Source organism: Pseudoalteromonas sp. CST2 (assembly GCF_028599385.1).
GTDB classification, from domain to species: Bacteria; Pseudomonadota; Gammaproteobacteria; order Enterobacterales; family Alteromonadaceae; genus Pseudoalteromonas; species Pseudoalteromonas atlantica.
Map to the genome: position 1 here is coordinate 57672 of NZ_JAQREO010000010.1, position 106532 is coordinate 164203.

96 protein-coding genes, 2 rRNA genes and 1 riboswitch (1 of these 99 only partly in view) are annotated in these 106532 nt (G+C 40.5%); of the genes, 30 read left to right on the forward strand and 68 right to left on the reverse strand.

The window, feature by feature from the left end; all coding sequences use genetic code 11:
- Positions 1–229, reverse strand: the 5' portion of a protein-coding gene (locus tag PSH41_RS13480) for a helix-turn-helix domain-containing protein (protein ID WP_004587151.1). 11 nt of this gene lie to the left of the window's left edge; only the first 229 of its 240 coding nucleotides appear in the window; it begins with the start codon at positions 227–229; the stop codon falls past the left edge of the window.
- Between the two features lie 499 nt (positions 230–728).
- Here PSH41_RS13480 and PSH41_RS13485 point away from each other — a divergent pair, with 499 nt between their 5' ends.
- Positions 729–917 carry a hypothetical protein gene (locus tag PSH41_RS13485; RefSeq protein ID WP_004587152.1) on the forward strand — a complete coding sequence of 63 codons (189 nt, stop codon included), beginning with the start codon at positions 729–731 and terminating at the stop codon, positions 915–917.
- 48 nt (positions 918–965) lie between these two features.
- Here the strand turns inward: PSH41_RS13485 and erpA are convergent, their stop codons facing one another.
- Positions 966–1304: an iron-sulfur cluster insertion protein ErpA gene (gene erpA / locus PSH41_RS13490; protein WP_002958911.1), complete on the reverse strand. Its 339-nt coding sequence runs from the start codon at positions 1302–1304 to the stop codon at positions 966–968.
- Positions 1305–1552: 248 nt separating this feature from the next.
- Here erpA and PSH41_RS13495 point away from each other — a divergent pair, with 248 nt between their 5' ends.
- The 5 genes from PSH41_RS13495 (at position 1553) to PSH41_RS13515 (ending at position 8125) form a co-directional block, all read left to right on the forward strand.
- Positions 1553–3235: a chloride channel protein gene (locus PSH41_RS13495; protein WP_055252948.1), complete on the forward strand. Its 1683-nt coding sequence runs from the start codon at positions 1553–1555 to the stop codon at positions 3233–3235.
- Between the two features lie 7 nt (positions 3236–3242).
- Positions 3243–3677, forward strand: a complete 435-nt coding sequence (locus PSH41_RS13500) for a CopD family protein (RefSeq protein ID WP_273589286.1) — start codon at positions 3243–3245, stop codon at positions 3675–3677.
- Between the two features lie 116 nt (positions 3678–3793).
- The gene (locus tag PSH41_RS13505; protein WP_004587156.1) at positions 3794–4810 is read left to right on the forward strand and encodes an aspartate carbamoyltransferase; all 1017 of its coding nucleotides are present in this window, start codon (positions 3794–3796) and stop codon (positions 4808–4810) included.
- 35 nt (positions 4811–4845) lie between these two features.
- The gene (gene hemL / locus PSH41_RS13510) at positions 4846–6126 is read left to right on the forward strand and encodes a glutamate-1-semialdehyde 2,1-aminomutase (RefSeq protein WP_004587157.1); all 1281 of its coding nucleotides are present in this window, start codon (positions 4846–4848) and stop codon (positions 6124–6126) included.
- 157 nt (positions 6127–6283) lie between these two features.
- A complete protein-coding gene (locus PSH41_RS13515) occupies positions 6284–8125 on the forward strand; it encodes a methyl-accepting chemotaxis protein (protein WP_273589285.1) in 1842 nt (613 codons plus the stop codon).
- A 76-nt stretch (positions 8126–8201) separates the two neighbouring features.
- Here PSH41_RS13515 and PSH41_RS13520 read toward each other — a convergent pair whose 3' ends face one another.
- From PSH41_RS13520 to PSH41_RS13540, 5 genes are all read right to left on the reverse strand, one after another.
- On the reverse strand, positions 8202–11222 hold the full coding sequence (locus PSH41_RS13520) for a TonB-dependent receptor (RefSeq protein ID WP_024034306.1): 3021 nt from the start codon (positions 11220–11222) through the stop codon (positions 8202–8204).
- 455 nt (positions 11223–11677) lie between these two features.
- The gene (gene mrcB, locus PSH41_RS13525; RefSeq protein WP_273589284.1) at positions 11678–14020 is read right to left on the reverse strand and encodes a penicillin-binding protein 1B; all 2343 of its coding nucleotides are present in this window, start codon (positions 14018–14020) and stop codon (positions 11678–11680) included.
- A gap of 149 nt (positions 14021–14169) precedes the next feature.
- The gene (locus PSH41_RS13530; protein ID WP_273589283.1) at positions 14170–15399 is read right to left on the reverse strand and encodes an ammonium transporter; all 1230 of its coding nucleotides are present in this window, start codon (positions 15397–15399) and stop codon (positions 14170–14172) included.
- 12 nt (positions 15400–15411) lie between these two features.
- Positions 15412–15750, reverse strand: a complete 339-nt coding sequence (locus PSH41_RS13535) for a P-II family nitrogen regulator (RefSeq protein ID WP_004587162.1) — start codon at positions 15748–15750, stop codon at positions 15412–15414.
- Positions 15751–15971: 221 nt separating this feature from the next.
- Positions 15972–17192 (reverse strand): GGDEF domain-containing response regulator, encoded by a 1221-nt coding sequence (locus tag PSH41_RS13540; RefSeq protein WP_273589281.1) that lies wholly within the window; start codon positions 17190–17192, stop codon positions 15972–15974.
- A gap of 337 nt (positions 17193–17529) precedes the next feature.
- Here PSH41_RS13540 and PSH41_RS13545 point away from each other — a divergent pair, with 337 nt between their 5' ends.
- The gene (locus tag PSH41_RS13545; protein ID WP_273589280.1) at positions 17530–19047 is read left to right on the forward strand and encodes a S10 family peptidase; all 1518 of its coding nucleotides are present in this window, start codon (positions 17530–17532) and stop codon (positions 19045–19047) included.
- Between the two features lie 24 nt (positions 19048–19071).
- On the opposite strand, the gene PSH41_RS13550 is transcribed toward PSH41_RS13545, so the two are convergent.
- The 3 genes from PSH41_RS13550 to PSH41_RS13560 all read right to left on the reverse strand — a co-directional run bounded on the left by PSH41_RS13550 (position 19072) and on the right by PSH41_RS13560 (position 23798).
- On the reverse strand, positions 19072–21318 hold the full coding sequence (locus tag PSH41_RS13550; protein ID WP_273589279.1) for an ATP-binding protein: 2247 nt from the start codon (positions 21316–21318) through the stop codon (positions 19072–19074).
- Complete coding sequence (locus tag PSH41_RS13555; RefSeq protein ID WP_273589278.1) at positions 21305–22114, reverse strand: phosphate/phosphite/phosphonate ABC transporter substrate-binding protein; 810 nt, start codon at positions 22112–22114, stop codon at positions 21305–21307. The genes PSH41_RS13550 and PSH41_RS13555 overlap by 14 nt, the downstream gene beginning before the upstream one ends.
- Positions 22115–22277: 163 nt before the next feature.
- Positions 22278–23798 carry a CYTH and CHAD domain-containing protein gene (locus PSH41_RS13560; protein WP_024034312.1) on the reverse strand — a complete coding sequence of 507 codons (1521 nt, stop codon included), beginning with the start codon at positions 23796–23798 and terminating at the stop codon, positions 22278–22280.
- Between the two features lie 215 nt (positions 23799–24013).
- Here PSH41_RS13560 and PSH41_RS13565 point away from each other — a divergent pair, with 215 nt between their 5' ends.
- Entirely contained in the window at positions 24014–24619 is a 606-nt protein-coding gene (locus PSH41_RS13565) for a TIGR04211 family SH3 domain-containing protein (protein WP_024034313.1), read from the forward strand.
- Positions 24620–24731: 112 nt separating this feature from the next.
- On the opposite strand, the gene PSH41_RS13570 is transcribed toward PSH41_RS13565, so the two are convergent.
- A complete protein-coding gene (locus PSH41_RS13570; RefSeq protein WP_055252943.1) occupies positions 24732–25214 on the reverse strand; it encodes a winged helix-turn-helix transcriptional regulator in 483 nt (160 codons plus the stop codon).
- Positions 25215–25421: 207 nt separating this feature from the next.
- Between PSH41_RS13570 and putA the strand changes: the two genes are divergently transcribed.
- Positions 25422–29225 (forward strand): bifunctional proline dehydrogenase/L-glutamate gamma-semialdehyde dehydrogenase PutA, encoded by a 3804-nt coding sequence (putA, locus tag PSH41_RS13575; protein WP_273589277.1) that lies wholly within the window; start codon positions 25422–25424, stop codon positions 29223–29225.
- A gap of 118 nt (positions 29226–29343) precedes the next feature.
- A complete protein-coding gene (locus PSH41_RS13580) occupies positions 29344–30537 on the forward strand; it encodes an HD-GYP domain-containing protein (protein WP_273589276.1) in 1194 nt (397 codons plus the stop codon).
- Positions 30538–30586: 49 nt separating this feature from the next.
- On the opposite strand, the gene PSH41_RS13585 is transcribed toward PSH41_RS13580, so the two are convergent.
- The 6 genes from PSH41_RS13585 to PSH41_RS13610 all read right to left on the reverse strand — a co-directional run bounded on the left by PSH41_RS13585 (position 30587) and on the right by PSH41_RS13610 (position 36166).
- Positions 30587–31669: a general secretion pathway protein GspB gene (locus tag PSH41_RS13585; RefSeq protein ID WP_273589275.1), complete on the reverse strand. Its 1083-nt coding sequence runs from the start codon at positions 31667–31669 to the stop codon at positions 30587–30589.
- Positions 31670–31680: 11 nt separating this feature from the next.
- Positions 31681–32598, reverse strand: a complete 918-nt coding sequence (locus PSH41_RS13590; RefSeq protein ID WP_024034318.1) for an ExeA family protein — start codon at positions 32596–32598, stop codon at positions 31681–31683.
- Positions 32599–32773: 175 nt separating this feature from the next.
- Positions 32774–33292, reverse strand: coding sequence for an Lcl C-terminal domain-containing protein (locus tag PSH41_RS13595; RefSeq protein WP_273589274.1), 519 nt, complete (start codon positions 33290–33292; stop codon positions 32774–32776).
- A 9-nt stretch (positions 33293–33301) separates the two neighbouring features.
- Positions 33302–34957, reverse strand: coding sequence for an Lcl C-terminal domain-containing protein (locus PSH41_RS13600; RefSeq protein ID WP_273589273.1), 1656 nt, complete (start codon positions 34955–34957; stop codon positions 33302–33304).
- Positions 34958–35108: 151 nt separating this feature from the next.
- Positions 35109–35441 (reverse strand): hypothetical protein, encoded by a 333-nt coding sequence (locus PSH41_RS13605; protein ID WP_024034321.1) that lies wholly within the window; start codon positions 35439–35441, stop codon positions 35109–35111.
- Between the two features lie 20 nt (positions 35442–35461).
- Positions 35462–36166 (reverse strand): DUF2982 domain-containing protein, encoded by a 705-nt coding sequence (locus PSH41_RS13610; protein WP_273589272.1) that lies wholly within the window; start codon positions 36164–36166, stop codon positions 35462–35464.
- 246 nt (positions 36167–36412) lie between these two features.
- On the opposite strand from PSH41_RS13610, the gene PSH41_RS13615 reads away from it, so the two are divergent.
- The 3 genes from PSH41_RS13615 (at position 36413) to msrA (ending at position 41202) form a co-directional block, all read left to right on the forward strand.
- Positions 36413–37465, forward strand: coding sequence for an efflux RND transporter periplasmic adaptor subunit (locus tag PSH41_RS13615; RefSeq protein WP_273589271.1), 1053 nt, complete (start codon positions 36413–36415; stop codon positions 37463–37465).
- A 3-nt stretch (positions 37466–37468) separates the two neighbouring features.
- Positions 37469–40576 (forward strand): efflux RND transporter permease subunit, encoded by a 3108-nt coding sequence (locus PSH41_RS13620; RefSeq protein WP_273589270.1) that lies wholly within the window; start codon positions 37469–37471, stop codon positions 40574–40576.
- A gap of 89 nt (positions 40577–40665) precedes the next feature.
- The gene (gene msrA / locus PSH41_RS13625; RefSeq protein ID WP_273589269.1) at positions 40666–41202 is read left to right on the forward strand and encodes a peptide-methionine (S)-S-oxide reductase MsrA; all 537 of its coding nucleotides are present in this window, start codon (positions 40666–40668) and stop codon (positions 41200–41202) included.
- 244 nt (positions 41203–41446) lie between these two features.
- Here msrA and PSH41_RS13630 read toward each other — a convergent pair whose 3' ends face one another.
- From PSH41_RS13630 to PSH41_RS13640, 3 genes are all read right to left on the reverse strand, one after another.
- On the reverse strand, positions 41447–43276 hold the full coding sequence (locus tag PSH41_RS13630; protein ID WP_273589268.1) for a TonB-dependent receptor domain-containing protein: 1830 nt from the start codon (positions 43274–43276) through the stop codon (positions 41447–41449).
- Between the two features lie 49 nt (positions 43277–43325).
- Positions 43326–43495: riboswitch (cobalamin riboswitch) on the reverse strand.
- 67 nt (positions 43496–43562) lie between these two features.
- Positions 43563–44345: an ABC transporter substrate-binding protein gene (locus PSH41_RS13635; protein ID WP_273589267.1), complete on the reverse strand. Its 783-nt coding sequence runs from the start codon at positions 44343–44345 to the stop codon at positions 43563–43565.
- Positions 44346–44612: 267 nt separating this feature from the next.
- Positions 44613–45095: a YajQ family cyclic di-GMP-binding protein gene (locus tag PSH41_RS13640; protein ID WP_004588518.1), complete on the reverse strand. Its 483-nt coding sequence runs from the start codon at positions 45093–45095 to the stop codon at positions 44613–44615.
- A 150-nt stretch (positions 45096–45245) separates the two neighbouring features.
- On the opposite strand from PSH41_RS13640, the gene PSH41_RS13645 reads away from it, so the two are divergent.
- Together PSH41_RS13645 and PSH41_RS13650 are read left to right on the forward strand one after the other, a co-directional pair.
- Positions 45246–45599, forward strand: coding sequence for a VanZ family protein (locus PSH41_RS13645; protein ID WP_004588519.1), 354 nt, complete (start codon positions 45246–45248; stop codon positions 45597–45599).
- Positions 45592–46494 (forward strand): ketopantoate reductase family protein, encoded by a 903-nt coding sequence (locus tag PSH41_RS13650; RefSeq protein WP_273589266.1) that lies wholly within the window; start codon positions 45592–45594, stop codon positions 46492–46494. Before PSH41_RS13645 ends, PSH41_RS13650 begins: the two co-directional genes overlap by 8 nt.
- Before the next feature lie 26 nt (positions 46495–46520).
- Here PSH41_RS13650 and thiI read toward each other — a convergent pair whose 3' ends face one another.
- Both thiI and PSH41_RS13660 read right to left on the reverse strand, forming a co-directional pair.
- Entirely contained in the window at positions 46521–47978 is a 1458-nt protein-coding gene (gene thiI / locus PSH41_RS13655; protein ID WP_004588521.1) for a tRNA uracil 4-sulfurtransferase ThiI, read from the reverse strand.
- Between the two features lie 97 nt (positions 47979–48075).
- Complete coding sequence (locus PSH41_RS13660) at positions 48076–48729, reverse strand: TetR/AcrR family transcriptional regulator (RefSeq protein ID WP_273589265.1); 654 nt, start codon at positions 48727–48729, stop codon at positions 48076–48078.
- A 325-nt stretch (positions 48730–49054) separates the two neighbouring features.
- On the opposite strand from PSH41_RS13660, the gene coaD reads away from it, so the two are divergent.
- Positions 49055–49546 carry a pantetheine-phosphate adenylyltransferase gene (gene coaD, locus PSH41_RS13665; RefSeq protein ID WP_054983183.1) on the forward strand — a complete coding sequence of 164 codons (492 nt, stop codon included), beginning with the start codon at positions 49055–49057 and terminating at the stop codon, positions 49544–49546.
- A gap of 41 nt (positions 49547–49587) precedes the next feature.
- Here the strand turns inward: coaD and PSH41_RS13670 are convergent, their stop codons facing one another.
- The 14 genes from PSH41_RS13670 to argC form a co-directional block, all read right to left on the reverse strand.
- Positions 49588–50130, reverse strand: a complete 543-nt coding sequence (locus tag PSH41_RS13670; protein ID WP_055252934.1) for a hypothetical protein — start codon at positions 50128–50130, stop codon at positions 49588–49590.
- Positions 50130–50642, reverse strand: a complete 513-nt coding sequence (locus PSH41_RS13675) for a hypothetical protein (RefSeq protein ID WP_096042134.1) — start codon at positions 50640–50642, stop codon at positions 50130–50132. The genes PSH41_RS13670 and PSH41_RS13675 overlap by 1 nt, the downstream gene beginning before the upstream one ends.
- Positions 50635–51153 carry a hypothetical protein gene (locus tag PSH41_RS13680; protein WP_273589264.1) on the reverse strand — a complete coding sequence of 173 codons (519 nt, stop codon included), beginning with the start codon at positions 51151–51153 and terminating at the stop codon, positions 50635–50637. The genes PSH41_RS13675 and PSH41_RS13680 overlap by 8 nt, the downstream gene beginning before the upstream one ends.
- Positions 51146–51658 carry a hypothetical protein gene (locus PSH41_RS13685; RefSeq protein WP_273589263.1) on the reverse strand — a complete coding sequence of 171 codons (513 nt, stop codon included), beginning with the start codon at positions 51656–51658 and terminating at the stop codon, positions 51146–51148. The genes PSH41_RS13680 and PSH41_RS13685 overlap by 8 nt, the downstream gene beginning before the upstream one ends.
- Positions 51658–52101: a hypothetical protein gene (locus PSH41_RS13690; protein WP_084554546.1), complete on the reverse strand. Its 444-nt coding sequence runs from the start codon at positions 52099–52101 to the stop codon at positions 51658–51660. Before PSH41_RS13690 ends, PSH41_RS13685 begins: the two co-directional genes overlap by 1 nt.
- A gap of 176 nt (positions 52102–52277) precedes the next feature.
- On the reverse strand, positions 52278–52784 hold the full coding sequence (locus tag PSH41_RS13695) for a hypothetical protein (protein WP_273590066.1): 507 nt from the start codon (positions 52782–52784) through the stop codon (positions 52278–52280).
- Between the two features lie 150 nt (positions 52785–52934).
- Positions 52935–53405 (reverse strand): hypothetical protein, encoded by a 471-nt coding sequence (locus PSH41_RS13700; RefSeq protein WP_273589260.1) that lies wholly within the window; start codon positions 53403–53405, stop codon positions 52935–52937.
- 5 nt (positions 53406–53410) lie between these two features.
- Positions 53411–53944, reverse strand: a complete 534-nt coding sequence (locus tag PSH41_RS13705) for a hypothetical protein (protein WP_064386905.1) — start codon at positions 53942–53944, stop codon at positions 53411–53413.
- 15 nt (positions 53945–53959) lie between these two features.
- Positions 53960–54166, reverse strand: a complete 207-nt coding sequence (locus PSH41_RS13710) for a hypothetical protein (protein WP_064386906.1) — start codon at positions 54164–54166, stop codon at positions 53960–53962.
- 314 nt (positions 54167–54480) lie between these two features.
- Positions 54481–56346 carry an argininosuccinate lyase gene (gene argH, locus PSH41_RS13715; RefSeq protein ID WP_273589259.1) on the reverse strand — a complete coding sequence of 622 codons (1866 nt, stop codon included), beginning with the start codon at positions 56344–56346 and terminating at the stop codon, positions 54481–54483.
- Positions 56347–56397: 51 nt separating this feature from the next.
- Entirely contained in the window at positions 56398–57600 is a 1203-nt protein-coding gene (locus PSH41_RS13720) for an argininosuccinate synthase (RefSeq protein ID WP_004588532.1), read from the reverse strand.
- Positions 57597–58529 (reverse strand): ornithine carbamoyltransferase, encoded by a 933-nt coding sequence (locus tag PSH41_RS13725; protein WP_024034341.1) that lies wholly within the window; start codon positions 58527–58529, stop codon positions 57597–57599. The genes PSH41_RS13720 and PSH41_RS13725 overlap by 4 nt, the downstream gene beginning before the upstream one ends.
- A gap of 7 nt (positions 58530–58536) precedes the next feature.
- Positions 58537–59304 (reverse strand): acetylglutamate kinase, encoded by a 768-nt coding sequence (gene argB, locus PSH41_RS13730; protein ID WP_273589258.1) that lies wholly within the window; start codon positions 59302–59304, stop codon positions 58537–58539.
- Entirely contained in the window at positions 59304–60314 is a 1011-nt protein-coding gene (argC, locus tag PSH41_RS13735) for an N-acetyl-gamma-glutamyl-phosphate reductase (RefSeq protein WP_273589257.1), read from the reverse strand. The genes argB and argC overlap by 1 nt, the downstream gene beginning before the upstream one ends.
- 218 nt (positions 60315–60532) lie before the next feature.
- On the opposite strand from argC, the gene argE reads away from it, so the two are divergent.
- Positions 60533–61684, forward strand: coding sequence for an acetylornithine deacetylase (gene argE / locus PSH41_RS13740; RefSeq protein WP_273589256.1), 1152 nt, complete (start codon positions 60533–60535; stop codon positions 61682–61684).
- Between the two features lie 79 nt (positions 61685–61763).
- On the opposite strand, the gene panP is transcribed toward argE, so the two are convergent.
- Positions 61764–63392: a pyridoxal-dependent aspartate 1-decarboxylase PanP gene (panP, locus tag PSH41_RS13745; protein WP_121637086.1), complete on the reverse strand. Its 1629-nt coding sequence runs from the start codon at positions 63390–63392 to the stop codon at positions 61764–61766.
- A gap of 278 nt (positions 63393–63670) precedes the next feature.
- On the opposite strand from panP, the gene PSH41_RS13750 reads away from it, so the two are divergent.
- On the forward strand, positions 63671–65551 hold the full coding sequence (locus tag PSH41_RS13750; protein ID WP_443197750.1) for an EAL domain-containing protein: 1881 nt from the start codon (positions 63671–63673) through the stop codon (positions 65549–65551).
- On the opposite strand, the gene trmB is transcribed toward PSH41_RS13750, so the two are convergent.
- From trmB to folB, 8 genes are all read right to left on the reverse strand, one after another.
- Positions 65548–66213 carry a tRNA (guanine(46)-N(7))-methyltransferase TrmB gene (gene trmB / locus PSH41_RS13755; protein ID WP_054983169.1) on the reverse strand — a complete coding sequence of 222 codons (666 nt, stop codon included), beginning with the start codon at positions 66211–66213 and terminating at the stop codon, positions 65548–65550. The genes PSH41_RS13750 and trmB overlap by 4 nt on opposite strands.
- Positions 66213–66980 (reverse strand): ABC transporter permease, encoded by a 768-nt coding sequence (locus PSH41_RS13760; protein ID WP_004588540.1) that lies wholly within the window; start codon positions 66978–66980, stop codon positions 66213–66215. The genes trmB and PSH41_RS13760 overlap by 1 nt, the downstream gene beginning before the upstream one ends.
- The gene (locus PSH41_RS13765) at positions 66981–67910 is read right to left on the reverse strand and encodes an ABC transporter ATP-binding protein (RefSeq protein ID WP_273589255.1); all 930 of its coding nucleotides are present in this window, start codon (positions 67908–67910) and stop codon (positions 66981–66983) included.
- Positions 67910–68530 (reverse strand): flavin prenyltransferase UbiX, encoded by a 621-nt coding sequence (locus PSH41_RS13770; RefSeq protein WP_024034347.1) that lies wholly within the window; start codon positions 68528–68530, stop codon positions 67910–67912. Before PSH41_RS13770 ends, PSH41_RS13765 begins: the two co-directional genes overlap by 1 nt.
- Position 68531: 1 nt before the next feature.
- A complete protein-coding gene (mpl, locus tag PSH41_RS13775) occupies positions 68532–69887 on the reverse strand; it encodes a UDP-N-acetylmuramate:L-alanyl-gamma-D-glutamyl-meso-diaminopimelate ligase (protein WP_273589254.1) in 1356 nt (451 codons plus the stop codon).
- Between the two features lie 175 nt (positions 69888–70062).
- On the reverse strand, positions 70063–70863 hold the full coding sequence (locus tag PSH41_RS13780) for an undecaprenyl-diphosphate phosphatase (RefSeq protein ID WP_004588544.1): 801 nt from the start codon (positions 70861–70863) through the stop codon (positions 70063–70065).
- Positions 70860–71348 carry a 2-amino-4-hydroxy-6-hydroxymethyldihydropteridine diphosphokinase gene (gene folK / locus PSH41_RS13785; RefSeq protein WP_055252923.1) on the reverse strand — a complete coding sequence of 163 codons (489 nt, stop codon included), beginning with the start codon at positions 71346–71348 and terminating at the stop codon, positions 70860–70862. The genes PSH41_RS13780 and folK overlap by 4 nt, the downstream gene beginning before the upstream one ends.
- Positions 71349–71708, reverse strand: coding sequence for a dihydroneopterin aldolase (folB, locus tag PSH41_RS13790; RefSeq protein WP_004588546.1), 360 nt, complete (start codon positions 71706–71708; stop codon positions 71349–71351).
- A 230-nt stretch (positions 71709–71938) separates the two neighbouring features.
- On the opposite strand from folB, the gene plsY reads away from it, so the two are divergent.
- Complete coding sequence (gene plsY / locus PSH41_RS13795; protein ID WP_024034349.1) at positions 71939–72547, forward strand: glycerol-3-phosphate 1-O-acyltransferase PlsY; 609 nt, start codon at positions 71939–71941, stop codon at positions 72545–72547.
- 9 nt (positions 72548–72556) lie between these two features.
- Here plsY and tsaD read toward each other — a convergent pair whose 3' ends face one another.
- The 3 genes from tsaD to PSH41_RS13810 form a co-directional block, all read right to left on the reverse strand.
- A complete protein-coding gene (tsaD, locus tag PSH41_RS13800) occupies positions 72557–73570 on the reverse strand; it encodes a tRNA (adenosine(37)-N6)-threonylcarbamoyltransferase complex transferase subunit TsaD (RefSeq protein ID WP_054983164.1) in 1014 nt (337 codons plus the stop codon).
- Positions 73571–73739: 169 nt separating this feature from the next.
- Positions 73740–74330: a YjaG family protein gene (locus tag PSH41_RS13805; protein ID WP_029773574.1), complete on the reverse strand. Its 591-nt coding sequence runs from the start codon at positions 74328–74330 to the stop codon at positions 73740–73742.
- A complete protein-coding gene (locus PSH41_RS13810) occupies positions 74314–74673 on the reverse strand; it encodes a putative signal transducing protein (RefSeq protein ID WP_024034351.1) in 360 nt (119 codons plus the stop codon). The genes PSH41_RS13805 and PSH41_RS13810 overlap by 17 nt, the downstream gene beginning before the upstream one ends.
- Before the next feature lie 83 nt (positions 74674–74756).
- On the opposite strand from PSH41_RS13810, the gene PSH41_RS13815 reads away from it, so the two are divergent.
- The 3 genes from PSH41_RS13815 to PSH41_RS13825 all read left to right on the forward strand — a co-directional run bounded on the left by PSH41_RS13815 (position 74757) and on the right by PSH41_RS13825 (position 77390).
- Positions 74757–75194 carry a DUF2721 domain-containing protein gene (locus PSH41_RS13815; protein WP_029773572.1) on the forward strand — a complete coding sequence of 146 codons (438 nt, stop codon included), beginning with the start codon at positions 74757–74759 and terminating at the stop codon, positions 75192–75194.
- A gap of 446 nt (positions 75195–75640) precedes the next feature.
- Positions 75641–76525 (forward strand): LysR family transcriptional regulator, encoded by an 885-nt coding sequence (locus PSH41_RS13820; RefSeq protein ID WP_273589253.1) that lies wholly within the window; start codon positions 75641–75643, stop codon positions 76523–76525.
- A 244-nt stretch (positions 76526–76769) separates the two neighbouring features.
- Positions 76770–77390: a 2OG-Fe(II) oxygenase gene (locus PSH41_RS13825; RefSeq protein WP_055252920.1), complete on the forward strand. Its 621-nt coding sequence runs from the start codon at positions 76770–76772 to the stop codon at positions 77388–77390.
- A 63-nt stretch (positions 77391–77453) separates the two neighbouring features.
- Here PSH41_RS13825 and ubiA read toward each other — a convergent pair whose 3' ends face one another.
- Positions 77454–78332, reverse strand: a complete 879-nt coding sequence (gene ubiA, locus PSH41_RS13830; RefSeq protein ID WP_096740039.1) for a 4-hydroxybenzoate octaprenyltransferase — start codon at positions 78330–78332, stop codon at positions 77454–77456.
- Complete coding sequence (locus PSH41_RS13835) at positions 78329–78868, reverse strand: chorismate--pyruvate lyase family protein (protein ID WP_273589252.1); 540 nt, start codon at positions 78866–78868, stop codon at positions 78329–78331. The genes ubiA and PSH41_RS13835 overlap by 4 nt, the downstream gene beginning before the upstream one ends.
- Positions 78869–79022: 154 nt before the next feature.
- Between PSH41_RS13835 and PSH41_RS13840 the strand changes: the two genes are divergently transcribed.
- Complete coding sequence (locus PSH41_RS13840) at positions 79023–79421, forward strand: flagellar basal body-associated protein FliL (RefSeq protein ID WP_024034357.1); 399 nt, start codon at positions 79023–79025, stop codon at positions 79419–79421.
- Positions 79422–79423: 2 nt separating this feature from the next.
- Here PSH41_RS13840 and glpG read toward each other — a convergent pair whose 3' ends face one another.
- The 6 genes from glpG to PSH41_RS13870 form a co-directional block, all read right to left on the reverse strand.
- Positions 79424–80245, reverse strand: a complete 822-nt coding sequence (gene glpG / locus PSH41_RS13845; RefSeq protein ID WP_096740041.1) for a rhomboid family intramembrane serine protease GlpG — start codon at positions 80243–80245, stop codon at positions 79424–79426.
- The gene (gene glpE, locus PSH41_RS13850; protein ID WP_273589251.1) at positions 80242–80559 is read right to left on the reverse strand and encodes a thiosulfate sulfurtransferase GlpE; all 318 of its coding nucleotides are present in this window, start codon (positions 80557–80559) and stop codon (positions 80242–80244) included. Before glpE ends, glpG begins: the two co-directional genes overlap by 4 nt.
- 64 nt (positions 80560–80623) lie before the next feature.
- Positions 80624–81649 (reverse strand): L-threonine 3-dehydrogenase, encoded by a 1026-nt coding sequence (tdh, locus tag PSH41_RS13855; RefSeq protein WP_004588559.1) that lies wholly within the window; start codon positions 81647–81649, stop codon positions 80624–80626.
- Between the two features lie 49 nt (positions 81650–81698).
- Positions 81699–82895 (reverse strand): glycine C-acetyltransferase, encoded by a 1197-nt coding sequence (locus PSH41_RS13860; protein ID WP_024034359.1) that lies wholly within the window; start codon positions 82893–82895, stop codon positions 81699–81701.
- A gap of 168 nt (positions 82896–83063) precedes the next feature.
- Entirely contained in the window at positions 83064–83627 is a 564-nt protein-coding gene (gene gmhB / locus PSH41_RS13865; protein WP_273589250.1) for a D-glycero-beta-D-manno-heptose 1,7-bisphosphate 7-phosphatase, read from the reverse strand.
- A complete protein-coding gene (locus tag PSH41_RS13870) occupies positions 83624–84685 on the reverse strand; it encodes a glycosyltransferase family 9 protein (RefSeq protein WP_273589249.1) in 1062 nt (353 codons plus the stop codon). Before PSH41_RS13870 ends, gmhB begins: the two co-directional genes overlap by 4 nt.
- Before the next feature lie 124 nt (positions 84686–84809).
- Here PSH41_RS13870 and PSH41_RS13875 point away from each other — a divergent pair, with 124 nt between their 5' ends.
- Positions 84810–85538, forward strand: a complete 729-nt coding sequence (locus PSH41_RS13875) for a 3-deoxy-D-manno-octulosonic acid kinase (RefSeq protein ID WP_273589248.1) — start codon at positions 84810–84812, stop codon at positions 85536–85538.
- On the opposite strand, the gene PSH41_RS13880 is transcribed toward PSH41_RS13875, so the two are convergent.
- Positions 85521–86603: a glycosyltransferase gene (locus PSH41_RS13880; RefSeq protein WP_273589247.1), complete on the reverse strand. Its 1083-nt coding sequence runs from the start codon at positions 86601–86603 to the stop codon at positions 85521–85523. The two genes, PSH41_RS13875 and PSH41_RS13880, sit on opposite strands and share 18 nt — an antisense overlap.
- A complete protein-coding gene (locus PSH41_RS13885) occupies positions 86600–87673 on the reverse strand; it encodes a glycosyltransferase family 1 protein (protein ID WP_273589246.1) in 1074 nt (357 codons plus the stop codon). Before PSH41_RS13885 ends, PSH41_RS13880 begins: the two co-directional genes overlap by 4 nt.
- Before the next feature lie 211 nt (positions 87674–87884).
- Between PSH41_RS13885 and PSH41_RS13890 the strand changes: the two genes are divergently transcribed.
- Positions 87885–89390: a capsule assembly Wzi family protein gene (locus tag PSH41_RS13890; RefSeq protein WP_273589321.1), complete on the forward strand. Its 1506-nt coding sequence runs from the start codon at positions 87885–87887 to the stop codon at positions 89388–89390.
- A gap of 96 nt (positions 89391–89486) precedes the next feature.
- Here PSH41_RS13890 and hldE read toward each other — a convergent pair whose 3' ends face one another.
- Both hldE and PSH41_RS13900 read right to left on the reverse strand, forming a co-directional pair.
- Entirely contained in the window at positions 89487–90926 is a 1440-nt protein-coding gene (gene hldE / locus PSH41_RS13895; RefSeq protein WP_029773562.1) for a bifunctional D-glycero-beta-D-manno-heptose-7-phosphate kinase/D-glycero-beta-D-manno-heptose 1-phosphate adenylyltransferase HldE, read from the reverse strand.
- Positions 90926–91516: a D-sedoheptulose-7-phosphate isomerase gene (locus tag PSH41_RS13900; protein ID WP_004588568.1), complete on the reverse strand. Its 591-nt coding sequence runs from the start codon at positions 91514–91516 to the stop codon at positions 90926–90928. Before PSH41_RS13900 ends, hldE begins: the two co-directional genes overlap by 1 nt.
- A 182-nt stretch (positions 91517–91698) precedes the next feature.
- On the opposite strand from PSH41_RS13900, the gene waaA reads away from it, so the two are divergent.
- The gene (gene waaA, locus PSH41_RS13905) at positions 91699–92982 is read left to right on the forward strand and encodes a lipid IV(A) 3-deoxy-D-manno-octulosonic acid transferase (RefSeq protein ID WP_273589245.1); all 1284 of its coding nucleotides are present in this window, start codon (positions 91699–91701) and stop codon (positions 92980–92982) included.
- The gene (locus tag PSH41_RS13910) at positions 92979–93527 is read left to right on the forward strand and encodes a DUF1415 domain-containing protein (protein ID WP_273589244.1); all 549 of its coding nucleotides are present in this window, start codon (positions 92979–92981) and stop codon (positions 93525–93527) included. The genes waaA and PSH41_RS13910 overlap by 4 nt, the downstream gene beginning before the upstream one ends.
- A 37-nt stretch (positions 93528–93564) precedes the next feature.
- Here the strand turns inward: PSH41_RS13910 and PSH41_RS13915 are convergent, their stop codons facing one another.
- From PSH41_RS13915 to purL, 4 genes are all read right to left on the reverse strand, one after another.
- The gene (locus PSH41_RS13915; protein WP_273589320.1) at positions 93565–93894 is read right to left on the reverse strand and encodes a YdbL family protein; all 330 of its coding nucleotides are present in this window, start codon (positions 93892–93894) and stop codon (positions 93565–93567) included.
- Positions 93895–93904: 10 nt separating this feature from the next.
- On the reverse strand, positions 93905–94102 hold the full coding sequence (locus PSH41_RS13920) for a YnbE family lipoprotein (RefSeq protein ID WP_004588572.1): 198 nt from the start codon (positions 94100–94102) through the stop codon (positions 93905–93907).
- A gap of 2 nt (positions 94103–94104) precedes the next feature.
- On the reverse strand, positions 94105–96561 hold the full coding sequence (locus tag PSH41_RS13925) for a YdbH domain-containing protein (protein ID WP_273589243.1): 2457 nt from the start codon (positions 96559–96561) through the stop codon (positions 94105–94107).
- A gap of 133 nt (positions 96562–96694) precedes the next feature.
- Positions 96695–100585: a phosphoribosylformylglycinamidine synthase gene (purL, locus tag PSH41_RS13930; protein ID WP_273589242.1), complete on the reverse strand. Its 3891-nt coding sequence runs from the start codon at positions 100583–100585 to the stop codon at positions 96695–96697.
- A gap of 211 nt (positions 100586–100796) precedes the next feature.
- Here purL and mltF point away from each other — a divergent pair, with 211 nt between their 5' ends.
- Together mltF and PSH41_RS13940 are read left to right on the forward strand one after the other, a co-directional pair.
- Positions 100797–102305, forward strand: a complete 1509-nt coding sequence (gene mltF, locus PSH41_RS13935; protein ID WP_273589241.1) for a membrane-bound lytic murein transglycosylase MltF — start codon at positions 100797–100799, stop codon at positions 102303–102305.
- A gap of 246 nt (positions 102306–102551) precedes the next feature.
- Positions 102552–102716 (forward strand): hypothetical protein, encoded by a 165-nt coding sequence (locus PSH41_RS13940; protein ID WP_004588576.1) that lies wholly within the window; start codon positions 102552–102554, stop codon positions 102714–102716.
- Here the strand turns inward: PSH41_RS13940 and tadA are convergent.
- The gene (gene tadA / locus PSH41_RS13945; RefSeq protein ID WP_004588577.1) at positions 102713–103216 is read right to left on the reverse strand and encodes a tRNA adenosine(34) deaminase TadA; all 504 of its coding nucleotides are present in this window, start codon (positions 103214–103216) and stop codon (positions 102713–102715) included. The genes PSH41_RS13940 and tadA overlap by 4 nt on opposite strands.
- Before the next feature lie 178 nt (positions 103217–103394).
- On the opposite strand from tadA, the gene PSH41_RS13950 reads away from it, so the two are divergent.
- On the forward strand, positions 103395–104699 hold the full coding sequence (locus PSH41_RS13950) for an inosine/guanosine kinase (protein ID WP_004588578.1): 1305 nt from the start codon (positions 103395–103397) through the stop codon (positions 104697–104699).
- Between the two features lie 34 nt (positions 104700–104733).
- Here the strand turns inward: PSH41_RS13950 and glsB are convergent, their stop codons facing one another.
- From glsB to rrf (PSH41_RS13965), 3 genes are all read right to left on the reverse strand, one after another.
- The gene (gene glsB, locus PSH41_RS13955; RefSeq protein WP_004588579.1) at positions 104734–105657 is read right to left on the reverse strand and encodes a glutaminase B; all 924 of its coding nucleotides are present in this window, start codon (positions 105655–105657) and stop codon (positions 104734–104736) included.
- 578 nt (positions 105658–106235) lie between these two features.
- Positions 106236–106350 (reverse strand): 5S ribosomal RNA (gene rrf / locus PSH41_RS13960).
- A gap of 62 nt (positions 106351–106412) precedes the next feature.
- Positions 106413–106527 (reverse strand): 5S ribosomal RNA (gene rrf, locus PSH41_RS13965).
- Positions 106528–106532: the final 5 nt, after the last annotated feature.

The following is a 106532-nucleotide window of genomic DNA, read 5'->3' on the forward strand; positions in this document are numbered from 1 at the left end:
TAATTAAGCCTAGCGCTTCATGCGGATCAACTTCAAGTGCATTACAGTAACGTACAAACTCAATAACATCTAAGCGGCGTTCTTGATTTTCAATCTTACCGATAAATGAGTGAGGTGTTCCTAGCACTTGTGCCAGGCTACGCATTGTATGACCCTTTTCATGGCGTTTTGTTTTAAGCCATTTAGTTAGCTTTTCGTTTTCTTCAGAAGAAACAGTCTTGCCCATCATTTTACATCTCCTACTAGATGATATGACATACCCGTCAAAGCAGTAGTCACATAATGATTGGAGGCATATAAGCAGATACCCACTACATTATTCAATAGCAAGCTATTGCTTAAATAAGCAAAGGTATTGCTACTTATTCAACCTACCAATCTATTCAGTGCTAACCCGCAAAAATAGGATATAGGTTTATTTTTATTAAGAGTGAAATTTTGCCCGTCTCACTCTTGGATACATTATATACTATTAACAGTTCGGTTAAATAATTAATTACATAGTTTGCATAAATTTACCCAATCACTAACCTTTACTTATGCTGAATATTTAAGTTAACGTACCAAAAATATTAAGTTTTTTCCTAAAAAATTAATTGTAAGATAAAAGCACTTTGTTACAAATTAACGTGCAAATAACCTTGCTGTATTGATGTTTAAACAACAGTAAGGGTAAAAAAGTTCCCATAAATAACGTTTTTCCCTAACTAAGGGACTAAAGAGGAAGTATGTTTAGAGTCTTATTTTTGTTGCCTATTTTACTATGCTTTTTATGGTTTTTGTTTTTACGTCACTACGGAGTACCCATTAAACAAGGTAAAAAAGGCTTTTTATACATACTTGCCTTTTCTGCTTTTGTATTAGGCTTTTTTGTATTAATAATGCAGTTTACCCATTACAGCCCAATTGAATTTTAGGCATTAAAAAAGCCGCTAACGCGGCTTTAATAGCTAAGCGTAAATTGCTTAAACGCTAAAACTTGCACCACACCCACAGGTAGTCGTTGCATTAGGATTAGATACAAAAAAGCGTGCGCCTTCTAACCCTTCTGTGTAATCCACTTCGCCATCAACTAAGTACTGAATACTCATTGGGTCAATAACCAGGGTTACACCATTTTTAACTATTTCTAAATCGCCAGGATTTGCTTTTTCATCAAAAGTAAAACCATATTGAAAACCAGAACAACCACCACCTGTTACGTAAACACGCAGTTTTAAATCTGGATTTTCTTCTTCGTCGATTAACTGTTTAACACGAACAGCAGCTGCATCGCTGAACTTTATTGGTAATTCTTCAGACATTTTAAAACCCTCAATATCGCAATGGCGTGATTATCTAATACCCGAGTGTTTTAATCAAGTATAGTCAAACATCTCTTGAGGTATCTTAGGCTTTTAACTATTGCTTTAGCCGATACGATAGCAAAATGTGTTTTTAGTGATTGCTGTAATATTTGTTAATATAAGTGTTTAAAATTGCAAAATCACAAGGACTTACCTGCACACTTTTGTTAAACTGCTCGCTGAAAAAATGTGGCGGAGAATACAGCATGTGGCTTGAGCAACTCAGGCGTCGATTAGCAAAACCAAAAACCTCTGTACAATTATGCTTATTAGGCGTAAGTGCTGGTTTAATTGCTGCATTTTTTATTATTTTATTTCGCTTAACGATTCTGTTTTTTCAAAGCTTATTTTTAGACACTCCCGATAATTTTACTACTATCCCCACTCTTGAACGAGTTTTAATGCCGTTAATTGCTGCGCTACTGATTGCTACATTTGCTGCATTTACTGGCTTTAAACACTATCGATTAGGCATTCCTTTTGTTATTCATCGCATTAAACGCCACTACGGGCAAATGCCGCTTTACAACACCGTAAACCAATTTGTTGGTGGTGCACTGGCACTTATTAGTGGTTTTTCGGTTGGCCGCGAAGGGCCATCTGTTCATATGGGCGCCACCGGAGCAAGTATATTAGCCGATAAACTTCATTTACCGCATAACGCCATGCGTACATTAAGTGGCTGTGGTGTCGCTGCGGGTATTGCGGCCTCGTTTAATACCCCACTGGCTGCGGTTATTTTTGTAATGGAAGTAGTGCTACGTGAGTACAAAGTGCATATTTTTGTACCAATTATGCTTGCCGCACTAACTGGTGCATTAGCAACCCAATTCGTGTTTGGTGAAGGCTCAGAGCTTGCACTTATTAGCATTACGCCATTGAGTGGTTGGCATTACCCATATTTAATTTTATGTGGCATGGCCTTAGGGGCAATTGCCTATAGCTTTAATCAAAATTTAATGCTGATCATAAAAACATTTAAACCTTTAAGCATGTTTCCTCGTTTACTCATTGCAGGTTGTATTGCGAGTATTATTGCCTATGCAGTGCCCCAAGCGATGGGTTCGGGTATGAGTGCGATTACTATTGCGGTTGAATCGCCTGAAAACGCGCAACTACTTACCACTATTTTAATAGCTAAACTGCTAGCGACCTTGTTTGCCATTGGCCTAGGAATACCGGGTGGCTTAATAGGCCCCGTTATTGGGCTAGGTGTATTAACAGGTACTTTAATGGCCTTTTTTGCCCAATTTATAAGCCCAGGTGCTGACATTGCAGGCACATACGGCGTATTAGGAATGGCAGGATTACTCGCAGCTACATTACATGCGCCGTTAGCAGCATTAACAACTGTGATGGAGCTTACGTCCTCGCCAGAGATTATTGTACCGGCCATGTTAGTGATAACAACCGCCTATGTAACGGCGCTGCAAGTATTTGGCAATCGGTCTATATTTTTGCAACAGCTTGATTTTCAGGGGCTACCCTATCATGTATCGCCCGCAACGGAGGCGCTACAAAAAGTGGGCATAATGGATGATATGGATGAGGACTTTAAACTGCTTTATTCAGACGATAAAGAGCAAATTAAAAACACCTTAGACGCCATGGATAGCCAAACCCCTTTAATAGTTTACGATGAAGAAAACGGCTATCGCCTAGCAGAGTACGACCTTACCCTGATGTCGGGCGAAAACATAAATATAAACTACATTAGCTTACAAGGCATTAGCAGCCAGTCGACCTTAGCTGATGCCTTTGATATTTTAAAAGATAAACGCAGCGGCGCCCTGTATGTATACAACTTGCTAGATGATCAGCAAATAATGGGGCTATTACGCTGGGATCAAATAAATAATATTTTAACTATTCGTAACAGCCTACTTTAGGATTCTTATGAGCGCTTTACTAATTTATAAAACACTGCACGTTTTTTTTATGATTGCTTGGTTTGCCGGTATTTTTTATTTACCTCGGTTATTTGTATACCACGCAATGAGCGAAGAAAAAGCCTGTAACTCTATGCTTAAAGTAATGGAACGCCGGCTACTCTTTTTTGTTACCCCGTTTGCTATTTTAACGGCCGTTTTTGGTGTACTCACTATTGTAGAATATGGCCGTGAGTGGTTTAGATACAGCATGTGGCTGCACTACAAACTGGTACTGGTCATTATTTTATATCTATACCACGGCTACTGCTTTAAATTACTGAGCGACTTTAAACACGACAGAAATACCAAAACGGACCGTTTTTATCGTATTTTTAATGAGCTCCCAGTTATTGCGCTGCTAATTATTGTTGCGCTTGCGGTAATAAAACCTAATTTATAAGCTGTGTAGCGCATGTTAAACTGCGCTGCAATTTACAATACTTGCTATAACACGCGCGATTGCGTGCCCCATTCTTATGGATTATCGCGCCCCTTTGATTGATTAGGAATAACCCCATGTTAAGTTTCCAAGGTGAACATATACTGTCGGTAAATCAACTCGACAGAGACTGCATTGAGCGTATTTTTGCAGTAGCGAAAAAAATGGAGCCTTATGCTAAAAAACAAAAGCAAACAACAGTGCTAGAAGGCGCTATTTTAGCTAATTTGTTTTTTGAACCAAGCACGCGTACGCGTGTAAGCTTTGGTACTGCCTTTAATTTATTAGGCGGTGGCGTGCGCGAAACAACCGGCATGCAAAGCTCAGCACTTGCTAAAGGCGAATCGCTTTACGACACTGCGCGTGTTATTTCGGCTTACGCTGATGCCGTTGCTATGCGCCACCCTGATGCAGGCTCGGTAAGCGAATTTGCAGACGGTTGTACCGTACCGGTAATTAACGGTGGCGATGGCCCAAACGAGCACCCTACTCAAGCACTACTTGACTTGCTTACTATTGAACGTGAACTCAACCGATTTGATCAAAACATTGATGGCATGCATATCGCCTTAGTTGGCGATTTAAAATATGGCCGCACAGTACATTCACTATCTAAATTATTGTGCCATTACAAAAACGTAAAATTTTCGATGGTGGCGCCCGATGGCCTACAAATGCCAACGAGTATTTTAGATGCGGTAGAAAATGCAGGCCATAAAATACAATTAGTCAACAAAATGGAAGGGAACTTAGCAGCGGATATTGTGTACCAAACACGTATTCAAGAAGAGCGCTTCCCTTCACAAGAAGAAGCCAATAAATACCGTGGCGGCTTTAGAATTAGCCAATCAATTTATAACGCGCACTGTAAGCCAAATTCCGTGCTTATGCACCCGCTCCCACGCGATAGCCGTTTAGAAGCTAATGAGCTTGATAACGACTTAAACAGTAACGACAATTTAGCTATATTCCGCCAAGTACAAAATGGCGTGTTAATTCGTATGGCACTGTTTGCTTTAACACTCGGCGTAGAAAACAAAGTCGAGCAATATGAAGTAGACGTACCTTGGTTTAGCCGCAAACGCGACAGCTAAACACTTTTACCAAGCGACAATTAATAGGATTTTTCATGACAATAAGCCAAGATTTATTTAATCGTGCACAAACTTCAATTCCTGGTGGCGTAAATTCACCTGTACGTGCATTTAACGGTGTTGGTGGCACGCCACTATTTATTACCAAAGCCGAGGGCGCCTTTACCTTTGATGCCGATGGCAACCGTTATATTGATTACGTAGGTTCGTGGGGCCCGATGATCATGGGCCATAACCACCCAGCTATAAAGCAAGCTGTTCACGAAGCGGTAGAAAACGGTTTAAGTTATGGGGCGCCCACTGAAGCTGAAATTTTAATGGCTGAAAAAGTAAAAGCGCTTGTTCCCTCAATCGAAAAAGTACGTATGGTAAGCTCGGGTACCGAAGCCACAATGAGCGCCATTCGCTTAGCACGTGGCTATACAGGGCGTGATAAAATCCTTAAGTTTGAAGGTTGTTACCACGGCCATGCCGACTCATTATTAGTAAAAGCAGGCTCTGGCGCATTAACCATGGGTGTGCCAAATTCACCCGGTATCCCTGAGGATTTTGCAAAGCACACGCTTACCGTATCGTTTAATAACCTTGATGAAGTAAAAGCTGTATTTGAAAAATACGCAGACGACATTGCCTGTATTATCGTTGAGCCAGTAGCGGGTAACATGAACTGTATTCCTCCTGTAGAAGGCTTTTTAGAAGGCTTGCGTGCAGTATGTGATGAGTACAAATCGGTGCTTATTTTTGACGAAGTAATGACCGGTTTTCGTGTTGCATTAGGTGGCGCTCAGGCGTATTACAACATAAAACCTGACTTAACATGTTTAGGTAAAGTCATTGGTGGCGGCATGCCTGTTGGTGCCTTTGGCGGCAAAACCGAAATTATGGATTACATTGCGCCAGTAGGTCCGGTTTACCAAGCCGGTACTCTTTCTGGTAACCCTATTGCAATGGCTGCGGGTTTAAAATCGCTTGAGCTATTAAGTGAGCCAGGTTTGCACGATAAGTTAGAAGCTATTTCTAAAGCTATTTGTGAAGGCTTTGAAGCAGGCGCTAAAAAAGCAGGCATACCTTTAACCACTAACTACGCAGGCGGTATGTATGGCTTTTTCTTCACTGAAGCAGAAAAAGTAACCACTTATAAACAAGCTACAGAATGTGATTTAGAACGCTTTAAACGCTTTTTCCACTTAATGCTGGAAGAAGGCGTATACCTAGCACCTTCTGCATTTGAAGCAGGCTTTGTGTGTGCTGCGCACACAGAGCAAGAAGTACAAGCGACTATTGAAGCTGCAGAGCGCGCCTTCGCTAAGCTATAAGCATCCAATACATGTGTTAATAATGTGCGTTATTAACTCTGTAGTTAAAAAAAGCCCTTACGGGCTTTTTTTATTTGTGCGTATTGATAATTGAATGGTTTTTAGCCTTTATACGGTCTCACTTTTTAGACTCACTTTTACCCCACAAGAGAAACGTATGACGAGCTTAAGGCACTTAGCAGCACCTGCTATATCATTAATGGGCAACTTAAAATATAAAACTAAAATTGGTTTAGTTTTTGGTATTTTATTATTACCCCTTGCGCTTAGTTTGTTTTTTTTAGTCTCTTTATTAAGCGAGAGTATAAGCGTCTCTCAAATGCAAAAACAAGGTTTACTGAGCTACAGAGACATTCTTGCAAATCAAATGCAGGGTGAAACCTATAAAAATGTAAAAATAGCTAAAGCACGTGGTTTTAATGTAAAAGATGAGCAAATGAATGACGTACTTGAGCTGGTTTCAATACAGTCTAATTTGGCCTTAGATAACCAACTTGCGAGTGCTTATGTTAATCGCGCATTAGTTACACCTATACCTGCGCTTATCATGCAGATAAATGCGACAGCGCAAAGCGCTAATACTGTTCTTACTAATCAGCGTTTTACATCAGAGACTTTTATTGCGCTTTCAAACTTAAGTAAGTCGCTACCTTTGTACCAGCAGCAACTCGATAAAATACTTACAATTGCCACCACGGCCGATGCATCTGTAAATAAAGCACTCACGCCCTCTCTCACTAATTTACATAACGCCATAGCCGCTTTTAAAACAGCCATTGATAAAAAGCTGCTTGAACCAGATGATATACAGCTTACACAAAACGAATTTGCAGGGCTTACCAGCCAAGTGCTTAGTCGTATTAGCCAACTAATTGATAAAAGCATCCCTACCCTTGAATCGCTAATAAATGAAAAACTGAACACGCAACGCTTGACAAGAAACACTGTATTAGCTGCATCATTAATTAGTTTATTGATTGCATTTTACTTAATGGTTGGTTTTTATTTTGCGGTAGTTGATACCATTAATCGCTTTGCCGAAGCTGCGCAAAGAGCAGCAAATGGCGACTTAAATGCGGTTATCAACTCAAGTACTAATGATGAAATGGATATTATTGCAGCGCGATATAACGCACTTCTTAATGCCTTTTCAAAACTTTTAGATAATGTAAAAGCAAGTACTGTGGAGCTATGCGGCGCCACAAAATCGCTTTCACAGGCAAGCAGCCAAACGAGTAACGATGTTGAAAAACAGCAAATACGGGTAAACGCTATTCATGATGCACTAAGTAATATGGAGCAAAGTGCAGTAAGTGTAGAAGAGTCTGCTAATCAAGCGATGTTAACAGCGCAAGATGCCGCGCAGCATGTAAAGCAAGGCTCTAACAACACCATGGAACTTGCCAAATACATGCAAGACCTTCAAGTTGAATTTACCGAAAGCCAACAAGCCTTAGATAGACTAGCTCAAGATAGCCAAGAAATTAGTAAAGTAAGTAAAGGCATTAGCGAAATAGCCGATCAAACTAATTTATTAGCCCTAAACGCAGCAATAGAAGCCGCACGAGCCGGTGAACATGGCCGTGGTTTTGCCGTGGTAGCTGATGAAGTAAGAACCCTTGCCCAGCGTACACAAACTCAAACCCAAGAAATTCACCAAATAATTAGCTCACTCCAACAAGCTTCTGACGATACACAACAAAAAATGCGCTCAAGTGTCCAGAAGATGGAACAATCGGTAAAAGCCGCCACCGAAACAAACGATATTTTACAAAGTGCAGAGCAAAGCATGGGCGATATAAAACACCAAGGCGAAGAGATAGCACTGCGGGTTAAAGAGCAATCTAACGCAACCACTCAAGCATTAACTGATTCGCAAGAAGTAAGCAACTTAGCAAATCAAACTCTTCTCTCTGCGCAATCTACACTGCAAGACGCACAGCAACTTAGTCAGCTCTCTGATGACTTAACTAAATCAATGCAATTTTTTAAATCTTGAAAATTATAAAAGTGCTTTTAAATTACAAAAAACCCTTCGATTAAGAAGGGTTTTTAAGGTTAGTTTTTAATAAGTATTAAAAGCGAGCTTCCAAACCTATACGAACGTAACGTGGTGTTTGCCAAGAGTATGCAGCATCATGGTACGCATTTACTTCACCTTCATTTTGCTCATAGTGTTCATTCAGTGATGACTCTGTTTGCGAGTTGAAAATGTTAAATACATTAACCGATGCACGCATGTCGATATCAGATACTGTGAAATCATATGCAGCAGATAAATCTAAGTTAAATACCCAAGGTGTACGGCCATTTGTGCCTCGGCTATGTTTTTCATAGATTTTCTCATCTTGATCACAGTCGCCGTTGCCATTTGTATCTGGACACTCATTAGTATAAATGTAGAAAGTATCACCCCAACCGCCATTTAAATTTGGATCGGTAGATGGATAGCCTTGACCAAATAAGCTCTTAGGACGCCCGCTTTGTAAAGTAGCATTCCAGCCTACAGTTAAGTCTTCCATTGGCTCCCAACTACCAAAGAATTTAAATGTATGGCGTCTATCATTAGGTTGATAACCTTGTGATCCATCCATAACTGCTGGGAAGTCGAAGTCTTGGGTAATACCCGCATCAGCTTGACCAATATCTGATTTAACAGCACCTTCAAAGTTACCTACACTTCTAGCCCATGTATAACCAAACTGATAACGAATAGTGTCAGCTTTATAGTCAAGGCTAAACTCTACAGCAGTGTATTCATTATTTGCTTTAGGTAGGCCAATTGTTTCTGCTGAATAGGTAGTTAAAGAACCACTATCTGGAACACCGTCGTTATTGAATGATGAATCTCCCCAATCGGTTCCATTCCAGTAGTAACCGTCACTGTACCAGCTAGACGAATCGCCAGGGTTTATCATTACGCAGTAAGGGTATGCATATCGCCCACAGTAGTCATCTAATGCTGTTGCAACTTCGCGATATATACCTTTAACACCTACTGTATATTCATCATTTAAAGCTTGCTGTATACCAATAATATATTCATCTTTAGAGAATGGATCAGCCTCTTGCGCTTGGAAGATATCTTTTTCAGGTATAACCGGTACACCACTCACTTGCTGTGAGTTTTGAATACCACCATTCCCAAGCGTATCAGCTAATGGCGTTAGGCCTGTTGGTGCGCCAGTTTGCGAATCAACACCAGTATATGTATAAGCTGTAGTTATATCACTAACCCCTGATGCGGCTCTAAAAATAGTATTATTGGCTACGGGTAAGTAATAACGCCCATATGTACCATAAACTTTAGTGTCGCCTGTACCTGTAGGATCCCATGTGAAGCCTAGTCTAGGTGCAATATCTGTTTCAAAGCTAGTTAGTAACTTACCAGTCGTACCCCAGCTATCAAACTCATCAATACGTAAGCCAACTTTAACTGAGAAATCCTCTGTTACTTGCCACTGATCTTCTATGTAGTAAGCTGTTAACTCTGATTCAAAGCTGCCGCCGCCATCAAAGATACGGTCTTCAACATAGTCAAGCGCGGCACCAGTGTTATTTGTTAATGCGCCATTATCGGCTTGCCAACTACCATTATCTGCAAGTGTTCTGTAATCATAGCTATGACCACCAATAGGACTACTTATATTCTCAGACTTACGCTCTTGGTAATCGATACCAAATGTTATTTCATGGTCATTCCATACATATTCAACATCTAATCGGTATTGGGTATTTTCATCATTATTGGCACCAAAGCTACCGCCTGCACCACAGCCAGTGATTGGATTAGCAGTACCTCGAGAGTCGGTAATAGATGGACAAACCAAGTTTTCTGATTGCGTTTCATATTCTGTTTTAATATTACCAGCCATAGCAGTAACAACTAGGTCTTCGGTTAAAACACCCGTATAACTTAAGCTTTGCGCTTCACCACCACGCTTTAAAATGGCACCATCGATACGATCGCCCACAGTTCCGTTATTGTATTCGTATACTGAACGCTCAATATCACGACGATTAGAGTAAGCAAAGTAGCTTAACCTATGGTTTTCATTAATATCCCAATCAAGCTTACCGCCCCAAAATAAATTATCGCCACCAGAAGCTGATTCATTACGGTATTGATCGTTTGGCGAAAATTCATCTCCACCCCACGTGTATGTAGACTCAGTATCTCTTGGGTTAATTAATCCATAGAAAAACAACGTGTCTTCAATTAGAGGACCACCAGCAGAAATAGTCACATCTGTTTTGCTATCAGTGTCTAAGCTTTCATCTCTAAATATTTGACCTGCGCCATTGTTACCACGAGAAATACTTCCCTCTTCTTGCAAAGAGTCTGGTTGAAATTGCACAACTGCCGCAAATTCCCACTCATTTGTACCACTTTTAGTAGTTGTATTTATGGTACCACCGGTTGCGCGGCCAAATTTGGCAGAGTAACCACCCGTTTTAACTTGGAACTGGTCATAGAACTCAAACGGCACTTCACCACAACCAAGGCCTTGGCGTGTATTAGTAACCTCTAAGCCATTAATATAACATGCATTTTCAGCTACTGATGAGCCACCAAACGACGCAGTATTACCAAAAGCACTGTCTCCTTTAACAGCTCCTGGAGCCAACAATGCAACCGAGGTAAGATCTCTGTTTATTGGCATACGGTCTATTTCAGCATCTGTAATAACTAGGCCAGAATCGGCAGTTGTTAAATCAATCGAAGAAATACGAGCGCCTAATACTTGAATTACTTCAGGACCGGAATCACTGACTTGTGCTAAATCAAAGCTCGCTTTTGCATTAGCGCCTAATGAGACGCGCACACTATCTTCAGCTACAACGGCGCCGTTTTTTAAGATTTGTATTTGATAGCTACCTGAAGGCAATGAAGCAAATCGAAATGAACCGTCTTCAGAAATATTTAATGTTCTTTCTAACCCTGTTGCAGGATTTTTTACTGTTACGGTATACCCTGCTGTAGTAGAAATATTATCGATAGAACCTACAACATCAGATGCCACTGCTGGAAGCGCTACACCTAGTGAAGCGAGAACCGCTATTGCCGTAAGATTTTTTTTGAAAATATTTTTCATACTCTTATCCCTGTTAAGTTTATAATTATTTTTGCACTTTATACAAAATGCATACAGAGGGTAACAAAAGGGTACAAATTGTAAATATGTTAATTAAATAAAGATAAAATAGAAATAAAAATAATTTAAAAACAATAACTTAAATTTATTTTTACATGTTTATTTGTGAAATATAAGATTCCCAATGTTGATTTAAAGAAACAAAAAACAGACAATTAATTAACAACAATTCAGTTAATTAAACTATTAACATACTCGTTACAATGCTCTTATTTTTAATCTCGCAAAGTGCTACTTTACTCTAATTATACTTACTGCTTTTTAATTTATTTATAAGAAAATAAGCTAATAAAAGTAATTAAAATTTATTTAGTTTCAAATTTTGATTGCTAGATAGTGAAGCAAATATAAAAAAACCGCTGAGTTAGCGGTTTTATTATTAAGGTTTTATTTTATTAGCGTATACACTGCGGCCTAGGCTCAAACTCACTGGCTCTTAGTGGTAACTGAATGACTTTTCCGCATCCGGGCGGTGCTTGTAAACCCGTTCTTTCATTGACGAAAGCCCATCTTATTGATGGCGGGCGTGTATCTGCTATTGCTTCAGGGTTGAGCGGTTTTAAGTAACGAATATAAGCTTCTAACGCGCCCACACTCCCTGTTAAACCGGTGCTTCTATTATCGTCTCTACCAAGCCATGCAACGGTCACTGTGTTTTGATCAAACCCTGCAAACCAGCTATCACGTAAATCATTACTAGTGCCTGTTTTACCGGCAAGCTGAATTGATGGAAAGTGTAAATTTAAACGCTTAGCGGTGCCGTCCTTTGTTACTCGCTTCATGGCATATTTAGTCATATATACAGCGTCTTTTGCAAAGCGCGGCTCAGGCTTAACTTTATGCTTATACAAAACGTTACCTACCGAGTCTGTAAGGGCAGATACAGAGGTAAGCTCTCTATACTCGCCATCTGCTGCGATAGTGGTATAAAGCTGGGCAACCTCAAAGCTCGACATTTCTACAGCACCAAGTAGCAGCGAGGGGTATTCATCTATATTACCTTTTGCGCCTAACCCTTTGAGCGTATTTGCTACTTTATCAACACCTACATCTAGACCTAAATTTACCGCAGGAATATTAATACTGTTACTGAAGGCTTTATAAAGTGGCAATGCGCCTCGGTATTGGTGATCAAAGTTCTCAGGTTGCCACACTTTACCCTGCTCATTTGTTACCTGCACAGGGGAGTCATCAAGTAATGTGGCTAAGTTATAATGTGGTAACTGCAGGGCTGTTAAGTACACCGCGGGTTTAACTAAAGAGCCAATATTTCGTTTAGTATCGAGCACTCGGTTAAAACCTGAGTAGCGAACATCGCGCCCCGACACTAAAGCCGACACACCGCCTTTTTCTACATTAACAGAGATCATGGCTGCTTCGAGTTTATCCGTGTTAGGACGTTTTTCTAAATACGGTAAACTTTTTTGAATGGACTCTTCCATTGCCGTTTGTTTTTGCAAATCAAAGTAAGTAAATACACGCACACCGGCATCTAGAGTTTTTTGATCAGGTAATAACTGCTTAAGCTCACGGTTTACAAGTTCTAAAAAGCCAGGGTATGACTTTTGTAAACTTGCTTTCATAGGCGCTATATCAATTGGGCGTTTAAGTGATGCACGGTATTCTTTTGTAGTTAGTAGCTTGTTTTCAACCATTAAGCGCAGTACTAGGTCGCGACGCTCCATAGTGCGTTCTTTATAGCGACGAGGATTGTAATACGAGGGCCCTTTGACCATCGCCACCAGCAGCGCTATTTGGTCATATTCCAGCTCATCAACAGGCTTTGAAAAATAAAACTCAGAGGCCAAGCCCATGCCATGCACGCCTTGGTTATAAGATTGACCTAGGTAAACTTCATTCAAATAGGCTTCTAAAATCTGATCTTTTGAATAACGGTAATCTAGAATAAGCGCAATAAATGCCTCATTTATTTTACGCACTAAAGAACGCTCACGCGTTAGGTATATATTTTTTGCAAGCTGCTGCGTTAAGGTGCTACCACCTTGCACGGTACGCCCTGCTTTAATGTTTGAATAAAGCGCGCGCAAAATAGAAAATACCGACACACCATGATGCTGATAAAAATCCCGATCTTCTACTACTAATAACGTGTCTTTCAACATAGGCGGAAACTTATCAAGCGGTACAAACTCTCTATCTTGCTTTGAATCATTTCCAATACGGGCTATTTGCACAGGCTCTAGGCGAGCGCTGTTTAGGCGCCTGCCAAATTTATCTTTAATGGTTGCTACCTTTTGCCCGGCAAAACGCAGCTCAATAATGTGCGATTCTTCAAGGCCATCATAAAACTCAAAGTCGCGTCGGTAAATTTTTATGCTATCGGCTGTTTTTACAAACTGCCCCGTGCGGCTTAGCCTATTAACTGACGAATAATTTAGGCGCTCAAGCTCCCACACAACCTCTTGGCTAGATAAAAACTGCCCTGGGTAAAACTCCATTGAGCGTGCGTATACTTGGGCGGGTAACTGCCATTTATTACCTTCAAATATACGTGTTGTTTTTGAATCTAAATAAATAAGATACATGGCCATAGCAATAAAAACAGCTAAGCTCAATTTCCAAAAAACAGACCATGTTTTTCGCATAAATGTGCGTTTAACAACAGTGTCTGACGTTTTTTTAGTCGTTTTTGATTTAGCTTTACGTGGCGAGCTGGTTGCTTTAGGTGCACGCTTAGGAGTGGTTTTACTACTGGGTGTTTTTTTGTTGTCAGCCATTTAAGTGTAATTTATTCCAAGGTTTATTCACGAGTGTGAGCTTAGCATATTGGTTATAGCCTAACACCTGAAAAGTTAACCTTCCCTGAAACGAAAAAAAGCCCTACCAAGGTAGGGCTTTGTGAACACAATGATTAATCTATTTAATATTAGTTACTGCGAACAGATACAAACTCAGGGTAAGCATCCACACCACAATCGTGTTGGTCCATACCGCTTAGCTCTTCTTCTTCGGTTACGCGAATACCCATAGTTTGCTTTAAAATAGCCCACACAATAAATGAAGCTACAAAAACAAAGGCTAAAATAGTCATTAAACCAATAAGCTGTGTTACAAAGTTTGCATCGCCGTTAGATACAGGCACTAACATAATACCTAGCGCGCCACATACACCGTGAACAGAGATAGCACCTACTGGGTCATCAATCTTCGCTTTATCTAGAGCTACAATGCTAAATACAACCAGTGAGCCACCTAAAATACCTAGTAAACACGCCATTAATGGAGATGGTGAAAGTGGGTCTGCTGTAATAACAACTAAACCTGCTAATGCGCCGTTTAATACCATAGTTAAATCAGCTTTACCCCACAACACTTTACATACAAACAGTGCAGCAATTGCACCCATTGCCGCTGCGGCATTGGTGTTAAGTAAAATTTGACCTACAGCGGTTGCATTTTCTTTATCTGAAAGAAGTAATTGCGAACCACCGTTAAAACCAAACCAACCCATCCATAAAATAAACGTACCTAATGTAGCAAGTGGTAGGTTAGAGCCTGGAATTGGGTAAATTTCACCGTTTTTACCGTATTTACCTTTACGAGCACCTAACAGAATTACACCCGCTAAAGCAGCTGCAGCACCGGCACCATGAACAATTGCAGAGCCTGCAAAGTCAACAAAGCCCATTTCTGATAAGAAACCGCCGCCCCATGTCCAGTAACCTTCCATTGGGTAAATAAAGCCAGTTAAAACAACTGCAAATGCTAAGAAAGCAAATAACTTCATACGTTCAGCAACCGCACCCGATACAATCGACATAGCCGTTGCAACAAATACTACTTGGAAGAAAAAGTCAGATTCTAAAGAGTGGTCAGCATCGGCCGCTTGCGTGCCAATTAATGCGCCAATTGAAGGGATGATGCCGCCTTCAGCGTTGTCTACATACATAATGTTGTAGCCAACCAATAAAAACATGGTACATGCGATAGAATAAAGCGCCACGTTTTTAGTTAAAATTTCAGTGGTGTTTTTAGAGCGAACTAAACCCGCTTCTAACATGGCAAAACCTGCTGCCATCCACATTACTAGTATACCCGACACCAGAAAATAAAAGGTGTCGAGTGAAAATTTGAGTTCTACAATTGTGTTTTCCATTAATCAGCCCCCTTAAATTGCTTCTTCATCAAGTTCGCCCGTACGAATACGCACAATTTGATCTAAGTCGTACACGAAAATTTTACCGTCACCAATTTTGCCTGTTGATGCAATTTTGGTAATTGCTTCAACTACGCGTTGGCAATTTTCAGTACGAGTAGCAATTTCAAGTTTGATCTTAGGAATAAAATCTACCTGATACTCTGCTCCACGATACAGCTCTGTATGGCCTCGTTGACGTCCAAAACCTTTAACATCAACTACGGTCATCCCTTCAATACCTAAATCAGCGAGCGCTTCACGCACATCATCTAATTTAAATGGTTTTATGATTGCACTAATCATTTTCATAGTGGCCCCCTCGGACGCTTTATTGTTATCCTGTTGGCTTACATAATCCAACCTTTATGCCACTATTAAAAAACACTTAATATCAATAAGATAAGCATGAATAGTAAATTTAAAACAAAAAAAACGCACCATCAAGGTGCGCTTTTTTAACAACTTAGCTACATTGGTGCATCACCAAAAGTGATGCCCTACTAGCTTGTAATTAGTGTTATTTTTTATATTTACACAACACAGTTTCGGCCATTGTTTTTGGCTTCGTAAAGGGCAGCATCAGCGATGCGCATGGCCTGAGTTAAATCAGTGTTTTGAAAATCAGCAACACCAATACTGATGGTGATAGAAAACGGTTTTTCATCGATTAAAAATTCATGTTTAGCGAGTTTTTTTCTAAAGCCTTCTAAGTACTCTCGCCCACGCGCCGTGTCTATATCATCTAATATAATGGCAAACTCTTCGCCGCCCACCCGCGCAACGGTAAACTTAGAAAACGTAGTTTTAATTAACGTGGCTACCTGCTTTAGTGCCTGATCACCCGCTTCGTGGCCTAAGGTGTCATTAATATTTTTAAAAAAATCTATATCGAGTAATGCTAGCGTATTTTGCTGTTGTTTTTTTAATAGTTGCTCTGCATATTGGTAAAAATAACGGCGGTTATACATACCTGTTAAATAGTCTCTGTAAGCACTTTCTTTAATATCCGCAATCAGTGACAACTGCTCCATTGTTTGCATGACACGACAATGAAACTCTTCATTCATAAATGGCTTTGTTAAAAAGTCGTTGGCACCGTATTTAATAAACCGAGCCGATAATCCATGCTTACCGGCACCCGAAAGCCCAATGATGGCCAAATCATCGCGCCCTCTAAAATTACGCACCGCTTTAACCAGTTCAAAGCCATCCATTAATGGCATCGCATAATCGGTCATGAGCAATTTTATATTAGGGTTACTTTTTATTATTTCGAGTGCTTGCTGACCATCTTGCGCATCGGTTACATCAAATAATTGCTTTTCTAGCATTTGCTTCATTAAGGAGCGGCTTAACACCGAATCATCAGCAACCAACGCCTTACAGCCTTGATTTCTCAAAAGCTGAGCTACTAACTTGATAGCGTAATGGTATGAATCGCGATTGTCTTTAATTACGTAATCAATAACACCAAGCTCTAGCATTTGTTGGCGCTTATATTCATCAATTTTTGAGGTAAGTACCACAGTAGGAATGGCGTGTGAAAGTGTGAATTTAGCGACCTCGCCATTAGGTGCATCGGGCAAAGTTAAATCAACTAAAGCCAGCGAGTATTTATGTTTCTCAATATAGTCTTGGCATTCATTTAATGACCAGGCAAAATCGACAGCGACATCTAAATATTGAGCCGATAAGTGGCGTAGCACCTGCTGCACTACTTTACTGTCTTCAACCACTAATACTCTTTGCATAAACTTCTCTTTAATCTTGTTATTTTACGTACTTAAACTTGCACTAAAGCGACAAGTTATGAAAAACATCCAATAAAGTTCTGTTTATGTAGCCAGTAAGTAGGCTAAGTCCATTAATCTAAGCGCAAGGCTTGTATTTAATTTAAATACAAAGTCGGCCAAATATACTTGATTTTTTAGCTAAGCTAAACACGCTAGGATAAATTAACCCTAAATAAACAAACACGCCGTGTATAAGTTTAGACTTAACTAGTATTATCGACCATTAATCTCAATACTTTTGTTATTTGTGTGTTTTTTATTTTAAATAGCATCTAAACAAAAATAAGGAACGACAATGAAGCTTGTCCAATTAACTCGTTACACCTTAGCGCTTGCCATCGTATTGGTTTGCAGTACTGCAACAGCAGAACACCAACGAAAAATAGACATTGATAGCCACGTAGTCACTAAGCATAAAGCTAAAATTAATGGTAAACGCTTTAGCTACACAATTAAAACAGGCACTCAGCCGGTGTGGAATGATAATGGCGATGCCATTGCCACTTTACAATATACCTATTACACACGAGATAAAGTCGATGACACCGCAGCTCGCCCATTACTGATATCGTTTAATGGCGGGCCAGGCTCTGCATCTGTATGGATGCACTTAGCCTATACTGGCCCACGCGTATTAAAAATTGATGACGAAGGCTACCCCATTCAGCCTTATGGCGTAAAAGATAACCCCTACTCTGTGTTAGATGTAGCAGATATTGTTTATGTAAATCCGGTAAATACAGGTTATTCACGCGTAGTAGAAAACGCCAAAGGTGAAATGCTTTCGAAAGAGCAACAAAAAGAGCACTTTTTTGGTGTCAATGCCGACATAAAATACTTAGCTGAATGGCTAAATACCTTTGTTAATCGAAACGAGCGCTGGCGCTCACCTAAGTTTTTAATTGGAGAAAGCTACGGCACTACTCGTGTATCAGGCCTTGCCCATGAACTACAAAACAGGCAATGGATGTACATTAATGGGGTGGTATTAGTATCGCCGACCGATATTGGTATAAAACGCGACGGCCCTATAAAAGCGGCTAATCGCTTACCTTATTTTGCTGCAACTGCGTGGTATCACAAAGCACTGAATAAAAACTTGCAAGAAAAAGATCTCAATGAACTTTTACCCGAGGTAGAACAGTTCACTATTAATGAGCTTATTCCTGCCCTCGCTAAAGGTGGCTTTATCGATGCCGATAAAAAACGCCAAATAATAAAGAAGATGGCCGAATATGCAGGCCTTTCAGAGCAGTTTGTAGCGCAAAACAACTTAGATATTCCCACTCGATTTTTTTGGAAAGAACTTTTACGTGAGCGCGGACAAACTGTCGGACGTCTAGATTCGCGCTATTTAGGTATTGATAAACGCGATGCTGGCGAATCACCTGATTACTGGGCTGAGCTTACCTCTTGGCTGCACTCATTTACGCCTGCAATTAACTATTACCTGCGTGAAGAGCTCAACTATAAAACGGATGTTAAATACAACTTATTTGGCAATGTTCACCCATGGGATCGTAGTAAAAATAATACCGGCGAAAACTTACGTTTAGCGATGGCGCAAAACCCGTATTTAAACGTCATGATTCAAGCGGGTTACTACGATGGCGCAACAAATTACTTTGATGCTAAATACACGTTATGGCAGCTTGACCCAAGTGGAAAAATGAAAGATAGGTTAAGCTTTAAAGGGTACCGCAGCGGCCATATGATGTACCTACGACATGAAGATCTTAAGCTTTCAAATAACGACTTACGCGACTTCATTTTAAGCTCCCTACCCGCTAAAGGGCAGGCCGCTAAATATTAATTAAAAGGGCCATTACATGAGGCATTAAGAAGATGCCTCATGTTTATTACAGTACACTTTTAACTGTGTAACCACTTCATTAAACCCTGTTTGTAGTGCAAATAATAACGCTTCATCGACCTTATTTTGCGCAGCTAAGCTTTCTATCTGCTGGCAAATGTCACTTAACTTTAACGCTGCAACCGATTTAGCAGATGACTTTAAACCATGCGCCTGAAAAGATAAATCGGCGTAATTTAAACTATGTGTATATGCTTCAATTAATTTAACTTGCTCATAAGCGGTTTGTAAAAACGCCTGAAAGACTAAACAATGTACATGCGTATCTTTTCCTAACATCGAAAACAATAAAGGCATATCTAATTGACTGTACATAGAGCTTGCTTGCGCTGTGATTTGCAGCGGCTGTGTATGCGAAGGAACAATGCCTTGCGAGTGTTTCATTAACAGTGCTTTTAGGCTTTCAAGCTCTATCGGTTTAGTTAAAAAACCGTTCATCCCAGCGCTGTAACAATCCTGTATGTTTTTTTCCATTATATTGGCAGTAACAGCAATAATTATTAGCTCATTGAACTGTGTGTTTTTTCGGATTTTTTTAGCCAATTCAAGGCCATTTAACAACGGCATTTGAATATCGGTAAGTAGCATATCGAAGGACTTATCTTGGAGCATTTGCCAGGCCTGTTCGCCATTATTTGCAAACGTTGAGTTAACGCCAAGCATGGTCAGTTGCTGCTTTAAAACCTGCTGATTAGTCAGTTGATCTTCTGCCACCAGCACATTTAATACTGGGAGCTTACCTGTGGCAGAGCCTGCGGACTCACTGCTGGGGTGACTTATCGGCTCATCAGCTTGTATAGTGGTTAAAGCGCTTTCTTTAAAACCATTAAAGCTAATAGTAAAACACGCGCCTTTATTTATTTGGCTATTTACTTGTAGCTGCCCTTGCATACGCTCTACAAGCTCTTTAGTAATAACTAAACCTATGCCCGTACCATGTGTTTTACTGGTCTCAGCCCCTAGTCTATCAAAGGGTTTAAAAAGCCTTAAAATATCATCTTCTGAAAAACCGCACCCTGTATCTTCAATATCAATATTACAGCGGCTTGAATCAGCAATCTCGCAACGTATATCTATTTTACCTCGCACTTTGTTATATTTTATTGCGTTGGAAAGTAAATTAAGCAGTACCTGTTTAAAACGGCGCTTATCTACATATAAGTAAATACCTTCTAGGGAGTCAATATTGTGAGTATTTATAGTAACAAGCTCAACTCTGGCAAGTTCGCTCACCATTTCAATACTATGCTGTAGCATGTCTTTCACGGAGGCATATTCAAAATTAAACTGCATATTCCCCGACTCAATAGAAGTTAAATCTAGCACGTCGTTTATTAGTAAAAGTAAATGCTCCCCAGCTTGGTAAATACTTTGCGCATTGTCTTTGTGTACCTCGGTTGCTTTACGGTCATATTGATAAAGCTGCGCTAACCCTAAAATAGCATTTAACGGCGTTCTAAGCTCATGGCTCATACTCGCCATAAAGTCAGATTTAGCCTTACTGGCCGACTCGGCTTGAATTCTCAGTGCGTTTACTTTTTGATGATTAGTAGCAACCTCACCGGCCATTTTATTAAATGCATTTATGACGCTGCCAATCTCATTTTTTTGCTGAACGCTAACGTGGCAATCAAAGTTCCCTTTAGCCAGTTTAGAAAAGGCGACTTCGAGCGCCCGTAAAGGGCTGGTAATTCTATAATCGACCAACCAAGCTAAGCCAATAAAAAACACCACAAGTATAAAAAACTGAATATAAATTAACGTGTAATGTAGCTTAGCCGCTTCGTTTACTTTGTCTTCAAAATTAACGACTAACGTTATTTCAGCCAAAGGTTTATCTAAAAAAGTAATGTGCTCATTTAACGTAACATTGCCCTGCTGAGCTAACAGCTGCCACTCATCTAAAGGATATAACTGATTACCTGTAGAAGGCTCTACTACTCTAATTGCTTTCCAATTAGGGTTTGTATTAAGTTGCGCGTCTATTTGCTCATAAAGCTGTGCGTATTGGCGAGTTAATAAAGGGGTTTTTATTGATGTAGATAGTTGCTGTAAAGAGCGCTGCGCTGCGCTAGAAAGGCCATTGTTTACCCACCTAGCTTGCTCTGGCAAAGCGTAAAAAATAAATAAGCATATTAATAAAAAGCCAAATGCCATTACCGCAATAAAGCTTTGAACCCTTAGGCTGCGCCACCAGTTAATTTTCAACATAAAACGAGCGTAAACCCCATTGCGTTAATTGTTTATAATCGTCAATGCTTGCTTTACTTGGGTTAATTATAGGAATACCCGCTAGTAAGTGTTTTTGTTTAGGGTCGCTCCCTATTTCTATAATTGCTTGTTGAACTTGCGCTTGTACCTGATTATTTACTCTAGGGTGAACCACAATGGGGTGGCGGCTAACCTTACGCGTTTTGTAAATAACTTTTAGCTTTTGCTGCAAATTTTGAGGCTGTTGCTTTAATGTGCCCATTACCCCGCCGCCGGCAGGCGTTGCGTTAAGTGCCACATTTAAATAAACAGATGAGTGCGTTTGAACATACACAGGCTTTATTGTTAAGCCATACAATAAGGCAAGCTCCGCCCGCATTAATAAAGAAGCGCCTAATGCATTAGGCGCAGGAAAAGCAATTTCGGCGCCTTCAAGCTGCTCAACGGATTCAATATTACTGTTTTTATTGACCACTAATACGCCTTGCAAATGGCGCGCAGCATCTTTCACTATCGGTAAATAGCCTTGCTTGTCGTAAGCAATCACACTATGCCATGGGTTCATATAAGCAAAATCGTAATCGCCATCTGCAAACCCTTGCTCAAAAACCGGGATTGATTCCACGGTAACCAGCTTTAGTTGCACGCCTGTTTTTTCGGTTACTTTATTAAGAAAGGGCTGCCATATTGCAGTGAGTTTTTGTGGCTCATATTGCGGAACTACACCAAAAGTAAAGGTTTGAGCATAGACACCCATACTATTGAATAAAAAAAGCAAAACAACACTACACTTCATATTAGTCTTACCGTTGTAGGTTTATGACTATAAGCATAGTTAACGAGTGACTAACGCACCATTTTTATTACGTAGAAATTAAGAGGTTATTTAATTTAGGAGGTTTAAGAAAGTTTCAACAAAAAGATTAAAGCAGGCGCCCATACACACCTGCTTAAATATATTACTGCCAGTACGGCTCTATATCAAAAGACGCTAAACGGCTTTGCTCCATTGCACTGACTAAGTAATCTGACTTTTGATCTAGCCACTGTTGAATTTTAGCCAACTGCTCGTCTTCTTGCCCGCCGCAAAGCTGCTTTAAATATTCCAGCGTGCTGAGCTCGTACATACCATGAGAAATATCCAGCCACGGCAGTCTAAATTCTAAGCGCTCTTCTTTGTCAAACAATGACCCTAAGCAATTACCGCTTAATAAGCTGTTTTCTAATTGGGTGCGTAAGCTTAAATAATCTTGTGCTGTAAGCGTTTGCTCTTTAGGAAGTAGCTTATCTAAATTTTGCCAATCTTTATTAAATAAACGTTTTGCAATTTTAGCTACTGGCTGCTCTGCCGCCTGTAGTTGAGTTTGCCCCCAAAACTTACGCCATTGTTTATCTACCAACCAAGTAGTCAACGACAGCAATAAACGATTGTATCGCGCGCTTTGAAACAAAGCATTAATATCATCAATGCTTGGCTGTAGCTCTTTTAAATCGTTAATAACTTGCGCTAATGCAGGCGCTGCATTTATTTTTTTATAAAATGCATGTCGTTTAGATGTATAAGTTTTTAGCTGAATTGCATTTTCAACCCAGGCTAATTCACTTAACAGCCACTTTAACTCTGTTCTTAATTGCTCAGTACTGTCTTTACTTACAATATCATCAAACAACCAAAAATTATGCCTAATTAAGCTAATGCCATCAGTCACACGTTTGAGCGTTTTTAAACTTGGTTTGTCAAAGTAACACTGCTCATGCTTTTGCACAAAACGAATACCAAAGTTCATGGCCTCTATTAGTGCTTGCTCTTGAGTTGCTTGTTTTTTTAATTTTACAAACCCAATAGACTTACTTGGTTTAAGCGGTGTTTCATCGGCTAGTCGGTAGCCTCTAGCTGCTTTTGAATAAAGCCCTAAACGAATACAGTTTTGGCTAACAAGTTTATCTGCCAAAGCAAATAGCTCGTCTCTGTTGCCCTCAACAAGCTCTATTTCTAGTTCGCTAATAATATCAACCTTACCTGATGCAGCTATTTCGCCTTTATCTAGCACGACTTCAATTTTTGCGCCATTTGGGGTTTCTATTAACCAAGTACGACGAATAAAGTTAGTGCTAAAAATAGGATATAAATTATCGCTAATAGCATTTACTTGCATACCATGAGGCCAAATAGCATTATTAAATGCTAATAAATCAGGACGGCTTGATTCAATTGGTAAGTTGTATTCAGGACGTTGGTGTAGCCCACCCACAACTTCGCCAGCAAGCTTTATTGTTTGTTCGCATTTACTGTCGGCACAGCGGGTTCTAAAACCTATATCAAGGGCTCTTAGCTCTCTACTTGGGGTATCGTAATAAGCATTTTGCAAACTACGTGAAGGTTTATTAATAACCGTTTTAGCAAATTGTGTGATTAGCGAGGGGATCAGTGGAACAACGGCATCTGATACCAAAAACTTCAGTTCTATCTCAGTATCCATTAGGGTTGAGGATTACCTTTAAAATAAATAAGTGCTCAAAATAAACAAAGCCACCCCATTTTGCAAATTTTTTAACCTTTTTGGCTGAGCAACGCCCGCACTGGGTTACAATATCAACCTTGCTATTAACGCGTTTAATCCATACTATCTCACTACTTATGTGAAAATCTCAATCACAACCACAACGGACACGGATAGACTAACAAGGTAGATAAATGCTAAAACACTGTTTACTAGGGCTACTTTTAACAGCCACCTCGTTTATAAGCCAAGCACAAGAAGCTCAAACAGCCAATTCATCAGATGCAAATTCAGCTTATATAATCGATAATCTATATACCTTTATGCGCTCTGGCGCAGGTAAAAACTACCGCTTACTTGGCTCTGTAGATGCGGGTACTAAATTAACCGTGCTATCAAAAGAAGAAAACGGCTTTATAAAAATAAAAGACGATAAAGACCGTGAAGGTTGGGTTGAATCTAAATTTATATCGCAAACACCAGGGCTTCATCAGCAGTATCAAACACTCAGTAGCGAAATGAGCACAGTGCAAAACAAACTACGCCAAGCACAAGTTGAGCTACCTCAGTTACAAGAACATAATCAAAGCTTAACTAATCAAAACAAATTGCTTAATCAACAAATTACTGAGCTGCAAACAACACTTGAGCAAGAACGTGCTCAAAAACAAGCTGCCACTGCAAAAGAAAAACGCCAACTACTTACTTATGGTGGCGCTATTGCTTTTATAGGTTTGTTTTTAGGTATTATACTTACCGTTGTACTTTCGCGCCGTAAGCGCTACGAAGGGTGGGCTTAATTAACCTAAACCTTGGTTAACTAAGTTTAATAGCCGCTGGCTAATCTTTAAAAAAGCACCCTTAGGTGCTTTTTTAATGTGTGTGTAATGTATTGCAATAAGCATTTGGTTTTTAAATATCCAAACGTAAACCAGGATCCTGCTTAATTTTTTCTATTACCATGTAAGTATGGTGAGTACCTACTCCCGGAATATCGACTAAGTCTCCTAGCACCTGTCGATACTCATCCATATCCGAGACCCTAATTTTTAGCAGGTAGTCGTACCCTCCCGCTACCATATCGCACTCTACAACTTGCTCAATTTTAAGTATATGCTCTTTAAATACTTTAAAAACAGCCGTGTTAGATGTCACCAGCGATACTTGCACATGCGCTACTAAGCTCTGATTCAGCTTTTGTTCGCTAAGCTTTGCAAAGTACCCTTCTATATAGCCTTCTTGCTCTAAACGTTTTACACGGTCAAGGCATGGACTAGGACTTAAATTAACCTGTTTTGCTAGGTTAACATTAGAAATTCTGCCGTTCTTTTGAAGAACGTCTAATATTGCTAAATCGATACGATCAAGCAGGCGTAATCTATTTGGACTTGTCATACAGAATTTTATACGGATAAGTTGAAAATATGCCCTGTAAATTATCGTAAATCGTGAAATTTAACCAGCATATTCTGCTGAAATTTAATTAGAATGCACGCATTACATCACTGGTAATTTATTGGTAGCAAAGTTGCTTTAGCTCAACAGCCCAAGCACATAAATTTTGTTCTACTATTTACATATTAACATTCCTAAGGGTTGCTTATGTTATTCAATGGCGATTTGACAACAACCTGTCCTACAAGACAGAAAATTCGTGATTTTTACCGCATTGATGAAAATGCTGTTATTGATCATATTTTACCACTTGCAGAAGTGGGTGTTAAAGCACGAAGTCGTGCATGGGAAAGAGCTCGCCAGATTGTTTTAAACATTCGAAAAGATCAAGACGGTCAAAGCGGTGTAGACGCACTTTTAAATGAATTCTCACTCTCTAGTGAGGAAGGTGTAGTGTTAATGTGTTTGGCCGAAGCCCTACTTCGCGTACCAGACAAAGCCACGCAAGATACGTTAATTCGTGACAAACTTGCTAAAGGTGATTGGAGTTCTCATTTAGGAAGCAGCGATTCTTTATTTGTTAATGCTTCTTCGTGGGGATTATTAGTAACCGGTAAAATGGTTAACTACACAGATAAAACCAAAGAACAGCAATTTGGCATGCTTAAAAAGACCATAGGTCGTTTAGGCGAGCCTGTGATCCGCAAATCTGTAAACTTTGCCATGAAAATTATGGGTAAGCAGTTCGTTATGGGTCGCACCATTGACGAAGCCATTGAACGCGCTGCTGAAAAAGAGCAAAAAGGCTACGTTTACTCATACGACATGCTAGGCGAAGGCGCGCGCACAATGAAAGATGCCAAGCGTTACTTCGACAGCTACATGAACGCAATCCATGCAATTGGTAAAGCGGCAAATGGCCGTGGCCCAGTTAAAAGCCCAGGTATTTCAGTTAAACTTTCTGCTATTCATCCACGTTATGAGTTTACGCATAAAGACCGCGTAATGGCCGAAATTGTACCTAAACTAAAAGAACTCGCGCTTGCTGCTAAAAAATACGACATTGGCTTTACAGTTGATGCTGAAGAAGCTGACCGCTTAGATATTTCGTTAGATGTTATAGAAGCGGTATTTAGCGATGAAGATTTAGGTAACTGGCAAGGTTTTGGTTTAGCCGTACAAGCATACCAAAAGCGCGCTATTTTTGTTATTGAATGGGTAACTGAACTTGCTACTCGTGTAGGCCGTAAAATGATGGTTCGCCTTGTAAAAGGTGCCTACTGGGATACAGAAATTAAAACCACGCAACAAGATGGTTTAGAGCACTACCCAGTATTTACGCGTAAAGCAACTACCGATGTATCTTACAAAGCTTGTGCTATTAGAATGCTAGAAGCACGCGATGTACTGTACCCGCAATTTGCAACACACAACGCTTACACTGCAGCCACTATTTTAGAAGTTGCTAAAGGCGATAACACCGGATTTGAATTCCAGCGTTTACACGGTATGGGCGAATCTTTATTTGACCAAATCGTAAATGAAGAAAAAATTCAATGCCGTGTTTATGCACCCGTTGGCCAGCACGAAGACCTACTTGCCTACTTAGTACGTCGTTTACTAGAAAATGGCGCTAACTCATCATTTGTAAACGCCATTGTAGATACCACTAAACCTGTTGAGTCGCTATTACCTGATCCAGTAGAAACACTGCAAGGTTTACGTAATAAGTACAATACGCAAATTAAAATGCCAATCGACTTATACGGCGACGAACGTGCTAACTCTAAAGGCATGGACTTAACCGATATTAATGTAATTACGCCATTCAAAGAAAATCTTGAAAGCTGGTTTAACGAGCATTTAATTGATCAAAGCCAAGTACCTGAAGGCGCATTAGCGGTTAAAAACCCAGCTAATCACAACGAAATCATCGGCCACGTTAAACTGCAATCTGGCGATGAGATGAAAGACATTTTGGCCAATGCAGAAGCGGCGTTTGAGTCATGGTCACAAACATCTGTAAAAGAGCGTGCTAATTTATTACGCCGCGTGGCAGATATTTTAGAGCGTCACCACGACGAGCTCGTCGCTATATGTATTAAAGAAGCCGGTAAAATTGCGCAAGATGGTATTGACGAAGTACGTGAAGCCGTTGATTTTTGTCGTTACTACGCGGCACGTGCAGAAGAACTTGCAGGTGATGAGCGCTTTGAAGCACGCGGTGTAATTTTATGTATTAGCCCGTGGAACTTCCCGCTTGCGATTTTCTTAGGTCAGGTGGCCGCTGCCATTGTGACTGGTAATACTGTTATTGCAAAACCTGCAGAGCAAACAAGCTTAATCGCACTTCGCGCTATTGAGTTAATGCTTTCGGTTGGCTTACCAGAGCATGTAGTACAGCCGGTGATTGCCCGTGGTTCTGAGGTAGGTAAAACAATTGTACCTGATGAGCGTATTCAGGCAGTTATGTTTACCGGTTCTACAGAAACAGGCACACTGATTTCACAAACACTGGCTGCGCGTAACGATATTCAAGTACCGTTAATTGCAGAAACCGGTGGCCAAAACTGTATGATTGTGGATTCAACAGCGCTGCCAGAGCAAGTTGTTGATGATGTAATAAGCTCAGGTTTCCAAAGTGCAGGCCAGCGTTGTTCAGCACTGCGTGTATTGTTTATACAAGAAGATGTAGCCGATGGCATTATAGAAATGCTTAAAGGCGCACTCGCCGAGCTGCATATTGGCGACCCGTCATTACTTTCTACCGATGTAGGCCCAGTAATTGATGAAAAAGCCCTTAAAACGCTAAATGATCATGTTGAATACTTAAAAGGTAATGCAACACTTCATTACGAGTGTAAGATCCCTGATAACACCGAAAATGGCGCCTACTTTTTTGCGCCTCGTTTATACGAAATCGAAGATTTATCAGTACTTAAACGTGAAGTATTTGGTCCATGTGTGCACATTGTTCGCTTTAAAGCGAATGATATCGACAACGTGATTGACCAAATTAACAACACAGGTTATGGCTTAACAATGGGTGTTCACTCACGTATTGAAGAGCGTTGTGAGTACCTAGCTAAAATGTCGCGTGCGGGTAACGTATATGTAAACCGCAACATGATTGGTGCCATTGTAGGTGTGCAACCATTTGGTGGCCGTGGTTTATCTGGTACAGGCCCTAAAGCCGGTGGCCCTAACTACCTGCAGCGTTTAGTAAAAGAGAAAGCATCACCTGATAACGTGCAAATGACTAACCTAACGCCAGATGAGCTTGATTTACACCATTACAGCGGTGCAAACGAGCAAGTTGAAAAGCTAATGGCTAACTCAATGCGCGATGAGAAAATTTGGCGTGCAACACCGCTAAATGACCGTGTATCGGCTGTTCGTCAGCTGCTTGCTAAAGTAGCAACGGTCGAAATTATTGATGACCTAGCGGACGATTTGGCATTAACGCTTTCAGAAGCGCGTGCACAACTTAACCGTTTAGAAAAGCACATGCGTAAGTTTACTACTTTGCCTGGGCCTACTGGTGAATCAAACACCTTGCACCTTGAAGCACGTGGTTGTGTAGTATGTTATGCAGATAAAAGCACGTCATTTAACTTTTGGGCGCTTTCAATCATCACAGCACTTGCCGCAGGTAATACAGTAATTACCGTAGCATCAGAGCTATTTTACGATGAAGCGGTAGCCTTTAAAGATAAGTTTATTGCCACAGGCGTTGCTGAGGGCGTGTTCCAGGTTGCAAAACCTAATCAACTACAAGCTATTTTGGCTCACCCTCACTTAGCGGGTGCGGTGGTTGCTGCACGTTCGTCTCGTTTAGGTTACTTCAGCCAACAACTTGCACAGCGTAAAGGTGCTATTTTGCCAGTAATTACTTCAGAGTATTACGATACGTTAATTAAGCGCTTAATTACTGAAAAAACGATCAGTATAGATACTACCGCATCTGGTGGTAATACTTCACTGATGACCCTAGTAGAAGATGACGAATAGCCCATCTAGTACTAATTAACTAAAAATGTAAAAAAGGCACTTAAAAGTGCCTTTTTTTTTACCCTGCAACGTATAATGATGCTAATTTAAACAAAGACCCATTACAGAAGTAAAAAAATTGAAAGTTATCTCTATTTCGCAATTACAGCCTGGCATGTTTGTTCAAAGTGTTACAAAACAAACTGGGCGCATTAAAATTAAAAACCAAGGCTGGGTTAAAACTCAGGCGAGTATCGATAAGCTCAAAAAAGCGGGCATTTTAGAAATAGAGATAGATCCAGATAAAACATTAACTACACCCGAGCCCGACACTCAAGCCCCAGCGCCTAAGGCAGAGATTAAAAAACGCGACCCTTGGCTTAAAGTTCACAGTAGTGAACAAGAAATGGGCAAAGCTAAAAAGCTCTACGACGAAGCTAAAACACTTCAAAAAAAGGCCTTTGGCGATATAAAAGCGGGTAGAGATATAGACATAGCGCCTTTTAAAGAGCTTGCCAGTGGCTTTATGGACTCTATTTTTAGAAACCAAGATGCCCTAGCCTGCTTAACCCAAATGCGCCAAAAAGATGCTTACTTATTAGAGCACTCTATCAACGTTTCTATTTTAATGGGTATTTTTGCAAAGCACTTAGGCATAGAGCGCGACATTATTGTAGAGCTCACTACAGGTGCTTTGTTACATGACATAGGAAAAATTAAAATTCCTGACGAAGTGCTCAATAAACCGGGCCGCTTTAGTGATGACGAATTTAAAATTATGCAAAACCATGCTCTGTATTCTAAGCAAATTTTGGAAGAGTCAGGGTTAACGGGAATTGCTGTAGATATTGCCGGCCTACACCATGAGCGCTTAGACGGAAAAGGCTACCCGTTTGCCAAAAAAGGTGATGAGATAAGCCAATACGTGCGTATGGCGTCAATTGTAGATGTATATGATGCACTTACGGCAGAGCGGGTATATAAAGCAGGTATGGAGCCTATAAAAGCGTTTAAAATTTTAAAAGATGGTTGCCCTGATAGCTTTGATGGTGAGCTACTTACTAAGTTTATCCAATGTATTGGCATTCACCCTGTAGGCACCTTAGTGCGCTTATCTAGCCAAAAAGTAGGCTTGGTTACACAGAGTAACCCTGAAACACCTTTAAAGCCGGTGGTTAAAACATTTTATAGTGCTAAACACGGTCGCTACACGGAAATGCAAGATATAAACTTGGCAAATAAAAAAACAGCTGACAAGCTCGAATCAACTGTTAAGCCGACCGACTACAACATTGATTTAGAGCGCTTTTACAAAAACGCTATTTTACCTTGAGTTAAAAAGTAAAGCCGCAGTTTTGCGGCTTTACTTTATTAGCTGCGCTTTATTGCGGCCAATCCTGCAAAGCTTTAATACTGAATTCATAACCATCAAAATCAAGTACACTTTGCTCTGGGGTAATTTCGCGCACTCTTAGTGCCCCTATGCTCTCCCCTTCGTGTAGCTCTCTGCCATTAAGCTTTATCCAGCGTTTATCTGCACTTGAAGAGTATATATGTGCTTGGTATTTAATGCTTGGTAGCATGGCTTGTAAACCATCTGGTAATAGCTCAACCGGTTTAACTCGAGATGAACTGCGTGAGGCCTGCGTTACTTCGTAATCTTGTTCTTGCTCCGAGTCTTTTATCGCTTGTGCAAAGGCATCTTTTAATTTACTCGGTACAGCATCAAGCTCCGGGCTACTTTGCGGCGCTTGCGTGCTTGGGGTATTTTCACCATTCAGTGGTTTTCCAAGCACTTTGTACTTACTCATATCTAAACCTGCTGAGCTTGTATTTTGTGCTTGCGGCTGCATAAATTGCGTGTTTTGGCCGTGTGCATTATAAGCAAGTGGATTATAGCTTTGCGTATTAGGTAGCTGTGCATTGTAAGTCGGCTGATTAAACGCATTTTGATTATACCCGTTAGCATTTATAGGGGTTTGCACATTGTAACCTGGTTGCTGCTGCGCCGGATTATCATTAATAGGGATATACTGCCCTTGTGGGGTAAGCAACATTTTTTGTACCCCGGTAGGTGTTTGTACATACACCAACTGCCCTTCAATCGTTGCTTTATTACTATTTTTTTCAGCCTCTGAAGAAGGTGATGTTACAGGCTTTACGGCTTTATTTAGCGCTATAGCTGGCTCATCTGTTACTGCTTGTTTTTGTTTTTTGCTATCAGTGCTAACAACGTCAACCGGCTGGCTTGTTTTTAATAGTGCGCTGCTTTGAAACCACTTACCCGCTGTAAAGCCACCCGCTATGGCAATAAATGCTGCAATTGCGCCGCCAAGTAGCCACACCATTTTTTTATAGCGCGTAAGTGCTTGCTGCTGCTTTAACTGCGCTGACTGCAAATCATATTGCTCGGCGCTCATATCTGCTTGTTGAGATTGCTTTAATGCATCTAATAAATAAGACATAAATTACCTAACTATATAATAAACGACATGCCGACACCTACTGCAAACAAAGCAGCAAATGCTAAGTAATAATAAACACGGCCAGTGGATTTAGGCGCATTATTCTGCGCAGCCACAAAATCCATAGGCAGTGATTCTTGGGCTGATTGTTTTATAATATCACTATCAACAATAAGCTGCTGCTTAGAAAAAGCCCCGACTAACGCGCGCTCACAGACTAAATTCATTAAGCGTGGAATGCCGCCAGTTAACTGATGTACAGCTTGCATCGCATCAAGCGAAAACACGCCTTTATCACACCCGGCAATATGTAAACGATGCTTTATATACGCAACTGTTTGCCCTTGGGTGAGCGGTAATAAATGATACCGTGCTGTAATTCGCTGCGCCAACTGCCTAAGCTCAGTACGTTTTAATAATGCCTGAAGCTCTGGTTGACCCACTAAGACTATTTGTAACAGTTTTTTATGATCAGTTTCTATGTTGGTTAATAGTCGTAATTGCTCAAGCACATCGGGGGCAAGGAGCTGCGCTTCATCAATAATTAAAATTGTGTGCCCGCCCGCTTTGTTATTAGCCTCTAAGTGCTGCTTAATAATGTCGGTTAAACTTTTAAGGGTGGCATTTTGGGCATCGTAAGTAATGTTTAGCTCATCACAAATACTGGCCAAAAGCTCAAGCTCCGACAGCGCCGGATTATGGATCATTGCAACTTGAGTATTCTCTGGCAGTTGCTCTAACATACTGCGGGTAATGGTGGTTTTGCCTGTTCCCACTTCGCCGGTTAGCAATACAAACCCGCCATCTTCGCCTAAACCATAGGTTAAGTGGGCAAGTGCCTCTTTGTGGCGTTCGCTTAAAAATAAATAATGGGGGTTGGGCGAGATCGAAAATGGCTTTTCGCTCAAGCCAAAGTAGCTTAAATACACCGCAATGTTCCTTCGTCATTAAAACTCGGCCTATAATGGCAAAAAAAACGACAAAGTAACAACGTTGTATGCGCTTTATTATTGAAATAACGTAAATTTATGTAAAACAAAAAAGCGCCGCTAAATTTAGCGGCGCTTTTGTATTAAAGTTAAGTGCTTGGCTATTTTATTTTACTTAGTTTTCGTAACGCACCAAACGTAAATACACGTCACTGGTTTTAGCATGTAAGCTATTAAGCCCGCTATCAAACTGGTAAACCCATGCTGAGCTCATCGTGCTTACCCCTGAGGTATTACTCCAGTAGTTTTGCAATTTAGTGCCTAAAAACACCTCTTCGTTAATACTTGGCTCGGTGCAGCTGTGCTCTAAAATACTGGCAAGCTCTTTAATATTAGGCACCTGCCAATCGTCGTAATCGGCAGTGGTGTCGTTTTCTGCGCCTCTAAGTGCTTCTTGCCAATTAAGTGACGGAGAAGAGCCTGTACATGTTTCAGTGTCGCTATCGTAAACTTGTCCGTAGCTACAACGTTGCCACATTAGGCCTGTTTCTGTATCTAACACTGTGCCATCCTCATTAAGGGTGAAGCGAGTGGTTGGTGTTGTTGTATCCGCCCCGTCGTAACACGTTTGCGCTGCGGCTAGTTGAAAGCTTGCGCTAAATACAGCCATTGAAAATAGTAAGCATGTTTTCATGATTTTCTCCTATCGGCTTCTGACTAAACGTACATACGCGTATTTTTCTTTCGGGTAGGCTAAGTCATTCCCGTTGCTCATATCGATAATGTACGCTTGCGATAAGCTGGTACCATCGGCTGCAGTTTGCGATGTCCAGTACGGTAAACTCACATCATCTATAGCGCCTGCTTCTGGCATATTTGGAAAAAACGCTTCATCAATTAATACGTTTTCGCCCTGCTTGCCATAATCAATTAAGCTCAACAGCTCAGTGTAAGTTGGTAAGCGCCAATTGGTACCGCCGCAAAAATCTAAGTCGTTCACTTCATTTATATAGGTTTGCACACCACAGCTTGTATCATCTGGGCAGGTGGTATTAGCGGTACTGGTATCGGTAAAGGTTGTCGTGCCTAAATCCCAAAAGTAATGATTTTGGCCATCGCGTAAGGTGGTATTAGGTAATGTACCTGACTCTACACTTTTCACTTCCCATACAAGCCCCGTTACGTTGTCGCGTATACAGGTAAAGTCGTCACTATCATCCGCTACTTCATCAGCAAACTGATTTAGCTTAGTGTAGTCAAACGCAAGGTTACCTTGGCCTGCTTTATCGAGTTGGTTGGCAAAGCTGTCTCGGCCAAGCTCTGCATCTTGACCCGGAAAGTCACTACTTTGGCAATTGATACGCTGGGTATTGTTATAACACTCGCCTAGGCCACTGTCGTTAATTAGCCCTAGTGCTTTTGGTGATACGTCAATAAATACAGTATCGGTGTCAGTGCGCCCTTTAGAATCAGTAACAGTGACTTCAAAGCTCAATGTGGTATCTAAATCAACGTCGGAGGCAAAAAATGTCGTGGTACATTGGCTAGTATTTGCCAGCGTTTCGGCATTGCCTGTTAATTGTTGCCAGCTACATGAAAACGTATCTGTTAGGGTGTCACTTTCACTTGCATCTAAGGTCACTTCCTCAAATTCTTCAACGTTTTGGTCATCTCCGGCATTGGCCACAACCAGCTCGTCTGTTTTATTTAATGTCATACTGTATTCAGTACTTGCCTCGCCGCCCTCGTCGTCGGTAACGCTTAATTGCCATATTAAATTAGTATTTGATTCAAGCAGCGGGTGGCTAAAACTTACCGTAGAGTTGTCAAAGTCGGTTACATCTAAATCAGGGCCTGAAATTAATTGCCACTGATAGCTATTAATTTGGCCATTTTCGTCAGGATCGCTCGACTCTTCAGCACTTAACGTTACGGTGTCGTTATAGGTTGAAGGCAGTGTTTCTGGGGCTGTTTGACTAACAACAGCAAGCGGTAATTGATTACTTGAGGTAATAAATATGCTCACGTTGTCACTAACTAAGCTGCCATTATCTGTTTGATAGCTTACAGATAGTACAAGTTCACTGTCGGCTTTAACATCGGGCGCAGTAATTGTTTGCTCTGCACCTTCAAGCGGGAAGCCGTCCACAGATGGGCCGCTAACGCGCTGCCAAGTAAAGGTACCGTCGGCTGGTGAGCCTTGTGCGGTAATTGTAAACTCTGTTTTTTCTACAACTTGTAGATCGGTTCCGGCATTAACCGAGGTTTCAACAGCAGAGTCTTCACTACCGCCGCCTCCACCGCCACAGGCAGCCAATAAAAAACAAGATATAAGGGGAGTAAAAGCAAACGCTTTCATAAAACGCACCTATAATGTCAAATAATTACTATAGTGTAATCACTAGCAATAAAGGTGCCATTTAGAGTTATACCAATTCACTTAATTAAGTGATCCATTTTGAGGCTGGAAAACGTGTCGCAAAATGATTAAGCATTATTGCGGATTGGTATTACATATACGTATCTTGATGAATACGCACAAACAGCTTAGTGCCTATTTTTGAGTAATCTACTTTGTATTCACGCCCATCAAGCGCCTGAATAAACAACAGCTGTTTTTCTTCACCAAAAATATCAGCGCTACTTACATTAACAATTTCAAGATAACGCTCTTTGGCATCACGCCGGTTTTTAGGTAGATCCTCTTTAAATGGCTCCAAACCATTTTGAGTTACCTTTATACGTGGGTGCTGCTCTGCATTTACAATGACTAGATCAAGCTTTTTATCTTTATGGATGATGGTATTGCGACCACTCTTTATAAAAGATCTTTCTTGGCTCATTATTTTTCCTACTATCGCATTTAGTGTCCAACTTGCGATGCTATAAACCGTTCAGGTGCGCGTTTCCATTTATTTAAATTGGCACTGAACGACCAAATGTCTGTCTCTAATACACTTGCGGGTAACAGTAAGTTATATCCCGTTAACAACTCAAGGTGCTTGGCTCTGTTAGCAAACATAGCTATAAGTCCAGTATAGCTAAATCCTTTAGGTGAGGTGTATTGTGTCTCTTCTATTAACCATTCTGATGGGCAATTGCCATTTTTGCAATGTTTTTGAACAGCTTGCATAAATAAATTACGCTGCTCTATCAGTAGTTTTCCGGCAATGCGTGGGTGTATAGCGCTTAAAAATTCGTCCATATCATTGAGTTTTAAACCTACTGCGTTTAATTCAAGGTGTTCAAGGCCGTCAGCCACCTTAGGAATACCGCTGTGGTGTAAGTTACTAACATGTAACTGCCACTGGCCATACTTATGCTGATACACAAGTAAGGACTCACTAAGCACTAAACTGTAATAAGGTTCCTGTGTTTTTAAAAAACCAATAAAAATAGCAGCTATGCACATGCTTACTAAAAAAATTTCTATTAAGCTAATTTCACCCGGGCGCAGTAAATTAAACAGCATAATAAATACTAAACCTACGCTGCCTACAGTAAGTACTTCAATGCCATTGCGCGCCCCTTGCGCCCTGTATTTTATTATTGAACTTGGCTTACCCATATTGGTAAAAAACCATATAAAATAAAAACATAACAATACCCCAAAGTATTATTTTTCTCATTGTTAAACAGGTTTTACACTGCGGTGGTTGCTTCATCGTTTTATCATAATTTTAGTGTTAAATGGGAACAAGTAATTAGTCTCATAAATTTTTACGCCTAACGCACAAATTTATGAGACACATAACCGCCTTTTCACGGTCTTATTTCGTACAATACTTACAATTTATTTTCAGGTATGAAAACGATGTATTCAAAACAGTCAGGTAAAGCTCTTTTTCCATTTTTAATTACGCTTCTTGTTATTTTAAGTGTGTACTTATATTTGCCATCTAGCCATGGTGAACAATCTAATTCAAGTGATACACCCACACAGGTAATGGCTTATACGGTATCGTCTCAAGAAAACACCGTTATGATTGAAGCCATAGGCAGTGCACGCGCAAACCAAGCAATTTATATAAAAAGCGCACAAAGCGATTATGTTACACACATATATTTTGAAGATGGCGACTTAGTAAGTAAAGGCCAACGCCTTGTGCAGCTGCAAAATCAGCAAGAACAATACGCTGTAAAAGAGCTAGGCATTAACTTAAAAGAAGAAAAACGTCAGTTAAGCCGCCTTACTGAGCTTTCTCGTACGCAATCTACCGCTAAATCATTATTAGAAGAGCAGCTTTCTCGCGTAGATGCCACGCAAGCCCAACTAGAAAGCGCTAAAACCAAACTTGATGAAATGCTAATTACCGCGCCGTTTTCTGGCTTATTAGGCAAACGAGAAGTGTCGGTTGGTGCTTATGTAAGTAGCGATACAATTATTACAACGCTTGATGATATTAGTATTATAAAAGTTGACTTTAAAGTCCCTGAAAAATATTTATCTCAACTTAACCTAGGCATGAAAGTACATACTCAAAACGATGCCTACCCAGGGCGCACTTTTACCGGCAAAGTGACCCATATTAGTTCTCGTATCGACTCGATTACTCGCAGTGTTGAAGTAACCGCAAGCTTTGCTAATAAATCCGGGTTATTGCGCCCTGGTATGCTTTTAAACACCGCTCTGGAGCTTAGTAGTAATCAGGCGCTTATGGTGCCAGAAAAAGCCGTGATCCCACTGCAAGATAAACATTTTATATACCAAGTAAAAGAGGGTATTGCCAATAAGGTAGAAGTACATGTTGCAGGCAGAAATAACGGCTGGGTAGCGATTGATGAAGGCCTTAGCGATGGCGAGCAAGTGATTACCGAAGGCATTATTAAAATTCGCCCTGGTAGCAAAGTAAGTGTTGAGGGTTAATCGGTGAAAATTACAGATACGAGTGTTAAACGCCCTGTTTTTGCCATAGTAATAAACTTACTACTGCTAACATTTGGCTTGGTGGCTTTTTCGATGCTACCACTTAGAGAATACCCAGATATTGAAACCCCTATTGTTAGTATTAGTACTGACTACACTGGTGCTTCGGCAGAAATAGTCGAGACAAAAATAACACAAATATTAGAAAACCGGATATCGGGTATTGAAGGCATTAAAAGTATTAATTCTTCAAGCAGAAATGGGCGCTCTAATATCGTTATTGAGTTTGATATAAGCCGTGATATTGACGCAGCCTCAAACGATGTACGAGAGCGAGTTGCCCGCGCACTAGATAACCTACCAGAGCAAGTACGCCCACCAGAGGTATCTAAGTCAAACAGCGACGAGAGCCCTATAGCCTGGTTTGTACTTAACAGTGAAACCATGAACTCGCTGCAATTGAGCGATTATGCACAGCGCTTTATTGTCGACCGATTAGCCGTTGTAGATGGCGTTTCAAATGTACGTATTGGTGGTGAGCGCCAATACGCCATGAAAATTTGGCTAAACCGCCAAGCCATGGCTGCTCGTGGGATCACTTCAAGTGATATCGAAAACACCCTACGCAGTGAAAACGTAGAGCTACCAGCAGGTGAAATTGAATCTATCGACCGCGATTTTACCGTACGTACAGCGCGTAGCTATAAAGACCAACGTGATTTTCAAAACTTAGTTATTAAACGCGGTGAAGACGGCTACCTTGTGCGTTTAGGTGAAGTTGCCGATGTACATTTAGAAGCCGCCGACGATGAAAGCCTGTTCCGTGGCAACGGCCGTAACATGATTGGCCTTGGCATAGTAAAGCAAGCTAAAGCAAACACCTTAACAGTAGTAGACAACGCCCGCAGTGAACTTGAAAAAATAAAACGTAATTTGCCAGAGGGCACCACTATTCAAGACAGCTACGATTCGTCTATTTTTATTAAAGAATCAATCAACGAAGTATATAGCACGCTTGCCATTTCTATGGGATTAGTAGTGTTAATAATATTTATCTTTTTAGGTAATATTCGCGCTACGCTTATCCCCGCCGTTACTGTGCCTGTAGCACTTGTTGGCAGCTTTATGTTTTTACTTGCCATGGGTTATTCAATCAACTTATTAACCTTACTTGCGCTGGTATTAGCAATTGGTTTGGTCGTAGATGACGCCATTGTGATGCTTGAAAATATTCACCGTCGTATTGAGCTTGGCGAGCCTCCCTTATTAGCAGCCTTTAGAGGTGCCCGCGAAGTAGGCTTTGCAATTATTGCGACAACGCTTGTGCTTATTTCGGTGTTTGTACCTTTAGTATTTATGGATGGCCGAATTGGCGCCTTGTTTACAGAGTTTGCAATGGCTGTAAGTGCCGCGGTGTTTTTCTCTAGTATTACCGCCCTTACCCTCTCGCCGGCGCTGTGCTCTAAAGTTTTAAAAGCGTCAGAAAAAGAAAGTAAATTTAGCCAATGGATGGACCGTGTTTTTAGCAAAGTTGAAAACAGTTACCGCCAATCGCTTACCTCAAATATGACCAAAAAATGGGGCTTAATGATAAGCCTAGTACTTGCTGGTTTTGTTAGCTACTCGTTGTTTTTACAAGTGCCTTCTGAGCTTACGCCAAAAGAAGACCGCGGTACCTTTTTTATTATGATGAGCGGCCCTGAAGGCGCAAGTTATGAAAATAACGCTGCCAACATGGCCAAAATAGAAGGGCGCCTGCTTCCTTACTCAGAAGCTGGCGAATTAAGCCGTGTTTTAGTGCGCGTACCGGGCTGGGGCGGCAGTGGTGGTGTTGCTATCGTTGGCATGGCCGATTGGGATAAGCGCAAGCGTTCTACCTGGGAAGTTATGGACGAAATAAGCGCCAAAATGACCGAAGTAACTGACGTACGTGCCTTTGCTATTATGCGCCGTGGTATTGGCGGTGGTGGCTCTTCTCGCCCGATTGAGTTTGTACTACAAGGTAACGATTACGAGCAACTTGCTGATTGGCGCGACCGCATTATAGAGCGCGCAGAAAAAAATCCAGGCTTGGTAAGAATCGATCACGACTATAAAGAAACCTTTCCACAATTTTTAGTCAGCATAGATAAAAACAAAGCCGCCGATTTAGGTGTATCGGTATCAGATGTAGGTACCACGCTTGAAACCATGTTAGGACAGCGCCGTGTTACCACCTTTATTGACCGTGGTGAAGAATACGATGTAATTTTAAAAGGCACTAAACAAGACTTTACAAACCCTACTGACATTTCAAATATTTACCTTAAATCACGCAGTGGTGAGCTGGTCCCACTAGATAGCCTTATAAGCTTAAAAGAAGAGGCCACAGCATCGCGCTTAAATCGTTATAACCGAATGCGTGCCATCACACTAAGCGCTAACCTTGCGGACGGTTATACACTGGAACAAGCACTTAACTTTTTAAACAAAGTAGCTGCAGAAGAAAACGACATTGACGGCGCTGTAGATTATAAAGGTGAATCACAATTATATTACGAAGGCGCATCGGCCATGACCTATGTATTTGTGCTTGCCCTAACTGTAACCTTTTTAGTTTTAGCAGCGCAATTTGAAAGCTTTATGCACCCGTTTGTCATTATGCTAACGGTACCGCTTGGCCTAATGGGCGCCATGTTTGGCCTATGGGCAACCGGCTTAACGCTTAATATTTATAGCCAAATTGGTATTGTAATGCTGATAGGTTTAAGCGCTAAAAATGGTATTTTAATAGTCGAATTTACCAACCAACTGCGTGATAAAGGCGTAGAATTTAGCGAGGCTATTTTGCAAGCGGCCACTCAGCGCCTGCGCCCAATAATAATGACCTCTCTGACTACGGTAATGAGCGCAGTGCCTTTAGTATTGGCATCAGGCCCAGGCGCAGAGAGCCGCATGGTAATTGGTGTGGTGGTATTTACAGGGGTTATTGTATCAACATTGCTAACGCTTTATGTTGTGCCTGCGGCGTATTATGCCCTAGCCCGCAACACACAGTCGCCAGAGTTCTTACAGCAAAAATTAAATAAGCAAGCCGACTCTCACCCGTTAAAAGACAGCGAAGAAATTTAACTGAGCTTACACTGCGCCGTAACTTGCTGTTACGGCGCATTCAATTTATGCTCGCCTTAATACTGTAACATACATAATTAGGACAACTTATGAGCACATCAACACAACTAGCAACATTTGGTGGAGGCTGTTTTTGGTGTATAGACGCTGCATTCAGACGAGTAAAAGGTGTACTAAACGTAAGCTCAGGTTACACCGGCGGCCATACCGACAACCCCACGTATAAATCGGTCTGCTCTGGTACAACAGGCCATGCTGAGGTTGTGCAACTGGAATTTGACAGCGCTGTAGTGAGTTTTGAAACACTGCTTAGCATGTTTTTTACGTTACACGATGCCACGCAATTAAATCGCCAAGGTAACGATATTGGCACACAGTATAGAAGTGTTGTTTATTACCACAACGATGCGCAATTAAATCAAACCAATGAGACGATAGCCCAGTTACAAAACCATATTAGCGAGCCAATAGTGACAGAGGTTAGCCCTGCTACCACATATTACCCAGCAGAGCATTATCATCAAGATTACTACAACGAAAACCCACAGCAGGGTTACTGTAGTATTTTGATTGCGCCTAAATTACACAAGTTTGAAACTTTATTTAAAGAGTTTTTAGCTGACTAGCTAATTTGCGTTGTTAAAATAATTCTAATACCAATCCGCATAATTAAGTGATCTATTTTGAGGATGGATAAACGTGTTGATAGCAAGGCAAAAATTCACTATTTAGTTGTTCTAAATGAGAATTTTTTAACGCAGATAGCGACACATTTAGCCCCTGAAAATGATTAAGTATTAATGCGAATTGGTATAAATACACATTAAAAAGCCCGATATAAATCGGGCTTTTGTATATTAAAAAACGCTATTAAAACTGATAGCTTGCACCTACAAAAAAGCGGCGCTCTGGGGTGTTGTAGTAATATACTTCACCGCTTATAAAGTCAGCTCTTGAGTCAACCACATTGTAATCTCTGTCAAATAGGTTCTCTACACGCAGCGACAGCTCAATATTATCGTTTACATGATAGTTACCCGCTAGGTTCCAAAGTGTATACGATCCTAGGCGCGTTACTGCCCCCTCGCGATCACTGCGGTATTGCATATCAATGCGAGCATCAAAATCACCAAATTGCTTTGCGAGCTCCCAATTAACAGTCCGCTTGGCAACATTGCGTAGCTCATCGCCGGTTTCTTTGTTTTCGGCACTTAAATATGCAAAATTAAAGTGGCTATCAAACCCTAAAATTTGTTGTGTAAGGCTAAACTCAACCCCTTCATAGCGAGCTTCGTTTATATTAGCTAACGCAAAGTTTTCATCGTAATCAATTTTATCTTCGATGTCGTTTCTAAAAATTGCAAAATCGACTTGTGCACTGTCAAAATTAACATTTACACCAAGCTCGCGGTTTATTGATTTTTCAGGTTGGAGATCTGGATTACCAAAATTTGGGTAGTATAAATCGTTAAATGTTGGCGCTTTAAAACCTGTGCTTTGACTAATTCTAAATGTTGAATTTTCAGATAAATGATAACCAGCCGCCGCAGTATAGGTTGTTTCATCACCAAACTGTTCATCGTCGTCTTGGCGAAGAGTTAAATTGGCAAGCACAGTGTCGGTGTCGTAATAAGCCCCAACAAACACTGCTAATACATCGCGGCTATCCTCATCAAATGCTTGCGAGCTTTGCGATACATCATCGATATACCAATTAACGCCGCCGCTAATATTAAGCGCATTTGTTAAGCGGTATTGGCCGCTGTAATCTACTTGCGAGCGCTTAGTAACAAATGTACTGGTTAATGGCCCGCCGGTAAAAGAGTCCACATATGTGCTGTCAGAATCATCGGTTGCAAAAGCAACATCTATAGCATGAGATTGGTTAGTGTAGTTTTTGCTCCACTGCGCCGACAGTTGATAGTTTTTAAAGTCCCCTCTTTCAACCGTGCTCGTAGCCGGGCTAAAGCTGCTATCGTAGTCCGCGTAGCCTTCGCTGTACTGGCCTAGTAGCTTAAAGTTTCCGTAGTGTGCATCTGTATAGTTTACTTTAAAGCCTACGTTTTTATTTTCATAGCTGTCGTCATCGGGCGCTATACCTTGTAATGCATCAAAACCATCGGTTTTTTCAAAGCCTGCATTAAATGCGCTAACCACTTCATTTGATTTTACTGAACCTGCAAGCTGATAGTTTTGATAAGCGTTAGAGCCAAATGTGGCATCAAGTGATACATTGCTCGCTTCACGCGTTATTATATTAATAACCCCAGCTAATGCATCTGAGCCATACACAGCTGCACGCGAGCCTTTTACGATCTCTATTCGCTCAATACTATTTAGCGGCACGTTACTTAATGCTTTTTGTCCTAGCGTGGCTGAGCCCGTGCGTACACCATCAATTAAAATTAGCGTATCGCCAGAACCTGTACCACGTAAAGACACGCCCGACGTTTGGCCAAAGCCACCATTAGAATTAATTTGAAAACCCACCTGTGTGCTTAGTAAGGTTGGTAAATCGCGTACATTGCTTGCATCTATTTCGGAGCGTTCAATTACATTAACGCTCGCTAAAACATTATTTATTGATTGTTCAAATTTATTAGCGGTAACAGTGATTTTTTCAATTGGGCTTTGTGCAGCAGATACAGAAAAAGACAGCGCAGCCGAGATAGCAACGCCAAGAGTTGTTTTATTTAGCATGATGTTCCCTATCTTTGCCCACCGCAAAGATTTAAGTAAGTAAGATTACTTCAAGGCCGGTCTCCGGACTCAGTAAACACATAAATGCGTTAATACTTTACCGTTGCGGGGGCAGTGTTGGGATTGCTTTTGTCATAAAGGCGCACCAACTTCCCGATTATCTCGCTGTTAGTTTTAATACTTTAAACCCTGTATTTAGCAACCAGCAAGCACCTTGAAAATAGGCGGTTATTGTGAGCAGTTTGTTTACAAATGTCAACGGACGTCTATATAGCTAAAGGTTAAATTATTTATTTTCAGTAAAGCTGGATGTTACGCCGTATAAACTTAAAAGCGCTGTGATTTTAGGTTTTATTTCAGGCGAATTTAAAAGCTTATCCATTTGTTTTACCGTAATTTTACTGCGCGCAGGATTAACTAAAAAATGAGTATCGTATATAGCATCTGGGGTATTACTCTTATAAAGCAGGTTCATATTAAAAATGTTGTTCTTTTTAAAGTATTGATAAGCTATGTTATTTAACACCCCTACATCGGCACGCTTTAATAGCAGCATTTTAACAACGTTAAACTCATCGATTGTTAAACTAACTTGGTGTTCATCACTTAAATACTGTGCATCGGTTTTAAAATCAGCAAAACGATAGGAATACCCCAATACTCCCGCTTTTGTTAAAGCATGTAAGTCATCGAAATAGCTTTGCTTTTGGGCGTTTTGTGCCAGCGTATACAACTCATTTTTAGCAATAACATAAAAGCTCGTTTCCTGTAAGGCACTTCTTGCTACTTCAGGCACCCATTGCATAGCCATTAAAAACAACATGTCGAATTCCCCCCATTCGACCCACTTTTTGAGCCTTTTTACAGGCAAAGAGTTAAGAGTAAATTTATATTCGCTTTGAGAGTCATTGAGTATTTTTACAAACTCAGGCGCTAACCCTTGCTCTTTTTCGGCATTAATAATAATTGGAAAGTAACCGTCCTCTACCAACACATCTACATTTATTGGCTTGGCAAAGCTAAACTTACTGCACGCAATAATAATTATAAAAACAAGAAACTTAAGCATTTAAAGCCTTTAACAGTCGCTATTAAGTAATATTGATATTAAGAATAGCCTAATATACGCAACTGCGTGATAAGCAGATTTAATAATGCATTTAAATAACGTTAAAAGAATATGGAATAACAGTAGAGTAATTTTACGTAGGTAAAAGGGGTTTAGGCTTGCGAGTAAGTAAAGGCTGTAATTAGGGCGGGGTAAAATGTGTGGCTAATATATTCAATAACCACACATTTAAATTTTCACTTTAAAATACTAAAGACACTTAGCTAATTAATCGCGAAAGTTTTTAAACTGGAAAGGCTGACCTAAATCTGCAGTGCGAACGACTTGCATAGCGGCTTGTAAATCGTCACGCTTTTTACCCGTTACACGTACTTCTTCACCTTGAATAGCAGCTTGTACTTTTACTTTTGAGTCTTTAATGGCTTTAACTACTTTTTTAGCCATGTCTTTCTCAATGCCTTGTTTAAGTGCAACATTACGAAACACGTTTTTACCAGCACGAGTGATGTCTTGCAGCTCCAAGCTTGCTACGTCCATACCACGCTTAGAAATTTTTCCTGCTAAAATATCAAACAATTGCATAACTTGTGAGTCAGCTTCAGCTTTTAGTTTAATTGTTTTGTCGTTTAGCTCAATTGATGCGTCAACACCTCTAAAGTCAAAGCGCGTTTCTAGCTCACGGTTTGCGTTATCTACTGCATTTTTAGCTTCGTTCATTTCTACTTCTGATACGATATCAAATGAAGGCATTGGGTTCTCCTAACTATTAAATCTAAATTTATGCGCCGATTATAACGCTAAAATTATAAATCTTTACATTTTTCTGCCACTTGTTCAGGTGCGATACTAATTTAGTTTGATATACTGCAGCCTCTTTTTTAAGCGGTTTTAGGATTTATCGTGACAAGGCGTGTTTACCAAGCAGTTTTTTTGATTAGTATTGTGGTGTTTACCCTCTTATTTGCCAAAGAAATAAAAGGCGGCGTTACGAACTTATTTCCACATGTTGATAAAGTTGCCCACTTTGGGATATTTTTTATACTTGCCATCATTATGGATAAAGCCTTTAAGTTACCGCTGTACACGCAAGTACTCTTGCTTGCGGGCTACGGTGCAGCAATAGAAATAATGCAAGATGCGCTTCCCTACAGGCAGGCCTCGTTAGGTGATTTTGTTGCTGATTTTGCCGGTGCGGCCACGTACTTTTTACTAAGAACCATTTTTACTCCTCGAAAAAAGAACCCTTATGGCTAATATTCTTATTATTGGCGACGGCGCTATTGGTTTATTGCTAAGCCATTTTTTATCTAAAGCTCACACTGTTCATGTGTTAACACGCAAAGCCACTGCAAATACACGCTTTTATTGCAAAGCAAAACAGCCTTCGCAAAAAATTAATGCGCGGTTTATTACGCTTAAGCAAATTAATGAACAGCCCGCGTTTGATATTGTTATTTTTGCTGTAAAGGCTTTTCAGGTTCAATCGGCCTTTACGCAAGTTAAACCCTTTTTATCGCCAAGTAGTGTACTTATTGTATCGCACAACGGAATGGGTAATGTTGAAACGCTCAATGAGCAACTCGATAAGCGACAAGCGTTGTACTTTTTAACCACCAGCATGGCTGGCTTTAAAACAAACGACTTTATAGTACAGCACACCGGTGAAGGTAAAAGCGTATTAGGTGCCTGCAACCCTTGCGCGCGCAGTTATCGCCAAACAATGTGTGAGCAATTGCAAAACGTGCCGCAGCTTAGCTACACTACTAATATTGAGCAGCTACGATTTGAAAAACTATTAGTAAATATTGCCATTAACCCATTAAGCGCATTGTATGATATTAAAAATGGTCAGTTACGTGCCCCTTATTTTAATAGCATTATCTTTAATTTATTAACTGAGGCATGCCAAATAGCCCAGGCTTTAAAGCTTGATATTAAGCTGGCTGATGCACTTAACAACGCTTATAACGTAATGATGCTAACCGCTGAAAACTACTCTTCAATGCATCAAGACGTAGCGCATAACCGACAAACCGAAATAGACGCCATTTGTGGCTATATTAGCCAACAAGGTAAGCGATTAAATATCAGCACCCCGCTAAACGATGCTCTACTTGCTAAAATTAAGGCAAAAAAAAGCGTGGTATAAACCACGCTCTAAATTACGGTTAACCTTTACGGGCGGTAAACTTTTACACCCGTAAAGCCTGCTTCATGAAGAATAAGCGCCTGTAACTGGCTCATAACCCCTCTTTCACAATACAGGTAGTAATCCTTATCTTTTGGCAGATCACCAAATTTAGTCGCTAAGCGGAAAAACGGTAAATGCACTACATCTATACCGTCAATCTCAAGCGGCGCTGCATCCTCTTCCTCTGGTGAGCGAATATCAACAACCACTGCACCCGCTGGTAAATCAACTACCGACTCAGCTTCTTTAAGTTCTTGCTTAGCTTCTACGTCTATATCACGCACATCCATAATGCGAGCGTTTTCAACAACAGTATTAAGCACATCAAAGTCGAACTTTTCTTCTTCGGCTTTAATAACGTCAAGTTTAGCTTTAACCGTTGGCTTTTTAGATATTACGCCGCAGTACTCAGGCATGGTTTCGGCCATTTCTGCGGTGCCAATTTTACGGGCAATATTAATAATTTCTTGTTTGTCGTGCTGAATAAGTGGGCGCAAAATCAGGGTTTCTGTTACGCGGTCAATCACACTTAAATTAGCTAAGGTTTGGCTAGAAACCTGACCTATACTCTCACCAGTTACCAAGGCTTGAATATTTAATTTTTCGGCTACTTGGCTGCCAGCACGCATCATCATGCGTTTTAGCACAACACCCATTTGGCTGTTTTCAACGTTCTCTAAAATTTCGGCAACAACCGGTTCAAAATCAACCGTGATAAATTTAACTTTATGAGTAGAGCTAAATTTTTTCCATAAATAGTAGCTGGCTTGCTTAACACCAATTTCGTGTGCTGCGCCACCTAAATTAAAGAATAAAAAATGTGTGCGAGCGCCCTTACGGATCATCTGATAACTTGCTACACCAGAGTCAAAGCCGCCTGACATTAACGAAAGCACGTCTTCTTGTGTTGGCAGTGGAAAGCCTGCCATACCTAGGTGAGTTTGCGTAACTATGTAGGCTTTATCGTCTTTTACTTCTAAGCGAATAGTTACTTCTGGGCGGCTTAACTTAACGCGAGCGCCTTCAACGTGCTGGTTTAAACCACCACCCACGTAACGCTCTAAATCGGTAGAAGTAAAGTCGTGTTGACCAATACGCTTTGCGCGTACACAAAACGTTTTACCAACAATAGTGTGCCCTACTAGGTCTATGGTTTTTTTATAGATATCGTCAAGCGTTGTGAAGTCAGTTTCGGTCACTTCAATAAATTGCACAATACCAGGAATGCGCTGCAAGCTATCGATAAAATCTAGGCGTGTTTGTGCATCATCAAGCTTAGTTACAACAGAAATATTATCCCAGTTGTTTCTTACTTGTACTTTTTCGTCAACACGGCGCAATACAATTTTAATGTTATTTTCTAACACTTTAGTAAAGCGTTTACGTACCGAACGGCTTTTAATGGCAATTTCAGGATGTAGTTTGACGATAAATTTAAGCATAGTTCACTCTTAGACTGCGGGAATTCGCGCTCCCAGGCATTGGGCGCGCGATTATAGCAAAAATTTTTGCGTCTAGGAACTAACCAACTAACAGCAGTTAGGTAAGCGCTGGCGCTTGCTCTGCTAGTTGGGTGTATTTTTCACGTAACTGATTCATTTTAAGTATGCTTTTTTCGGTGCTGTAAGCCCTAAATAATGCTAATACTTTTAAAATGCCATGATAAATATCTTGCTCGGCTAAATTACCACTGAGCCTACGCGCTTTAATATACGGAGTCCAAAAACTAACGGTTAGTTTAAGAGTATGGGCAAGTTCAAGCGCATCTTGCTCTTCTATGGCAATCATTTCGTTATCGCGAAGGCCTAAAATAACTTGGCGAACCTGCTCTAATAAAGTTGACTGAAAACCAATGTAGGCTTGTTTTAAGCTTTCATCCCTTGAGAGGATGTCGCCTAAGTTGTCGTAAAAAAAATGATAGCGCCACATTAGCTCAAATAATGAATCTAAATAAGCAGTTAAATGGTCAAACGCATCATCGTTTGCTTCAATGGGTTTAAAATGAGTATGTAAATGCTCGCTGTAAAGCGCAAAAATATGTCGGATAATGTCTTCTTTATTTTTAAAATGATAGTAAAGATTACCCGGGCTCATCCCTAAATGTGATGCAATATGATTGGTTGATATTGCACGCTCACCATGTTCATTAAATAACGAAATACTGGTGTGTATTATTTTATCCTTAGTATTCATATGCGACGACTCAAATTAACTTATAAACTACATTACACTAAATATCAGCCTTGCAGTATAAACAAATCAGGCTGGTTTAAATACCATCATAATTTACTATTTTAAAAACGAGGTCTGATTATGCTCCACGCAGGCATTTGTATTAATGTGGTGCTGTTAACTAAAGTAAAGCCTAAGCAGCGTAATTACACTTTAAAAAATAGTAACGCATTTAAAACACTTTCACTGATTAAATATCAAACATAAAAGCTCAACCTGATCTCCTAGGCTGATTTGTAGAACAAACACTGATAGACTACTTAAAAAATAATAGTTAGTGAAATCTATGAACGTTACGGCAATCTATCCTGGTACATTCGACCCGTTAACCAACGGCCACACCGACCTAATTCAGCGCGCAGCTAAAATGTTTAGCACGGTTATTGTTGCTATTGCTCATAACCCTTCTAAAAAGCCGTGCTTTAGTCTCGATGAGCGAGTTGATTTAGCCAACACTATTTTAGGGCATTTAAGTAATGTAAAAGTGATTGGCTTTTCAGGCTTACTAGCCGATTTGGCTTTTGATCATAAAGCTGATGTGCTTATTCGCGGTATTAGAGCGGTATCTGATTTTGATTACGAATTTCAGCTCGCAAATATGAACCGCCGCCTAAATCCAGATTTAGAAAGCGTATTTTTAACACCTTCTGAGCGCAACTCGTTTATATCTTCAACCTTGGTAAAAGAAGTTGCCCGCCATAATGGCGATGTGAGCGAATTTGTAAGCCCACTTGTTGTGGATGCTTTAAAACAAAGGTTAGGCTGCGACGCAAGCTAATTAAACACAATTAGCGCACTTTGGTGCGCTAATATACCTAACTACTTTTTAGCCATAGCTTGTAATTCATTGTGGTTAAATAAAACGCGTTTAAGCCTTACCAAGCCTAAAATATCTTTGTTTATAATTAATACTATTGCCATTATTAAGTCACTCGAAAACTGGCCAACCCCATAGACCCCCCATAACCACCAATAGTCATAACTAACCAACACCACATAATCGTAATGCATAGCCATGTGTAATGTTGCATTAAACGTTAAACCACAAAGAAGATAATAATAGGCTGTGGCGTTAGCATGTTTATAATTATAGGAGAGGCAAGCAAGCGTGAAAATGGTAAGTAAATCTGCAATTACTAAATCTAAATATATTGAGCCTGTAAGGATAAATGATGCTTTGAACATAAATAGGCTGAGCGTATAAGAGAGCATCATCACCAAAGAAATGTACATAATATGCTTATTGCGGCAGTTTATTGTACAAGCAAAATTATAAAGAAATGGAACTACAAAAGCCCATGTAATAAAAATACTTAGGTAGTCATTTACTGTGCTCAATGCCATAAATACATGTTGGAGCATTAATAAGCACCCATTTTTTTAACGAGATATTTTTTGACTTTTATTAACCCTAAAATATCTTTATTTATAAATAAAACCAATGCCATTACTAAGTCACTTGTAAGCTGCCCAATACCATAAAGCCCCCAAAACCACCAATACTCTATATTCCCAACAACAATACTATCGTAATGCATACCGTAAAATACAAACGCATTAAAACTAAGCCCCACGATTAAATAATAAAAAGCGATCGGTTTAGCTTTCGATAAAAAAATCATCCATATCATCAAAGCGATTATGGTAACTGCATCAAATAAGAACAGTTTTAAGTGAGGTGTGGCTGTTTGCGGGTCCATAACCATACTTGATGTATATGAAGCCATCATAATAAATGATATTTGGGCTAAACTTTTATCTGACTTATTTATGCTTGTAGATAAGCAATATAAAAATGCAAAAACAAACAGCCATGTAATTAAAATGGTTATGTAATCATAAAGATCAGCCATCGCCCATAACAGGTTATGCATATCGGAAACGCTTCAACTTTGTAGTTAAATAATTACTTAGCTTTACTAAACCTAAAATATCTTTATTAACAACTAAAACCAACGGCATTAATAAATCAGTAAAATACATGCCAAACACATAAACATTCCAAAACCACCAATAATACAATGTGCCACGCACTTCGATATCGTAATGCATCGCTAAAAACAAACACGCATTAATACTTAAGCCTGCAATGACATAATATAAAGATACAGGCATAGCTTCATTACTAATGCGTTTATAGGAAAAAATGACTCCTAAAGTAACAATGTCAAAATAAAAATAATATAAGTGCGATACAGTAACTGTATCGAAGAGAGTGCTAGAGCTATAAGAGATCATCATAATCAAAGATAAGTACACATTCGCTTTTTGAGAAGTATTTATACTTACAGATAAGTTATATAAAAATGCAAAAACGAACAACCAAGTAATGAAAATACCCACATAGTCTCTAATTGACACTAAATCCCAAAGAATATCAGCCACTTTGCTTCAATCTCATAACACCGTTCACTAACTTATCAGTAGCATGCACTAACCTTAAAAAATCCTTTTTTACGAAAAAAATACCAACCATGATGATATCCATCATATTAATAACAACCGTATAAAAAGACCAAAACCACCACGGTTCGTAATTACCACGTACAAACACATCTATGTGCATAGCTAAAAATAATAACGAATTGATGCTCAAGCCAAATAATAAGTAAGTAGATATGCGCTTTTCAGGTAAGTAATACCGCAGAAAAAAAATAAAAAACAAAGTGACTACGTCATAGCAAAATAACTCTATGTAGGTAATATCATAAATATCAATAAAGAAACTAAAGCAATAAGATATGGCCATAACTAAAGATAGCCATACAGCCTGTTTTGTTGGATTGTTAATGCTAGTTGTTAGTGAATATAAAAAGGCCATTAAAAACCCCCACTGCACCAACACACCGATATAAACTGACACTTCAGGAGGGATTAGAACATTATTCACTATTGCGGTTTCTTAGCAAAGAACGAGTAAATAAGGTTTTTTAAATAAATAATTTTTAAAAAATCTCTATTGATAAACAGCACTAAAATCATGCTTAAATCTAATACCAGTACTACCGTTACATAAAAATCATAAAACCACCAGTGGGTGTAATTCTGTAAAATATGACGGTCTAAGTACATACCCAGAGCTAAACACATATTTATACTCAGCCCAAACATAAGGTAGTTAAAGGCAATTGTTTTTTCTTTAATATATAAGTTCTGCACAAGTGCCAATATAACTAGGGTTATAGCATCTAATAAAGCAATATCAAAATAAGTAACTGTTTGAAAATTAAAGAACATTCCTGGAAAATATGAAACAGCCATTATAAGCGAAAGAATAACTAATGCTTTAAAGCGTGAGTTAATAGATGAAACTAAAGAGTATAGAAATGCCATGAGAAATCCCCATTGCATAATAATACTTAATGTATGTGCAAAGCTTATATCTGAGATAAAAGAAATAAACCCCATCTTAAAAGCAAGCTCGGAGAATAAAGATCTCGAAATTCATTAAAACAACCATTTACTAAACAACCTGACTTAACACTAAACTTTTTAACAATTATTATTAATTACAAAGTTCTATTAAAAAACCAACTTTTAAACTTAACAAGGCCTAAAAAGTCTCTATTGATAATTAGTACGGCAATCATACACAAATCAGAAAACATAACAGCCGATGAATAGAAACGCCAAAACCACCAGTAGGTATAATTATATAGAATATTGGTATCTAGATACATGCATAGGGCTAAAAAGGTGTTAACACTAAGGCCGATGATTAAGTAGGCATAAGCTGTCGTTTTCTCTTTAATAAAATAACGCTGAGTTACATACACAGCAACTAAAATAGCGATATCTAAAAGGGCAAAGTCTAAATAAGTAACTGTTTGAAAGTTTGTGAATATCCAAGGCAAATAACCTATCGCCATAATACTCGAAAGTACAACAAAGCCTTTAAAGGGGTTATTTATTGAAGATACTAATGAGTATAAAAAGGCCATGAGAAACCCCCACTGCACAATAGCGCTTAATATATAAGCGAAATCGAAGTTAGAGATTACATCAATAATAGCCATGTTGTTTGAAACACTATGTAGTTAGGCAAAAAATAAGTAATATTAACATAATTCATCTGACCTTCGTCAGTACCATAGCCCTCACCTGGCAACTAAAACTCAATAGCCCCACAAATGCAGCAAACCTCAAGGTATTAAAGTTCAGCCACATTATAACTTTTCAATAAGCCGATTACTCTTTAGCTGGTTAACCACTAGTGAAAGCATCATTAAAACATCAATTACGTTTACCCCGATAGAATAAACACTCCAATACCACCATGGCTCAAAGTTATATAGAACATATAAGTCATAATACAAAAGCAACGTAAGTACGGCATTAGCAGTTAAAGCCAGAACGAGGAACAGGGAAGCTTTGGTACGTTTAAAAACATTGCAGTACTGCAAAGAGAGCAGCGCTACAATTGTAATAAAATCGTAGAACGCCCAATTAAGATATAGGTTATCTAACAATTTTATATAGCTGCCAAAAATATATGAGCAGAGCATAAGTGCAGATAAATACACAGGAGATTTATTTTCTTTGTTTATGCTGGAAACCAAACAAAATAGGAAGGCCATTAAGAAGCCCCATTGGGAGAAAGCCGCTACATAATCCATTAGGGCTTCAGAAATATACATTTAAGCTAGATTGTTGGTTTGCTTATGGATGATTTCAAAGCAATAGCTAACTTGTTCTTCAACCTATTAAGCAACAAAAAATCTCTATCTACGATTAGCGCTACAGCCATTAGTAAATCAAGTGTGAAAACTGAAAAAGTATACAAATCCCAAAAAAACCATGGTTCAGTATTCCCAAGAATAAATACATCTAATTGCATACCGAGGGCTAAAACAATATTAATAGTAAGGCCTACTAATAAGTATAGATATGAAGGAGTAGTAACTTTCATTATGGCTCTAGAGCCTAGAAGAAGTAAAATAATCATAAAATTATTTACAACGAAATCAAAATACGTCAGGTCATATATTGAAAACCAATCTAAGAAATAATCAAATAAAGCACAAGATAAAAACATTACGAAAGAGCTGAGTAATAAGGTCGTATTCCTTTTTATATCTAAACTGTAGACAAAAATGTTAAAGAATAGGGCCATTAAGAAAGCCCACATTATAAAAGCCGATAAAGAAAAATGACCAAATAACTCAGTTAGAAACATCTTTTACCTTACAAATTATCTTGGACGAGGATTGCCTCCAGGAAGAATAGTTGGAAGATGTCCCATGCTTTCATTGCTCGCAGCACTCATCGCCTCTTGAGAGAAGCTTACTGTATCAGATTGTAGTGTTTTAGGGCTAGCAGTTTGTTCCGTTGCAGGCTGTAATTGTTGTGTTTTATTGTATGCTTGCATTTGTAATTGACTATTAGCTGAAACTTGCATGTGATTGATCCTTGTATAAGTTTTAATATTATTTGGCGCAACTTTTAATCACACCATCATATAGGTAATTGCATTACCTGTTTTAAGCAGTGATAGCTATTTTGCTATCTGACTTATACAAAGCAACCAGCGTGCCAAGATTTTTTGACATACCCATAATATATGCTAACAAGGTATTTTATTCACACTAAGCCTTAAGTTAACCCTTATTACTAAAGTGAAAACTCGCACACACCTCAAACTCATCTGACCAGTTTATTGTACGCATAAAAAAACGCACAGGGGTAACCGTACGTTTTTTATATCCAGGGAATTTAAGCCACGTATTTACACGGGATCTCCGCACGTGTACTTGGCTTTAAAATATATTCCATTGCTACTTCGTCACAATTTTCTTTACGAAGGCAAAGTTCGCAATCTTTCATTACCTTCTCTGGTAACGATTCTTTACTACAAAAAGTAAAATGTTGCTGTTCAAAAAAATCCGGCACGCGGGTTAATACAATAACGCGATTAAGCGCCAATTTTTTGGCTTTTGCTAATAAGTGCTCTACAAGCTGCCTACCCTGCCCAGTTACCGCGCTTTGTGGATCTATGCCTAAAGAGCGTATTTCAGCAAGCCCCGTATCGTAAATGTATAACGATGCACATCCCGACACTTTGCCGTCTATTTCTGTTACTGCAAATTCGTTAATTGAATGCACCATGTCGCTTTTAGCACGCGGCAAGTTTTCACCTACAGTGGCCCAGTGCTGTATCAGCCTAGCAATATCTTCAACATCATCTAAATTTGCATCACGAACCGTTATTTGCTGTTTTTTTTTGGCTTCTTTAACCGCTTTGGTAACTTGTTCAATAGATGTACCGCCAAGCGCTTGACGTGCTTTAATACAGGCATCTATTTCAAGTACTGGGTAAACGTCATCTTCAAACACGTCATTAATCGATTTGTACTGCTCAAGCGAAAGCTCCTCTAAGGTTTTACCTTCGCTTATAGCAAGCTGCACAAGTACACCCACAATGTGGTGGCCTTCTCTAAATGGCACACCTTTAGCTACTAAGTAGTCTGCAAGCTCTGTCGCATTAGCATGGCCGCCTTTTGCTGCTGCAAGCGTTTTATCGCCGTTTACTTTTACGCCTTTAATACACGCTTGCGCCATGTGAATACAGGCAAGCCAAGTTGGCATAGCGTCAAAAAGACCTTCTTTGTCTTCTTGCATATCTTTATTGTACGCAAGAGGGAGTGCTTTTAAGGTCATCATCATGGCACTAAACGCGCCAAATACACGGCCAGTTTTACCACGAATAAGCTCTAGTGCATCAGGGTTCTTTTTCTGCGGCATTAACGATGAGCCAGAGGTAACATTATCAGCAAGCTCTATAAACCCGGCTTCACCAGAATTATAAAATATTAAATCTTCAGCCATACGCGATAAGTGAATCATCGAAATAGAGGCACAGCTTAAAAGCTCTACTACAAAATCACGGTCAGATACGCCATCAAGGCTGTTTTTAGTTGCGCCAGTAAAGCCTAGGCCTTGCGCCAAAGCTTGGCGATCAATTGGGTAGGCAGTACCTGCTAGTGCGCCACTGCCTAGAGGGCAAAAATTAAAACGCGCTTTGGCATCTTGCAAGCGGCTTTCATCACGCTCTAGCATTTCAACGTAGGCCATACACCAATGGCTAAACAATACAGGTTGAGCACGTTGTAAATGCGTATAGCCTGGCAATATAGTCCCCAGCTCGCGCTCAGCTAACGCCACAAACTCAGCTTTTAGTGCAGCAATTGCACCGAGCAAATGATCGGCAGTATCGCGGCACCATAATCTAAAGTCAGTGGCTACTTGGTCATTACGGCTTCGGCCTGTGTGTAGCTTTTTAGCTAAATCACCTACTTTTTCGATTAGTGCAGCTTCTACGTGCGAGTGAATGTCTTCTGCACCTGAGGTTGCCACTGCTTGTGGATCTGCTTTTACTTCTTCAAGCAGTTCATTTAGTGCTGCAACCAATTTGGTGTGCTCATCGCTTGTAAGTACATTTACTTGCTCAAGCGCACCTGCCCATGCCACAGAGCCAATAATATCTTGCTCTGCTAACTGATAATCGAACGGAAGTGAGTCGTTAAATTGTTTAAACGCCTCATCTGGACCCGTAGAAAAACGTCCGCCCCATAATGCCATGAAATCTCTCCAAACCCTGTAATGCCCCTTATACAAGGGGCTATAAATAATTTACTTTTTAGCCATTGCTGAAATTCTGCTCGAAAGCGAGAATAAACGAATAAAGCCTTCAGCATGTGACTGGTCATATACGTCGTCTTCACCAAATGTAGCAAAGTCTTCGCTGTATAAGCTATTAGGTGATTTTTTCTGAACGGCTGTCACTTGGCCTTTGTAAAGCTTAAGTACAACTTCACCTGTAGCAAGTGTAGAAAGCGCTTCTGCACCGGCTAAAATAGAGTCTTTTAGTGGTGTAAACCAACGCCCGTCATAGACTAAATGCGAAAATTCACCGCCCAGTACTTCTTTCCACTTACGGCTTGATTTATCAAGCACTAGCTCGTCAATGGCTTGCAGTGCCGCCATAATAACGGTGCCGCCTGGTGTTTCGTAACAGCCGCGCGATTTCATGCCTACTAAACGGTTTTCTACAATATCTACACGGCCAACACCATGTGGCGCAGCAATGTCGTTTAATTTAACTAAACAGTCGTAAGGTTTAAGCTGTTCGCCATTTACGGCAACCACTTCACCCTCAATAACCGTAAGCGTTACATGCTCAGCTTTATCGGGTGCTTGCTCTGGTGAATTAGTCCAGGTCCAAACTTGGTCACTAGGCTCACACCATGGGTCTTCAAGCTCGCCGCCTTCGTGCGAAATATGCCATGCGTTAGCATCACGGCTGTATATTTTTGTTGCTGAAGCAGAACACGGAATATCACGCTCAGCCAAGTAATCTAATAATGATTCACGGCTTGATAAATCCCACTCACGCCATGGTGCAATTACTTTTAAATCGGGTGCAAGCGCTGCAAAACATGATTCAAAACGTACTTGGTCATTACCTTTACCAGTACAACCATGCGAAAGTGCATCGGCACCTACTTTACGTGCAATTTCAACTTGCGCTTTAGCAATAATAGGACGCGCCATAGACGTACCTAATAAATAAGTACCTTCGTAAATAGAACCCGTTTTAAGCGTTGGGTAAATGTACTCACTTACCATTTCATCTTTTAAGTCAACTACGTAACACTCAGATGCGCCTGATGCGATTGCTTTTTCTTCAACGCCTTCAAGCTCTTCAGCGCCTTGGCCTACATCGGCAACAAAGGCAATTACTTCACAACCGTAGTTTTCTTTTAACCATGGCACGATAGCTGAAGTATCAAGACCACCTGAATAGGCTAAAACGACTTTTTTAATTGAACTCATAGGTGTTCCTTAACAAAATTTGGATTTAGTAATGTAACTAGCAGAGCATTTTGCGCATGCATGCGATTTTCTGCTTGTTGAATAATTTTTGATGCTGGGCCATCCATTACCTCAGAGGTAATTTCAAACTCACGGTGGGCCGGTTGGCAATGTAATACCGTAGTCGCACCTGTTTGTTCTAGCAATGCTTGGTTTAGCTGATAAGGCATGTATTTTTCTTTAACTTGCTCAAGAGGCGTATCATCGCCCATAGACACCCACGTATCTGCATATACAACATTAGCGCCTACAGCGGCTTCTACACGGTCGCTTACCATTACTGATGCGCCGTTCATTGCAGCAATTTGCTCAGCCTTTTTAAGAATTTGCGAATCAGGCGAGCTGCCTTTTGGTGTAACAGCAACAAAATCAGTTCCTAGCGTTGCCGCTAATAACATAAGTGAATGAGTAACGTTGTTACCTTCACCTAAGTAAGCCACTTTTAGCTCGCTTACATCGCCGTGTACTTCTTGTAGCGTTAAAAAATCAGCCAATGCCTGGCACGGGTGATATAAATCACACAAGCTATTCACGACAGGTACACTAGAGTATTCACCTAAGGTGGTTAACGTGCTGTGCTGGTTTACGCGCGCTACAATTCCATCAGCCCACGTAGAAATATTAAGTGCAAAGTCTTTTACAGATTCACGTGCACCCATAGCGCCGTTTTGCTGATCTAAATACACAGCGTGGCCGCCTAAACGGTTAATACCAATATCAAACGATAAACGCGTACGTAAACTTTGCTTTTCAAATAAAGTAACAATTGACTTACCCGCTAATACTTGGCTGTACTTTTCTGGCTTTGCTTTTAAATCACGCGCTAGTTTTAGTAAATTTAGTGCGCCTTGTTGGTCTAATTCTAGACCCGTTAAAAAATTCTCTAACATGATAACCCTATGGTGTAATTTTTGTTCCGACATGCTCGCCCTGTAGCAAAGCAGTTAAATCGTCTGGCTTTTGCCAGCTGGAAATATACACACCGCGTCGTAAATGTTGGGCAGCGTGCAGGCTGGTCTTAACTTTGACCTCCATTCCGCCCAAAATTACCCCTTCATCAATTAAAGTATCAATGTGTTTTGTGTCAAGTTGATGTAACGGCTGCTTGTTTGCATCAAGTACCGCTTCTACATCTGTCATAAAAATAAGTTCTGCATTTAAGTTGCTAGCAATCGCTGCGGCAGCTTCATCAGCATTAACGTTATACCAGTTACCTTGCTCATCAAACCCAATAGAGCTCACGATAGGTAACCGACCAAGCTTAAGTAAATCGTTAACAATTGAATCATCATTACTTTCGCACTTACCTACTTGCCCAAGCGCTTTTAGCTTTTGAGACGCCATAACTCCGGCTTCATACAAACAAAGGCCAACAGGTTTATGGCCTGCATTAATAGCTTGGCTTACCAGCTGCTTATTTGCACAGCCAGCCAGCGCCCCCACTATGTAAGGCATTTGCTCACTTGGGCTAATACGCAGTCCTTGGTGCTTTGCACTAGCAAAGCCTGCTTGTTTTAGCCAAGTGTCAACTAACGAGCCACCACCATGAACAATAACAAACTGATTATTTTGATCAGCGCTTAATACGTCAAACAAAACTTTTGCCGCGTTTTCAGTATTAAGTACAGCACCACCTAATTTAATTACCCACGTTTTAGTGCTCATTAAAAGGCTCCTTTTAAGCCAGTGGTGTGATCTAAATTCATTGATAAGTTAATACATTGCAAGGCTTGGCCCGCAGCGCCTTTTAATAGATTATCTATCGCTGCCATAACAATCAGTTGAGAGCCTTGCTGCTGCCAACCAATATCTACATACGGTTGTTTTACCACGCTTTTAATAGATGGCACTTTATCAGCTAACAAACGAATCAACGGCTCGTTCTTAAGTACTTGATAAGCATCAGATACGTTTTCCTTGGTAACGCCTGGCTTAAGCTGTACATAAATAGTTTCTAAAATTCCACGCGGAAAATTACCTAAGTGCGGTGTAAATAACACCTTGTGGCCAAGGTGTTGTTCAATTTCAGGCCCATGACGATGGTTAAATAAACCATATGGGGCAAGCGATACTTCACAAAAATGAGTACCTACGCTGGCTTTGCGCCCTGCGCCAGTAACACCTGAAACAGCATTAATAATCACTTTTTCATCACTCAACAAGCCTGCCTGTTGCAACGGCTTTAACGCATTAAGCGCAGCGGTTGGGTAACAGCCGGCTACTGCCACAAGATTTGCATTGGCAATTGCACTGCTATTCCACTCTGCTAACCCGTAGGCTGCTTCGTTTAATAACTCAGGATGTTGGTGCTCAAAACCATAGTAAGTAACATAGTCGTCGTTGCTAGCAAGGCGGTAACCACCTGATAGGTCGAATACTTTTTTACCCATAGCTAAAAACTGCGGGGCTAAATCAACACTTACTTTGTGATCAGTACATAAGCAGATGTAATCGGCACTCGAATTTATGTCATCAAACGCGGATTCGCTCAGTGGTAGTAGAGGAATATCAAGAAGATTTCTATGCTCTGGGTATAAATCACTTAATAATTTATGTTTATCTAAACTTCCCTCAGAGACATAACAGCCCGATAACGTTAAATTAGGGTGCTTAGCAACTAAGCTTGCTAATTCTGCGCCGCTATAACCGCTTGCGCCAATAATCGCTACATTCATTTTTTACTCGTTTATAAATTTACTACTAAATAGGTGTGGTGTTCGCTTACACTAGCTTAGATGCTAGCTAATACTTTTCTCAATGAATTGTTGATTATCGTCGCATTATCTTCATGGCTATACTTAATATATTTATGCTTAAAAAGTGAATTGATATTCATCATAAATACTTTTATATTGTTATGCAATTAAATTGAATAATTATTTTGGATTTTTTTATGTCTTTGCCGTCATTTATCTCTATGTACCAACAACTCATTGCAGCCCCCTCTATTAGTGCAATAGAAGATGAGCTTTGTATGAGTAATAAAGGGGTAATAGAGTTGCTAGCACGTTGGTGCGAAAGTTTAGGTTTTACTTGCGAAATTATAGAGTTAGAAGGTGGAAAAGGCCGATACAACCTACTTGCTAAGCGGGGAGAAGGCGATGGCGGCTTAATGCTTGCAGGCCATACAGACACCGTACCGTTTGACGATAGCCGCTGGAACCACGACCCGTTTAAACTCACTGAACATAACAATAACTTATATGGGTTAGGTAGTATTGATATGAAAGGCTTTTTTGCTTTTGTATTACAAGCTATTAGTGAGCTTGATATAAAACAGCAAACACAACCTATTTTAATACTCGCCACTGCCGATGAAGAAACCACCATGGCGGGAGCGCAGCAAATTTGTAAGCACCCTAATTTAAAACCTGCGCGTTGTATTATTGGTGAACCTACTGATATGACTCCTGTATTTACTCACAAAGGACATATGAGCACGGCTATAAGAGTGATTGGCCGTTCAGGTCATAGTTCCAATCCCGAACGTGGTCTTAACGCCATCGAAGTCATGCATAAAGTGATTACAAAATTGCTGATCTTAAAAGAGCAGTTAAAGAATAAATATTCAGTTGAACATTTTGAAATACCTTACCCTACCTTAAATTTAGGTAATATTCATGGTGGCGACAACGCAAATCGAATTTGTGGCTGCTGCGAAATGCACATAGACATGCGCCCGCTCCCAGGGTTAAGCATTAAAGACTTACAAGCCTTACTTATTGATGCCACCAGCGATATAAACGCGCAATACCCAAGCGCAGTGAGCGTAATTGATTTACACGAGCCCATTCCAGCTTTTAGTGGCAGCACTGATAGCGCACTCGTTAAAATGGCAGAAAAAATTGCAGGAGAAAAAGCCGTTGCAGTAAATTACTGCACAGAAGCTCCGTTTATTCAGCAACTTGGCTGTGAAACAATAGTCATGGGGCCTGGCTCAATTAATCAAGCCCACCAACCTGATGAATTTTTAGCAATGGAGAAAATAAACCCATCGCAAAAAATTATAACTGACATTATTAGGGCAAACTGCTTTAACGCTTAAAAAGAAGACTGTATTAAAACTCACAGCAAAAATAACAAAGGCGCCCATTGGCGCCTTTGTTTTAGTTTATACCTAGGCGTTACTGCATATACTTACTTAAGTACTTTTTAAATACAGGGTCTGTTTTAGCAAGCTCTTTTTGCTCAGCTAAAATCTCTTTTAATATAACTCCCGATGTGAGCGGATTAGCCAATACCACTCTAAATACCACTGTCGGCTGATTATCGTACTTTGAAGGGGTTAAGCGAGTACGCGATACAAACGAGCGTCCTGATTCACGTTGGCGTTTTTGCATACTGGCAGTAAAGCGATTGAGCGACGCGAAAATTTCTAACCGTGTTGCGGCATCTGCTTGGGCTATGGCTTGTTTAATTTGTTTAGGCACATAGCGGTATGTAAGCAAACACAGCTCAGGCTCTGAAATCAGCTCAAAGTCTTCATCGGCTTTAATTAAATCAGCAAAGTAATGTGCTTTTTTGATACTACGATCAATAAGCATTTCGTAGCCCTTGCGGCCAATAACGCGTAAACAAGCATGTACTAACATAGCCATACCTGGGCGGCTGCCTTCAAGTGTATGGCTTCCTAAATCTTTTGAACCTTTACGTAATATATACTCTGCATGGTGCTCTATTGCATCCGTAGCAGTTGGGTCTTTAAATAACACCAAGCCTGCCCCCATTGGCACATACATTTGTTTGTGTGCATCAATGGTAATTGAATCTGCGCGCTCAATTCCTTTTAGTAATGGGCGATGCGTTTGCGATAAAAGCGTTGCCCCACCCCACGCTGCATCAACGTGAAAATGGCAGTTTATTTGCTGCGCTAAATCGGCCATATCATCAAGAGGGTCGATATTACCGGTCTCGGTTGTACCCGCAACCCCTACAATTGCCATAACTTTTATGCCTTGCGATTCAAGCTCTAAGGCTTTATCACGCATGGCATTCACATCAACCTTATTATTTTCGCAGGTTTTTACACCAATTAAATTTTCACGGCCGATGCCTAGTAAATCAATTGATTTACCTAAAGAATAATGCCCTCGCTCCGACACTAAAACGGCCAGCCCTTTGTAGCCATAATGCAGCATACCGGCAACGAGCCCTTGAGCGGCAATGCCTTTAAAGCTGCCGTCGGGTTTTAATAAGCGGTTACGTGCAATCCACAGTGCCGTTATGTTTGCAACTGTACCACCAGAACAAAAAGCACCGAGTGATGTTTTAGCACTGTGCATCCATTTAGAATAAAACGACTCATCTTGCGAGTAAGCTAAATGATGCATCATACCTAGTACTTGGCGCTCTAGGGGCGTAAATGCTTTTGAGGTTTCTATTTTTACTAGGTTTTGATTAAGCCCCACCATCAATTTTGAAAGCGGTAGTAAAAAATGCGGAAGAGCCGATGTCATATGCCCAATAAAGCTAGGCGCAGCCGTGTGTACCGAATGGGCAACTAGCTGCTCCATAATATCTTGGGCGTAAGCAGATACAAACGTTGGGTTTTCTGGGATCACCGCAGCCTGAAAATCTTTTTCAATTTCGTGTAATGGTTTTTCAATTGCCGCTATATTTTCGTTTAAAAACCCTGCTAAATTACTCGAAATTTCAAGCTCAATTTTGCTTAAAGTTGAGTCTGGCGCTTCAGGTACAGTAAATATACGCTTAAGGCTTTCTTTAGAGGCGACGGCACAACGCTTTTGATCCATCTTTATACCTAGTGTGTGTGTGTAGCTAAAACACGCGTTTAACAGTTAAAAATGCCAAACTATGGCGCTATTATAAGCAGCGTGCTTCTTTTAAAAATTGCGCTAACTTTACTGCAATATAAGTAAAATGTCTCCCTTTAAGCCATAAAAGCGACTAAACGGATGACAAATATTGTAAAAAAATTTCAATAATAGGATTTTATTAAAAAGTCACATTTTAGTTTTGGGCAAATTGCATTTATGCGTATACTTAATATGTGTAACAATAAGGGACAAGTATGCTCACAGGGAAATTAAAAGGGAAGTGGTTTATAGCTGGCTTTACATTGTTTTTGGTCAGTTTATTAGTCTATGTTTATTACACCTATAGCTCAGCGCGTAGCGAAATTATGCACGCTGTCGATGAGCGCCTTCTAAATGCCGCCACCAGCGTAAAACATATTTTAGGGCAAAGTTACCACGATAGAATTAGCCAAGGTTACGATATTGGTTTTTCGGTTTACCAAACTAAAAGCAAACAACTCTCAGAGCTTGCACAAGCGCTTGATATAGCTTACGTCTATTCGATGATCATGCGCGATAACAAAGTTTACTTTACCTCATCCAGCTACACCAAAGACGATCAAGAAAACGCACGTGTTACGCAATTTCTTGATTTATACCCAGAGGCCACCGACATTAACAGGGGCGCGTTTTATTCTACCGAGCCTGTTTTTGAGCAATCTAGCGACCAATGGGGTGATTTTAAAACTGTTTTTATTCCCTTTGTAGATAAATATGGTACTACCTACATTACGGGTGCCGACATAACCTTAGATGATTTAAATAAAAAGCTTCAATACAGCGTCACTAAAGCCATAATAACGGCGTGTTTTTTCTTTTTTATTGCGGTACTGGTTGCAGCTATTTATATATATTTGTTAAAGCGTACCCTAGCAACAGATGCCAGTACGGGCTTTGCCAATCATATTGCGCTTGAGTACTTTATCAAAAAGAGTAATTCACACCACATGCAGCTTGCCATTATTTGGGTGAACGAAATTGAAGATATTAATAGCTTTTATGGCACTCAAGTTGGCGACAACGTAATGAAAAGCTTGCTCAGTCATTATCAAAGCCGCAGCCCGCAAAGCTGTAAGGTGTATCGCCTTGCTACCAATAAAATTGCCGTTCTTACCCCTAAAAACTTTAAAAGCAGCGAACTGAGCGATTTAGTTGAGTCGTATAACGCAAACAGCCCGGTATTAACAAACCCATTTATTTATATAACTTACTGCGCAGGTATCGCCAGTGGTAATAAATCACTACTGATTGAAAACGCGCACATTGCAACGCTTCAGGCTAAACATGGCCGCGGTAAGGTTGTTAGCTACTCAAAAGTAATGAGCGATGTAAAAAACCAGTATCAATACAATGTAAGCCTTGCCAAAGAGGTTCAAGAAGCATTTGATAACAACCGCATAGTGCCTTATTTTCAAGCTATGTTTAACACCACCAATAATGAAGTTGTACATTACGAATGCTTAGCCAGAATGGTGACTAAAAATGGCGAAATTTTAAAACCCGACTCATTTTTAAATGTAGTGAGCCGTTCAAGAATGGGCGGACTATTAACGCGCACGCTATTTAGCCAATGTATAGAGCGGTTTAGAAAAACAGATATATGCTGGAGCTTAAATATCAGCGATAAAGATATACTCGACCCTAGTTTGAGTGAATACATTGCTAACGAGCTTAAGCGCTACCCGCACCCAGAAAACATAACGCTTGGCCTTTTAGAGTCACACGCTATTACTAATTTTTTAGAGGTTAAAACGTTTATTTCTATGGTAAAAACCAAAGGAGTGAATGTCATTATTACTGGTTTTGGTAGTGGTTATTCAAATATTTCGAATGCGCTAAAGCTTGAAGTAAACGGTATAAAACTCGACGGCGCATTAGTAAAACAAGCAGTAAGTGATGAAAATATAGCCTTATTTATTGAGCATACAGTTCATGCTGCAAAGCAACTTGGTTTAACGCTCATGGCAGAATCGGTAGAAAATGTAAGTATTGAAAATGCGCTTAAAAATGTAGATGTGGCGCTGATGCAAGGCAATTACTTTGCTTACCCAGCGCCACATGTTAACTCATCAAGCCAAGAGGAAGTGGCCGTTTAAAGGTCTATCACTAAACGATGGCTTTGTTGGCCGCTGGCCCAGTATTTACGCTCAAACGGAGTAATCGCTTCGTTTGACTCATACAGCGTTACCTCACACGGGTGTCCCGTTAGCTCAAGCGCTCTGGCAAACTCTTTTACATAAATATCCCAATTACTGCGCACCTCTAAGCGACCGCCTAGCTTAACAATAAACGGAAAAATAGCCGCGCCGTGCCACCTACGTTGGATATGCTTAGATTTAGGCCATGGGTTAGGATAAAGCAAATAATGATGAGTAGGCTGCCAATTAGCAGCCACAGCTAAACGCCAAAAGTCGTTTAAGTCAGCTTGTACCAAAATGTACTGGCCGCTGTCTGTTTGTTTATATTCAACATCGTGCTTATCTAAGCGGTGTGACGATTTATCAATACCAATAATTAATGCATCTGGGTGGCGCTTAGCTAAATTAGCCGAGCTCTCTCCTACTCCACAACATGAGTCTATAATAAGCGGTCCATTAAAAGCTTGAACCTGCTCATTGACTTCATCAAACGCTTGTTGAGTGTGCTCAGCAATAGGCTTTTTAAACTCTGCGTTTAAATGCTTGTTAACGATTTCATCAAGCTTTTCGTGTATGCCCGCCTGATTAGATACAATACTGCGTGAATTTGCATCGCTCATTAATGTCTAAGCCCCACACCTTTTTTAATTAACGTTAGCGCTAAAGTAAATAGCACCGTAATAAATACTAATATAACGCCAAGCGCGACACTTAAATCAACATCTGATACGCCTAAAAAGCCATAACGAAACGCATTAACCATATAAATAATTGGGTTTATTTGCGATACATTTTGCCAAAACTCTGGCAGTAGCGTAATTGAATAAAATACGCCGCCTAAGTATGTTAATGGCGTTAAAATAAAGGTTGGGATAATACTAATATCGTCAAAACTATTGGCGTAAATAGCGTTAATTAAACCACCTAGTGCAAACACCGCTGAGGTTAAAATTACCGTCGCCATAATTACAAATATATTGTGTATTTGAATATCCACAAACAACAGCGATACACAGGTAACAATAAAGCCCACCATCATGCCGCGGGTCATACCGCCGCCCATATAACCAAGTACAATTATGTAATTAGGCACAGGCGCAACCAGTAGCTCTTCAATGCTTTTTTGAAACTTGGTTGAATAAAAACTAGAAGCAACATTAGAATATGAGTTGGTAATAACCGACATCATTATTAGCCCCGGAACAATAAATTCCATGTAGCTAAAACCACCCATTTCACCAATACGTGAGCCAATTAAATTACCAAAAATAACAAAGTATAAACTCATCGTAATCGCCGGCGGCACTAAGGTTTGCACCCAAATACGTAAAAAACGAATACACTCTTTAATCCATAAACTCTTTAAGGCTACGCCATATTTAAACATTTATTCGCCCCGCCCTTGCTCTAGTAATCCTACAAATAACTCTTCTAATCTGTTTGCTTTATTACGCATACTCAAAACAGTGTTACCTTGCTCGGTTAGCGCACTGAAAACTGCATTTAACCCTTGAGATTTAGCCACTTCAACTTCTATGGTGTGTTCATCAGGCATGCTAAACGAGTACCCCTCAAGGGTGACTGGCTGTGCTGGCTGTTTTAAATCAAGCACAAAGGTTTCTTTATCAAGCTTAGCTAGTAACGCTTTTATAGTGGTGTTTTCAACAATACGGCCAGTATCAATAATGGCGATGTTTTTACATAACAGCTCGGCTTCTTCAAGGTAATGCGTGGTTAAAATAATCGTTACGCCTTGCTCATTAATTTGGCGTAAAAAGTCCCACATTGAGCGGCGCAGCTCTATATCAACCCCTGCAGTGGGTTCATCTAATATTAGTAGCTTTGGCTCATGCATTAATGCGCGGGCAATCATTAAACGGCGTTTCATACCCCCAGAAAGCGTACGTGCTTGCTTGTCTTTTTTTTCTAATAAGCCAAGCTGAGTTAAATATTTATCGGCACGCTTATGCGCTTCTGCGCGGGTAACACCGTAGTAGCCTGCTTGATTTACCAATATTTGGCCAAGCGTTTCAAACTGACTAAAGTTAAACTCTTGTGGCACAAGGCCTAAATGCGCTTTAGCAGCTTCAAGGTCGGTATCGATGTTGTGTCCAAACACTTCCACCTTACCTTGCGTTTTATTTACCAAGGACGATATAACACCAATAGTGGTCGACTTACCGGCACCATTTGGGCCAAGTAAGGCAAAAAAGTCGCCTTCAAAAACTTGCAAATCAACACCTTTCACGGCCTCTACACCGTTTTTATAAACCTTGGTCAGGCCTTTTATATTTAAAGCAACATTTTGCTTATTCATTATTTACCCTCACCATAACCCCAACGTTTAGTTAGGTTATGTTCAATGTTTAAATGATCTAAAATTCGCGCCACCATAAAATCAACTAAGTCTTCAATACGTTGTGGCTTATGATAAAAACCAGGCGCAGCGGGCATAATAGTGACCCCTAAACGCGCAAGCTTTAACATATTCTCAAGGTGAATTTCGCTAAAGGGCGTTTCGCGTGGCACTAAAATTAACTGCCCTCGCTCTTTAATAACCACATCGGCTGCACGCTCGAGTAGGTTATCTGATGCTCCGAGCGCAATAGCAGACACAGACCCTGCACTGCACGGGCATACTACCATTTTTTTAGGGGCCGCAGAGCCTGAAGCTACAGGACTAAACCAGTTATCTTTACCAAATACTTTTAACTGCTCTGGCTTGGCATTAAATAAAGCACTTAACTGCTCGGTTGCTTTATCTTCATTAGCTGAGAGTTTAATGTTTGACTCTGTATCAAGCACCACGCGCGCAGCACTTGATATAAGTACATACACTTGAAATTGCTGCGCGAGTAATACTTCAAGCAATCTTAAACCGTAAGGCGCGCCTGAAGCACCACTCAACGCCAGTGTAATTTTATCTTTAAACTGCACATTATTCTCCGCTGTATTTTTTAGCTAAACCATCAATTAAGTGTTGATGTAAGCCATTAAAACCGCCATTGCTCATAATTAATATGTGCTGATTTGGCATTATATTTTCAAGCACAGTGTCAATAATCATTTGCGTACTATTAAAACACTGCATACCGGCATCATCGGCTTGCGCTTTAAGAGACCAATTTAGGTTATCGGGCTCAAATAACAGCACGTCATCGGCATCACTTAACGAAGCAAATAGCGTATGTTGGTGTACACCCATCTTCATGGTGTTTGAGCGTGGCTCTAAAATAGCAATAATTTTTTCATCACCCACTTTTGCACGTAACCCCGCAAGGGTGGTTTTTATTGCTGTTGGGTGGTGCGCAAAATCGTCGTACACCTTAATGTTATTTATATCGGCTTTAAGCTCCATACGCCGTTTAGGGCTAATAAACTCTTCAAGCGCTGCAATGCTATGTTCAACTGCTATACCTACGTGGCGCGCTGCCGCGATAGCCATAATGGCATTTTTAACATTATGCTCGCCTATTGCTTGCCAATTAACCGTACCTTGAAGCTCATTGTTTAAAAGCACATTAAATTGGCTACCATCAGCGCTTAGCAAGTCATAATGCCAATCACCATTTAGGGTTTCGCTTTCGCTCCAGAGCCCTTGCTTAATAACATCATCAAGTGCTAAATCGTCTTTTGGCCAAATTACCTTGCCAGTATGAGGTAATGTACGCATTAAGTGATGAAATTGTTTTTTTATTGCATTTAAATCGTCAAAAATATCGGCGTGGTCAAACTCAAGGTTATTTAAAATGAGCGTACGTGGTAAGTAATGCACAAATTTACTGCGCTTATCAAAAAAAGCGGTATCGTATTCATCCGCTTCTATTACAAAAAATGGGGTTTCGCCCACTTTCGCTGACACACCAAAGTTTTGAACTATGCCACCAATTAAAAACCCGGGTTTTAAACCTGCATACTCTAAAATCCACGCCAGCATGCTTGCTGTGGTGGTTTTGCCATGTGTGCCTGCCACCGCAAGTACCCAAGCATTTTGCAATAGGTTGTGTTTAAGCCACTCTGGCCCCGATGTATACGGCAAGCCCTTATCTAATACATACTCTACACAGGGGTTACCTCGGCTCATGGCATTACCAATAACCACCATATCTGGCTTTGGCTCTAACTGTTTTACGTCGTAACCTTGGGTTAGCTCAATGCCCAGCTGCTCAAGTTGAGTGCTCATCGGCGGGTAAACATTTTGATCAGAGCCGGTTACTTTATGACCAAGCGATTTAGCAATAGCCCCTATACCGCCCATAAAGGTGCCGCAAATGCCTAATATATGAATATGCATAACTTTTTAAATCCTTTCGTACTTCGCACGTCTGTGAAGTTTAATGGCGCTATAATGCCAAATTTTAGGCTTCGTGACTATCCACGTCTCGTCAATTCACTGATGCTAAAACAGCGTTAATAAAATAAAAAAGCCCTCTTACCTAAGTAAGAGGGCTTGCTGGTAATAAGCTAAATTACAGCGTTAAAAATACAATTAAGCCTACGCCAAGTAAAAGTCTGTAAATTACAAACGGCAGCATGCCCATTCGTTCTATCACTTTTAAAAACATGAAAATACAGGCGTACGCCGATAAAAACGAAAGGACTACACCTAAAATTAATGTACTCCAATCAACCACATGATCGCCTAAAGCCAGCTCTATCGTGTAGTAAAGGCCCATCATAGAAATAATAGGTATAGCGAGTAAAAACGAAAAACGCGCTGCGCTTTGTTTGTTCATGCCCAGCAATAAACCCGCTGTCATGGTAATGCCAGAGCGAGAGGTACCTGGAATCATAGCCACCGCTTGAGCAAAGCCAATTAACAGCGCTGTTTTCCAGTTAAGCTGATAAATTGTTTTCATTTGCTTACCTTTGGCATCGGCGTACCAAAGTAATAAACCAAAAATAATAGTCGTAGCTGCTATAACCCAGGCACTGCGCAGGTACAGCTCAACAACGTCTTTTAGCAATAAGCCTAATAACGCAGCAGGTACAGTGCCCAGTATAATCCACCAGCCAAGTTTGCTGTCGTCGGTGGTGCCTTGAGCGCCAAACGATTTAAACCAGGCGCTAAGTATATCAGCCACTTCTTTACGAAAATAAATAACAACCGCTATTAACGTACCAACATGCACAGCCACATCAAAAGCAAGGCCTTGGTCTTCCCATCCCAAAATTTGCGAAGGTAAAATTAAGTGAGCTGAGCTCGAAATAGGTAAAAACTCAGTAAATCCTTGTATCAGGGCTAAAATAATTATTTCTAAAATACTCATGGGTTAGAAAACTCCACCTTCCATAGTTTTTGTTGAGGGTTGTTATACGCACTCCATAGCGCAGCAATGGTTTGCTTAGCAACGGGGTGATAAAAATTGGGGGCGACTTCACAAAGAGGCTGAAGTACAAAAGCGTTTTTGGTAATTTCATCGCGAGGTAATTGTGCAGGCGAGTCGCAAATAACGTCATCGTAAAAGAGCAGATCTAAATCTAATGTACGGGGGCTAAATTTTTTATCATCCGCTTTACGCCCGTTATCTCGCTCTATTTGTTTTAATAACTTACAAACACGCTCAAGCGGCATTGATGTGGTAGCAGCCACCACCGAGTTATAAAAGTTATTACCTTTAAACCCTACTGCTTCACTTTCAAAAACAGATGAATGCACAATATCTGTAAAGTGTTGCTCAAGTGCATCAAGCGCACAGCGAATATAATGCGCTTTATTTATATTTGAGCCTAAGCTGATATAAATTTGCGCCATTTAGCTCATAGCCTTTGTGCGTGTAATTTCTACACCTACGGTGTTTGCTTGCGCTACAGCGGCCGGTTTGCTCACTCTAATTGTTACTTGTGGTGTATTAAATTCGGTTAATATAATAGTTGCTAGTTGCTCTACTAAGGTTTCAAGTAACTCAACCGGCTTAGCCGTAGTGTGCTCAATCACTCGCTCGCTTACTTTTGCATAATCCAGTGCTAAATTAATGTCATCATTTGCTGCTGCAGGCTTTATATCGCTGAGCATTTCAATATCAAAATAAAGGCTTTGTTTACTTTCTTTTTCAAAGTCGTACACTCCAATAATTGTGTCGACGTGTAGTTGAGATATAAAAACCTTATCCATTGATACTCCAAATAACTATAAACACTCTCTAAGCATACAATGCATTGATAAAATTAATACTGTATATGCTTTAAGCAGTGTTTAAATATGTAAAAATTACTTCTACAATAGCCAAATAGCTAGATTAACTGCAAAATACAGCAGTTAATAATTTTCACGATAAATTGTGCCGCCAATAATAGCGTAAAAGTGCTATCGATGGGTATAGCAATTAAAAAATAAGGGACTTTGTGTTAGCCATTTTACTGTTTGTTTTAGCCTACTTATTAGGGTCGATTTCATCGGCTATATTAGTGTCCCGGCTATTCAAACTGCCAGACCCTCGCAGCAGCGGTTCAAATAACCCAGGTGCCACCAATGTGTATCGTTTAGGTGGAGCATTTCCTGCGTGCTTAGTATTAGTGTTTGATATTTTAAAAGGCACTATCCCCGTATGGGGGGCTTATTTTTTAGACCTAACGCCTTTAGCGCTTGGTTTGGTCGCCGTTGCCGCGTGCTTAGGGCATATGTACCCACTATTTTTTAGCTTTAAAGGCGGAAAAGCGGTAGCTACTGCATTTGGCTCTTTATTGCCGATTGGTTTATCGTTGGCGGGTCTGTTAATAAGTACCTGGATTATTGTGGTTGCTATTACGCGCTTTTCTTCATTAGGCGCTTTGGTCACGGTGTCGCTTGCTCCACTGTATACGTGGTTAATTAAACCGCTTTACACCCTACCGGTAACCTTTATTACCGTGCTAATTATATTTCGTCATCGCACTAATATTATTCGCCTTTTTAAAGGTGAAGAACCAAAAGTGGGCGCTAAAAAAGCGCCCACTAATGAAAAAAATCAATAATTATTGATGCTAAATGGCTTCTAAGCTGTCTATTGGCCAACGCGGTTTAGTTTTCATGTCGAGTGTGGCAAATTGGCCTGCTTTTAAGCGCTGCATACCAGCGTAGGCAATCATTGCGCCATTATCAGTACAAAACTCAGTACGTGGATAGTAAACCTGTCCTTTCATTCCTTGCATAACACGCTCAAGCTGTAAGCGCAGCTGTGTATTTGCACTTACTCCGCCGGCAATCACTAAACGTTTTATCCCGGTTTGTTTAAGAGCACGCTTACACTTAATAACCAATGTATCAATCACTGCTGTTTGAAACGCATGGGCGATATCTGCTTTGGTTTGTGCGTCATCATCATTTTCGCGAATCGCTATAGAAGCTGCTGTTTTTAAGCCACTAAAGCTAAAATCAAGGCCTGGCTTATCCGTCATAGGGCGTGGAAAAACAAACCGTTTTGCAACACCTTGCTCAGCCATTTTAGCTAGTCGAGGGCCGCCTGGGTAATCAAGCCCTAACAGTTTAGCTGTTTTATCAAATGCTTCACCTGCGGCATCATCAACAGATTCACCCAATACTTCGTACTGGCCTATACCGGCTACTTTTACCATCATGGTATGGCCGCCCGACACGAGCAAAGCAATAAAGGGAAACTCAGGCACGTTTTCTTCAAGCATAGGAGCAAGTAAATGCCCTTCCATATGATGCACGGCAACAGCTGGAATATCCCAACCATAGGCTAAAGAGCGGCCAATAGAGGTACCTACCAATAACGCGCCCACTAATCCAGGGCCTGCGGTGTATGCAATGCCATCTAAATCTTCAGGGCCACAACCGGCTTGAGCAAACGCAGCGTCAATAAGTGGCAGGGTTTTACGAACATGATCGCGCGATGCAAGCTCAGGTACAACACCGCCATAATCTGCATGTACTTTTACTTGGCTGTATAACTGGTGAGCCAATAAGCCTTTTTCATCATCGTAAATTGCAATACCGGTTTCATCACACGATGACTCAATGCCTAAAATTCGCACTTTACTTCTCCTGCCTTTATTTACTGCTTAACCTGCATTGTGGTTAAGAGATTTACACACATATTTAAAACTATTTTATCATTCTCTAGCTAAGGTTTTTACTAAGTTCAACGTAATAAACGCTAAAATTGCTAGAGAGCGATTAATTAACCACAGTTAATAATTACAACTATAACGCTAAACCAATATTGGTTTGTCCATCTGCAACGGCCTGCTTTTTAAGTGCCTTAACGTTTTCTGAAGTCACGCGGCCCATATTTTCTACAAAGTCGATTAGCTCACCCAAAACTTCAATTTCGTATTGCATTAATGGGTGTTCTCGTACGGCTTTATTGTCAGCCACTTCACCTTCAACCGTCATTTGGTATTCAATAAAACGCGCCACCGTTGCTTGCGATATTTTACTAACACTTATAAATTCTTGCTCGTCTTGCCCCATCAAGCCGTGCATTAGGCTCAAAAGCGACGTTGCAGCGTCTATTGCGGGGTAAGTGCCAAACATATCAAAGTCGGCAAGTTCAGGTACATTTGGCTCAATTTTTTCTACTTGTTTTTCGAGATCTATTTTACTTTTTGGTAGTAATATTTTTTCCCAGCAAACATTTAACGCACTGCGTAATAAGGCTTCATCACCAAAACCGGTGGCTTCACTAAATAAACCATAATTAGGTAACATACGCTCAATTAAAGCACTTGCTAACACCGCTTTTTGTAAGTAGTTTAGCTCTCTAATACGCTGAAAGTTATTCGCTTTTGTCATTTCTTAACGTCTCACATGACCAACAAAAATCAAATGTTGATCCATTATGCTCATTACAGTTAGGGCATACCCAATCTGGAGCGGATTGTTTTACTTGTTGGTAGTTTACCAATATTTCGCGCGCGTGGCGCTCTTTTATCGAATAAACCTGCACACTTACTTGGGTTTGTTCAAAGGGGATTTCGCCTAAGGCGCCTTGAAGCATTTCACCTTGAATTTGGCACTCAATTCCCGCGCTTAATAACAGCCCTTTGATTATATTTGCCTCTAATGTGTTATCTGCTTTGTAGAGCGTTACCCACTGAAAAGCTTGCTGAGTACTATGAGTATTAATATTTTGCAATTATCACCTCAATTATTTTGTGTTTACAATATCCTACGATACTCTACTAAAGTGTATAGCAGGTAACTTTTTAGGATAAAACAATGACACTTACTACCCCAGGTTTACTTTTTCCAGCAATCTCACTGTTGCTGCTTGCTTACACAAACCGCTTTTTAGTACTAGCGCAATTAATCCGAGAATTAAATTCACGAGAAGGTGAATCTATTCGCCCCGTTGTTGTGGCTCAAATAACAAACTTAAGAAAGCGCATTAAGCTAATACGTACCATGCAAGTGTATGGTGTGGCGTCTTTTTTATTGTGTACGCTATCAATGTTTGCCTTATTTATAGAATTTAATACCACAGGCATTATTTTGTTTGGGGTGAGCTTAGCGTGCTTAAGCCTTTCGTTATTAACATCGTTATTTGAAATTCATATTTCGTGCGACGCCATAGAAATAGAGCTACAAAGTATTGAAGACAAACCCTTAAGTAACCGCATTACTAAAAACTTTACTAACAAAAGTAGTAAGCCTTAGCGGCTTATTTTTCTAAAATCTTAAACAATAATAAAGCGATAGCATAACCTAAAACTATAAGCGTTTATGCCTCACTTCATTACAAATCACTACGTAGGATTTTCCTATAGCCTTTTTTCTGGCATACTTTTTTATTAATTAATGCTAAATTATGTCTAAAGTATTACTTTTAAAAGCATCAAAGCACCTAAGTCATTGTATTTATTCTTACTTGCTAACATAGCTTAGTTTTAAATAGAGTAATAAATCACTATAAATAAGCCTAATTGGTAATACTTTTAAATGCGTCTTCTCTTTAAATAATACTAAAAGAGGGATATGCTGAGGCAAATATGTCATAAATTTGCAAACACAGTTACATATTAGGCTTCGCTTTTTGAAAGCTCGAATCTAATATTATTGATGTTCGCGACACACGCGACTTACTTATAAAAAGGGACTATAAAGTGAGATTTGAACAGTTAGAACAATTTGTAGCGCTTGGTGTGTTACGCCACTTCAGACAAGCAGCCGAACAAACTCAAATTAGTACATCAGCGCTAACGCGCAGCATTCAAACCCTAGAAGACGAAATGGGGTACGAACTGGTGAAACGCTCAACACGTTCAGTAAAGTTAACACCCGAAGGCGAGCTATTTCTTGATTACGCCAAAAACACCCTTGCCGAACTTGAGCATACAAAAAAACGAATTTCTCAATCGGTTAACGGCAATACTGACGAAAAGTTAGTCATTGGCTATACCAACAAAGCCAGCAGTGTAGTGCCTATCTCATGCGGGCAATTTTTAGCACAATACCCCCATGTTAAAATAGAAATGCAATTGCAAGAGCAGCACGAACTTGCACGCAAACTACAAGAGGGCGAGATTGATATCAGTGTTTATTCGCAGGCAATTAACAGCATCGGCAGCGACATACACCTGCCAGACCAACTGGTATTATTTGTTTCTAAACACCATCCGTTAGCAAATAAAAGCGATATCAGCAAACAAGATTTAGATAGCTACCCTATGTACGGCTGTTTTTCTCAGTCTAAACAAGTACAAAGCATGCTTAACGAAGCCATCGATATGCTCAATAAATCGGCTAGCATTAAGGTAGGCAGCATTGAGCAAGTAATGTCAGGGCTGGTTAAATCAGATCACTTTGCTATTGCAAGTATTGAACACGCGAGCACTCTTGCAGAGCACACAGAGCTTGTACAGCTAAAAACAAATAAAGACTTAAGTCACGAACAACTTGTTGTACAAACAAGCCAACAAGCAGCAGTTGGCGAACACATTGACCATTTATTATCTCTTATCAAAAAAGCATCTACGACTATTACTTAAGCCAATATAAAATAGCATACCGCATTGCCCTTAAACCTTTTAAGGGCAACCAATTTAGATAGCCCTTACTGATTTACTCTTCTTGTTACCAAAACCTGCAGCACAGCAGCTTAATCTAAAAAGCCCTTTTAGTTTTTATGCTTACGCGTTAGATTTTTATTTGCTTAAATAGCGGAGCACAAACCACTAGCTATTAAATTTTTTTAGGCTACACTGTCGCACCTTTTTTAATCAACAGACATAAATGAACACACTTTTTAGTTCTGATGTTTATTTAGATGCAATAGAAACCCATGGTTATGTTGTTATACCTAACGCACTTATTAGCGAGCTAGTAGAGAGTTTAATCACCGATTGCCACCGTATTAACCCGCATTTTAGCGCTGCAGGTATTGGCCGTTTAAATGACTTACAAATAGATAAAACCATTCGTAAAGATAAAACCTATTGGTTTGATGGCAGCTCACAAGCACAGCTAACTTATCAAGCAACAATGGAAAGTATAAAAACCACACTTAATCGACAGTTTTTTATGGGCTTATTTGATTATGAGTGCCACTACGCTAAATACACCCAAGGCGACTTTTATAAAAAGCATTTTGATGCATTTAAAGGGCGATCTAACCGCGTATTTACAACAATCCTTTATTTAAATACGCCCGAGCAAGGCGGCGAGCTTGTTATTTACAAGCCAAAAAGTAAGCAAGTAGAGATAATAATCAAACCCACCGCGGGGACACTCGTTATGTTTGAAAGCGAGCGTTTTGCACATGAGGTATTACCTGCCATTAATGAGCGCTACTCTATTGCTGGCTGGTTTAGAAAGAACGCCTCAATAAGTGGAGTAATTGACCCGCCACGATAAAACCAGCATAGCCACAACAACTAGTGGCTATGCTGAAGTTAAATTAATAGCGTTGAGATGAAATTAACGCGCAAATACAAATGACAAGAACAAGCCAACAAAAATAGCTAATCCAACATAGTGATTATTTAAAAACGCTTTAAAACATGCATCACGTGCACGTTTATGAATAAGCACTTGCTGATAAATAAGTAACCCAGCGGCAGTACATAAACCTGCAACAAACGCCAAGCCTAGCTGGTTAATTAAGCCAATAAGCGCCAACAACGCTATAAAATTAGCGTTTAATAAAAATATAATATGGCGGTCGTATTTACCAAATAAAATAGCAGTAGATTTAACCCCTATTTTTAAATCATCATCTCTGTCGACCATGGCATACATAGTGTCGTACGCTACCGTCCAACAAATATTTGCAACAAATAACAGCCACGCCTGCAGCGGTAATGAGTCTATTGATGCCATATATGCCATAGGTATTGCCCAACCAAATGCAGCGCCTAAGACTACCTGCGGAAGATGTGTATAGCGTTTCATAAACGGGTAGCAAAATGCCAGTGCCAACGCCCCAAATGACAATAAAATAGTGTTGATGCTAAGTAGCAATACCAATACAAAAGCAATGGCTATCAGTAATATAAATAAACTCAGTGCTTCACCTGCACTTACTTGTCCGGTGGCCAAAGGCCGCCCTGCTGTACGCTTAACTGAGCCGTCTATTTTTCTATCTGCAAAATCGTTAATAACGCAGCCAGCACTGCGCATAACAATTACGCCTAAGGTAAATACAATAAAGTTAACTAGGCTTGGCATACCAGCGTTTGCAAGCCATAGAGCCCAATAAGTAGGCCACAGTAATAGTAATGTACCGATAGGTTTGTCAATGCGCATGAGCTGAATATAAAAAGGGCTATGCTGTAATTGCAAAGGGGCTAATTTCATGAGTACAAATAGGCTCCGGGTAAAAATACTTCGCACACTAAAAAGTGATAATCATTAATAGAAAACACACTACGACGACCTAATAAAGGGTGCGTAGTTAAATTCAACTCTTTAACAAGTGACTGCAGCGCATGTTCTGAGTCAAAGCGCCCTACTTCAATATTACTTCGGGTAAGTTCAGGGTGCTGAAAAATAACATCACCTAAAGGGCGCGCGCCCATATTATGTAGTGTTGTTTGCGTTTGTGTACTGGGCAGCCAACTTTGGGCATACACCATGGGCGTATTATCACACAATAAAAGCACCTCGCGATTAAGTGCTTTATTTGTATTTGAGCCAAGTAGTTGTTGCTGTGCTTCGCTTAGGGTAAAAGTTTGCTCATTAAGCACTTTTACACTAAAGCTTTGTGCATTACTTTTTAATTTAGCGGTTAATGAATGTGGCTCAAATAGCCACTCTTGCTCTAACGCAGATAAGTTATTTACCAAAGAAGCACATTGCCAATTGGCAGATATAGAAAGCGGAAATGTAATCACAATAGCTCAATAAAATAAAAACCGAGACGATGATAACATTGCCAAAGCATTTGAAAAAGTGATGTTTTACTGCCGATAAATAATTGCAGGAGCTGTTTATTAGGCGCTATTAAGTATAAACTATTTGTATTAAGAAAATGGAAACACACTAAAGATGAAAAAAATAGTATACGCAGGTTTTTTAGCACTGATCCTAAACTGTTTTAGCTTTTCGGCAAAAGCGGAATCGACAGTGGGCTATTTTGGTTTTGAGCCAGACATAATTACCAATTACATAGGCGCTTCAAGTAAAAAAATGGGCTATGTACGCGTGACTATAGATTTAATGCTTAGCAATAATGCAGATATTGCTATTGTAGAGCACCATACCCCGCTTTTACGCGATGCGTTAGTAGAAATACTATCTAAAGAACCTGAAGAAAAAATAAAGTCGCTTACTGGGCGTGAAGAAATAAGAGCAAAGTGTGCCGAAAAATTAAAAAGCCTGTTAAAAGAAGAAACAGGCCAAGAGATTATTCGTGAAGTATTATTTACTAAGTATTTATACCACTAAGCTTACGCTTTTTTAGCATTAAATAAATTAGCGGTTACGGCATAAGCCATGCCGCTTAAAAGCCCACCTAAATGCGCCCAATTAGCCATACCAACAAACAACACATCAGCAAAACCGAGTACCAGCCAAATTAACATAAAGCCAATAATGGCAGTGCTTACTAGCGCAGGTTGCTTAGGATTTAAATAGCTGTGAATCCAACAAAAACCCAATAAACCATACACAACGCCACTTAAGCCACCAAAGTTAGGTCCCACAATTAAAAACTGAGCCCAGTTACTAATAAGTGCAGTAACCACAAATAGCCCAACTAAACTCAGCTTGCCGCATTGCTTTTCAATATTATCACCTAACGACATCCACCAAATTAGGTTAAATACGATGTGCATTGCGCTAAAATGAACAAGTGCCGGCGTTAACCAGTTCAGTGGTTGGCTCGGGCTAAACTGCAAAGCAGTATAAATTTGCTCAAAGCCACCCAATAAAAATGCAAAGTAAATAGCAACGCTTACAATACTTACGGTTTTATTTAGCCAGCTTAGTGCTTTAAAGCGCGCCACTAAATTAAGCGACTGTCCTTGATACGTTAAGCCAGATTGTGTACTGCCCACATCCCAAGAGGCTTGTTGATAACGCTCATGATTGGGGTTTTGTACAAATTCAGCCCACAAAGGTTGCACTTGATGAAAGTGCTCGCCCGCAACACAAATAATAACATTACTGCCATCAGCACTGCGCAGTTGCCCTTCAAAGCCTTGGCTTTTTAAATAATCTATAAAGCCCTGTGCGGCACGAGGATTATTTAAACTACCTAGCTCAATCATCGTTCCACTTTCTCGCTGTAAGCCGCTTCCCAAGCTGTAAAGCCACCATCCATGCTATATACATCTTCAAAGCCCTGCTCTACTAAATAACTAGCCGCACCTTGTGAGCTCATGCCGTGGTAGCAAACAATAATAATGGGCTGATCGAACTCTTTTTCCATCATAAACTGAGCTATATTGGCATTTGAAAGCGCTTCAGAGCCAGGAATGTGCCCTGCTTGGTACGAGTTAGGATCGCGTATATCTGCGATCACTACACCTTCTTTATCAAGCAGTTCGTGCGTTTGTGCTATAGATATATGTTTAAATGCCATTGAAATCTCTTTTAAAAATATAATAAAAAGGCGGCTTAAGCCGCCTCTGTATGCAAACTTTAAACTATTCCCAGTTTAAAATTACTTTACCAGATTGACCTGAAATCATCATATCAAAGCCAGCTTGGAAGTCATCTACCGAATATTGATGTGTAATGATAGGGTCTAAATTAAGGCCCGATTGAATCAAGCTTGCCATTTTGTACCACGTTTCGAACATCTCGCGACCATATATACCTTTGATCACTAAGCCTTTAAATATAACTTTATTCCAATCTACGGCCATATCTGATGGCGGAATACCCAACATGGCAATTTTGCCACCATGGTTCATGTTATTTAACATAGAATTAAAGGCGCTTGGCACACCTGACATTTCAAGGCCAATATCAAAGCCTTCAGTCATACCTAGCTCATTCATTACATCTTCAAGTTTATCATTCGCAACGTTTACGGCACGTGTAGCACCCATTTTACGCGCAAGCTCTAAACGGTATTCGTTAACATCGGTAATCACAACATGGCGAGCCCCCACATGCTTAGCAACGGCCGCCGCCATAATACCAATTGGTCCTGCCCCTGTAATAAGCACATCTTCGCCCACTAAATCAAACGATAAAGCGGTGTGCACAGCATTACCAAACGGGTCAAAAATAGACGCAAGCTCGTCAGAAATATTGTCAGGAATTTTAAACGCATTAAAGGCCGGAATAACTAAATATTCAGCAAATGCGCCTTCGCGGTTAACGCCCACACCGGTTGTATTTCGGCACAAATGCACACGACCAGCACGACAGTTACGACAATGCCCACACGTAATATGTCCCTCGCCAGATACGCGGTCACCTACTGCAAAGCCACGTACTTCTTGGCCCATATCAACCACTTCACCCACGTACTCATGGCCTACAACCATAGGGGTCGGAATGGTTTTTTGTGACCACTCATCCCATTTATAAATATGAACGTCGGTGCCACAAATCGCGGTTTTACGAATTTTAATGAGTAGATCGTTATGCCCTACTTCAGGCTTGGGTACGTCGGTCATCCAGATGCCGGTTTCGGCTTTTAATTTTGATAAAGCTTTCATAGTTAACACTCAACTAAAAAACCGAAGCAATACTTCGGTTTATAAAAAATTAAATAACGCCCATTTCTTTACCAATACGGGTAAAGGCAGCAATTGCGGTGTCTAGTTGTTCAATACTGTGCGCAGCTGAAATTTGTGTACGAATACGCGCTTGGCCTTTTGGCACAACAGGGAACGAAAAACCGGTTACATAAATGCCTTCAGCGAGTAGTTTGTCTGCCATTAATGAAGCAACTTTAGCATCGCCAAGCATTACAGGGATAATGGCATGATCTTTACCCGCACACGTAAAGCCAGCGGCTTCCATTTGCTCACGGAAATATTTAGCATTTGACCAAAGTTTAGCGCGTAACTCGCCACCATTTTCAAGCATTTCGAGTACTTTAATTGATGCAGTTACAATTGAAGGCGCTAATGAATTTGAGAATAAGTAAGGGCGTGAACGCTGACGTAGCCATTCAACAATTTCTTTTTTACCTGATGTATAACCGCCTGATGCACCGCCCAGCGCTTTACCTAGCGTGCCGGTAATAATATCTACACGGTCAAGCACATTACAGTACTCAGGCGTACCTTTACCGTTTTCGCCAACAAAGCCTACCGCATGTGAGTCATCAACCATCACTAATGCATCATACTTATCAGCAAGGTCACACACAGCTTCAAGGTTACAAATTACGCCATCCATAGAAAACACGCCATCGGTGGCAATTAATTTTGTTTTAGCGCCCGCTTCATCAGCTGCAATAAGTTGCTTTTCAAGATCCTCCATATCGTTATTAGCATAACGAAAACGCTTAGCTTTACATAAGCGTACGCCATCAATAATTGATGCGTGATTTAGAGAATCAGAAATAATAGCATCTTCAGCGCCTAAAATAGTTTCAAATAGGCCCGTGTTAGCATCAAAACAAGACGAGTATAAAATTGTATCTTCGGTTTCTAAAAACGCGCTAATTTTTTGCTCTAGTGTTTTATGAATATCTTGCGTGCCACAAATAAAACGCACTGAAGCAACACCAAAGCCATGGTCATCTAAACCACCTTGCGCTGCTTTAATTAGCTCAGGGCTATTTGCTAAGCCTAAGTAATTGTTAGCACAAAAATTAATAACTTTATCGCCAGATGCAACTTCTATTTGAGCTTGTTGCTGCGAGGTAATAATACGCTCACTTTTATACAAACCTTGCGCTTTAACGTCTTCAATTTGCTCTTGTAGTTGGCTAAAAAAAGCAGATGCTCTCATCTGTAGTCTCCAATTAAATGAACGGGTAAACAACAACATTAAAGCCACTGTTTATGTTGGGGTGTATTGTAAAAGTTTAACAAGTAAAATGCACTGTTTGCAGCTCGTCGCTAATACAGGTAATGGTAGCAATACTTAACACTTTAGTTGCGATAATATAAACGCACTTTATACCAAGTAGTGTGCTGGTAAATCGTTAATAGAGTCAATCACTAAATCGGCGTATTGTTTAGCGGTTTCGTCAAATTGTTGACCAGAGCGAACTAGCACTCGCGTGTTAATAGACGCTTTTTGTGCCGCTTGCATATCGCTAAGTTTATCACCCACCATAACACTGCTAGAAGGGTCAATATTATGCTCTTGCATAGCTTGTAACAGCATACCTGGAGCTGGCTTTCTACACTGGCACTGTTTTAAATATTGCGCCATCGCTTTTTTGGGATGGTGCGGGCAAAAATACACATCTGTAATTTTAATATTGTGCTTACTAAATTGTGTTTTCATCCACTGAGTTAAAGCTAAAAAGTCATCTTCAGTGTAGTAACCTCGCCCTATTCCCGATTGATTAGTCACTATGATAATTTTATAACCTGCATCATAAAATGCTTTACAGGTACTAAACACACCGTCTATAAATTCAAATTTTTCACTTTGATACACATAGCCATGATCAATATTTACCACGCCATCTCGGTCTAAAAAAAGCGCTTTGGTTTTTTCTGTTACACTCATTTTATAGACTCTTTTTGTACCACATGATCAAACATAGCTTTAACACTGTTTACGGTTATTTGGCTCATAAGGTCATCGCCCTTAACGCGCGTACCCCAAGGCAATTGTTGAGCTGTTTTACCCGTTTGCTTTAGCAGGTTTTGATGATACACCTCAACTACGTAGTCTTGATATAAATAAGGCCCTGTACGTGCAGGATTAGAATGCGCATATAAACCAATAACCGGCGTACCTACCGTTACCGCCATATGTGCTGGGCCGGTATCGGGGGCTAAAACTAAATCAGCGCGCTTAAGTACACATAGCAGCTCTTTAAGTTTTGTTTTACCGACTAAGTTTAAAATAGTGCAGTGACTGTGTTTTATAATTTGATTAGCTAAATTAATCTCAAGCTCAGTTGGGCCGCCCGTTAGTACCACGTTAAAGCCTTGCTCATGCGCGTAATCAGCAAGGGCAGCGTAGCGCTCTGGCAACCAGTTTCGCTGTGCTTTACTGGCCGCAGGAGATATTACCAATAACTTATTTGCCAAATGCGCAGGCCCTAATAGCTCATCTGCTTTGTTCTCATCCGCTAAGGTATAAGGCATATCCCAGGTAGGTGAATAGTCTTTAACTCCAATGGCACCCGCAAAGCCTTTAAACCCCTCTAGCACATGCGCTTCTTTTTGTGGGGCTATTCGTTTATTTATAAACAAGCTATGTAATTCTTTTGAACGTGCCCAATCAAAGCCTATTTTTACTTTAGCCGGAATACAACGTGCAACAAAGCCAGCTCTTAATGCGACTTGCATATTAAGTAGCACATCAAACTGCTGCCCTTTAAAAGAGTGTGCTAACTTTTTAAGTGCATCCTTACCTTGTTTTTTATCAAAAACCACCAGCTCAACCCCAGGTAAATCGGCAAGTAACATGGCTTCTATTTTACCCATTACCCACGTTATTTTTGCATTGGGGTGTGCTTTTTGAATGGCTTGTACAGCACTAACGGCATGACACACATCACCAATGGCAGAGAGTCTTAAAATACAAATTGAGGAGTAATTAGGCACTTGAGTCACGCGTTCCACTTTGGCTTTAAATAATAGACTGCGATCTTAAATTATACTCGTACTAATGCAAGCACTTATGCTGCGCTATAAAACACGTTAATATACACGCATTATTTAATTATTTTAACGAGCTATGTTTAAAACACTAACGCAAGGTAAGCACACTATTTTAAGCCACCCAGATTATTTTAACGAGGTTGATTTAAACTGGTTTGATGCAGATTATTGGCAACAGCAAAATAAAATAGTCGGTGCTAAAAAAGGCCGCGCCACAGCCTGGTTTTTTAAACACGATAGTTTAACCGCTGTACTTAGGCACTATTGGCGTGGCGGTTTAGTTGGCAAGTTGTTAAGCGATCAGTACCTCTACCCTGGACTTAAAAACACCCGTGTGTATAAAGAGTTCAGCTTAATGATAAGGCTTATTGAGCTTGGCTTAAATGTGCCAAAACCCATTGCCGCTAAGGTAACAACCATAGGCTTAATTTATCGTGGCGATATAATTACAGAGGCTGTAAAAGGGGCTAAAAGCCTGCTCGATATTTTAATTGAACGCCCACTAACAGAAGATGAGCTCAAGCGCATTGCCAATACTGTTGCGCTGTTTCACTCAAAAGGTGTGTACCACGCCGATTTGAATATAAATAATATTTTATTTAATGAAACGGGCGAGGTTTATATTATCGACTTTGATCGCGGCGAAATAAAACCACCTAACAAGCAATGGCAACAAAGTAATATGGCACGTTTAGAGCGCTCATTTTTAAAAGAGCAAGGACGTAACAACGCTTTTTATTGGCAAAGTAATGACTGGCAAACTTTATTGGCTATTTATAAAGGGCAATTAACCACACAAAGCTAAGTATTGCTTAGCAACCTGTTCAGCCGTTACCTTTTGTAAAATATCGGCATTATCTACATTAGGCTTAGTGTTTAAAACCAGCTCAATTTTAGCCGCTAGCTCATCGCTATGCCCTACAGGCGCTAAATATTTAGCCAAGTCGTTTGTTAAAATTTCGCTCGGCCCAAACGTACAGTTAGTACTTACTACAGGCGTGCCAACAGCTAATGCTTCAATTAACACTGTAGGGAGCCCTTCAAAATCAGAGCTTAATACTAATGCCTCAGCCTGCTTAATCCAGTTATACGGGTTTTGCTCAAACCCTGGCACTATAAGTTGTCCCTCAATACCATACGTTTTTGCAAGCTTAAATGCTTTGCTAGGCTTATTACATAAAAGGACTAATTTGTATTTTTTATCAAGCTTTGCAAATGCCGAAAATAAAATATCGTGGCGCTTTTGTTTAGCTAATCGCCCTACATGAATAACATACGGCGATTGTGGAATTTGCGTATTAACCTCATTTGAGAGCCGCTTTATATCCACTAAATTAAAGGGATTATAAATAGTTGTGATGGCGCTTGGGCTAATTAAACGCCCTTGGGTAATTTCTTGCTCTACCCCTTTAGACACGCACACCAAGGATTTTCCATTTAAGTTTTGCTTTGACTTTTTAAGATAGTAATAAGAAAACGGGCCTAACTTTTTTTGCCTAGCTAGCTCTGCATTAACAGAGTTATGCATAACAAAGTGAACATTTTTAATCTGGCTTTTAGCCAATAAGTTATTGCTTCTATCTAAATTGCTAAGCACTAAATCTATGGGGCCAATTTGTTTTTGTTTGTTGTTAAACCACGCCTCTAGCTTTGATACACTTTTATTTATTTTCCAAAAACGATCCACTTTAGTGGCTTTATCACTGAATAAACTTTCAACCTTTATATTCGCAGGGATCGTGTATTCATATTTATTAGCCAACGATAAAATAGTAACGCTATGCGTTTTTACTAGCTGCTGAGCAAGGGTTAGCATCACTTTTTCGGCGCCGCCACCCGCTAACGAGTCTATTACAATCACTATATTCATCTATCGGCAACCATCAGCATGCTTTTAACCCCTTGCGTTATTTCTTCATAGCTATGCGCGCTTTCAAGCAAAGAATATTTTTCTAGTAGCTGGTTAAAATGCGGCTCTATTAGTAAAGCGCTGGCTTTATTTACTATGTCTTCAATCTCAAAGTTTGCTTTAATTACCACGCCAGTTGTGGCGCAACTTGCTAGGCGCTGTGTTTGATCTTTTGATATAGCGCATGCCACAGCAGGCGTTTTAACAGCAATCGCCTGCAATAGGGTGTCGCCAGCACTTAACAACGCAAATTTAGCTTGCTCCATAAGCGACAAAAACTCACTATTTTCTAACGTATCCAAATTTATAACCGTATTTGATGCTGGCAACGCTTTATCATAATTAGGGCCAAATACCACCACCGCCTTTAACCCTGTTTGCAATGAAATTTGCTCTGCGGCAGCAAAAAATACATCTGCACAGTTTTGATTATCTAGTACATGACCGCCAGAGCCTGCACTCACAATAAAGTAGCCTTGTTCATCAAGCTGATACTTTTTTAATACCTGTTTGGTATCGCACGCTGATGAAAACGCTATGTAAGGGCCCACATTTTTAGGCATAGCCAAAGAAAACATATCTATTTTAGCTTTTTCAGCCCAGCTCAGCGGTTCAATGCAGTAATCAGGCTGTACCACCCAATGGCTATCAATTAAGTTGATACGGTTAAGTTTTAAGCCCTTCGCTCGCTTTTTCGCATGCTGAGAAATAAACACCACTTTGGCACCCACTTTTTTTGCAGCTTTCATGTGGGCAGCGCGCCCTGCACAATCAAATATTACAATGTCAGGTTTAAAATCGGCTATAACTTCACACACTTTATCGCGCTCTTTAGTCGCAGAGCGATCAAGCAAGGTGGTATCATATGGGCAGTTTTTAGCGTAGTTCGTGTGTTTATTTAAAACAAAATGGATATTAAGTGAACCTAGACATTCACTTTCAAGGCTTTGGGCTAGCAACAACGAGCGCATGTATTCACCTATTCCTTGTGGCGATGATACGGGTATAAATAAAAGTCGTTTGTTGCTCATTGCATTCTCTATTTCCTATTTGCGCAGCAGTATATCAATCCCATTGTTTTTACGATAGCTAGGTTACATTTTTATACACAAATTTAACGCCCTAAAATAGATTATTTACTGCAATAGCCATGCTAGATTGGTAAACTTAGCCGCAATCTTAATCACAAGGATCTGAACTTTGCGAAACAGAATCTTTCTACTTTCTTCTCTTTTTTGCGCTATGAGCGCATCAGTAACAGCAGAGCCCTGGGTAAAGCCAGACGATTACGGTCTACGAGCCGACATTCAACAACTGGCCGATGCCGGTGTTATTTTAGCGCCTGTAACCACCTACCCGCTAATGTGGAAAAGCTTTATTGGCGAGCTAGAATCGAGCAAGCTTGAACTTTTATCTCCCAGCCTGCAAGATGCACTGCTTCGTGTAAAACATCGTTATAAGTCAGAAAACAGTAGCTCGCACAGTGTACAACTCTCAGCGTTTGCCGCATCAGACCCAATTATAGCCACCAGCTTTGGGGCAACCAACACTCAAGAATCTGAGCTTTCTGCGGCCTACGCCTACCTTGGCGATAACTTTGCGGCGAAGGTAGCCATTAATTACCGAAACGATGGTAAACAATGCTTAGTTGATGGCAAAACAACCGATGATATAGCCACTAACGAACAAGCACTTGAAGATTGTAACGATACCTCATTTGACGATAGCTACTTAGCCTACCGCTTGGGCAATTGGATTTTTAGAGCCGGTGCCGTAGAGCAGTTTTGGGGCCCAGGTGTTGATAATAGTTTAATTATGTCGGGTAATGCAAAGCCACTGCCGGCACTAAGTGTAACCCGTGAACAAAGCACAGCGTTTGAAACGCCTTGGTTAAGTTGGCTTGGGCAATGGAGCTTTACCGCGCAAATGGCAAAGTTAGAATCGACCCGTGTTATTCCTGATGCGCTGCTTTGGAGCAGCCGTGTTAACTTTCGCCCGATGCAACAGCTTGAAATTGCTTTAAGTTGGTCTGCGCAGTGGGCCGGTGAAGGCCAACCAAGCTCAGCAGGTGATTTTATTGATGTTATTACTGGGCAAACTAATTGTATTGATGGCAATGAAAGTTGTGATAGCTCACTAGAGTCTAAAATTGGTAATCAGCTTGCTGGCATAGATGTGCGTTGGTCTGACACTTTATTTAGTCACCCCTATGCAATCTACGCAAGTACAATTGGCGAAGATGCCAGCTCGCAATTCAAACCTGCCGACAGAGCGTACTTATTTGGCGTACAAACTACGCAGCGCATTTACAATCAAAATGTGCTCGTTAACGTTGAATACATAGACACAGGTGTATCGTGCTCGGCCGAATCAACCAGTGAAAACTGCTACTACGAACACTCCGATTATAAATCGGGCTATCGTTACCACGGCCGCACTATTGGTTCAACCTTTGATAATGATGCGCAGTCAGTGGTATTAACACTTTTAGGTCAGCTTTCAAATGGCGATGACTGGCAAGTAAAACTACGTAGTGTAGATTACAACAGCGATAATCTTGACCGTTACCCTAGTAACCCCGATTTAGGTAATACAATTACCAAAACCGGTTATAACTCAAAACAAGTTGAGCTACGCTACAGGCAGCTGGCTATGGGTGGGCGCTTAACGCTCGGTGCTTTTGCATCAAACAACGATGGCGCAGAAAACGACACATCAGCGTTTGCTAAGTACGAATATAATTTTTAGACCGTATATTTAAAAATAGCATTTTAAAGCCAGCTATTTATAACAAAAAAGGGTTGAAAACTGCGTTTTCAACCCTTTTTATTTAATCAGCAAATATTACTGCTTTATTTTGCTAATCACTTTAGAGGTTGAACAACCATCTAAAAATGTCAGCACTTCTACTTTGCCACCATGGCGTAGCACATGATCGGCGCCAGCTATTTGCTCTACGGTGTAATCACCACCTTTAACTAAAATATCGGGGCTTATTTGCTCGATTAATTTAGCGGGAGTGTCGTTTTCGTCCGCGCTGCCAAAGGGAATTACCCAATCTACAGAGGCGAGTGCACTTAATACCATTGCGCGCTCATCAAGTGGATTTATAGGGCGCTCAGGGCCTTTTAAACGCGTAATTGAATCATCATTATTTAAACCAACAACGAGCCTATCTCCACGCGCTTTGGCTTGGGCTAAATAGCGTACGTGGCCTGCGTGTAAAATATCAAAACAGCCATTGGTAAACACTATCGTTTCGCCATTTTGCTTAGCAAACTCAATGTGTTGCAATACATCGTCAAATGGAGTTTGGTAGTGCTCGCCATTGGTGTGTAAGTATTGGCCAAGCTTTTGGCTAAGCTCTTCTGGTGAAACCGTTGCCGCACCCAATTTACTTACTACAATGCCTGCGGCTAAATTAGCAATTTCTACCGCATCTTTAGGCTCCATACCTGCCCCGAGCATCACCGCAAGCGTGGCTATAACAGTATCGCCTGCGCCAGTTACATCACTTACTTCTAGCTGCTGCGCTGCAAAGTCGTGTTTTTCATCGGCATTAATTAATGACATACCTTGCTCAGAGCGTGTAAGTAGCATGGCTTTAATACCATTTTTACTAATTAGCTCACGCGCGCTTTGTGCTAATATTTCTTCAGAGCCTGTTTTACCCCCAGCCAAATTAAATTCATGTAAATTAGGGGTAATGTAGTCTGCGCCTTCGTATAAGTGTAAATCGGGCGATTTAGGATCTATAAGCACGGTTTTACCCGCCGCTTTAGCAACGCTAACCATTTCTTTAATTAAGCTCAGCGAGCCTTTGCTGTAATCAGAAAATACCACAAAGTCGTAATCATCAAGCACCAGCTCTAAACGGTTTAATAACAACTGGCTATGCTGCTCGCTAAAGGTTTCTTCTAAATCTAGGCGCACAAGTTGTTGATGGCGGCTAATTACACGCATTTTAGAAATAGTGGGTAAATCGCATACACTAACAAGCTGTGAATGTATTTTTTCACCCTTTAAAATGGTTTCTAAGATTTGCCCGCTTTCATCTTCACCAATTAAACCAAGTAAGCCTACTTTGGCATCAAGTCGCGCAATGTTTTTTGCAACATTTGCAGCGCCGCCCGCTTTATCTTCAAACTTGCTTACTTTAACAACGGGTACAGGGGCCTCTGGCGAAATACGCCCTGTATCGCCATACCAGTAACGGTCTAGCATGACATCGCCCACAACTAAAATACGCGCTTTAGATAAGTTTTTTAATAGCGATAAATCCATTACTGCTGCTCCGCAACAACCATATCAATAGCTTCACATAACCAGTGGCCAATAAACATATGTGCCTCTTGGATACGAGCTGTTTCATCATTTTTTATAATAATGGGCAATTTAGCAATGTCTTTTACTTTACCGCCCTCGCGTCCGGTTAAGGCAACCGTAAACGCGCCAATCTTGTTAGCCGCTTCAAGTGCTAAATTAATATTGGCGCTGGTACCTGAGGTTGTTAAACCAATCACTAAATCTTCCGGTTTACATAAAGCCTGAACTTGGCGTTCAAATACCGTATCAAAATGGTAGTCGTTACTGTGCGCAGTTAATATTGAGGTATCTGTGGTCAGCGCCATAGAGGCAAGCGGGCCACGCTCTAGCTTATAACGCACGACAAATTCGGCAGCTAAATGCTGTGCATCGGCAGCACTTCCGCCGTTGCCAAACCAAATAACCTTACCACCAGCTTGCAATGCACTGTGGCACGCTTCTAATAATTGCATAGACTCTTGATGATAAGCCTCCATCGTTTCAAATAAGGCTTGATGACGGTTTAAACTTTCAACGTAGCTTGTTGCCACAGAATCGATAATTGACATGAAAAATTCCTCTAGGAACTGAAATGGCAGGAAAAAATTAAATCCATTATTCCATAGTTTTATTTAGTTGTGTGTATTTTATGGGAATATAGCTGAACTGAATTATAATTTAGTGCTTCACATGTTCAGAAATTATCACTTTCGCGTTAAACTAGCGCCACTTACCTTAATAAAAGTTCAGTATGGCACGCATTTTTTACTCACTCGCTTTAATTTTAATTAGCCCACTGATTGTATTTTACTTGTATGTACTAAGAGGTAAAAAAAATAAAGGCTACAGCGCGCACTTTAAAGAGCGCTTTGGTTTGATCAGCAAACACTTATTTAATAATAGCGCTAAACCGGTTGTGTTCCACTGCGCTTCTGTAGGTGAGGTCCTTGCTGCAACGCCACTGATTAAAGCACTGCAAAAACAACACCCGCAGCTTAATATACTCATTACCTGCAATACTCCTACCGGGCGTGCGCAAATTAGTGAACAATTTAAAAATACCGTGGCGTGTTGTTATTTACCTATAGACTTTGCAGGTTCGAGCGCTCGATTTTTAAAGCGCGTAAATCCACAAGCACTGTGTATTTTAGAAACTGAGCTGTGGCCTAATTTAATGGCAATAAGCCATAAAAAGAATATACCGGTATTAGTGCTTAATGCTCGCCTAAGCGAAAAATCGCAACAGGGGTATCAAAAGGTGGCAGGGTTAACGCATATAATTATGCGTTCAATTTCAGTGCTTGCAAGTCATAATAAAAATGATGCTAAGCGCTTTATTGAACTTGGTTTACCCCCTTCAAAGAGCCATGTTACAGGCTCAATAAAGTTCGACATTACGCCAAGCAATGAGCAACTAACTAAAGTTGCAAATCTTAAAGCCGAATATAAAACCAAAGAACGTTTTGTATGGGTAGCAGGCTCTACTCACCCGCTTGAACACGAAATGATATTAAACGCCCATCAGCAGCTATTAAAAAAATACCCTAATGCACTTTTAGTTATAGCACCGCGTCACCCAGAGCAATTTGATAAAGTAGCCGATACGCTAACTCAAAGCCCACTTAGCTTTAGTCGTCGCAGCAACAATAACTATCAAAACGAGCAAGTACTATTAGCTGATACACTGGGCGAACTACAGTGTTTATATGGCGCAGCGAATGTAAGTTACATAGGCGGCAGTTTAATTCGCCGAGGTGGGCACAACCCACTTGAAGCTGCTGCTTTTTCGGTTGGTGTTATTACAGGCCCACACACGTATAATTTTGATCATATCTACCCTGAGCTAATTAAACTTAAAGGGGCTGTCGTTGTTGAAAATACCGATGAGCTTGCTAAACAATTAATTAATTTAAGCCAAAACACCAAAGCGTGCCAAAGCTTGGGTATTAAAGCGCAGCAATGTGTAGTTAAAAACCAAGGCGCCATTGAAAAAACATTAACCATCATAAATCAGTATTTAGAGCCAAAAGCATGACTCATCAAGCAATTGCCCAAACCCGCAAGTGGGTATCATCCGTTATTGTAAAATATAACTTTTGCCCATTTGCCCGTAAAGAAGTAGAAAATAACTGTATTCATTATGTGCTTAGCCCTGCAACAAAAATTGATGACGCTGTAATGGACATGCTAGAGCAGTGTGTGCAGCTTGATCAAAACCCAGAGCGTGAAACCACATTAATACTGTTTGATAACGGCTTTAGCGATTTTGAAGACTTTTTAGATTTAGTCGATTTAGCCAATGCCTTACTGGTAGCACAAGGCTTTGAAGGTAAATACCAAATTGCTAATTTTCACCCCGATTACGTGTTTGCCGACAGCGATGAAGATGATGCCGCAAATTACACTAACCGAGCCCCCTACCCTACACTGCATTTAATTCGCGAACTGAGTATGAGCGAAGCGCTTGATAACTATAACGAGCCTGAATCTATACCAGAGCACAATATAAAGCTTGCAAGGCGCAAAGGATTCGACTTTTGGCAGCAACTTTTAGCAAATATAAAAAAACCGAGCGCCTAAACGCTCGGTTTTTAAGTAATATGTTTAGCTGCTTGTATTACTTTTTAACCCAGTTACCATTCACTTCAATATAGTGGCCAATTTTGGTCTTTTCGATTGTTTTAGCTGCTGCGAGTGCTTCTACTTGTGCCAGCGATAAATCGTTCTTTTTAGCCAACTTTAAATACTGTGCTTTACGTTTAGCGTTAATTTCCTCAACCACGGCTTTTGCCTCGCTGTTTTGTACCACAAGCCCTAAGTAACCTGAGCTATCTTCACCCACTAAGCCTTGGTTTTTAGCATCATCTAAACTAATAGCCCACGCCGAAAACGACAAACATACCGCACTTGCTAGAGTGGCAATACTTAATTTATTTTTTATAGTCATCATTTAGCTCCTAAAATAATTCACTGTCGTCACTGAATAAGTTATCGAGTTCTTTATCAACTTTTACTCGAATTTCGTGATCTACTTTTACATTTAGATTGATCGTTATCGGCTCTTTCGCTGCCACCTCTACTCTGTGGGTACATGCGCTTAAAGCGCTAATAGCAGCAAGTGCAATAACGGCCTTAATGCTCAACAAATTTTTCATCATTAGTTTCCTTTTTTAGAGTATTGCTGCTCAACTTTTTGCGTTATTTCGTCGCTCAGTCTAAGCGCTCTTAGCAACGTAAACACGTTTTCTTCGTGATTATAATTAAAGTTAACTTGTTGCTGCTCTGGCTCATTAAAGCCTTGTAAGTTAACACCTAAGTTTAACCAGCCATCACTTTTAAGCGCTACTGTACTATTAAGTTTTTGTATATCAAGGTTTTTGAGCAACCCAAGCACAGGTTGTAACTCTTGTTGCTGGCGCATAACAGCGTCAAACGCTTCGTTATTACTAATAACAAGCTTCCCTTGGCCTTGATTGGTTAGGCTGCCATTTTTTACCTCAACCCCTGTGTGATCAAAATAAAACGGCAACGACCCTTTTAGCCTACCTGTTAGGGTAATACCCGACTTATCGTCAAGCGTTATTAATTTACTGGCATCAACATTTTCAAACGTAACATTAGCTGTTTGCTGTTGCTTTAAAAGCGTGTATTTATCTAAAGAAAATTTACCACCAAAAATATCGCCTTCAACATCAAAGGCCTGCGCGCTATTATTAATCACTTTAATATTACCCGTGATACTTTTAACTACAGCGCCTGCACGTAATTCATTAAGATTAAAGGTAGTAGGGGCAACATTAAGCTGCCCTGAATCGTAATGCCCACCTAGCTGCATACTAAATTGATTAGCTAAGTAGTCGTTATACAGTGCACTGGTATCAGTCATCGTTAAAGTAAAATTTGCTTTTTGTAAATTCACATCACCACTTATACGCCCACCCAATTTTCCTTGGGTTAGCTGAGCTAACGGTTCAAATTGGCTAACGATTGAATTTAACGAAAGCACACTTTGCTGCGGTATAATCACTTCAAACGGATGCGCTACCTTTGAAACATGGTGATTGGCCACCAGCTCAACACCATTTACAAATACATGATGAGACGCTTTAAGCGCGCGACTTTGCAGCCCAGTTGACGTTACGTTTATAGTATTTAAATCGACATTTGGACTAGTGAGTGTATTTATTTGGGTGCTTGCATTTAAGTGAGCAAATAACTCTCCCACACCTAAGTTTGCCCTTGCACTAAGGGTGTTATTAATACCGGTGAGCTTATATTCGTTGTATTGCACGCTTTTAAGCTTACTTTTAAGCGTTACTTTTGCATCGAGCTTTTCATTCATACTTGCTTCAAGGTTACCTGTGTAGCCGTTAAGAGTGCTGCCATAAGCAGCTGCGCTATCAACGCTAAACTCAATACGTGCGCTACCTTCGGGCTTAAAGTCAATAAGTTGAGTAACTGTAAAATCCCCCTTAGCTTTAATATTATTAGCCTCAGCCGGTAAAAATTTAGGCAAAGAGTTAAGCGCAATATCGTAATTACCGCTTAATTGAGCGTTTTTAAGCTGCGTACTTAGCGTTATAGCGTCTATTTCATCTGTATGTAGCTGTGCCTTTAGCTGTGTGCGGGCGCTTTGTAACGGTGCAGCAGTATTTATAAACGTATCTGTAAACGTTATATCTATATTTTGCTTGGCTTGCTCTGCGCTTTTGAGCGTTATTAACGGTAAGGTTAGGTTGTTATGTGCAAAGTTAATTGGTTTAGCTAAAGCCCATTGCCAATTAAGTGAAAGCTGCTTTACAGCAAATGATTTGTAGGCACTTTCAGGAATAAGAGATTGGCAGTTATTACTAAGTTTTACATTGTTTTTAAGCTTGCTTGGGTCAAGCTCAAGGTTTTGGCTATTTAAATTATAGGTAGCACTTAGCACACCTTTGGAGCTGTTTGTTATATCGCAGCTTTGTATTTTATAGTCATACTGGCCTTGTAAATCACCACTAAGGCTTGCCTCTACCCCGTTAAAGCTAAATGCCTGCGCAGCATTAAAGCTAAGTCCACTTAATAACTCATTATCTGTTTTAAGTAGTTGCTTCAATAATCCATCATTTATTTTAAGCTGCCCTTGTACCTTATTATTGTAAAGCGTTGCGCTTGCGTTTAAATCACCATTGACTACAAACTGGTTAAGCGTGGGCTCGGTGATATTTAGCATTAGCGGGCGCTTTAAAAGCGCAGTGTGTATAGTTAAATGCTCAACTGTAATTGTTGGCCTTTTTTCAGGAAGCGCTAAATCTAAAATTGTGGCAGCAGTGCTTGTTTTACTACCTTGAGGAAATGGATTTACATTAAGTACTGCGTGTTTAACTTTAACATGCTTAGTATTAGCAGTAATACCTGTAAGAGTAAGCTCTTGATTTTGGTAACTTAAACAGGCTTTTTGTACATGCACATTTAACTTACTCGTAAGCGAAAAATCTAAGCAGCTTAAGGTAACACCTGCTTTTTCAAGTTCAGGCGCTACAGCCCATTGTAATAGTGGCAAACGAAATACATAGCCAAGCAAAACTATACTTAGCAATACAGCCCCCATAATTAAACCAACGCGCTTTAACATACTGTCCTTATAAGCTTTTATTTATAATTTACAAACTATCGTAATTTTAAATCTACGCAATCAAAAAAGGCTGCACAGTGCAGCCTTTTTTATTTTACAGCTAGATTATGAATCTAACTTGTATATGTCGTTTTTAACCTACATTTTTACGTGCGTTGCGGAACATACGCATCCATGGGCTATCCTCTTTCCACTCATCTGGGTGCCACGAGTTAGCAACAGCGCGGAATACACGCTCAGGGTGCGGCATCATTACAGTGGCACGGCCATCAGTAGAGGTAATACCGGTAATACCCTCTGGTGAACCATTCGGGTTAGCCGGGTATTGCGTTGTTGGATTACCGTAGTTATCTACAAATTTAACCGCAACAGTGCCGCTTTCAAGCGCAGCTTTAGTGGCAGCATCGTTTGCAAATTCTGCATGGCCTTCACCATGAGATACAGCAATTGGCATACGCGACCCAGCCATTCCATTAAAGAATACAGACGGGTTTTCTTGTATTTCAACTAAGCTAAAGCGTGCTTCAAAACGCTCTGACTTATTTGTTACAAAACGTGGCCAATGCTCAGTACCCGGAATTAACTCTTTCAATGTTGATAACATTTGACAACCATTACACACACCTAAGCTAAAGGTGTCTTCACGGTGGAAGAAGTTTTGGAACTGATCGCGTGCCATATCGTTAAACAATATAGACTTAGCCCAGCCTTCACCGGCGCCTAATACGTCACCATAAGAGAAACCACCACATGCCACTAAGCCTTTAAATTGCTCAAGGGTTAAACGCCCTTCGAGGATATCGCTCATGTGTACATCAACAGCGGCAAAACCAGCACGGTTAAACGCAGCAGCCATTTCTAAATGCGAGTTAACGCCTTGCTCACGTAAAATAGCCATTTGCGGCTTAGCGCCCGTTGCAATGTACGGTGCGGCTATATCTTCGTTTAAGTCAAAGTTAAGTTTTACGTTTAAGCCTGGATCTTTTGAATCAAACTTGGCATCAAACTCTTGCTTAGCACAATCAGGGTTATCACGACGTGCTTGCATTTGGTACGTTGTTTCGGCCCAAATAGTACGTAATTCAGTACGAGTATGATTAAGTACAGTTTGCTCACCGCGGTTAAATACAATGCTATCGTCGCTATTAAGCGAGCCAATCACGTGGCTAATTGCAGCAACACCGTGTTGCTCAAATACAGCATTTACGGCATCTAAATCGCTGTTAGTAACTTGGATTACCGCGCCAAGCTCTTCGTTATAAAGTGCTTCTAGATCTGTCCCGGTTAAACCAGCTAAATCAACAGTCACACCGGTGTGCCCAGCAAACGCCATTTCAGTTACCGTAGTAAATAAACCACCGTCTGAGCGGTCATGATAGGCAAGTAGCTTGCTATCAGCGACAAGTGCTTGCATGGCATTGTAAAAGCCTTTCAGTAGCTCAGGGCTGTCCACATCTGGAGTAACATCACCAAGCTGCTTGTAAACCTGTGCAAGGCTTGATGCGCCCAGTCGGTTTTTACCCGCGCCTAAGTCAACTAAAATAAGTGATGTATCGCCTTTATCAGTACGTAACTGCGGAGTCACTGTTTTACGCACGTCGTCAACACGACCAAAGGCAGTAATAATAAGTGATAACGGAGAAGTAACTGATTGCTCAGCACTATCATCCTCGTTTTTCCATGTCGTTTTCATCGACATAGAATCCTTACCCACAGGTATAGTTAAACCAAGCGCAGGACAAAGCTCTTCGCCTACCGCTTTTACAGCTTCGTAAAGGCCGGCGTCTTCACCAGGGTGACCTGCTGCAGCCATCCAATTAGCCGATAGCTTAATGTTCTCTAGGCTACCAATGTTGGCACAGGCAATATTGGTTAGTGACTCTGCCACGGCTAAACGCGCCGATGCACCGTAATTTAATAGTGCTGCCGGCGTGCGCTCACCCAGTGACATAGCTTCACCGTGGTAAGTGTCGTACGTTGCTGCGGTAACTGCACAGTTAGCCACAGGTACTTGCCAAGGGCCCACCATTTGATCCCGTGCTACTAAACCGGTAACCGAGCGATCGCCAATAGTAATTAAGAATGTTTTTTCTGCAATAGTAGGTAAGCGTAATAAACGCTGAGCAGCCTCAGCTATATCAATCGACTCTGCATCAATTGCCTTACCGGTAACTTGCTTTGAAGTTACATCGCGATGCATTTTAGGTGCTTTACCTAATAATACATCAAGCGGCAAATCAACAGGGCTGTTATCAAAGTGGCTGTCGGCAACAGTTAAGTGGCGCTCTTCTGTGGCTTCACCTATTACTGCGTACTGCGCACGTTCGCGCTTACAAATGGCTTCAAAGCGATCAAAATCTTCAACAGCAACAGCCAGTACATAACGTTCTTGCGATTCGTTACACCAAATTTCGTGTGGGGCCATGCCCGGCTCATCGTTAGGAATATCACGTAGTTGGAATTTACCACCACGGCCACCATCATCTACAAGCTCAGGAAACGCATTAGATAAACCACCAGCGCCTACATCATGTATAAACGCAATTGGGTTTTCATCCCCTAGTTGCCAACACTTATCGATCACTTCTTGGCAACGGCGTTCCATTTCTGGGTTTTCACGCTGTACAGAAGCAAAATCTAAATCTTCGTTTGATTGGCCCGATGCCATGCTTGATGCTGCACCGCCGCCTAAACCAATGTTCATTGCAGGGCCACCTAGTGCAATAAGTTTTGCACCTACTGGAATATCCCCTTTTTGAACATGATCAGCACGAATATTACCTAAACCACCGGCAAGCATAATAGGCTTGTGGTAACCACGCACCTCTTCACCATTGTGACTTGTTACTTTTTCTTCGTAAGTACGGAAGTAACCTAATAAGTTAGGGCGTCCAAACTCATTATTAAATGCCGCACCACCTAAAGGGCCGTCCATCATAATATCAAGCGCATTTACGATACGATTAGGTTTACCAAAGTCGCTTTCCCACGGTTGCTCGTAACCCGGAATACGTAAGTTAGAAACCGTAAAACCAACTAAACCCGCTTTTGGCTTAGAGCCGCGGCCTGTTGCGCCTTCATCGCGAATTTCACCACCTGAGCCTGTAGCCGCACCTGAAAATGGTGCTATAGCTGTTGGGTGGTTATGGGTTTCTACCTTCATTAAAATTTCTATGTCTTCTTGATGATACGCATATTCACCTTGCGCATTCGGGAAGAAACGACCCGCTTTTGAGCCCTTCATTACTGCTGCGTTATCTTTGTACGCCGACAGCACATTTTCAGGATTGTGCTCAAATGTATTTTTGATCATTTTAAACAGCGATTTAGGCTGCTCAATACCATCAATTGTCCAATCAGCATTAAATATTTTATGACGACAATGCTCTGAGTTTGCTTGGGCAAACATAAATAGCTCTATGTCGTTAGGGTTACGGCCTAACTTTTTAAAGTTTTCTACTAAGTAGTCTATCTCGTCATCAGCAAGCGCAAAACCTTGTTCAACGTTTGCCGCAGCCAATGCTTCGCGCCCGCCACCTAAAATGTCAACTGATGACATTTCGCGAGGCGAATCATTGCGGAATAACTGCGCTGCAGAAGCAAGTTCGCTATGCGTTGCCTCAGTCATACGGTCGTGTAATAACGCCGTTACTTGAGCAAGCTGATCTGCACTTAGTTCACCTTCTACGTAATAAGCAATACCACGCTCAACACGGTGAACCTGTTTAAGGCCACAGTTATGCGCTATGTCGGTTGCTTTAGATGCCCATGGTGAAATGGTGCCAGGGCGAGGGGTAACTAAAATAAGTGTGCCAGCTGGGGTATGCTCGGCAATAGTTGGACCGTAAGTAAGTAGTTTTTCAAGCTTTGTTTGCTCATCAACACTCAAAGGCGAGGTTAAATCGGCAAAATGTGCATACTCGGCATATACATTGGTGACTGGAAGTTGCGATAGTTTGCAACGCGCTAAAATTTTATTAACTCTGAACTCTGAAAGTGCTGGTGCACCACGAAGGATCAACATAGATAATTTCATCCGGGGTTAGGGATTGAACGATATTTTAGGCGGGCATTATAGTCTATGTAGCACCGAGTTTTAACTCCAAATTGCGCTTTTCAGAAAATTAACTTTTTATTTATATAAACAGCAGCAAATTTACCAATAAAAGCTAAACGCTAAGTGACGCCATAGTGAAGTTTTGGTATAACGGGGTATGAGCTTTATGGGGCGGTTAATGTTGAAAGAAAAGCTAATAATTATCATCACTTTAGTTATGTTGTTGTGTGCGTGTAATATGCAGGAGCAACAAACTCAACTTGCCCAAATTAAAGCACAAAATAAAATACGTGTAGGTACCCTTGCCAGTGCCAGCAACTACTACCAAGCCGTGCAAGGCGAGCAAGGTTTTGAATACGAGCTATCTCAAGCTTTTGCCGACTACCTAGGTGTTGAACTAGAAATAGTACCGTTTTTTAATTTATCCGATATGTTTGAGCGCCTTGAAAGCGGCGATTTAGACTTAATAGCCTCAGGACTTACCTACAACAAAGTGCGTGCACAGCAATACCGCTATGGCCCCACTTACAGAACAATTAGCCAAAAGTTGGTTTATAAACAAGGTCGAGTTCGCCCACGTGAATTTGACGACCTTGATGGAAACTTTACAGTTATAGCCAAAAGTAGCCACTCTTTAACCTTACAAAAAATAAAAAAGAGTAACCCAGATTTAACTTGGCAAGAAACCGAAGAACTCGATGAAGAGGAGCTTTTACAAGCCGTTATCGATGGCGAAATAGATTACACCCTCGCCGACTCACACACGCTTTCGCTGTTTAGACGCTACCACCCAAATTTAAGTATTGGCTTTTCAGTTACCCGAAATGACCCCATAGCTTGGATCCTTAATAAATCAAAAGATGATTCGCTTTATGCACTGCTAGTGCCCTTTTTTGGTGACGTAAAACAAAGTAACCAGCTGTATGTGCTCGAAGAAAAGTACTTTGGGCACGTACGCCAGTTTAACTACGTTAATACGCTTGCATACATAGAAGCTATAAAAGAAACACTCCCCACTTACAGGCCTTGGTTTGAGCAATATGCAGGTAGCCTTGACTGGCGCTTACTTGCTGCGCTTAGCTACCAAGAATCTATGTGGAACCCTCGCGCTAAATCGCCTACAGGTGTAAGAGGCATTATGATGCTGACACGCAGTACCGCTAAACAAGTGGGCGTAACAAATAGGTTAGAGCCAGAGCAAAACATCCGTGGCGGAGCTAAATACTTAGCTAAGCTCGTTAAACGCATCCCCGACAGAATCCCGCAGCCCGATAGAACTTGGCTTGCACTGGCAGCCTATAATGTAGGTTGGGGGCACGTTAACGACACGCGCATTATTACCGAACAACAAGGGGCGAGCCCTGATAAATGGGCCGATGTTAAAAAGCGATTACCACTTTTAATCAAAAAACGTTATTACCGTAAAACCCGTTACGGCTATGCGCGTGGCGATGTTGCGGTAAAATATGTTGATAACATTCGCAGGTATTACGATGCACTTGTATGGCTTGATGAAAATAATGCCCTAGAGCCAGAACCTGAATCAGAACCTGAAGCACCTGAAGTTGAAAAAGCAGCTCAACCAAGCAAAGAGCGTATAAACAACGATAAAACCGAACCTACCCCTTCGCTTTCACCTGAAGAAAAAAGTAAGCAAGGTGAAAATAACACGCAGCAGTCTCAGTAAAGCGTTTATATTTACGTTTTTAAATGGGCTATTCAGGCCTGTGAAGCATTAAAATGTGGGCATTAAACGATTCTTTCCTCGTTTTAACAGGCGCTAATTTCCCCTTCAGGCCTAACCACTCTAGTAACTAAATTAAAAATCTGTTTACTTGTCATGAAATGATCACTAATGTGTGTTTATAGTATATTTACCTGATTTTTAATATATATCTTGTGCCTTTCTCACTCTCACGCATTAGGAGAACACATGCTAAAACGTAGACGCACGCAAAAACTAAAACGCAATATTATTCATTCAACAGCCACCAGACGTCGTATTATGCTACGTAACTTACATAAAAAAATTATTTGGCGTCGTCGCATGTTTGCGATGCAGCAAATGATAGAAGTAGATTCAGATAAGGCTAACTAGTCACTAATTTGACGAGCTGCTTTTTTAGCCGCTTTAATTTGTTCTCGGCGTTGTTTAAAAAACGCCGAAATAGTACTACCACAGGTTTGACCAAGCACCCCACCTAACACCTCTACCTGATGGTTCAGCCTCGGCTCTTGCAATAAGTTCATAATCGACCCAGCCGAGCCTGTTTTAGCATCAGGCGCACCGTACACTAGGCGCTTTATTCTGCTATGCACTAACAGCCCGGCACACATAGAGCATGGCTCTAACGTAACGTACAAAGTGCAATCAATTAAACGGTAATTATTTAAAGCTCTCCCTCCTTCACGCACTGCAATCATTTCGGCGTGCGCAGAGGGGTCGTTATCAGTAATTGAACGATTATAACCCGCTGCAATAAGCGTGTTATCTTTAACAAGGACAGCTCCTACCGGAATTTCGCCCAATTGCTGCGCCTTATTGGCATAAACTAATGCCTGCTCCATCCAATACTCATCGCTTTTAAGATCGTTCATAGTGCTTACTTTAAATAAATTTTCTTTCGGTATTATATCAACTTGCCTGTTTAAAATGCGTAATTGATTAAATTATTGCAAAAATAAAACAAAATAATGTGGTTTATCGTGGCTCATAGAGTGTGATTTACGCTATAATCTCACGCTTTTTTTATTTAGCTCACAACACAGGTAGCAAATGAAATTTCCTGGACGCCGCAGACATAAACATTATTTTCCAGTGGAAGCTAAAGATCCACTTACTAATCAGCTAAACGCAACTGAGCGATTACAACGTAGCTACATTACGGGTATCGATCAGATCGTTGTTGATATTGAGGCCAAAGTCGATCAGGCTTTTTTAGACGAGTTTCAACTTCGCCGAGGAATGTCGCAAGTTATTGATAGCGATATTACTAACGCACTTTACGACCGTTTAAAACTAAACGACATGGTTGATTACGAATTTGCCGGTGGCACCATTGGTAACACAATGCATAACTACTCTGTACTAGCAGATGACCGTTCAGTATTGCTCGGTGTTATGAGTGAAAACATAAAAATTGGCAGCTATGCCTACCGCTTTTTATGTAACACATCAAGCCGCGTTGATTTAGACTATTTACAACCAGTAGATGGCCCTATTGGCCGTTGTTTTACCTTAATTGATGAAACAGGCGAGCGTACATTCGCAATTAGCGCCGGTTTAATGAATCACTTAAAGCCTGAGTCTATCGATAAACACTTAATTGAGCAGTCATCAGCACTTGTGATCAGCGCCTACCTAATGCGTACACAGGGTGATGAAACAATGACTGAAGCAACCATGCAAGCAGTTAAATACGCTAACGATGCAGGTGTACCGGTAGTTTTAACACTCGGCACTAAGTTTTTAATTGAGCAAGATCCAACCTGGTGGGCTAACTTTGTAAACGAGCATGTCGATATACTTGCCATGAACGAAGAAGAAGGGCTAGCAATTACTGGCTTTGAAGACCCATTATTAGCCGCAGACAAAGCACTTGACTGGGTAGACTTAGTTATTTGTACCGCTGGCGAAAAAGGCTTATTTATGGCCGGTTACGTTGATGAGAGCTTTAAACGTGCAACCGAGTACCCATTATTACCAGGTGCCATTGCCGATTTTAATCGCTATGAGTTTTCTCGTGCAATGAAAAAATCCGATTGCGAAAACCCGATAAAAGCGTATAGCCATACGGCGCCATTCATGGGTGGGCCTGATTCAATCAAAAACACCAATGGTGCTGGCGATTGTGCGTTGGCTGCCGTGTTACACGATTTATCAGCAAACGTTTATCATAAGTTAAATGTCGCTAACTCAGCAAAACACGAACAAAAGGCCATTACCTACTCTTCTCTTGCACAAATTAGTAAGTACGCTAACCGCGCAAGTTACGAGGTATTAGTACAGCACTCTCCACGTTTATCACGTGGGTTGCCAGAGCGCGAAGACTGCCTTGAGCAAGTGTACTGGGACCAATAAATAGGGAGCTTTACGTGCTCCCTATTGCGGTATTTTAGAAAATCGAAATATCGAGCTTTTTAGATAGCAGCTCTAATGCTGCTATCCCCGCCACCGAATTACCAAATTCATTAAGCCCTGGTGAATATACTGCCACTGTAAACTTACCCGGTAATACCGCTAGTATAGTGCCTGACACACCCGATTTACCCGGCATTCCCACTCTGTAGCCAAAGTCTCCTGCCGCATCATATAAGCCGCTGGTGAATAAAATCGAATTTAATTGTTTATTTTGGCGACTACTCAAAACGCGCTTACCCGAGCTGTAATCAACCCCTTTATTCGCTAAAAAGTTATACGCTCTAGCTAGCTCAATACAGTTAAGCTCAATCGCACAAAAATTGAAGTAAGACCAAAGTACATCATCGACGTCATTCTCAAAATTACCAAACGACTTCATTAAATGCGCCATTGCTGCATTTCTATGCCTAAACTCATACTCAGAATTGGCCACTTTTTTATCAATCACTATTGCACTATTACCTGCAAGTAACCTAAACGTTTCAAGCATTGAGTGGCGAGGTGCGGATAATCGACTGTACAAAGCATCGCACGTCACAATCGCGCCAGCATTAATGAAAGGATTACGTGGTACGCCTTTTTCGAACTCTAACTGCGTAAGAGAATTAAATGCGGTTCCTGAGGGCTCTTTGCCTACCCGATGCCATAGCTCGTCGCCATAGCGCTGTAGCGCCATTGTAAGCGTCATTACTTTAGAAACTGATTGAATAGTAAAACGTTTTGAGCAATCACCCGCACAAATGGTTTCGCCATCAGTGGTATAAATAGCAATAGAAAACTGCTCGCTAGAAACCTCAGCAAGTGCAGGTATATAGTCCGCAACCTTACCTTGTGATAACAAAGGGCGCACTTCGTGTGCTATTTCATCTAGTACAGTTTGGTAGTCAGCAGTGGGCAATTGACACCTCTATTTTGGCATTTATAAAAATTTGATTTTAACACGCACAACTTCTGCACGCCTAGCTATGTTACATGAATAAAATAGCAGATAAGCATGAACTTAATGTTTATTTTCAAAGTGATATTTTCTATATCAAAGCAATACTAATCCGCAATAAGCCTTAATCATTTTGCGGGGCTATAAAAAACTGATTACACTGAGCACGATGTGTGCCGTGACTTTCCCTATAATGGCTTAGCTTTCTATAAGGATACTAATGTTATGGCTCAAAGAATTTACAGGGGCGGGCATTACAAAGACTGAGTTAGCATGAGATCTTGGCTTTTTATTAAACTCCAGATAGCAAAAAACCCGCTACATCGCTGTAACGGGTTTCTTTAATTTGAATCCTAGTAATGTCATAGTGCCCACAGCGGTGGAGAGTCACATAGCAAATACTACACTATCATTGGCCGGGGCTCGCCTTCGAGCTGTTTTGTTTGACTACTGAGTTTGGCGTGGGCTCTTGGTTATTTACTAAACCCCAGACAGCAAAAAACCCGTTACATCGCTGTAACGGGTTTCTTTAATTTGAATCCTGGCAATGTCCTACTTTCACATAGCAAATGCTACACTATCATCGGCGCTGTTTCGTTTCACTACTGAGTTCGGCATGGGGTCAGGTGGGTCCAAAACGCTATGGTTACCAAGAAAATTCTGTTCAATTTTCTTATTTTATTTATTAAGGTTTAAGTCCTTCGACTAAATTTGGAGCCTGGCAATGTCCTACTTTCACATAGCAAATGCTACACTATCATCGGCGCTGTTTCGTTTCACTACTGAGTTCGGCATGGGGTCAGGTGGGTCCAAAACGCTATGGTTACCAAGCAAAT

Excerpts from the sequence above, each read along its gene's own strand:
- PSH41_RS13485 (WP_004587152.1), top strand. The coding sequence starts at position 729 with ATGTTTAGAGTCTTATTTTTGTTGCCTATTTTACTATGCTTTTTATGG.
- erpA (WP_002958911.1), bottom strand. The coding sequence starts at position 1,304 with ATGTCTGAAGAATTACCAATAAAGTTCAGCGATGCAGCTGCTGTTCGT.
- PSH41_RS13495 (WP_055252948.1), top strand. The coding sequence starts at position 1,553 with ATGTGGCTTGAGCAACTCAGGCGTCGATTAGCAAAACCAAAAACCTCT.
- PSH41_RS13500 (WP_273589286.1), top strand. The coding sequence starts at position 3,243 with ATGAGCGCTTTACTAATTTATAAAACACTGCACGTTTTTTTTATGATT.
- PSH41_RS13505 (WP_004587156.1), top strand. The coding sequence starts at position 3,794 with ATGTTAAGTTTCCAAGGTGAACATATACTGTCGGTAAATCAACTCGAC.
- hemL (WP_004587157.1), top strand. The coding sequence starts at position 4,846 with ATGACAATAAGCCAAGATTTATTTAATCGTGCACAAACTTCAATTCCT.
- PSH41_RS13515 (WP_273589285.1), top strand. The coding sequence starts at position 6,284 with ATGACGAGCTTAAGGCACTTAGCAGCACCTGCTATATCATTAATGGGC.
- PSH41_RS13520 (WP_024034306.1), bottom strand. The coding sequence starts at position 11,222 with ATGAAAAATATTTTCAAAAAAAATCTTACGGCAATAGCGGTTCTCGCT.
- mrcB (WP_273589284.1), bottom strand. The coding sequence starts at position 14,020 with ATGGCTGACAACAAAAAAACACCCAGTAGTAAAACCACTCCTAAGCGT.
- PSH41_RS13530 (WP_273589283.1), bottom strand. The coding sequence starts at position 15,399 with ATGGAAAACACAATTGTAGAACTCAAATTTTCACTCGACACCTTTTAT.
- PSH41_RS13535 (WP_004587162.1), bottom strand. The coding sequence starts at position 15,750 with ATGAAAATGATTAGTGCAATCATAAAACCATTTAAATTAGATGATGTG.
- PSH41_RS13540 (WP_273589281.1), bottom strand. The coding sequence starts at position 17,192 with ATGCAAAGAGTATTAGTGGTTGAAGACAGTAAAGTAGTGCAGCAGGTG.
- PSH41_RS13545 (WP_273589280.1), top strand. The coding sequence starts at position 17,530 with ATGAAGCTTGTCCAATTAACTCGTTACACCTTAGCGCTTGCCATCGTA.
- PSH41_RS13550 (WP_273589279.1), bottom strand. The coding sequence starts at position 21,318 with ATGTTGAAAATTAACTGGTGGCGCAGCCTAAGGGTTCAAAGCTTTATT.
- PSH41_RS13555 (WP_273589278.1), bottom strand. The coding sequence starts at position 22,114 with ATGAAGTGTAGTGTTGTTTTGCTTTTTTTATTCAATAGTATGGGTGTC.
- PSH41_RS13560 (WP_024034312.1), bottom strand. The coding sequence starts at position 23,798 with ATGGATACTGAGATAGAACTGAAGTTTTTGGTATCAGATGCCGTTGTT.
- PSH41_RS13565 (WP_024034313.1), top strand. The coding sequence starts at position 24,014 with ATGCTAAAACACTGTTTACTAGGGCTACTTTTAACAGCCACCTCGTTT.
- PSH41_RS13570 (WP_055252943.1), bottom strand. The coding sequence starts at position 25,214 with ATGACAAGTCCAAATAGATTACGCCTGCTTGATCGTATCGATTTAGCA.
- putA (WP_273589277.1), top strand. The coding sequence starts at position 25,422 with ATGTTATTCAATGGCGATTTGACAACAACCTGTCCTACAAGACAGAAA.
- PSH41_RS13585 (WP_273589275.1), bottom strand. The coding sequence starts at position 31,669 with ATGTCTTATTTATTAGATGCATTAAAGCAATCTCAACAAGCAGATATG.
- PSH41_RS13595 (WP_273589274.1), bottom strand. The coding sequence starts at position 33,292 with ATGAAAACATGCTTACTATTTTCAATGGCTGTATTTAGCGCAAGCTTT.
- PSH41_RS13600 (WP_273589273.1), bottom strand. The coding sequence starts at position 34,957 with ATGAAAGCGTTTGCTTTTACTCCCCTTATATCTTGTTTTTTATTGGCT.
- PSH41_RS13605 (WP_024034321.1), bottom strand. The coding sequence starts at position 35,441 with ATGAGCCAAGAAAGATCTTTTATAAAGAGTGGTCGCAATACCATCATC.
- PSH41_RS13610 (WP_273589272.1), bottom strand. The coding sequence starts at position 36,166 with ATGGGTAAGCCAAGTTCAATAATAAAATACAGGGCGCAAGGGGCGCGC.
- PSH41_RS13615 (WP_273589271.1), top strand. The coding sequence starts at position 36,413 with ATGTATTCAAAACAGTCAGGTAAAGCTCTTTTTCCATTTTTAATTACG.
- msrA (WP_273589269.1), top strand. The coding sequence starts at position 40,666 with ATGAGCACATCAACACAACTAGCAACATTTGGTGGAGGCTGTTTTTGG.
- PSH41_RS13630 (WP_273589268.1), bottom strand. The coding sequence starts at position 43,276 with ATGCTAAATAAAACAACTCTTGGCGTTGCTATCTCGGCTGCGCTGTCT.
- PSH41_RS13635 (WP_273589267.1), bottom strand. The coding sequence starts at position 44,345 with ATGCTTAAGTTTCTTGTTTTTATAATTATTATTGCGTGCAGTAAGTTT.
- PSH41_RS13640 (WP_004588518.1), bottom strand. The coding sequence starts at position 45,095 with ATGCCTTCATTTGATATCGTATCAGAAGTAGAAATGAACGAAGCTAAA.
- PSH41_RS13650 (WP_273589266.1), top strand. The coding sequence starts at position 45,592 with ATGGCTAATATTCTTATTATTGGCGACGGCGCTATTGGTTTATTGCTA.
- thiI (WP_004588521.1), bottom strand. The coding sequence starts at position 47,978 with ATGCTTAAATTTATCGTCAAACTACATCCTGAAATTGCCATTAAAAGC.
- PSH41_RS13660 (WP_273589265.1), bottom strand. The coding sequence starts at position 48,729 with ATGAATACTAAGGATAAAATAATACACACCAGTATTTCGTTATTTAAT.
- coaD (WP_054983183.1), top strand. The coding sequence starts at position 49,055 with ATGAACGTTACGGCAATCTATCCTGGTACATTCGACCCGTTAACCAAC.
- PSH41_RS13670 (WP_055252934.1), bottom strand. The coding sequence starts at position 50,130 with ATGCTCCAACATGTATTTATGGCATTGAGCACAGTAAATGACTACCTA.
- PSH41_RS13675 (WP_096042134.1), bottom strand. The coding sequence starts at position 50,642 with ATGCATAACCTGTTATGGGCGATGGCTGATCTTTATGATTACATAACC.
- PSH41_RS13690 (WP_084554546.1), bottom strand. The coding sequence starts at position 52,101 with ATGGCATTTCTATACTCTTTAGTTTCATCTATTAACTCACGCTTTAAA.
- PSH41_RS13695 (WP_273590066.1), bottom strand. The coding sequence starts at position 52,784 with ATGGCTATTATTGATGTAATCTCTAACTTCGATTTCGCTTATATATTA.
- PSH41_RS13700 (WP_273589260.1), bottom strand. The coding sequence starts at position 53,405 with ATGTATATTTCTGAAGCCCTAATGGATTATGTAGCGGCTTTCTCCCAA.
- PSH41_RS13705 (WP_064386905.1), bottom strand. The coding sequence starts at position 53,944 with ATGTTTCTAACTGAGTTATTTGGTCATTTTTCTTTATCGGCTTTTATA.
- PSH41_RS13710 (WP_064386906.1), bottom strand. The coding sequence starts at position 54,166 with ATGCAAGTTTCAGCTAATAGTCAATTACAAATGCAAGCATACAATAAA.
- argH (WP_273589259.1), bottom strand. The coding sequence starts at position 56,346 with ATGGCATTATGGGGCGGACGTTTTTCTACGGGTCCAGATGAGGCGTTT.
- PSH41_RS13720 (WP_004588532.1), bottom strand. The coding sequence starts at position 57,600 with ATGAGTTCAATTAAAAAAGTCGTTTTAGCCTATTCAGGTGGTCTTGAT.
- PSH41_RS13725 (WP_024034341.1), bottom strand. The coding sequence starts at position 58,529 with ATGTTAGAGAATTTTTTAACGGGTCTAGAATTAGACCAACAAGGCGCA.
- argB (WP_273589258.1), bottom strand. The coding sequence starts at position 59,304 with ATGAGCACTAAAACGTGGGTAATTAAATTAGGTGGTGCTGTACTTAAT.
- argC (WP_273589257.1), bottom strand. The coding sequence starts at position 60,314 with ATGAATGTAGCGATTATTGGCGCAAGCGGTTATAGCGGCGCAGAATTA.
- argE (WP_273589256.1), top strand. The coding sequence starts at position 60,533 with ATGTCTTTGCCGTCATTTATCTCTATGTACCAACAACTCATTGCAGCC.
- panP (WP_121637086.1), bottom strand. The coding sequence starts at position 63,392 with ATGGATCAAAAGCGTTGTGCCGTCGCCTCTAAAGAAAGCCTTAAGCGT.
- PSH41_RS13750 (WP_443197750.1), top strand. The coding sequence starts at position 63,671 with ATGCTCACAGGGAAATTAAAAGGGAAGTGGTTTATAGCTGGCTTTACA.
- trmB (WP_054983169.1), bottom strand. The coding sequence starts at position 66,213 with ATGAGCGATGCAAATTCACGCAGTATTGTATCTAATCAGGCGGGCATA.
- PSH41_RS13760 (WP_004588540.1), bottom strand. The coding sequence starts at position 66,980 with ATGTTTAAATATGGCGTAGCCTTAAAGAGTTTATGGATTAAAGAGTGT.
- PSH41_RS13765 (WP_273589255.1), bottom strand. The coding sequence starts at position 67,910 with ATGAATAAGCAAAATGTTGCTTTAAATATAAAAGGCCTGACCAAGGTT.
- mpl (WP_273589254.1), bottom strand. The coding sequence starts at position 69,887 with ATGCATATTCATATATTAGGCATTTGCGGCACCTTTATGGGCGGTATA.
- PSH41_RS13780 (WP_004588544.1), bottom strand. The coding sequence starts at position 70,863 with ATGAGTATTTTAGAAATAATTATTTTAGCCCTGATACAAGGATTTACT.
- folK (WP_055252923.1), bottom strand. The coding sequence starts at position 71,348 with ATGGCGCAAATTTATATCAGCTTAGGCTCAAATATAAATAAAGCGCAT.
- folB (WP_004588546.1), bottom strand. The coding sequence starts at position 71,708 with ATGGATAAGGTTTTTATATCTCAACTACACGTCGACACAATTATTGGA.
- PSH41_RS13805 (WP_029773574.1), bottom strand. The coding sequence starts at position 74,330 with ATGACAAAAGCGAATAACTTTCAGCGTATTAGAGAGCTAAACTACTTA.
- PSH41_RS13815 (WP_029773572.1), top strand. The coding sequence starts at position 74,757 with ATGACACTTACTACCCCAGGTTTACTTTTTCCAGCAATCTCACTGTTG.
- PSH41_RS13825 (WP_055252920.1), top strand. The coding sequence starts at position 76,770 with ATGAACACACTTTTTAGTTCTGATGTTTATTTAGATGCAATAGAAACC.
- ubiA (WP_096740039.1), bottom strand. The coding sequence starts at position 78,332 with ATGAAATTAGCCCCTTTGCAATTACAGCATAGCCCTTTTTATATTCAG.
- PSH41_RS13840 (WP_024034357.1), top strand. The coding sequence starts at position 79,023 with ATGAAAAAAATAGTATACGCAGGTTTTTTAGCACTGATCCTAAACTGT.
- glpG (WP_096740041.1), bottom strand. The coding sequence starts at position 80,245 with ATGATTGAGCTAGGTAGTTTAAATAATCCTCGTGCCGCACAGGGCTTT.
- glpE (WP_273589251.1), bottom strand. The coding sequence starts at position 80,559 with ATGGCATTTAAACATATATCTATAGCACAAACGCACGAACTGCTTGAT.
- tdh (WP_004588559.1), bottom strand. The coding sequence starts at position 81,649 with ATGAAAGCTTTATCAAAATTAAAAGCCGAAACCGGCATCTGGATGACC.
- PSH41_RS13860 (WP_024034359.1), bottom strand. The coding sequence starts at position 82,895 with ATGAGAGCATCTGCTTTTTTTAGCCAACTACAAGAGCAAATTGAAGAC.
- gmhB (WP_273589250.1), bottom strand. The coding sequence starts at position 83,627 with ATGAGTGTAACAGAAAAAACCAAAGCGCTTTTTTTAGACCGAGATGGC.
- PSH41_RS13875 (WP_273589248.1), top strand. The coding sequence starts at position 84,810 with ATGTTTAAAACACTAACGCAAGGTAAGCACACTATTTTAAGCCACCCA.
- PSH41_RS13880 (WP_273589247.1), bottom strand. The coding sequence starts at position 86,603 with ATGAATATAGTGATTGTAATAGACTCGTTAGCGGGTGGCGGCGCCGAA.
- PSH41_RS13885 (WP_273589246.1), bottom strand. The coding sequence starts at position 87,673 with ATGAGCAACAAACGACTTTTATTTATACCCGTATCATCGCCACAAGGA.
- PSH41_RS13890 (WP_273589321.1), top strand. The coding sequence starts at position 87,885 with ATGAGCGCATCAGTAACAGCAGAGCCCTGGGTAAAGCCAGACGATTAC.
- hldE (WP_029773562.1), bottom strand. The coding sequence starts at position 90,926 with ATGGATTTATCGCTATTAAAAAACTTATCTAAAGCGCGTATTTTAGTT.
- PSH41_RS13900 (WP_004588568.1), bottom strand. The coding sequence starts at position 91,516 with ATGTCAATTATCGATTCTGTGGCAACAAGCTACGTTGAAAGTTTAAAC.
- waaA (WP_273589245.1), top strand. The coding sequence starts at position 91,699 with ATGGCACGCATTTTTTACTCACTCGCTTTAATTTTAATTAGCCCACTG.
- PSH41_RS13910 (WP_273589244.1), top strand. The coding sequence starts at position 92,979 with ATGACTCATCAAGCAATTGCCCAAACCCGCAAGTGGGTATCATCCGTT.
- PSH41_RS13915 (WP_273589320.1), bottom strand. The coding sequence starts at position 93,894 with ATGACTATAAAAAATAAATTAAGTATTGCCACTCTAGCAAGTGCGGTA.
- PSH41_RS13920 (WP_004588572.1), bottom strand. The coding sequence starts at position 94,102 with ATGAAAAATTTGTTGAGCATTAAGGCCGTTATTGCACTTGCTGCTATT.
- PSH41_RS13925 (WP_273589243.1), bottom strand. The coding sequence starts at position 96,561 with ATGTTAAAGCGCGTTGGTTTAATTATGGGGGCTGTATTGCTAAGTATA.
- purL (WP_273589242.1), bottom strand. The coding sequence starts at position 100,585 with ATGTTGATCCTTCGTGGTGCACCAGCACTTTCAGAGTTCAGAGTTAAT.
- mltF (WP_273589241.1), top strand. The coding sequence starts at position 100,797 with ATGTTGAAAGAAAAGCTAATAATTATCATCACTTTAGTTATGTTGTTG.
- PSH41_RS13940 (WP_004588576.1), top strand. The coding sequence starts at position 102,552 with ATGCTAAAACGTAGACGCACGCAAAAACTAAAACGCAATATTATTCAT.
- tadA (WP_004588577.1), bottom strand. The coding sequence starts at position 103,216 with ATGAACGATCTTAAAAGCGATGAGTATTGGATGGAGCAGGCATTAGTT.
- PSH41_RS13950 (WP_004588578.1), top strand. The coding sequence starts at position 103,395 with ATGAAATTTCCTGGACGCCGCAGACATAAACATTATTTTCCAGTGGAA.